Source organism: Ruegeria sp. H9 (assembly GCF_056532915.1).
In genome coordinates, this window is record NZ_JBQFNX010000001.1 from 282,135 (window position 1) to 397,477 (window position 115,343).

Annotated in this window: 92 protein-coding genes, 1 pseudogene and 1 riboswitch (2 of these 94 cut by a window edge); of the genes and pseudogenes, 52 read left to right on the plus strand and 41 right to left on the minus strand. The window is 56.5% G+C overall.

What is annotated here, in order from left to right:
• The 3 genes in view from ACR0CZ_RS01335 to phnG are tightly spaced (each overlapping or abutting the next) and all read right to left on the minus strand, a layout consistent with a single transcriptional unit that may run on beyond the window.
• Positions 1-256: the start of a carbon-phosphorus lyase complex subunit gene (locus ACR0CZ_RS01335; protein WP_480537129.1), read on the minus strand. 833 nt of this gene lie to the left of the window's left edge; only the first 256 of its 1,089 coding nucleotides appear in the window; the start codon lies at positions 254-256; its stop codon lies beyond the left edge, outside the window.
• Positions 256-819 (minus strand): phosphonate C-P lyase system protein PhnH, encoded by a 564-nt coding sequence (gene phnH / locus ACR0CZ_RS01340; RefSeq protein ID WP_170394310.1) that lies wholly within the window; start codon positions 817-819, stop codon positions 256-258. Before phnH ends, ACR0CZ_RS01335 begins: the two co-directional genes overlap by 1 nt.
• Positions 819-1,274 carry a phosphonate C-P lyase system protein PhnG gene (gene phnG / locus ACR0CZ_RS01345; protein ID WP_170394307.1) on the minus strand — a complete coding sequence of 152 codons (456 nt, stop codon included), beginning with the start codon at positions 1,272-1,274 and terminating at the stop codon, positions 819-821. The genes phnH and phnG overlap by 1 nt, the downstream gene beginning before the upstream one ends.
• A gap of 81 nt (positions 1,275-1,355) precedes the next feature.
• Here phnG and phnF point away from each other — a divergent pair, with 81 nt between their 5' ends.
• Positions 1,356-2,075: a phosphonate metabolism transcriptional regulator PhnF gene (gene phnF / locus ACR0CZ_RS01350; protein ID WP_170394304.1), complete on the plus strand. Its 720-nt coding sequence runs from the start codon at positions 1,356-1,358 to the stop codon at positions 2,073-2,075.
• On the opposite strand, the gene ACR0CZ_RS01355 is transcribed toward phnF, so the two are convergent.
• From ACR0CZ_RS01355 to phnC, 5 genes are all read right to left on the minus strand, one after another.
• A complete protein-coding gene (locus ACR0CZ_RS01355; RefSeq protein ID WP_170394301.1) occupies positions 2,072-2,689 on the minus strand; it encodes a DapH/DapD/GlmU-related protein in 618 nt (205 codons plus the stop codon). The genes phnF and ACR0CZ_RS01355 overlap by 4 nt on opposite strands.
• The gene (phnE, locus tag ACR0CZ_RS01360) at positions 2,689-4,014 is read right to left on the minus strand and encodes a phosphonate ABC transporter, permease protein PhnE (protein ID WP_480537128.1); all 1,326 of its coding nucleotides are present in this window, start codon (positions 4,012-4,014) and stop codon (positions 2,689-2,691) included. The genes ACR0CZ_RS01355 and phnE (ACR0CZ_RS01360) overlap by 1 nt, the downstream gene beginning before the upstream one ends.
• On the minus strand, positions 4,011-4,886 hold the full coding sequence (phnE, locus tag ACR0CZ_RS01365; RefSeq protein ID WP_170394297.1) for a phosphonate ABC transporter, permease protein PhnE: 876 nt from the start codon (positions 4,884-4,886) through the stop codon (positions 4,011-4,013). The genes phnE (ACR0CZ_RS01360) and phnE (ACR0CZ_RS01365) overlap by 4 nt, the downstream gene beginning before the upstream one ends.
• A 65-nt stretch (positions 4,887-4,951) precedes the next feature.
• Complete coding sequence (gene phnD / locus ACR0CZ_RS01370; protein WP_170394294.1) at positions 4,952-5,863, minus strand: phosphonate ABC transporter substrate-binding protein; 912 nt, start codon at positions 5,861-5,863, stop codon at positions 4,952-4,954.
• A 58-nt stretch (positions 5,864-5,921) separates the two neighbouring features.
• Positions 5,922-6,737 (minus strand): phosphonate ABC transporter ATP-binding protein, encoded by an 816-nt coding sequence (phnC, locus tag ACR0CZ_RS01375; RefSeq protein WP_170394291.1) that lies wholly within the window; start codon positions 6,735-6,737, stop codon positions 5,922-5,924.
• A gap of 218 nt (positions 6,738-6,955) precedes the next feature.
• Here phnC and ACR0CZ_RS01380 point away from each other — a divergent pair, with 218 nt between their 5' ends.
• Positions 6,956-7,222 (plus strand): hypothetical protein, encoded by a 267-nt coding sequence (locus ACR0CZ_RS01380; RefSeq protein ID WP_170394288.1) that lies wholly within the window; start codon positions 6,956-6,958, stop codon positions 7,220-7,222.
• A 113-nt stretch (positions 7,223-7,335) separates the two neighbouring features.
• Here the strand turns inward: ACR0CZ_RS01380 and ACR0CZ_RS01385 are convergent, their stop codons facing one another.
• Both ACR0CZ_RS01385 and ACR0CZ_RS01390 read right to left on the minus strand, forming a co-directional pair.
• Entirely contained in the window at positions 7,336-7,722 is a 387-nt protein-coding gene (locus ACR0CZ_RS01385; protein WP_480436495.1) for a carboxymuconolactone decarboxylase family protein, read from the minus strand.
• A 198-nt stretch (positions 7,723-7,920) separates the two neighbouring features.
• On the minus strand, positions 7,921-9,012 hold the full coding sequence (locus ACR0CZ_RS01390; protein ID WP_170394282.1) for an aromatic ring-hydroxylating oxygenase subunit alpha: 1,092 nt from the start codon (positions 9,010-9,012) through the stop codon (positions 7,921-7,923).
• A gap of 214 nt (positions 9,013-9,226) precedes the next feature.
• Between ACR0CZ_RS01390 and ACR0CZ_RS01395 the strand changes: the two genes are divergently transcribed.
• The 4 genes from ACR0CZ_RS01395 (at position 9,227) to ACR0CZ_RS01410 (ending at position 15,396) form a co-directional block, all read left to right on the plus strand.
• Positions 9,227-11,701: an FAD-dependent oxidoreductase gene (locus tag ACR0CZ_RS01395; RefSeq protein ID WP_170394277.1), complete on the plus strand. Its 2,475-nt coding sequence runs from the start codon at positions 9,227-9,229 to the stop codon at positions 11,699-11,701.
• A 71-nt stretch (positions 11,702-11,772) separates the two neighbouring features.
• Positions 11,773-12,888 (plus strand): mandelate racemase/muconate lactonizing enzyme family protein, encoded by a 1,116-nt coding sequence (locus ACR0CZ_RS01400; protein ID WP_170394274.1) that lies wholly within the window; start codon positions 11,773-11,775, stop codon positions 12,886-12,888.
• Between the two features lie 13 nt (positions 12,889-12,901).
• Positions 12,902-14,005 carry a mandelate racemase/muconate lactonizing enzyme family protein gene (locus tag ACR0CZ_RS01405; RefSeq protein WP_170394271.1) on the plus strand — a complete coding sequence of 368 codons (1,104 nt, stop codon included), beginning with the start codon at positions 12,902-12,904 and terminating at the stop codon, positions 14,003-14,005.
• A gap of 29 nt (positions 14,006-14,034) precedes the next feature.
• Positions 14,035-15,396 carry an aminotransferase class III-fold pyridoxal phosphate-dependent enzyme gene (locus ACR0CZ_RS01410; RefSeq protein WP_480503004.1) on the plus strand — a complete coding sequence of 454 codons (1,362 nt, stop codon included), beginning with the start codon at positions 14,035-14,037 and terminating at the stop codon, positions 15,394-15,396.
• A gap of 173 nt (positions 15,397-15,569) precedes the next feature.
• Here ACR0CZ_RS01410 and ACR0CZ_RS01415 read toward each other — a convergent pair whose 3' ends face one another.
• Both ACR0CZ_RS01415 and ACR0CZ_RS01420 read right to left on the minus strand, forming a co-directional pair.
• On the minus strand, positions 15,570-16,049 hold the full coding sequence (locus tag ACR0CZ_RS01415; protein ID WP_170407630.1) for an invasion associated locus B family protein: 480 nt from the start codon (positions 16,047-16,049) through the stop codon (positions 15,570-15,572).
• Between the two features lie 18 nt (positions 16,050-16,067).
• A complete protein-coding gene (locus ACR0CZ_RS01420; RefSeq protein WP_480537127.1) occupies positions 16,068-29,279 on the minus strand; it encodes a hypothetical protein in 13,212 nt (4,403 codons plus the stop codon).
• A 384-nt stretch (positions 29,280-29,663) separates the two neighbouring features.
• Here ACR0CZ_RS01420 and ACR0CZ_RS01425 point away from each other — a divergent pair, with 384 nt between their 5' ends.
• The gene (locus tag ACR0CZ_RS01425; RefSeq protein ID WP_480537157.1) at positions 29,664-30,701 is read left to right on the plus strand and encodes a zinc-dependent alcohol dehydrogenase family protein; all 1,038 of its coding nucleotides are present in this window, start codon (positions 29,664-29,666) and stop codon (positions 30,699-30,701) included.
• A 65-nt stretch (positions 30,702-30,766) separates the two neighbouring features.
• On the opposite strand, the gene ACR0CZ_RS01430 is transcribed toward ACR0CZ_RS01425, so the two are convergent.
• Positions 30,767-31,354: a hypothetical protein gene (locus ACR0CZ_RS01430; RefSeq protein ID WP_480537159.1), complete on the minus strand. Its 588-nt coding sequence runs from the start codon at positions 31,352-31,354 to the stop codon at positions 30,767-30,769.
• An 84-nt stretch (positions 31,355-31,438) separates the two neighbouring features.
• Positions 31,439-31,579: pseudogene (locus tag ACR0CZ_RS01435) on the minus strand (helix-turn-helix domain-containing protein); the annotation flags it as partial.
• A gap of 122 nt (positions 31,580-31,701) precedes the next feature.
• Between ACR0CZ_RS01435 and ACR0CZ_RS01440 the strand changes: the two are divergent.
• From ACR0CZ_RS01440 to ACR0CZ_RS01490, 11 genes are all read left to right on the plus strand, one after another.
• Positions 31,702-33,678 carry a CocE/NonD family hydrolase gene (locus tag ACR0CZ_RS01440; RefSeq protein WP_480502999.1) on the plus strand — a complete coding sequence of 659 codons (1,977 nt, stop codon included), beginning with the start codon at positions 31,702-31,704 and terminating at the stop codon, positions 33,676-33,678.
• 25 nt (positions 33,679-33,703) lie between these two features.
• Positions 33,704-35,269, plus strand: a complete 1,566-nt coding sequence (locus tag ACR0CZ_RS01445; RefSeq protein WP_170394257.1) for an ABC transporter substrate-binding protein — start codon at positions 33,704-33,706, stop codon at positions 35,267-35,269.
• Between the two features lie 86 nt (positions 35,270-35,355).
• Positions 35,356-36,294, plus strand: a complete 939-nt coding sequence (locus ACR0CZ_RS01450; RefSeq protein ID WP_170394255.1) for an ABC transporter permease — start codon at positions 35,356-35,358, stop codon at positions 36,292-36,294.
• Between the two features lie 11 nt (positions 36,295-36,305).
• The gene (locus ACR0CZ_RS01455; protein ID WP_170394253.1) at positions 36,306-37,163 is read left to right on the plus strand and encodes an ABC transporter permease; all 858 of its coding nucleotides are present in this window, start codon (positions 36,306-36,308) and stop codon (positions 37,161-37,163) included.
• Positions 37,160-38,140 (plus strand): ABC transporter ATP-binding protein, encoded by a 981-nt coding sequence (locus ACR0CZ_RS01460; RefSeq protein WP_170394251.1) that lies wholly within the window; start codon positions 37,160-37,162, stop codon positions 38,138-38,140. The genes ACR0CZ_RS01455 and ACR0CZ_RS01460 overlap by 4 nt, the downstream gene beginning before the upstream one ends.
• Positions 38,137-39,081, plus strand: a complete 945-nt coding sequence (locus ACR0CZ_RS01465) for an ABC transporter ATP-binding protein (RefSeq protein ID WP_170394249.1) — start codon at positions 38,137-38,139, stop codon at positions 39,079-39,081. The genes ACR0CZ_RS01460 and ACR0CZ_RS01465 overlap by 4 nt, the downstream gene beginning before the upstream one ends.
• 3 nt (positions 39,082-39,084) lie before the next feature.
• Positions 39,085-40,728: an amidohydrolase gene (locus ACR0CZ_RS01470; RefSeq protein ID WP_170394247.1), complete on the plus strand. Its 1,644-nt coding sequence runs from the start codon at positions 39,085-39,087 to the stop codon at positions 40,726-40,728.
• Position 40,729: 1 nt separating this feature from the next.
• Positions 40,730-42,235: a M81 family metallopeptidase gene (locus tag ACR0CZ_RS01475; RefSeq protein ID WP_170394245.1), complete on the plus strand. Its 1,506-nt coding sequence runs from the start codon at positions 40,730-40,732 to the stop codon at positions 42,233-42,235.
• Between the two features lie 751 nt (positions 42,236-42,986).
• Complete coding sequence (locus ACR0CZ_RS01480; RefSeq protein ID WP_170394243.1) at positions 42,987-43,934, plus strand: hypothetical protein; 948 nt, start codon at positions 42,987-42,989, stop codon at positions 43,932-43,934.
• Between the two features lie 214 nt (positions 43,935-44,148).
• Positions 44,149-45,207, plus strand: coding sequence for a glycosyltransferase family 2 protein (locus ACR0CZ_RS01485; protein WP_170394241.1), 1,059 nt, complete (start codon positions 44,149-44,151; stop codon positions 45,205-45,207).
• A gap of 12 nt (positions 45,208-45,219) precedes the next feature.
• Complete coding sequence (locus tag ACR0CZ_RS01490) at positions 45,220-45,879, plus strand: sulfotransferase (RefSeq protein ID WP_170394239.1); 660 nt, start codon at positions 45,220-45,222, stop codon at positions 45,877-45,879.
• A gap of 289 nt (positions 45,880-46,168) precedes the next feature.
• Here ACR0CZ_RS01490 and nadC read toward each other — a convergent pair whose 3' ends face one another.
• From nadC to ACR0CZ_RS01515, 5 genes are all read right to left on the minus strand, one after another.
• Positions 46,169-47,020: a carboxylating nicotinate-nucleotide diphosphorylase gene (gene nadC, locus ACR0CZ_RS01495; protein WP_170394237.1), complete on the minus strand. Its 852-nt coding sequence runs from the start codon at positions 47,018-47,020 to the stop codon at positions 46,169-46,171.
• Between the two features lie 12 nt (positions 47,021-47,032).
• Positions 47,033-48,571 (minus strand): L-aspartate oxidase, encoded by a 1,539-nt coding sequence (locus ACR0CZ_RS01500; protein ID WP_170394235.1) that lies wholly within the window; start codon positions 48,569-48,571, stop codon positions 47,033-47,035.
• The gene (nadA, locus tag ACR0CZ_RS01505; protein WP_170394233.1) at positions 48,568-49,539 is read right to left on the minus strand and encodes a quinolinate synthase NadA; all 972 of its coding nucleotides are present in this window, start codon (positions 49,537-49,539) and stop codon (positions 48,568-48,570) included. Before nadA ends, ACR0CZ_RS01500 begins: the two co-directional genes overlap by 4 nt.
• A 77-nt stretch (positions 49,540-49,616) precedes the next feature.
• The gene (locus ACR0CZ_RS01510) at positions 49,617-50,498 is read right to left on the minus strand and encodes an NrtR DNA-binding winged helix domain-containing protein (protein WP_170394231.1); all 882 of its coding nucleotides are present in this window, start codon (positions 50,496-50,498) and stop codon (positions 49,617-49,619) included.
• A gap of 865 nt (positions 50,499-51,363) precedes the next feature.
• A complete protein-coding gene (locus tag ACR0CZ_RS01515) occupies positions 51,364-53,427 on the minus strand; it encodes an alkyl sulfatase dimerization domain-containing protein (RefSeq protein ID WP_170394229.1) in 2,064 nt (687 codons plus the stop codon).
• A gap of 293 nt (positions 53,428-53,720) precedes the next feature.
• On the opposite strand from ACR0CZ_RS01515, the gene ACR0CZ_RS01520 reads away from it, so the two are divergent.
• Positions 53,721-55,418: a hypothetical protein gene (locus ACR0CZ_RS01520; protein WP_170465709.1), complete on the plus strand. Its 1,698-nt coding sequence runs from the start codon at positions 53,721-53,723 to the stop codon at positions 55,416-55,418.
• A 565-nt stretch (positions 55,419-55,983) separates the two neighbouring features.
• On the opposite strand, the gene ACR0CZ_RS01525 is transcribed toward ACR0CZ_RS01520, so the two are convergent.
• On the minus strand, positions 55,984-56,337 hold the full coding sequence (locus ACR0CZ_RS01525) for a hypothetical protein (protein WP_170394225.1): 354 nt from the start codon (positions 56,335-56,337) through the stop codon (positions 55,984-55,986).
• Between the two features lie 341 nt (positions 56,338-56,678).
• Entirely contained in the window at positions 56,679-57,896 is a 1,218-nt protein-coding gene (acdA, locus tag ACR0CZ_RS01530) for a 3-sulfinopropanoyl-CoA desulfinase (protein WP_170465704.1), read from the minus strand.
• A gap of 95 nt (positions 57,897-57,991) precedes the next feature.
• Between acdA and ACR0CZ_RS01535 the strand changes: the two genes are divergently transcribed.
• On the plus strand, positions 57,992-58,876 hold the full coding sequence (locus ACR0CZ_RS01535) for a LysR family transcriptional regulator (RefSeq protein WP_170394221.1): 885 nt from the start codon (positions 57,992-57,994) through the stop codon (positions 58,874-58,876).
• Positions 58,877-59,163: 287 nt separating this feature from the next.
• Here the strand turns inward: ACR0CZ_RS01535 and ACR0CZ_RS01540 are convergent, their stop codons facing one another.
• A complete protein-coding gene (locus ACR0CZ_RS01540; protein ID WP_480537126.1) occupies positions 59,164-60,075 on the minus strand; it encodes a LysR family transcriptional regulator in 912 nt (303 codons plus the stop codon).
• A 107-nt stretch (positions 60,076-60,182) separates the two neighbouring features.
• Here ACR0CZ_RS01540 and ACR0CZ_RS01545 point away from each other — a divergent pair, with 107 nt between their 5' ends.
• From ACR0CZ_RS01545 to ACR0CZ_RS01565, 5 genes are all read left to right on the plus strand, one after another.
• A complete protein-coding gene (locus ACR0CZ_RS01545; protein WP_170394217.1) occupies positions 60,183-60,959 on the plus strand; it encodes a CmcJ/NvfI family oxidoreductase in 777 nt (258 codons plus the stop codon).
• A gap of 13 nt (positions 60,960-60,972) precedes the next feature.
• Positions 60,973-61,938: an LLM class oxidoreductase gene (locus ACR0CZ_RS01550; protein WP_480537125.1), complete on the plus strand. Its 966-nt coding sequence runs from the start codon at positions 60,973-60,975 to the stop codon at positions 61,936-61,938.
• Positions 61,939-61,950: 12 nt separating this feature from the next.
• A complete protein-coding gene (locus ACR0CZ_RS01555; protein ID WP_170394213.1) occupies positions 61,951-62,739 on the plus strand; it encodes an SDR family NAD(P)-dependent oxidoreductase in 789 nt (262 codons plus the stop codon).
• A gap of 91 nt (positions 62,740-62,830) precedes the next feature.
• Positions 62,831-63,676 (plus strand): enoyl-CoA hydratase/isomerase family protein, encoded by an 846-nt coding sequence (locus tag ACR0CZ_RS01560; RefSeq protein ID WP_170394211.1) that lies wholly within the window; start codon positions 62,831-62,833, stop codon positions 63,674-63,676.
• Positions 63,677-63,759: 83 nt separating this feature from the next.
• Positions 63,760-64,746, plus strand: a complete 987-nt coding sequence (locus ACR0CZ_RS01565) for a zinc-dependent alcohol dehydrogenase family protein (RefSeq protein ID WP_170394209.1) — start codon at positions 63,760-63,762, stop codon at positions 64,744-64,746.
• 182 nt (positions 64,747-64,928) lie between these two features.
• Here ACR0CZ_RS01565 and ACR0CZ_RS01570 read toward each other — a convergent pair whose 3' ends face one another.
• Genes ACR0CZ_RS01570 through ACR0CZ_RS01585 form a run of 4 tightly spaced genes read right to left on the minus strand, consistent with a single transcriptional unit; the run spans position 64,929 to position 68,088 of the window.
• Positions 64,929-65,726 carry an ABC transporter permease gene (locus ACR0CZ_RS01570; RefSeq protein ID WP_170394207.1) on the minus strand — a complete coding sequence of 266 codons (798 nt, stop codon included), beginning with the start codon at positions 65,724-65,726 and terminating at the stop codon, positions 64,929-64,931.
• Entirely contained in the window at positions 65,723-66,475 is a 753-nt protein-coding gene (locus tag ACR0CZ_RS01575) for an ABC transporter permease (RefSeq protein WP_480537124.1), read from the minus strand. The genes ACR0CZ_RS01570 and ACR0CZ_RS01575 overlap by 4 nt, the downstream gene beginning before the upstream one ends.
• Positions 66,476-66,484: 9 nt before the next feature.
• Positions 66,485-67,249: a transporter substrate-binding domain-containing protein gene (locus ACR0CZ_RS01580; protein WP_170394204.1), complete on the minus strand. Its 765-nt coding sequence runs from the start codon at positions 67,247-67,249 to the stop codon at positions 66,485-66,487.
• 41 nt (positions 67,250-67,290) lie between these two features.
• Entirely contained in the window at positions 67,291-68,088 is a 798-nt protein-coding gene (locus ACR0CZ_RS01585; protein ID WP_170394202.1) for an ATP-binding cassette domain-containing protein, read from the minus strand.
• A 77-nt stretch (positions 68,089-68,165) separates the two neighbouring features.
• On the opposite strand from ACR0CZ_RS01585, the gene ACR0CZ_RS01590 reads away from it, so the two are divergent.
• The 4 genes from ACR0CZ_RS01590 to ACR0CZ_RS01605 are packed head-to-tail and all read left to right on the plus strand — an operon-like array spanning position 68,166 to position 72,390.
• The gene (locus ACR0CZ_RS01590) at positions 68,166-68,822 is read left to right on the plus strand and encodes a TetR/AcrR family transcriptional regulator (protein WP_480502986.1); all 657 of its coding nucleotides are present in this window, start codon (positions 68,166-68,168) and stop codon (positions 68,820-68,822) included.
• The gene (locus tag ACR0CZ_RS01595) at positions 68,819-70,003 is read left to right on the plus strand and encodes a pyridoxal phosphate-dependent aminotransferase (protein ID WP_480537123.1); all 1,185 of its coding nucleotides are present in this window, start codon (positions 68,819-68,821) and stop codon (positions 70,001-70,003) included. Before ACR0CZ_RS01590 ends, ACR0CZ_RS01595 begins: the two co-directional genes overlap by 4 nt.
• Positions 70,000-71,604: a 5-guanidino-2-oxopentanoate decarboxylase gene (locus ACR0CZ_RS01600; protein WP_170732672.1), complete on the plus strand. Its 1,605-nt coding sequence runs from the start codon at positions 70,000-70,002 to the stop codon at positions 71,602-71,604. Before ACR0CZ_RS01595 ends, ACR0CZ_RS01600 begins: the two co-directional genes overlap by 4 nt.
• A 3-nt stretch (positions 71,605-71,607) precedes the next feature.
• A complete protein-coding gene (locus ACR0CZ_RS01605; protein ID WP_170663437.1) occupies positions 71,608-72,390 on the plus strand; it encodes an arginine deiminase family protein in 783 nt (260 codons plus the stop codon).
• Positions 72,391-72,510: 120 nt separating this feature from the next.
• Here ACR0CZ_RS01605 and ACR0CZ_RS01610 read toward each other — a convergent pair whose 3' ends face one another.
• The 3 genes from ACR0CZ_RS01610 to ACR0CZ_RS01620 form a co-directional block, all read right to left on the minus strand.
• Positions 72,511-74,028: a glycosyltransferase family 2 protein gene (locus ACR0CZ_RS01610; protein ID WP_480537122.1), complete on the minus strand. Its 1,518-nt coding sequence runs from the start codon at positions 74,026-74,028 to the stop codon at positions 72,511-72,513.
• A gap of 92 nt (positions 74,029-74,120) precedes the next feature.
• Positions 74,121-75,251, minus strand: a complete 1,131-nt coding sequence (locus ACR0CZ_RS01615) for a glycosyltransferase family 61 protein (protein WP_170611817.1) — start codon at positions 75,249-75,251, stop codon at positions 74,121-74,123.
• 522 nt (positions 75,252-75,773) lie between these two features.
• Positions 75,774-76,646: a glycosyltransferase family 32 protein gene (locus ACR0CZ_RS01620; RefSeq protein WP_480537121.1), complete on the minus strand. Its 873-nt coding sequence runs from the start codon at positions 76,644-76,646 to the stop codon at positions 75,774-75,776.
• A gap of 474 nt (positions 76,647-77,120) precedes the next feature.
• Here ACR0CZ_RS01620 and ACR0CZ_RS01625 point away from each other — a divergent pair, with 474 nt between their 5' ends.
• The 13 genes from ACR0CZ_RS01625 to ACR0CZ_RS01685 all read left to right on the plus strand — a co-directional run bounded on the left by ACR0CZ_RS01625 (position 77,121) and on the right by ACR0CZ_RS01685 (position 87,530).
• Entirely contained in the window at positions 77,121-77,933 is an 813-nt protein-coding gene (locus ACR0CZ_RS01625; RefSeq protein WP_170394189.1) for a glycosyltransferase family 2 protein, read from the plus strand.
• A gap of 255 nt (positions 77,934-78,188) precedes the next feature.
• Complete coding sequence (locus ACR0CZ_RS01630) at positions 78,189-78,797, plus strand: FkbM family methyltransferase (RefSeq protein WP_480537120.1); 609 nt, start codon at positions 78,189-78,191, stop codon at positions 78,795-78,797.
• A gap of 484 nt (positions 78,798-79,281) precedes the next feature.
• Positions 79,282-79,382: riboswitch (TPP riboswitch) on the plus strand.
• Between the two features lie 79 nt (positions 79,383-79,461).
• The gene (gene thiD / locus ACR0CZ_RS01635; RefSeq protein ID WP_170465692.1) at positions 79,462-80,250 is read left to right on the plus strand and encodes a bifunctional hydroxymethylpyrimidine kinase/phosphomethylpyrimidine kinase; all 789 of its coding nucleotides are present in this window, start codon (positions 79,462-79,464) and stop codon (positions 80,248-80,250) included.
• Positions 80,247-81,275 carry an FAD-dependent oxidoreductase gene (locus tag ACR0CZ_RS01640; protein ID WP_170394184.1) on the plus strand — a complete coding sequence of 343 codons (1,029 nt, stop codon included), beginning with the start codon at positions 80,247-80,249 and terminating at the stop codon, positions 81,273-81,275. Before thiD ends, ACR0CZ_RS01640 begins: the two co-directional genes overlap by 4 nt.
• Complete coding sequence (gene thiS / locus ACR0CZ_RS01645; RefSeq protein WP_170394182.1) at positions 81,272-81,469, plus strand: sulfur carrier protein ThiS; 198 nt, start codon at positions 81,272-81,274, stop codon at positions 81,467-81,469. The genes ACR0CZ_RS01640 and thiS overlap by 4 nt, the downstream gene beginning before the upstream one ends.
• A gap of 1 nt (position 81,470) precedes the next feature.
• Entirely contained in the window at positions 81,471-82,241 is a 771-nt protein-coding gene (locus tag ACR0CZ_RS01650) for a thiazole synthase (protein ID WP_170394180.1), read from the plus strand.
• Complete coding sequence (locus ACR0CZ_RS01655) at positions 82,238-82,834, plus strand: thiamine phosphate synthase (RefSeq protein ID WP_170465689.1); 597 nt, start codon at positions 82,238-82,240, stop codon at positions 82,832-82,834. Before ACR0CZ_RS01650 ends, ACR0CZ_RS01655 begins: the two co-directional genes overlap by 4 nt.
• Positions 82,831-83,799, plus strand: coding sequence for a HesA/MoeB/ThiF family protein (locus ACR0CZ_RS01660; RefSeq protein WP_170395061.1), 969 nt, complete (start codon positions 82,831-82,833; stop codon positions 83,797-83,799). Before ACR0CZ_RS01655 ends, ACR0CZ_RS01660 begins: the two co-directional genes overlap by 4 nt.
• Before the next feature lie 42 nt (positions 83,800-83,841).
• Positions 83,842-84,750: an ABC transporter substrate-binding protein gene (locus ACR0CZ_RS01665; RefSeq protein ID WP_480454117.1), complete on the plus strand. Its 909-nt coding sequence runs from the start codon at positions 83,842-83,844 to the stop codon at positions 84,748-84,750.
• A complete protein-coding gene (gene tenA / locus ACR0CZ_RS01670) occupies positions 84,747-85,418 on the plus strand; it encodes a thiaminase II (RefSeq protein ID WP_170394174.1) in 672 nt (223 codons plus the stop codon). The genes ACR0CZ_RS01665 and tenA overlap by 4 nt, the downstream gene beginning before the upstream one ends.
• Positions 85,415-86,140, plus strand: coding sequence for an ABC transporter ATP-binding protein (locus ACR0CZ_RS01675; RefSeq protein ID WP_170394172.1), 726 nt, complete (start codon positions 85,415-85,417; stop codon positions 86,138-86,140). Before tenA ends, ACR0CZ_RS01675 begins: the two co-directional genes overlap by 4 nt.
• Complete coding sequence (locus tag ACR0CZ_RS01680) at positions 86,137-86,790, plus strand: TenA family protein (RefSeq protein ID WP_170394170.1); 654 nt, start codon at positions 86,137-86,139, stop codon at positions 86,788-86,790. The genes ACR0CZ_RS01675 and ACR0CZ_RS01680 overlap by 4 nt, the downstream gene beginning before the upstream one ends.
• The gene (locus ACR0CZ_RS01685) at positions 86,787-87,530 is read left to right on the plus strand and encodes an ABC transporter permease (protein ID WP_170394167.1); all 744 of its coding nucleotides are present in this window, start codon (positions 86,787-86,789) and stop codon (positions 87,528-87,530) included. Before ACR0CZ_RS01680 ends, ACR0CZ_RS01685 begins: the two co-directional genes overlap by 4 nt.
• A gap of 258 nt (positions 87,531-87,788) precedes the next feature.
• Here ACR0CZ_RS01685 and ACR0CZ_RS01690 read toward each other — a convergent pair whose 3' ends face one another.
• From ACR0CZ_RS01690 to ACR0CZ_RS01700, 3 genes are all read right to left on the minus strand, one after another.
• Positions 87,789-88,745, minus strand: coding sequence for a glycosyltransferase family 2 protein (locus tag ACR0CZ_RS01690; protein WP_480537119.1), 957 nt, complete (start codon positions 88,743-88,745; stop codon positions 87,789-87,791).
• Positions 88,708-90,456, minus strand: a complete 1,749-nt coding sequence (locus tag ACR0CZ_RS01695) for an ABC transporter ATP-binding protein (protein WP_480502978.1) — start codon at positions 90,454-90,456, stop codon at positions 88,708-88,710. Before ACR0CZ_RS01695 ends, ACR0CZ_RS01690 begins: the two co-directional genes overlap by 38 nt.
• A 137-nt stretch (positions 90,457-90,593) precedes the next feature.
• Positions 90,594-91,157: a DnaA N-terminal domain-containing protein gene (locus ACR0CZ_RS01700; RefSeq protein WP_480537118.1), complete on the minus strand. Its 564-nt coding sequence runs from the start codon at positions 91,155-91,157 to the stop codon at positions 90,594-90,596.
• Between the two features lie 590 nt (positions 91,158-91,747).
• Between ACR0CZ_RS01700 and ACR0CZ_RS01705 the strand changes: the two genes are divergently transcribed.
• Positions 91,748-93,055, plus strand: a complete 1,308-nt coding sequence (locus ACR0CZ_RS01705) for an AAA family ATPase (protein WP_170394161.1) — start codon at positions 91,748-91,750, stop codon at positions 93,053-93,055.
• Positions 93,052-94,158 (plus strand): ParB N-terminal domain-containing protein, encoded by a 1,107-nt coding sequence (locus ACR0CZ_RS01710; protein WP_170394159.1) that lies wholly within the window; start codon positions 93,052-93,054, stop codon positions 94,156-94,158. The genes ACR0CZ_RS01705 and ACR0CZ_RS01710 overlap by 4 nt, the downstream gene beginning before the upstream one ends.
• Positions 94,159-95,039: 881 nt before the next feature.
• On the opposite strand, the gene ACR0CZ_RS01715 is transcribed toward ACR0CZ_RS01710, so the two are convergent.
• Genes ACR0CZ_RS01715 through ACR0CZ_RS01750 form a run of 8 tightly spaced genes read right to left on the minus strand, consistent with a single transcriptional unit; the run spans position 95,040 to position 102,324 of the window.
• Positions 95,040-95,882 carry a fumarylacetoacetate hydrolase family protein gene (locus ACR0CZ_RS01715; RefSeq protein WP_170394157.1) on the minus strand — a complete coding sequence of 281 codons (843 nt, stop codon included), beginning with the start codon at positions 95,880-95,882 and terminating at the stop codon, positions 95,040-95,042.
• Between the two features lie 17 nt (positions 95,883-95,899).
• The gene (locus tag ACR0CZ_RS01720) at positions 95,900-96,655 is read right to left on the minus strand and encodes an SDR family oxidoreductase (protein WP_480537117.1); all 756 of its coding nucleotides are present in this window, start codon (positions 96,653-96,655) and stop codon (positions 95,900-95,902) included.
• An 8-nt stretch (positions 96,656-96,663) separates the two neighbouring features.
• The gene (locus ACR0CZ_RS01725) at positions 96,664-98,166 is read right to left on the minus strand and encodes an aldehyde dehydrogenase (NADP(+)) (RefSeq protein WP_170394153.1); all 1,503 of its coding nucleotides are present in this window, start codon (positions 98,164-98,166) and stop codon (positions 96,664-96,666) included.
• Between the two features lie 12 nt (positions 98,167-98,178).
• Positions 98,179-99,291: a fumarylacetoacetate hydrolase family protein gene (locus ACR0CZ_RS01730; protein WP_170394151.1), complete on the minus strand. Its 1,113-nt coding sequence runs from the start codon at positions 99,289-99,291 to the stop codon at positions 98,179-98,181.
• A 1-nt stretch (position 99,292) separates the two neighbouring features.
• Positions 99,293-100,123, minus strand: a complete 831-nt coding sequence (locus ACR0CZ_RS01735; protein ID WP_170394149.1) for an amidohydrolase family protein — start codon at positions 100,121-100,123, stop codon at positions 99,293-99,295.
• Positions 100,120-100,548 carry an RbsD/FucU domain-containing protein gene (locus ACR0CZ_RS01740; protein ID WP_170394147.1) on the minus strand — a complete coding sequence of 143 codons (429 nt, stop codon included), beginning with the start codon at positions 100,546-100,548 and terminating at the stop codon, positions 100,120-100,122. Before ACR0CZ_RS01740 ends, ACR0CZ_RS01735 begins: the two co-directional genes overlap by 4 nt.
• Entirely contained in the window at positions 100,538-101,590 is a 1,053-nt protein-coding gene (locus ACR0CZ_RS01745) for an aldo/keto reductase (protein ID WP_170394145.1), read from the minus strand. The genes ACR0CZ_RS01740 and ACR0CZ_RS01745 overlap by 11 nt, the downstream gene beginning before the upstream one ends.
• Positions 101,587-102,324 (minus strand): GntR family transcriptional regulator, encoded by a 738-nt coding sequence (locus ACR0CZ_RS01750; protein WP_170394143.1) that lies wholly within the window; start codon positions 102,322-102,324, stop codon positions 101,587-101,589. The genes ACR0CZ_RS01745 and ACR0CZ_RS01750 overlap by 4 nt, the downstream gene beginning before the upstream one ends.
• An 84-nt stretch (positions 102,325-102,408) precedes the next feature.
• Between ACR0CZ_RS01750 and ACR0CZ_RS01755 the strand changes: the two genes are divergently transcribed.
• From ACR0CZ_RS01755 to ACR0CZ_RS01780, 6 genes are all read left to right on the plus strand, one after another.
• The gene (locus ACR0CZ_RS01755; protein ID WP_170394141.1) at positions 102,409-103,962 is read left to right on the plus strand and encodes an altronate dehydratase family protein; all 1,554 of its coding nucleotides are present in this window, start codon (positions 102,409-102,411) and stop codon (positions 103,960-103,962) included.
• A gap of 29 nt (positions 103,963-103,991) precedes the next feature.
• Entirely contained in the window at positions 103,992-105,530 is a 1,539-nt protein-coding gene (locus tag ACR0CZ_RS01760; RefSeq protein ID WP_480502973.1) for a sugar ABC transporter ATP-binding protein, read from the plus strand.
• Positions 105,527-106,534, plus strand: coding sequence for an ABC transporter permease (locus ACR0CZ_RS01765; RefSeq protein ID WP_170394139.1), 1,008 nt, complete (start codon positions 105,527-105,529; stop codon positions 106,532-106,534). The genes ACR0CZ_RS01760 and ACR0CZ_RS01765 overlap by 4 nt, the downstream gene beginning before the upstream one ends.
• Positions 106,535-106,581: 47 nt before the next feature.
• On the plus strand, positions 106,582-107,526 hold the full coding sequence (locus tag ACR0CZ_RS01770) for an ABC transporter substrate-binding protein (protein WP_170394137.1): 945 nt from the start codon (positions 106,582-106,584) through the stop codon (positions 107,524-107,526).
• Positions 107,527-108,364: 838 nt separating this feature from the next.
• Positions 108,365-109,615: an aminotransferase class V-fold PLP-dependent enzyme gene (locus ACR0CZ_RS01775; RefSeq protein WP_170394135.1), complete on the plus strand. Its 1,251-nt coding sequence runs from the start codon at positions 108,365-108,367 to the stop codon at positions 109,613-109,615.
• A 21-nt stretch (positions 109,616-109,636) separates the two neighbouring features.
• Positions 109,637-112,081 (plus strand): FAD-dependent oxidoreductase, encoded by a 2,445-nt coding sequence (locus ACR0CZ_RS01780; protein WP_170394133.1) that lies wholly within the window; start codon positions 109,637-109,639, stop codon positions 112,079-112,081.
• 16 nt (positions 112,082-112,097) lie between these two features.
• On the opposite strand, the gene ACR0CZ_RS01785 is transcribed toward ACR0CZ_RS01780, so the two are convergent.
• Positions 112,098-112,985 (minus strand): LysR substrate-binding domain-containing protein, encoded by an 888-nt coding sequence (locus ACR0CZ_RS01785; RefSeq protein WP_170394131.1) that lies wholly within the window; start codon positions 112,983-112,985, stop codon positions 112,098-112,100.
• 203 nt (positions 112,986-113,188) lie between these two features.
• Here ACR0CZ_RS01785 and ACR0CZ_RS01790 point away from each other — a divergent pair, with 203 nt between their 5' ends.
• On the plus strand, positions 113,189-114,544 hold the full coding sequence (locus ACR0CZ_RS01790; protein WP_170394129.1) for an MmgE/PrpD family protein: 1,356 nt from the start codon (positions 113,189-113,191) through the stop codon (positions 114,542-114,544).
• A gap of 16 nt (positions 114,545-114,560) precedes the next feature.
• Positions 114,561-115,343, plus strand: partial view of an FAD-dependent oxidoreductase gene (locus ACR0CZ_RS01795; RefSeq protein WP_170394127.1) — the 5' portion only. The gene runs 459 nt beyond the window's last position; only the first 783 of its 1,242 coding nucleotides appear in the window; its start codon is at positions 114,561-114,563; its stop codon lies beyond the right edge, outside the window.

Below are 115,343 nucleotides of genomic sequence, written 5' to 3' on the forward strand. Positions count from 1 at the left end.
GCAACGTCGTGCGATAGGCGCGGATCAGGAAGATCGCCTCGATCAGATCGCCGCGCGCCTGCTTGATCGCAAGCGCGGCCAGATCCGGATCGAACAACGAGCCTTCGGCCATGACACGATTGACCGCCAGGCTCAGCTGTTCGCGGATTTGCGCGATGCTCAGTTCCGCCACATCGGTATCACCACGGCGTTCTTCGGCAAGCCAAGTGTGGGCATTTTCAATCGCACGCTCGCCACCTTTTACTGCGACATACATCAGGACACCTCGGTCGTTCTTGGCAAAGCCGCTAGGCGGTTGCCATTCGTGAAGATGAAGTCGAGCCCCAGTGGATATAGCGTCTGATTATGCTGAAACGCCTCAAGCTCGGGCAATGAAAGCGCGGCTTTATCCTTGATTCCCGGACCTGTCAGAGTCGCCCCTGAAGCGATGAGTTCGGGGCATTCCATGATCAACGTGGCAGAACGATCCGGATATTCAGACGTCCCGATCGGGTATGCGTTCAATGGTCCCAGATCCGACCACGCACCAATGGCAAACATACAATGCGACGGGCCGGTCAGCGGTGCGCCGGTGTGGAATGCAAGCCAGCTGCGTACGGCGTCGCAATCTAGCGCACCTGCCAGATAAACGGGCGTCTCAGTGTCGCAAAGCGTCAACAACACCGCACCTGCTGCTGGTGACATTGGGGCCGGAGGAACTGCGCCAGAAATCTCTTGCACGGTACCGGGACGCGCCATTGCTTCCATCACGCTGCGAAAGGCGTGGGCAGATTGGATCGCGGGATCCTTGAAACCGCCGATCAGGGCTTCTGACTGCATCAATCCTCTCCTCGTACCATGGTGAAGAAATCAACCTTAGTGGCTGCGGCTTTGGCGGCACGCGCGGCCTTTGCATTGGTCAGCTCATCTCGCAAAGGGGTCAGCACTTTTGTGCGCAACAGATCAGACACATCTGTCTGCATCAGTGCATCAACCAGCGCGGCGACTTCGGCATCTTCTTTCCGACGGCCTTGTATATAGGCATGTCCGACTTCGCCCGCTCCCAGAGTCAGCGCACAGCGTGTTACCGTCATTTCGCCCAGATTGAACGGCGCACCAGTCCCACCTGCGCGAGCCCGAACCATGGTGCTGCCAATCTCAGGAGCACGCAGCCATGTGAAGCCGGGGCGAGGCATCGCTGCATCCAACAGGGCGGCCACGCGTCCCTCCGGCGCTTTGGCCAGCAGGCTCATCCAAGCCTTCCGGTCCGCGTTTTCATCAAAAGTGTCTTTCATCTCGACAACTTTTCCATTTACTATACAACTATACACATCTTATCATATTTGCCGCCGTCAGACAGAGGAATTTTGTGAAACTTGCGTGACACTCCCACCAAAACCCCGATCTGGAAGGCCATCGCCGACGCACTTCGCAGCGATATGGCCGAAGGGCGCTATGGCCCGGGTGATAAGCTGCCAACCGAAGCGGCACTGGCAGAGCGGTTCGGTGTGAACCGCCATACGGTGCGTCACGGCATCTCGGCCCTTGTGGATGAGGGCCTAATCCGAACGCGCCGGGGCGCGGGCGCTTTTGTGGCGGCCACGCCCACCGATTACCCCATCGGGTCGCGGGTGCGATTCCATGAAAACCTCATCGCTGCTGGTCGCAGACCAGAAAAGAGGGTGCTTCATGTTGAAGAACGGGCAGCGACCGAGGGCGAGGCCACCGCGCTGACTGTTTCACCCGGTGATCAGATCTGTGCGTATCACGGCCTCTCATTGGCGGACGGGCACCCGATTGCCGTGTTCGAAAGCATGTTTCCTCTTGATCGACTGCCAGGCATCTGCGCAGCGCTACAAGACACCAGCAGCGTTACCGAGGCGTTAAACAGGTCGGGTGTCACTGACTATACTCGGGCCTCAACCCGTCTGACGGCCACGCGCGCCACGGCCACTCAAGCTCTGCATCTGCAGGTTTCGGAAGGTGATCCGCTGCTTAGATCATCCGGAGTGAATGTTGACGAACAGGGACAACCGGTTGAATTTGGCCGAACCTGGTTTGTTGGAGATCGGGTGACACTGACCCTTGAGAGTTAAGGCTCGTATTTCTCCAGAAACGCTTCCGCCGTCAGAGCACGGAAATCGTCGAGCGCCAACCGCAACTTGTCATGAGACCAATTCCACCAGGCCAAAGCGATCAACCGATCGGCGATGTGTCGTGGCTGACGCAGTCGCAAGGGTCTTGCAGGAGTACCGGCAACAATTGTGTAGGGGTCTACAACCTTCGTCACCAAGGCACCCGCAGCCACAACAGCCCCGTCACCCAGTGTGACCTCGGGCTTTATCATCGCGCCTGCGCCAATCCATGTATCGTTCCCGATATGGACAATTCGGGATTTGCGGTGACTGAAAAACACCTCGTCCCGATCCGCATCGTCCCAATAATCGTTCGAGCGATACAGGAAATGGTGACAGGACGCCGTGTGCAGCGGGTGATCAGTCGCGCCGATCCGCGAAAACGCGGCGATGTTGGCGAACTTACCGACCTTCGCGTTGGCGATGTCGGCATAACGATCGCAATAGCTGTAGTCGCCCATTTTTGTATGTACGACGCGGCTGCCCTTGCCGATTTCAACATAGGCCCCGAACGTGCTTTCGGTAATCTCACATTCGGGGTGAATGCAGGGCTGTTCCGCTGAAAGCCGCGCCATCAGTCTTTCCGCCCGATCAGCTTACCGCGCAACCAGCCCGAGGCCCAATCCATGAACATCACCATGATGATGATCAGGACAATGTAATAGGCGACCTCTTCCCAATCTTTCTGCGTCTGGATGGCTTGCGTCAACATCAGTCCGATGCCGCCACCGGTGATCGCACCGATGATCGTCGCTGAACGTGTATTGGATTCGAGGAAATATAGAATCTGGGCCAGCAGCACGGGAACAACCTGCGGGATCACCCCGAACCGGTATCGCTGCAGTGGTTTGGTCCCGGTCGAGGACACCCCCTCGATCTGTTTCTGATCAACGTTTTCCAACGCCTCCGAGAAGATCTTGCCAAACGTGCCCGTGTCGGTAATCAGAATCGCCAACGCGCCGGTCAATGGTCCGGGGCCAAAGGCCCGAGCCAGAACCACAGTCCAGATCAATGCGTCCACACCGCGCACAAAGTCGAAAAGACGGCGCGTTGCGGCGCGAAGCAACATGATCGGCGAAAACCGTTTGGCGGCGAGAAAGGCCAATGGCAGCGCGATCATAGCGGCACCCATCGTACCCAGAAATGCCATCAGGATCGTTTCTCCGATGGCCCAGGCCACATCCTTATGCCGCCACATCGCGTTGTTCCACCAGTCAGAGACTGCGCCTGCGATATTCGAACGGCTTGGATCGATCTGCGCGCCAAACAGGATTTCACCAAGCCCATGGCCGTGGTAGGGACTGTCAAGCGTGAACCAGAACAACTCCCAACCCGGGAAATAGTTGAACACTTCAGTCCGAGCGCCCGTCATGGTGATCCGGCCCTCAGGCGTTGTGACGCCAACACGCCGTTCAGATGCGGAAATCCAGTCGGGCAGTTCAGAGGGCAGATTTGTCGTCAGGCGGCGTCCCTTGGCCTGCACTTCGATCAGCTGGAAGTCGGGTATTTCAATCTCGGTCCGGTTGTCAGGCAGGAACCGCACGATATGATTGCGGCCCAGATCGATCGTCGTCACCTCTTCACCCGATACCCAGTCGGGACGTTTACCCACGGGATAAGTGCCCTTACGCTCGCCCTCAACCGCATAGGTCACCTCACCGCTCCGATTATTGCGTGTGACATGCACTTTGTGTGACCAGCTATCAGAAGCCAGTGTAACGGCGTTGTCCAGATTGGCACGTTGCGCAAGGCCCGGCAGGTCGAAGGCGAAGAAGATGTAGGTGAGATAAACGAGGATCACGACGGGGATGCTAAAGCCGATCAATCGTTTACGCTGAAATAGCTTTTCGGCGTCAAGCTTGGCCTCGTCCAGCCCGAAGTTCCAATCAATTGTGGTCATTGGCCCTGCCCTTCGGTCAGACGGTTGCGGTAGCGGCTGGACACCTGATCGAAGAATACGATGGTGCTGAATAGCAGGATGAAAATCGCGCCGGCCTCGTCAAAACGACCCGGACCCCAAGCCATGGCATTGCGCAGTTCGTAACCCAACCCTCCCGCGCCGACGAAGCCCAGGATGGCAGAAGCGCGAATATTGATCTCAAATCGCAGCAACGTGTAGCTGATATAGTTTGGCGCGACCTGTGGCAGGATACCCAGCATCATCTGTTTCGACCAAGTCGCCCCGGTCGAAGCCAACCCCTCAACCGGTTTCAGGTCAGCGTTTTCGGATACTTCCGAGAACATTTTACCAAGCGCCCCTGCGGTGTGGATTGAGATAGCGATCATCGCCGGCACCGGACCGCCCCCAAGGACGAAGATCAGCACAAGCGCGATAACGATTTCCGGCACTGCGCGCATAACATCCGAGATACGCCGGAAGACCGGGATTAAACCCGGCCATTTCGCCAGCCCGCGTGTGCCAAGAAGCGACAGGATCAGACCACCGATGGCCCCGATCAACGTGGAAACTGCGGCAATGTTCACCGTCTCAACCAGTGCAGGGAAGTACTTCACGATCAGGCCAGGCAGATCGGCCCGCTTTTCCCAAGCTTCAGACAGCACATCCGCCGGGTAATCACCGATCTGATACAATCCGTCCCAGAACCCACCCGCGTTTCGGGAATCCGCAATGTTGAAACCTGATACCATCAGGACCACAAAGATCAGCAGCGTCAGCCCGCCATAAAGCCTGCGCTTGTGAACTTGTGCCATATAGCTGGATTGAATGGTCTCAACGCCGCCTGGCGCCGCACCGATTGATAAATCTGCCATCCCGAGCCCCGAATGAATAAAGACCGGCAACCCCAATGGGTTGCCGGAAACGTCATGTGCGCGCGTTAGCCACCGATTTTGGCTTTGCGGGCCTCAACAATCGAGATGTAGGTGTCATGCGATACCGGCTGGAAACCCAGCGTTTCGCCTGCCGCCACACCATATGCGCAATCGGGGTCACGCTCGTGCAGGCCATCGACAAGATCTGTCATGGTCGCGCGGACATCGGCAGGCAACGCCTTGCGCAGAACCACAGGGCCTTCGGGGATAACGTTCGATTTCCAGATTTGGACCATGTCGTTCATGTCGACAAGACCTGCGTCAACCGCTTTGCGCAGGGCACCAGAATTGTATCCATCTTCCCAGTTGCCCTGACCATCGGCCCAGGTCACACCACCATCAATGTCGCCATTATTCACAGCGACGATCGTCTGCTCGTGGCCACCAGTGAATTTGACCTCACCGAAATACTCACCCGACTCCATGGTGACACCTTCTTTGTATTGGGGGATTTCGATCGATGGGATCAGATAACCTGAGGTCGAGTTCGGATCACCAAACCCAAACACTTTGCCTTTCATGTCGTCCAGTGAGGTGACGCCACTATCCTTGCGGGCGAACCCAATCGAGTGATACCCGATTGAACCATCCACATTGACCTTGATCAGAACGGGCTCAACTGCTTCGGGGTCTTGCAGATAGGTGGCTGCGTAAGAAGAGGCACCCAGCCAAGCCATGTCGAGTGTCCCGCCCAACAGGCCCTGAATCACACCGTTGTAGTCCGCCGGGGCGAATAGCTTGGTCTCAACGCCTAACGCCTCAGAGGTATAGTCTGCGAGACACTGGTACGAGTTCATGCGGTCCTGGGCATTTTCACCACCAAGGATGCCAATGCGAAACTCGGTGATTTCTTCGGCAAGAGCAGCAGTGCTCAAAACGGTCGTGGCGGCAAACGCCAGTGCGAGGGTCTTTTTCATCGTTTTCTCCGTTCGGTTAGATGAAGGTGGCCCGCGACGGACGCGGGGGGAAACTGGCTCAGACGTAGGCTTCCGCTTCGCGGACCTCGGGCCTGTCCAGTGTTTCGATCTCGGTCGAGGTTGCGGCCTCGGAAAAGTCTGCGCCTGCACCGTAGATGTCGCGCGCTACGCCCGTGGTCAGCTGCGCAGGGGTGCCGTCGAACACAATCCGACCATCACGCATTCCGATGACCCGGTCGCAGTAGCGACGCGCGGTATCCAATGTGTGCAGATTCGCAATGACCATACGGCCGTCTTCTTCGTGAATGGCCCGCAGCGACTGCATCACAACCTGTGCATTCATTGGGTCCAGCGAGGCGATCGGCTCATCCGCCAGAATGATCTTCGGGTCCTGCATCAGCGCGCGGGCGATGGCGACGCGTTGCTGCTGGCCGCCTGATAAGGCTTCGGCTCGCTTGGGTGCTTGCTCGGCAATGCCTAGCCGATCCAGAATTTCAATCGCCTTATGAATATCCGACCGCGGGTACAGGTTGAACATCGTCGAAAAGGTCGATTGCCTGTTCAGCGTGCCATGCAAAACGTTCGAGACGACATCCATGCGCGGTACAAGATTGAACTGCTGGAAGATCATCGCACAGCGCGATTGCCATTCGCGTTTGGCAGCGCCGCGAAGCGCAGAGATCTCTTCGCCTTCAAAAGTAATTGTGCCGGTCGTTGCATCGCTCAGACGGTTGACCATGCGCAAAAGCGTGGATTTTCCAGCCCCGGAGCTGCCTATAATCCCGATCATGGTTGGCTTGTCGACGACTATATTCGCCGAATCCACGGCCCGTTTGTCACCAAACTTTTTGGTCAGCTTTTCAATTCTCAGCATATCGCCCCCATCGTTGCGAGGCGGATAGAACGTCAAAACAAAAGCTTCGTGACGCTTTTGAATCGTTTCGTTTACATCTACGCGAAAGATTTGTGACAGGCGCGATGATTGCCTGGTTCTGCAGCGAGTGTCGTATCTCGCAGGGCTCCACTCGAGTTTTATCCACAGGGCGTCACAGAACTGTTACGCTTGAGCGCAGAAAGAACTAACCTTCACCTATGACCCGTCTTCATGCCAGCCTTCTTCTTCTATGCCTTGCGGTGCCTTCTACTGCGCAGTCTAAAATGGCGGATGTCAGCTGTGATGACAGCGCGCGGATGGCACAGACACTGAAACAGGTTCTGGGGGCCGAACGTCAGGGCATGGGTTTGCGCGATCCCGAAACGATGCTGGAGGTTTGGGTCAAACGTACAAGCGGAGACTGGATGATCGTTCAGAACTACGCCAACGGTACTTCATGCATCGTCGCGATGGGGGACCATTAGCAAGGTGAGGTGCCAGACCCGGCTTAGGCAGGTGTCAGCAGACCGCGCGAACTGCAGACGCGCAATCTCGCTGATTGTGTTGTTCCTTCTGAAGATCTCGCGAAGGGATCAGGTCAGTCCAGCAGCCCACGTTCGGTCAGGACTTTGCGAGCGACACGGAAGCATTCAAGAGACTGCGGGACGCCACAATAAATGCCGATCACATGAATGATTGATCGGATTTCCTCTTTGGTGACACCATTGTTCAACGCGCCGTTACAGTGGATTTCCCATTCATGCATCTTGCCGAGTGCCCCAATCATAGCGAGGTTCATCATCGAACGGGTCTTGTGATCGATCGTGTCATCCCCCCAGCCGAAGCCCCAGCACCAAGCAGTCATGTTCTCTTGGAATGAGCGGGTAAAATCATCCGCCGCTGCCAGGTTCTTCTCAACATACTCGGCGCCCAGCGTCGACTTGCGCTGCTTCAGGCCATGTTCAAACAGGTTGTCGTCCATCATTCTCTCCTCAGGTGAAACGACCGATCTGCAACTTAGTCGGTCCTGGCTCGATATTCCGCTAAAGCCGCCGCCCCTGTCTTACAACCAAGCCCACCACCGAAGGCAAGGGGCTCGATCGCGTCGTTCTGGTCGGGTATGCCCTTTGGCACAGCGTTGGCTTCGGTGATGTCTTATCTGGCCCATCCACAGCACGTAACGTTATTCAATCGCCTCGCGCATCCATTGTTGAAGCTTCGCAACGGAATGCTCACTCATGACGCCACAGGCCGGATCAAGCACCAGCGGTCCCGGTTTGTACCCTTTGGATTTCAGGCCGCGGTGAACGGATTCCACTAACCGAATATCCTCGGCCACAGTCGTTTCGCGATCCTGAGTGGCAAGGCCACGGATCACGTCGCTTTCATGACCGCCTTCTGTGTACCACCCGCGCCAGACGGTACAGCTGTCCACTGTATTTGCCCGCCAATGATAGGTGTTCAGAACATTTCCTGGATAGCATTGGAACGAGAACATCGGCCACAGGAACCAGCTTTGATAGTCGCCCGCGTGCTTGTTGCTTTCCAGATCAATCGGATAGGTCATCTTTTCGAGGCTTTGGCACTCGGTCGTGTGACGCAGCACGTAACCTCCCGACACATCGGGCTGAATGTCATAGGTTTCCGGTTTGATCACGCCTTCTGCAAAGGTCGGGTGATTAGTTGGGCAGTGATAGCATTCCGAGTAATTCTCGATCGAAACCTTCCAATTGCAGTTCTCGGGAATTTCCACCCACTCTAAGGGGGCCAGAGCGTTAGTGTTCGGCACGAACTCAGACAACTCGTCCCGGACACCGGGATACCATTCGTCCATCGTTGCCGCGTTATCGTCCAAATTGACAAAGATGAACCCAAGGAAGTCTTCGGTCCGTACTTCGGTCAGACAAATTTTCGCGCGATCAAAACCGGGAACTTTCTTGATGTTCGGTCCAGACCGCAGGCCGCCGGTAAGCTCATAGGTCCACTGATGATAGGGACAGACCACTACACGGGTATTTCCGGTTCCGGTCACCATTTCATGCGCACGATGCTGGCACACGTTGTAGAAAGTCCTGACAAGATTGTCGCGTCCGCGAATGGCAAAAAGGTTCTGACCTGCGATTTCGAACGCAAAGTAATCGCCTACATTTGGGATATCTGCCGCATGACCTGCGTATTGCCAAGTTCTGCACAACAGGCCGTTCATCTCTTTGTCGAATATGTCAGGATCCGTATAGTACCGGGCCTCGAGCGAGTGGGTTGGCAGGACAGTCATATTTTTTCTCCTGATACAAACCGAGCTGGTGTTTCAGTCAAAAAGATCGCGTCAGGATTCGTAACATCCGTACGCGTCACAATACCACTTGAAACATCTGTACCGCACATTGCTTACCTCGGTATGTACATTTGTGCCATTTTTAATTGACAGTGGTACATATGTAGCAATAGGAAGTCCACAGAATTCCATGTCTCGGAAACAGGAAGTTGCGATGTCTAAAAAGGAACTGCCTGCACGCGCAAATGTCGTCATTGTCGGCGGTGGCGTCATGGGTTGCGGACTGGCCTATCACCTGGGCCATGAAGGTTGGGGCGAAGACACGGTACTGTTAGAAAAGGCCGAGTTGACTTCGGGCTCCACCTGGCATGCCGCTGGTCAGATCACTCACTCCACCAGTTCCCACGGGCTGGGCAAGATGGTCGACTATAACATTGGCCTCTATTCCAAGACACTTGAGGAAGAAACTGGTCAGGCGGTCACGTGGCACGGCTGCGGTTCATTCCGTCTGGCCTATACCGAGGATGAGATGGACTGGCTTCGCCACACATTATCAGTTGGCCGAGCGCTGGGGTTCAATATCGAGTTGGTAGGGCCTGACTTCATAGCTGACAAACACCCCTACTATAACCTCGACGGTGTCATTGGTGCGCTTTATACGCCAGATGACGGTCACGTTGATCCTTCGAACGTGACTATGGCGATGGCAGCTGGGGCCCGTCAGAAAGGTGTGAAGATTTTCCGCCACTGTCGCGCGACCAACATCACCCAGAACGATGCAGGTGAATGGGTGGTGGAAACCGAACAAGGCACCATCACCTGCGAACACGTCGTTAATGCAGGCGGCACCTATGCCCGTCAGATGGGCGAATGGTCGAACCTGCAATTACCCATGACCTCGATGACCCATCATTATTTTGTCACTGAAGATGTGCCTGAATTCAGAGACCTGAAGACCGAGCTGCCGGTGATCCGCGATGACAAGATGGTTTCGGGCTATATCCGCATGGAACAGAAGAAAGGCCTGATCGGGATCTACGAAAAAGAGAACTCAAACTCTGTCTGGCATGATGAATGCCCTTGGGAGTACGAAAACTGGCTGTTCGACGCGGATTATGACCGTGTCATGCCATGGCTGGAAAACTCATTGGAACGGATGCCGATCTTTTCTGAACTGGGCATCACCCGCGAAGTCCATGGAGCAATCAGCCATCCGCCAGATGGCAACCCAATGGTCGGCCCCGCACCGGGCGTAAAGAATTACTGGTGCTGCTGTGGCACGCAGATCGGCATCGGTTGGGGGCCTGGTCTGACCCGTGAACTGGCCAAATGGATGGTACACGGTGCTGCTGATATCAATATGCGTGACTATGATCCGCGCCGCTTTGGCAGCTATGCCAAGAAAGACTGGCAGGTCATCAAGGCGCATGAGGATTACAAGCTGCGGCACGAGATCCCCTTTCCGCATTTCAATCGTCTTGAAGGGCGTCCGATCAAACCCTCGCCGCTTTATGAAATCCTCAAGGAAAAGGGCGCGGTCTATGAAGAGGTTTTTGGCCACGAGCGCCCGCGATGGTTCGCGCGCAATGGTGTTGAACAGCGTGACCACTATTCGTTCCGCCGCAACGAAGTCTTCGACATGGTTGCGCTGGAATGCCAAGCCGTGCGTGAGCGTGTTGGTATCATGGACGTGACCGCGTTCACCAAAGTCGAAGTTTCAGGCCCCGATGCCTATGCCTATCTTGACCGTCTGACGGCCAACAAGATGCCACAGAAAGATGGCTCGATCACCTTGACCCACTTTCTGAACCGCCGGGGCCGTATCGAGCTTGAGACGACCATCGTTCGCATGGCGGAAGACCGCTATTATCTGGTCTGCGCGGCGTTCTTTGAACAGCGCCTTGTCGATCACTTGAACCAGAACCTCACGGGAGAGACAGTCTTTGTCAAAACGCTCTCCGAAGATTGGTCGGCTTTGTCCCTGAACGGGCCAAATTCCCGCGAGGTGCTGGCCAGATGCACCGACGCGGACCTGTCCAACGCCGGGTTCCGCTGGCTGTCGGCTCAGGAAATCACCATCGCGGGGCACAAGGTCTGGGCCTTTCGCATGTCCTATGCGGGCGAGTTGGGTTGGGAATTCCACATGCCGGATGAAGCCTGCGTTGACGTCTACAACGCACTGTGGGCTGCCGGCGAGGAATTTGGCATCGAAAACTACGGCTCGTTTGCGATGAACAGCCTGCGCATGGAAAAAGCATTCCCCGGTGCTGGAGAACTGACCAACGAGGTCACGCTGCCAGAGGCCAATGTCAGCCGGTTCTTCAAGCTGGACAAAGAGTATCTGGGTGTCGAAGCAACGCGCGCCAGCGCCGCTCAGTCTGAGGCGGGCGAGATGCCTTGGATTTGCGCCTATTTGGAGATCGAACCGGATGGGGTCGAAGATGGTCATGGGGGCGAGGCTATTCGGATCAACGGCGAGGTTGTCGGTGCAACAGCCTCGGTCGCCTATGGCCACAGCGTCGGCAAAATCCTCGCCTTTGCTTACGTCAAGCCACACGTGAATGTTCCGGGCACAGAGATCGAAGTAGTTATCGCTGGTGTACCCCGCAAAGGGCGTGTCCTCGGCGAAGCAGCCTATGATCCGAAATCTGAGCGCCCACGTACGGATGCGGTTCGTGAATTGGCGTGATCTGAATGTCAGTGCGCCGGGGATTGCTCCTCAGCGCATGGCGGCCATCGCAGGAGACCTGTGGTGAAACCATGAAGATTACGCGCATCCGAGTTTTCAAGACCCCCCTGCCATATATCGGCGGCTCATACGGCTGGGGGGCGGGCAACGCGATCACAACGTCGATGTCTTCGGTAGTGGTGATCGACACGGATGGAGGGCTGCAGGGCTGCGGCGAGTTTGCCCCTTGCGGCGAGAACTACATGATCGCCCATTCCGAAGGGGTCGAGGCCTTTGCCCGCCTTGCCGCCCCGCATTTGCTGGGTGAGGACCCCCGCCAGCTGTCCAAGATCGAACGGTTGATGGATGGCACGGTCCAAGGTCACGGCTACGCCAAAGCGCCCTTTGATGCAGCGTGTTGGGATATTCTGGGACGGTCCACCGGACAACCTGTTTGGATGCTGATGGGCGGCAAACTCACCGATGGTGCGCCGATGTACCGGGTTGTGCCGCAAAGGCCTGTCTTGGAAGAAGCCATCGCCGAGATGGAGCAGCACCGCGCAGCGGGATACCGGCAGTTCCAGATCAAGGTAGGTGGCGACTGGGTGACCGATATCGACCGTATCCGCGAAGGAGTGCCCCTGCTGAAACCCGGTGAAAAGGCGATGGCAGACGCCAATCAGGGTTGGCGCGTTGACAACGCCATCCGTGTGGCCCGGGCAACCCGAGATCTGGACTTTATCCTTGAACAACCCTGCCACAGCTATGACGAATGCCAGCAGGTGCGCCGCGTAGCCGAGCAACCGATGAAGCTGGATGAATGTGTGACCGGGATCGACATGGCCCGGCGTATTGTAAACGATCGGGGTGCCGAAATTTGCTGTCTGAAGATTTCAAACCTTGGTGGGCTGTCCAAAGCCCGCCGGGTGCGTGATTTCCTGATTGATCACGGTATTCCGGTTGTCTCCGAGGACACATGGGGCGGGCAGATCACCACCGCTGCGGTCGGCCATTTTGCGGCCTCAACACCCCAAGAGATGCTGATCAATTCAACCGATCTGATGAACTACAACACCCGTAACACCGGGATTGGCGGCCCCACAGTAAGGGACGGTAAACTCTATGCCACAGATACTCCGGGGCTTGGGGTGACGCCGGACTTTGACAGCCTTGGCCCACCTGTCGCAACCTACGAATCCTGCGCCTGATGGAAACCGCCTGATGAAGATAACCCGCATCACCGCCTGGGAAGTCCCGCTGACCTCGCATGACACCTATTACATGGCCGAGGGCAAGACCTGCGATACGACGGTTTCAGTGGTCGTCCGCCTGGATACCGGCACCGGCGCATCGGGCTGGGGAGAGGTTTGTCCGATCCCGCATTATTTACCCGCCTATGCCAAGGGCGTGGTTCCAGCGCTTGAAGAGATGGCACCCGTTCTCATCGGCGCTAACCCGGTTGGTCCCGAAGCGCTGATGGAGCGCCTTAATAAGCATCTGATCGGGCATGGCTACGCCAAGTCAGCCATTGATACAGCGCTTTGGGATCTGACCGCACAGGCAGCGGGACTACCGCTATATGCTTTGCTCGGTGGGCGCGCCGTTGCCGATATGCCGCTGTATCATTCAATCACCTGTATCGCACCGGAAGAAATGGCGCGCATGGCGCGCAATGCCTTTGATCAGGGCATGCGACAGTTTCAGGTGAAGCTGGGTGCAGATAACAACTGGGAAGCCGACGTTGCTCGTTTGATTCAAGTGCGCGAGGCTGTTGGTGATGGCCCGTTGGTTTATGGAGACTGGAATTGCGGGTCAGATACGCTGACCGCCACACGAGTTGGCCGCGCTGTCTCGCATCTGGACATAATGCTGGAACAACCTTGCGCCACGATCGAGGAATGCGCCCATGTCCGCGCCGCGACTGGTCTGCCGATGAAGCTGGACGAAAGCGCCTGTGACATTCATTCGGTTCTGGCAGGACACCGCGCTGGCTGCATGGATGCTGCTGCGCTGAAACTGTCGAAGATGGGCGGCCTTTCGGCAATGCGCCAAATCCGCGATCTCTGCCTTTCACTAGGCACGCAGATGTGCATCGAGGATACTTGGGGCAGCGATGTTACGACGGCCGCCTCGCTGCATCTTGCAGCCTCAACCCCAGCGCGCGGCATCATGAATACCTGCGATTTGTCCCACTATGTCAAACCGCGTCTCGATCCGAATGCACCTAGCCGCCGGAACGGTCGCATCGCCCCACCCGAAGGCCCCGGCCTTGGCGTGACGCCTGATGCAGACGCTTTGGGCCAGCCAGTAACCATCATCGATTGATCCCAACCCCGCACGCCAAGAGGCCTGTCATGGAAGACTTCAGCAACGCCTACCCCTCACACGATCCCGAGTGGGTCAAAGACATGCACGCGGACCATTACCTGCAAAGCTGGTCAAAGCAGGGCAGCCGCCCGCGCGTCATAACAGGTGCTCAGGGCAGTTGGTTCTGGGACAGCGACGGCAAACGCTACCTCGACTTCCAATCCCAACTGGTAAACGCCAATATGGGTCATCAGCACCCCAAGATCGTACAAGCGATTAAGGATCAGGCGGACAAGCTTTGTTATATCGGCCCGGCCATGGGCTCGGACGTGCGTTCCGAACTCGCGGCAATCATGACCGAGATTACGCCTGCCAATATCTCGTCGACTTTCTTTACGACCGGAGGCTCAGCGGCCAATGAAACCGCGATCCGTTTGGCGCGGCATTACACCGGTCGGACAAAGATCATTGCCCGCTACCGTTCCTATCACGGAGCAACCGGAGGCACGCTGTCGCTGACGGGCGATCCACGTCACCATCTGACCCGCGCCGATATGCCGGGCGTCGTGCGGATGCTTGATCCTTACGTCTACCGCCTGCCGACGGGCCACAAAGACCCCGCCCAGTGCCCGGTCGCCCAAGGTGGACCGCATCTGGAAGAAATCCTGATGTATGAAAACCCCAACACCGTGGCCGCTGTCATTCTGGAACCTATTGTCGGCACAAACGGGATCATCGTGCCACCCGACGGATATCTGCAATCTATTAAGGCAACCTGCGAGAAATATGGCATCCTACTGATCGCGGATGAGGTCATGGCCGGGTTTGGCCGCACCGGAGAATGGTTCGCCGTCGATCACTGGGGGGTGCAGCCGGATATCATCTGTTCGGCCAAGGGCATCAACTCGGGTTACGTGCCGCTTGGCACCATGTCCGTCAGTACCGAGCTGCATGACTGGCTGCGCGATTACCCATTGCCCGGAGGCCTGACTTATGCCGGCCATCCGCTGGCCTGCGCATCTGGCGTTGCCGCGATCCGCGCCATGCGGGAAGAAGGCACGCTGGCCCACGCCACCGCGATGGGTGAGAAGATGCGCGCAGAGCTGCACAAGCTGGCAAAGAAACACCCCTCGATCGGGGATATTCGCGGCAAGGGCATGTTCAATGGCATCGAACTGGTCAAGAACCGCGACACCCGCGAACCGCTGGTGCCATTTGCCGCCAAAGGCGAAGACGCCAGACCCATGAGCGAGATGATGAGCTTTGCGATGAACGAAGGCCTCTACCTGTCATTCTTCTCGAACGTGATCCGCCTGACCCCACCGCTCAACATCAGTGAAGACGACCTGATTACAGGGCTGGCGATTCTGGACCGCACCCTCGACATCGCCGACCGGGAGTGTCTCTGAGAACTAGTCGGCGCGAACGCTCGCATCTCGGAAATCCAAAGCCATCACATAGCCCTATGCCGCAGCCTCCGCTCGTTGCGAGTGCAATCACAAAATGAACGCTCTGGTCAGACCCTTCTACGCGTTGCTAACCAAGAAGGCCTGTGCGGCCTTCTGGAAGGAAGGCCAGGCAATCACGGCAGCATATCGGATATTCTGCTAAATCCCGCCAGATCGAAACCAAAGGAAATTGGATCGCCGACCCGGTTTACGCTTTCAATACTCAACAGATTGCCAGCGCGCATCTTTGACATCCAGTCCTGAGAGACAGGAGAACGGGCAAAACAACCCTGTGCTTCGCAGGTTAGAAAATCCAGCCGCGCGATCTCGGCATCATCCACTTTAGCAATCAGCCCTTCAGAGAACAGCAGGCCAAATGGCAGTGTCAGCACCGCTTCGATCTCGTCTCTGCCGGCAGGTTTGACGAACGCAATCGAGGCAAGCCTTTGATTGTTCTCGGTTAAGATAATGGTCTGGGTCATTTCACAAATCAATTCAGTTCCGTTGACCTGATTGCTGCAGTTGACCGACCACAATGGCGCTTCGTTTTCCTGTGCGCCAAGTTGAGTTGTCAAACCGAACGACGCCACCAAAGCGTAGATCCAAGTTTTCATACTGCTGTTCCTCATAAACTAGAATTGTATCCCAAGGCCAATGCCAACCTGCAGGGCTTCGGTTGAGTCTCCAAACATATGGTCCAGGCTCAGGTTGATAAAGCTGCTGTCATCCAAAGCAAACAATCCCAACCGCGCGGACACGACGCCGTGGGCGTCACCGATATAGCTGGTATTCACGAACCCTCCGTCGGCGGCGCTGGCCCCACTGAAGCCAGCGGTTACCGACACCGTGTCGTCAGACGAGAGGATGGCACCGGCGCGCAGGCTCGCACGCAGTTTCTGCGAGGCGCTCAGGATCTGCTCGGTCCCGATCTCAATCGACGGCGTCAGCGAATAGATCATCTCGTTGTCGTCCTGCAAGACGATACCTGACAAAGTGGCATCGCCATTGCTTTCCGTCGCCAACCGCGTCGCATCGATGGCCAGTTCGGGGCGCAGGTACGCTCCACCAGCGCCAAGTCTTTGATCATACGCCAGGCTGAGCCGCAGGTTCTGGTGGTTCATCTTGTGCTTGATCTCGCTGACACCAACGGTGTCCACAATTGTGCCATTGGGCAAAACGCCCCGGATCCCACCTGCACGGCTTGTATCGTAGTTTGACCAACCTGCCGACAGCATGGCCGCAAACTCCCACGCGCCTGTGTATTTGGTCAGCGATGCACCCAGATTGAACCGATCGCCAGATGCATTGTATTGCGATCCGTTCTGCAGGCTGATCTGGTCGTAGCCCAGGGCAAACCCTGCATACAACTCATCCCCCACCGGCAGACGGACACCCGCCGACCAATTGGTGTTATTAACGTTCAGATCGTTGTAAATCCCGGTCTGCTCGCGGTCGAAGAAATAGCGGCCGCCGGTAAACCAGATACAGTTACGCGGATCATCCCCGGCTTGATAATTGGTGTAGCGTTCGCAGTTTTGCAGCGTATCCGCGAATACCCGCGTGCCAAAATACGCATCCACCGCATCTGCGGCGTAGTCCGCTGTCGACAAGCTCTCAATGGCCGCGATCACATCGGCCTCGGATTGCATGTTCCCGATCAGCGCCAAAAGCTCGCCCTGGTCGGACGTTCCCCGCCCATTCAGGACATCATTGATATAGTCACCGATCGCGGTCTGGTTGGAGTTCATCCTAGGCGTCGAATAGTCTGGTGTGATCACCAGATCGATCGAACTGCCGTCCGACGTCGCCCCGCTCAAACCAATGGAGTAATCAAGAACCACAGTGTCCTGGATGGTCGTGCCAGCATCTGCGGCCGTTCCATCGGGATTGATGATGACAAGCGGCAATGCGCGTTCGAGCGTGTTCAACCGCGGCACCAATGTACCACCAATGGTGGCATCCCCGGTGACATTGATCAGATCGCTGTCTCCACCCGATATGCCAGTGGTTCGGAAATACACGTCGAACGTTGAAGTCGCAGTGCCGCCAAAGGCCAGACTTCCGGTCACGTTCGTGGTCTGGCTGACATTTTCGGTGAAGGAAAAATCATCCGCTTGAACAGCAGCCGTCAGGCCTCCGTCGACGCCCCAATTTGCGCCCAGAACCAAGTTGCCATCCACCTGCATGAGCCCGGCGTCGCCCAGATTCACGGTATCCAATGCATAGAAGGTTGCACCATCTTCCACGGTCAGGCCATTCGTCCCGTCACCAAGGTTCAGGTTCCCAAGCGCGCGTCCGGACAGCGTGATTTGTTCATTGCCATCGCCGCCGTTCACCAGTTGGTTATTGCCCGCGATCAGCACCGCGTCTTCTGATAGGGTCAGCGTGTTGTCGGTACCTCCTTCGACAATGATCGAGGCAACCGAGTTCGCTTGCCCGGTGCCGCCCATGACAACACCATCGAACCCAAGCATAATGGCGTCTGCACCGTCACGGCCTTCGGATTGTGCAAAGACGCCAATGCCACCGTCGCCGACCGACAAGACATTGCCGGTCAGGGTCATGTCGATAGCACCGCCCGACCCGGCGCCACCTGCGGCACCCCGGAATATGGAATCGACGATGCCGCCACCACCACCCAACGACTGCGCGGCGACACCGATCGCGTTCTCTCCGCTGGTGACCGTGTTACCAGTTTGCGAGAACAGAATGTCCCCGCCGTCCCCGCCATTTGCAGCTGACAGATTTACGGTCACCTGGCTGGGGTCCAGGTCTGTCGTGACAAGACCACCGCCGCCACCGATGCTCTGGATCACGAACGCATGCGATCCGGTACCACTTGTGTTTACGTCACCGGTATTGGTGAAATCGACGTTGCCGCCATCTCCAGTTGAATCGTCCTGCGCCCCGAGGGTCACATCGACGCCTCCAAGACCAGCAACGACAGCTTCACCACCGCCCGCGCCGATGCTTTGAACGCTTTGGCCAAAGGACCGGTCACCGCTGGTGAAGACATCTCCATTCAGATCAAGATCGATATCACCGCCGTTGTTGCGGAAGCTTGGATCGGACCCCAGGATTACCGAAGCAAACCTGTTGGTATCAGCCGTGCCCGTGCTGTTGAGCACCAGCTTACCGCCGCCGCCGCCAATAGATTGCGCCGTACCTGCAGAGGAAAACGCACCATCTGTGCCGACATCGCCCGTCCGGCTGCCGAACACATCGCCACCTGCTGCATCATTCGTATCAATCGCGCCCAGGCGCGCATCAATCTCGATACCGTCGCCATCCTGAAGGCTGATGTTGTTGGCCGATGTGCCACCACCGCCGCCAACACTCTGCAGCATCAGACCTGTCGAGCGGTCGCTGGTGGTCGCTATGTTACCGGCGTGCGACTGGGCAACCTGGCTGCCCGCTGTGCCCGAAACATCATCACCGCCCAGCGAGATGTCACTGATATAAACAGTGCCGGTTCCACCCGCGCTTGCCGTCGCAGTCGTAAAGTCGACCGATGTTTCAGAGTTGCCGCCGCCGCCGTTAACGGATTGTGCGAAGATGGCCTCGCTGCCTGCACCATTCACCAGAATGTCACCGGTTGAATTGACAGTCGCGGTTCCCACCGATCCGGTGGTCCCTTCTCGCGCGCCCAACACATGAGAGATCGTGTAATCCAGCGCCGAGACTAAGGGCGACGATACCGAATATCCCGCATTACCGCCGCCGCCACCTACGGATTGGGCATAGATACCGAACCCGTTTTCGGCGTTCACGACTATCGTACCGGTATGGTTGACCGTGACATCTCCACCATCCGCCCCGTCGCCACCAGAACCGCCAATGGCGATCTTCGAGTATGATTGGCCGGTCATGGTGTTTTTGAGGTCGTTCACATCCATCGCGACGGCCAAACCACCGTTACCGCCGCCCCCACCAACGGATTGCGCGAAGATACCGTAGGCCCCTTCGCCATCAACGCGGATGTCGCCGGTATTGGTGACAACCGAGTTTCCGGCAGCATTGCCACTGCCACCCGAACCACCGATGTTCAACTGCGCGGTCGGAGAGCTGTTGTCCCCAGTCTTTAGCCGCAGCGTCCCAGTAATCGAACTCCCACCATTGCCGCCGCCGCCACCAACGGATTGAGCAAAGATGCCATGCGCACCTGCACCAATGGTGATGATCGTGCCCGCATTTGTGACGGCCACGTTGCCTCCGGTTCCACCGGAACCACCCGAGCCACCCAGGCCAAACAGCAACGCCCGCCGAGTGCTCGCCTCGGCCCCGCCATAGCGACCATCAACCGAGATTGTCGATCCGCCATTGCCGCCGCCACCGCCGACAGACTGCGCGAAGATACCGTGGCTTTCCGCTCCGCTGGTCACGATCGTACCATCGGCTTCGTTCACAACAGTGGTTGTACTGCCAGAACCACCGGTGCCGCCGGTGCCACCAATAAGGATCGCGTTTGTCGTAGACCCCTCCGAGGACCGGCCCAGAATAATGTTTCGAACCTGCTGTGCATCACCACCGCCACCACCGACCGATTGCGCGTAGATACCCACCGACTTGTCGCCCGTGGTCAGGATCACGTCCCGGTTGGTCACAGATACCGCCGCCGACATCGCACCCGAGCCGCCGTTGCCGCCGATGGATAATGTCGCGGTGTTTCCAATCTCTTTACGCAGGCTGATGATGCGGTTTTCCACGACACCACCCATGCCGCCGCCGCCTCCGACGGACTGCGCAAAGATACCATGGGCCATGGTGCCTGCTGTGCTGATTATTCCGTCGCTCACAACGGTCACGATGTCCGAGGTCATACCGTCCCCACCTGTACCGCCTATGTTGATCGATGCTGTGGTGCCGACTGTGGACGGGTTGACCACAGCTTTGATGGTATCGAGGTTCGATTGTCCGGCCTGTACCATGCCGCCAGTTCCGCCTGCGCCACCGATGGATTGCGCCATCAGCCCAATCGAGCGATCTCCGAACGTTGCGATCTGGGCAGTGTTGGTCACGTCCACCGTGCCACCAACGCCTCCGGTGCCGCCGGTACCACCGATGGACAAGGCAATTGACGTGCCCTTGCCAGCCGAGTTGCTGGCCTTACCGCCATTGCCTCCGCCGCCGCCAACTGACTGCGCAAATACGCCATGTGCGTCATCGCCCTGCGTGACGACGGTGCCCGCCACCACAGAAGTCACATCGCCTGCCGCGCCACCCGTACCGCCTTCAAGCCCGACTGACAGGCTGGCTTTGTTGCCTTTGCTGTCGCCGGATTTCGGGGTGCCGATGCTGACCGAAGTTGATGACGAGTTACCCCCGCCATTGCCGATGGACTGTGCAAAGAAGCCATAAGACCGGTTGCCCGTCGTGCTGATCGCGCCGTTCGAGCTGGCATAGACGTCCCCGCCGCTGCCCCCGGTTCCACCCGTGCGGCCGATCTGGATGTTTACATTGCCGCCATCAACCGACGTCGATGCCGAATTGTAGCCAGCATTGCCGCCGCCGCCGCCAACGGACTGCGCAAACAGACCATGGGAATCTGCGCCCGAGGTCGCGATGTCGCCTGTATTGCGCACATCCACCGAACCACCGATGCCGCCCTCACCCGTGCCGCCGCCAATAGCCAAGCCAAAGCCTTTGTTGGTCGCGTCGGAGGCAAGCTCATAGGTCATGCCGAGGTTCAAGGCGGCGTTGCCGCCGCCACCGCCGATGGATTGCCCAAACACACCGTGGCTGCCATCTTGCAAGGTGACGATATCACCATAGTGATCAACATCGACCTCGCCACCGTCCCCTGCCGTACCTGCATCGCCACCGATGGCAACCACCGCTGACACACCGGTTTTATTGCCAGAGGAATCTGCAGGGTTCACCTTGCCTTCAAGCTCATCCAAAACCGCGTTGTAGTTGGCGATGACCGAGTCATCGACGCCGGTATTGGTCGGTGTCTTACGATCGGATGAATCGCCTGTGCCGCCGTTGCTTTGGTTGCCGGTGGTCTTGCTGATACCCACAACTGCGTTGATCCCCGCATCGCCGCCGCCGCCGCCAATGCTCGACGCCTCGATACCGTGCGATCCAACGCCATCGGTCGTGATTGTCCCCGCAGCAAGGGCCGCTGTGCCACGCGCGACGGTCACGTCACCCGCATCGCCGCCACCGCCGCCAAAGCCGCCGATCCCCATCGCGATAGGTGAGCTGTCCTTGGTACCAACAAAGGTCGCATTAATGCCGCCGGTACCACCGCCGCCGCCGATGCTCTGGGCAAAGATTCCGCGCGCGTGATAGCCATTTGTTGCGATGTTGCCGGTCTGAGTGACCGACACGTCACCCGCATCCGCACCAGTACCTCCGTGGCCGCCAAGGCCGCCCACAATGCTCAGATCCGTTTTGCCGTCCGAGTTGTTGGAGTCGCCATAGTTCAGCTGCCCGGTCACGTTCAAAGCACCGTTGCCACCGCCGCCTGCGATCGACTGGGCCAAAACTCCATGTTTCCAGTTGCCGGCGACTGACACAGTTCCCGCGTGATTGACGCCCACATTGCCCGAGACATTGCCGTCACCGCCAAAGCCTCCGACGCCAAACGTAACCGAAGGGATCTTGCCATCTTTGCTGAGCGCGATTCCACCCGAGACATTCAGACCGCCATTGCCGCCGCCGCCGCCGATGGACTGCGCCAGTAGACCCGCCGAACCGTCAGTATCCGGCTTTTCTTCGTTGAAGACACCCATGTCGATGAACAGGCGTTCCAACCCGAAGTTCGATGCCAATTCCTCGGTCTCATCTACGATCGAGTCGCCCAGGAAATCACGCAGTTTGTCTTCGAACGTCGTTGTGTTGGGGATCGATATATCGTCCGGGTTCGTTGTAACCGTAATATCCGCTTGCGAGGTGACCGTGACGTCTCCGGCCTGACCGCCATCGCCTGCGAAACCACCGACGCCCACGATCAGAGAGCTGTCGGATACGATCCCGCCTGACACGTTCAGACCACCGTTGCCACCGCCGCCGCCAACGGATTGGGCCAGCAGGCCGGATTGGCCAGTGCCGTGAGCTGTGATCGTACTGCCTGCGCCAATGTTCACATCGACATTTCCGGCGTCTCCACCGCCGCCACCAAAGCCCCCGACGCCCACGACAACCGCGTAGGATTTGCTGCTATCTGTCTGGCCTGCGCCGGGTTTGCCGCTGATCGCGAGGCCGCCCGAGACGTTCGTACCACCGTCACCGCCGCCGCCGCCAAGCGACTGAGCAATGATGCCACTGGCTCCTTTGCTTTCATCAACAGCGAATGTTCCATCCGGTTGCTCGACCATCGGAACGGCCTGCACATTGCCGGTATAGTCCAGATCGACGTCACTTGCGTCACCGCCAGCCCCGCCAAAGCCGCCAACACCCGCTGAAACCGAAAAGATCGTGTCCGACCCCGATGGTTTAGTCAGCGCCAGAGTGCCCGAAATATTCACGCCCCCGGTACCGCCACCGCCACCAAGGCTTTGCGCAAACAGACCATGCGACCCGTCACCCGCCGTCACTACATCGCTTTGAACATCCAACGTGACCGCATCGGCATTGCCACCACCGCCACCAAAGCCACCAAGTCCCAGGGCAACCGCTGCACCGGATTTGCCGGTGAGATTGACAGCGCCAGAAACGTTCAGACCGCCGTTACCGCCGCCGCCGCCGACCGACTGGGCTATGACACCAATACTGTCTACGCCAGTGGTTACCACCGAAGTTGTGCCACTGCTGTCCGTTCTTGAGCGCAATGTGCTGTTCACTTCACCAGCGTTACCCGCCCCGCCACCGAAGCCGCCAACGCCCAGACTGACCGAGCCGCCATTTTCCTGGCTGATACCCAACGAGGCCGAGATATTAGTGCCGCCGTTGCCACCACCGCCGCCAAGGCTCTGTGTCAGGATCCCGGTGCTGCGATCGCCGGTCGTGGTCACTCCGCCGGTGATTGTCGATTGCACCAACGCTCCGGCATCAGCGCCGCCGCCGCCAAAGCCGCCCACACCGATGCCGACCGCCGCATTGGCTGATCGGGACAGAGACAACGCTGCCGAGATGTTGGCGCCGCCGTTGCCACCACCGCCGCCGAGGCTTTGCGTCAGAATGCCGACCGAGTCATCACCGGTTGTCATGACATCTCCGGTGACCCGCTGCGTGACGTTATCTGCCGCACCACCGTCCCCGCCAAAGCCGCCGACGCCGATCCCCAAACCCCCGGAATAGTTGCTGGCTACAGAAATGGCCCCGGAAATGTTTGTGGCGCCATTGCCGCCACCTCCGCCAAGGCTTTGTGCGATAATACCAGCCGACCGCGGACCCGAGGTGCTCACATTGCCAGAGAACGTGTTGTCGACTACCCCGCTGGTCCCGCCACTGCCGCCGAAGCCGCCCACGCCGATACCTGCCGCACCCGATCCAGTGCGTGCGATGCTCAGAGCGCCCGAAATGTTGACGCCGCCATTACCGCCGCCGCCGCCAACGGATTGGACCAGAACGCCCGTCGCGTTCTCACCACTTGTAGTGACATCGCCGGTGACCGACCCCGTCGCCGCGCTCGCAGCACCGCCATCGCCACCCGAGCCACCGATGCCAACCCCAACGGCGCCGCCTCCGGTGCCCGAGATGTTCACGGCGGCTGATACATTCAGCCCACCATTGCCACCGCCGCCTGCAGCAGATTGCACCAAGACGCCGCCAGAATTGTCACCGGTAGTGGTAACATTGCCAACGACCGTGCCTTCGGCCGTATCCGCGTCGCCCCCGTCGCCACCGCTGCCACCAAGACCAACAGACGCACCACCGCTGCCGGTTCCTGCGACAGTGACTGTGGCGGAAACATTCATGCCTCCATTGCCCCCACCGCCGCCAAGGCTTTGCACGATCACCCCGCCGGATTCATCGCCTTGTGTCGAGACGTTTCCGTTCAATGTGGCTTCAACTGTGCCTCCGTTGCCGCCGGTACCGGACGCCCCACCAAGACCCACGGATGCCCCACCCGAGCCGGTGCCCGCCGCGGCCACTGCAACCGAGACGTTCATGCCACCATTACCGCCGCCACCGCCGACAGATTGTGCCAAGAGACCGCTGGAGGTTTCACCTTGCGTGATCAGATTCCCGGTTACATTCGCCGTGACCGCCGAGGCGTCACCGCCGCCAGTTCCACGACCGCCCAAGCCAACTGCCGCAGCGCCAGAACCCGTACCTGCGCCACCGACGGAAGCAGAAACGTTGAACCCGCCATTGCCGCCGCCGCCGCCGATTGATTGCGCCACAACTGCGCTGGACTGCGCACCTTCGGTTTGAACACTATTGGCAACCGTCAGGCCAACAACACCCCCCGTGCCGCCGCTGCCACCGGACCCACCCAGGCCAACGCTGATCGCGCCCGATCCGGTGCCGGCCCCAGCCAAAGCCGGTGAGACATTGAAGCCACCATTACCACCACCGCCACCAACGGACTGCGCGAGGATACCCACCGAAGCATCCCCTCGGGTTACCACGTTAGCTGTTGTGCTGGCCGCCACCAAACTGCCGTCACCCCCGGCGGACCCTGAGCCGCCCAGACCAACCGAAACTGATCCCGCACCCGTTCCAGCCCCGGACACGGTGGGCGAGACATTGAACCCGCCGTTACCACCGCCACCGCCAAGCGACTGCGCAACAAACCCACTTGAGGCGAAGCCATCCGTCAGGATGGTGCCATTCGAAGTCAGCGTGACAATGCCGCCATTGCCGCCGGTATCACCTGAACCACCCAGTCCTACACTCACCGCACCACTGGCTGTACCTGCGCCCGACAGAACCGGGGCTACGTTGAACCCACCATTTCCGCCTCCGCCACCGATGGATTGCGCTACGACGCCCGAGGACTGATCCCCCTGCGTTTCAACCGCATTATTCGATGTGGCATCGACCGTGCTGCCATCGCCGCCACCGCCGCCGTTGCCACCCAATCCGACCGAGACGCCAGCCCCTGCAGTGCCCGATCCCTGAACCGATGCGCTGACGTTAAACCCGCCGTTACCTCCGCCACCGCCGATGGACTGCGCGAGGAAGGCCGTCGCCGAGTCGCCTTGCGTCAGAATTGTCCCACTGGATCTTAGCGTAACCGACCCGCCATTACCGCCACCTGCGCCCGTTCCACCAAGCCCGACACTGACCGCACCGCTTGCAGTACCTGCACCGGCCCCAGTCCCCGAGATATTAAACCCACCATTGCCGCCACCACCGCCGATGGATTGGGCGACGACGCCTGAAGAACGGTCCCCGACAGTTACAATCGTATTTGTAGTCGTCAGATTGACTGTGCCACCCGTCGAGCCCGTACCAGCGTCGCCGCCAAGGCCAACTGAAACTGCACCGCTCGCAACCCCAGCCCCTGCAAGTGACGCGCTAACATTAAAAGCACCATTGCCACCGCCTCCGCCAACGGACTGTGCCAGAACGGCAGTAGAGTCCGCGCCACCGGTGCTTACGGTGCCTGTGACTCGACCTGTCACCGATTGACCGATTCCACCTCCTGAGCCGTCGCCACCAAGGCCTACGGTGACGGCACCGCCACCTGCCCCCGCACCAGCAACACCGGCCGTCACGTTGAAGCCACCATTGCCACCACCGCCGCCGATGGATTGGAAAACTACGCCGCCTGAGCCTTCGGACACTGTTGTGACGTTTCCAGCAACCTGGCCTTCAACCACGCCGCCATTGCCGCCTGTATCGCCGTTGCCGCCGAGCCCGACGCCAATTGACCCAGCACCGGCTCCTGCCGCTGCCACACCGGCAGTGACATTGAAACCACCATTACCACCGCCACCGCCGATGGATTGAATAACGACAGCCGTCGAGCGTGCACCTTCGGTCCGAACCTCGCCGTTGACGCGCACGCCGGTTACCGTACCGCCTATGCCGCCGCTGCCTCCGTCGCCGCCAAGTCCGACTCCAATCGTTCCGGCACCGCCACCGCCGGCCGCCAAGCCAGCAGCGACGCTGAAACCGCCATTGCCACCGCCACCGCCGATGGATTGCACCACGACCGCACCGGCATCGTCCCCACGGGTTGTGACATCCGCATCAACTTGGGCCGTCACTGTACCGCCCGCACCTCCACCGCCAGCTTTGCCGCCGAGGCCTACACTGATGGACCCGGCAGCGCCGCCCGCAATATCGGCGCTGGCACCGATGGCATAACCACCATTACCACCGCCGCCGCCAACGGATTGCGCAACGACACCGCTGGAGAATGCGCCACTGGTTTCGATTGAGGTCCCACCGGCGCGCAAAGTGACGTTGCCACCGATACCGGCACCACCACCATCTCCGCCGACACCGACGTTGATCCCGACCGCAGCGCCTCCGCTTGCGCTGATACCGGCCGCGATGCTTCCACCACCATTACCGCCACCGCCGCCAACGGATTGCGCGATAATCGCGCTGGAGCTTGTGCCAGTCGTGGTCACGTCAGCATTGGTATAGACCTGAACAAGTCCACCATTGCCCGCACTGCCGGCCTTGCCGCCAATTCCAACTGATACGTTGCCCGAAAATAGTGCCGAGGCGCCACCGGTCGCAGCGACCGCCAAACCACCATTGCCACCACCCCCGCCGACGGACTGGAACAGCATGCCTGTCGATCGGTTTCCGGTCGTGACGACAGTGCCTTCAAACCCAGCTGCCGTTGCGACGCCACTACCATCGAACTGGCCAACAGTGACCGGACCACCCGTGCCGCCCGTACCACCGTCACCGCCAACCCCAACAGCCAGCGAACCCGATACCGGGCCGCCTGACGCTGCGACAGATACGGCATAGCCACCATTGCCGCCACCACCGCCAACAGATTGCAGCATCACCCCAACCGAGTCGTCACCACCGGTTTGTACAGAAGCTGAACCGCTGCCGCTAAGCGTGACCGTCCCACCGTTGCCACCATTGCCAGCGGACCCACCAACCGAGACCGATGCCGCGCCGAATGCGCCAACCGCAACCGAGACCGCTCCGCCACCGTTGCCGCCACCGCCGCCGACGGATTGTGCAAATACACCTGCCGAGCGCGCGCCCGAAGTCCGGATAGCCGACGGCTGGCTGCCATCGGTGTTGGATAAGGTTAAGTTGACATTGCCACCGGTCCCTCCGGCCCCGCCATCACCACCGATGGCTACCCCGACAAACGCACCTACCGAACCGGACGAACCACCATTGCCGCCACCGCCACCAATCGACTGGGCCAGAATACCCATCGCATCATCACCCGAAGTGGTGATGATCCCGTCATTCACGATCGTCACAGTGGACCCGCTGCCACCGCCGCTGCCATTGCCACCGACCGAGACCATTCCGCCGGACGAGCCGCCGTCACCGCCACCGCCGCCGATGGATTGCGCGATAATCCCGCGGGCGTTGTCGTCTTCGGTTACAATACGCCCGTAGTTGCTGACGCTCACCGCAGCGCCCGTTCCGCCCCGAGATCCTGTGCCACCAATCGCAACAAGCCCATAGGAGTTTGCACCGGTTCCACCGCTGCCGCCGATGGATTGCGCCATGACGCCATCGGCACCAATGCCCGAAGTCAGGATGCTTCCCGAACCTTGCACAGTGACATTTACCGCGTCCCCGCTACCGCCGTTCGAGCCCACACCACCAAGAGAAAGGGATACCAGGCCGCCTGCAGTTCCGCCCGAACCGCCGCCGCCGCCGATGGACTGGGCAACAATACCGCGTGCGAAATCACCTTGTGTTTCAATCGCGCCACCATGCGAGACGTTAACCCTGCCTCCATTTCCGCCATTATCGGCCCCGCCAATGAGCGAAACCAACAAGTTGCCACTTGTCCCCGCTGACCCCCCCGAACCGCCGATGGATTGGGCGTAAATACCGTTCGCATAGTCGCCGGTCGCCAAGATGCTACCGCTTGAGGTCGTGTTTACCGTTACTGTGCCGCCGCTACCGCCATAGCCTCCGTTACCGGACGAGCCAACCAGCCCCCATTGTGACCCACCATTACCGCCGTTGTTCGAAACGCTCAGCGCATAGATGCCATCAGCCGAGTCGCCGGACGTAGAAATGTCACCCCGCTGCGTAACGGTTACATCGCCACCATCTGCCGAGTGGCCACCGGTGCCCCCACCCGGAGCCGCGAAGCCGCTGCCACCATCACCAGCCTCGCCGCTGCGGCTGAACGCAAATATACCGTCATAGCCGTCGCCCGATGTCTGGATCGTGCTGCTGGAGGATTGTGTTGCGTTTACCGTGCCGCCTTCCCCGCCGTCGCCGCCATCGCGCCCGTCCCAAAAGCTCAGATACGAGTCGCCGCCCTGACCACCGTCACCGCCAACGCTACCCACTTGCCAACCAACATTGCTGGTTGCGTTGACATTCCCGCTCAGGGTTTGTGTCTGGGTTGGGCCATCGGCACCGTTTCCACCTGAACTTGGTGGCACAACAAGCGCACCATCGCGCCCATTGCTGCCATCTCGCCCGTAAACGACCTGGCTCACACCGTTAGGTCCGGAGACGTTCACCGGCGGGGTGACAGAGCCAGGAGTACCCGAACTGTTGAAGTTGCTGTTGTACTGAGACAGGGTCAGCTGAGTGGACAAGCTGGCCGTTCCGGTCGCACCAGAATTACTGATCTGAGCCGTTGTTCCCGTTATGGATACAATCTCAAATGCCAGCGGGGGATTGTCGGAGTTGTAAATTGTATCGCCGGCATCTTTGACGAGAAACACATAGCCATCCGCCGTCTCAACAAAAGCCGTCGCCCCGGCTGTAGGTGTTGAAGCGGGATCCACGATCAGTGCGGTGACTGTCGTATCCAGACCAGTCACAGGGTTGTTAACAGTGTCTCCAACAATTGAATCTGCAGTCGGCGCGGCAAGCAAAGGTGTTGAATTAAATAGAAAAATAGAAAGCGCAAACAGCAGGTTTGAAAACTTTGACACCTTGAGACCCTACAACCCAATTCACCAGCACAGAAGGCAAAGAAGAGCTGCACCCAAAAGCAACACATTGCTTTTGGGAATTTCCCCATCACCACCTAAAGAAAGATATGCGCAAGTTTAAGGAGAGTGGATTTCTTAAATTTGTCTAAAACTGGATTTGGTTAAAATAGTGCTAAAATGCCACAACCTGGGTTCATCCCTAAGGCTGGATCAGTTCGGCTGAGTTGGTTTAGGTTCACACAACTTTTCGAAAAAATGAAAGAGCACACTATGAAGGCTGTCCTGTTCGAGAAGTTCCAACAAACCCCCAAGGTTGTCACAGTCGACGACCCTGCACCCGATACTCATGGCGTTGTTCTGAAGGTCGAAGCCACTGGCGTTTGTCGCAGCGATTGGCACGGGTGGATGGTGCATGACAGTGATATCGAGCTGCCTCACATACCCGGTCATGAGTTGGCTGGCGTGGTCGAAGCCGTCGGACGGGATGTAAAGAACTGGAAAGTTGGCGACAAAGTAACCGTGCCTTTCGTCTGCGGCTGCGGAACGTGCAGCGAATGTCACGCAGGGCATCAGCAAGTCTGTCTGCATCAAGAGCAACCCGGCTTTACCCATTGGGGCAGTTTCGCGGAATATGTACCAATTCATCAGGCTGACCTTAATTTGGTCGCGCTGCCTGAAACCATGGAATTTGCAACCGCCGCCAGCCTTGGCTGCAGGTTTGCCACTTCATTCCGCGCGGTCGTCGATCAGGGAAGGGTCTCGGCCGGTCAATGGGTTGCCGTGCATGGCTGCGGTGGGGTCGGTCTGTCAGCCGTTATGATTGCTGCCGCCGTCGGGGCCAATGTCATCGGGGTTGATCTAGACGAAGCCAGACTCGAACTTGCGCAAGAACTGGGTGCAGTTGCGATCATTAACGGTACAGATGCTGATGTTCCCGAAGCGATCCGCGAAATCACCAAAGGCGGCTCCCATGTGTCAATCGACGCTTTGGGTCATCCCGTCACTATGACCAACTCAATCCTCTGCCTGCGTCCGCGCGGCAAGCACATTCAGGTCGGTCTGATGCTGGGTGATCACGCTTCGCCAGCAGTACCCATGCCAAAGATCGTAGGACAAGAGATCGAATTGCTTGGTTCGCACGGGATGCAGGCGCATCGCTATGACACGATGCTCGACATGATTGAAAATGGCAAGTTGGATCCGGCCCGGTTGGTGGGGGAAAAAATCAGCCTGGAAGACGCACCCAAGGCCTTGATAGGGATGGATAAGTTTACCTCAATCGGTGCGACGGTCATCACAAGGTTCTGAGTCACAAACAGGATCCGCCCCGTGCGAAAGTGGCGCCACTAAACGGCGATTTCAAAATGCATCACTCAATTGGCAAGTTCTGTCGGTATCGCAGAAAAATGGGCATCGCCTGATCCCAAAAGGTACTTTCGGACCGCCAGGTCGATTGATTTACTCTGTTCTGAATAGACACCGCAGGCAGTGAGCGCTTCACGGGCGGTAATGCGCTCATCAAGCCGTTTCCAGATTGTTTTCGCCGCATAAGGGTGTGGAAACGGCCGCCAAGCCACACCCATTGTCATGCCACGCAAGTATTTTAGCTGTTGGCGATGCGCGGAATAAAGGATGGTCTGCGCAATGCTTCCTTCCTTGCCGCATTCATGTTCCGTGGCGAAGATCCTGTTACCGCGCAGGGCAACCAGCCCTTCGTAGCGCGAAATCTGCCGAACGCTTTTGTCCGGGGACGTGGCGTTTTCGTGCGAGCGGATCGTCACCACGCCATCCACCTCTTTAAGTCGGATCAGAGAACAAAAAATGCGCCCCTGCCAAGACGGGGTGCAAAAGAAAGAATGATAGAAGCCCACATAGCGTCTGAGATTCTTCACCTGATCACTGTACGGCTTAACAAACAAGCTGGCAGGAGTTTCTTTCCGACGGACGATCGAGTCTTTCAATGTTTCTTCGAAATCCGCCCGAGGCGCAAAAAGCTGCGCCTCAGGCAGATCGAAATACCGAGCGATACGGCGTAGGTTGTGGGCTGATGGCAAGCTTTCGCCGTTGAGGTAGCGATTAAACTGCTGCCTGTTCAGGCCGATTTCTCGACAGACTTGCGAGATATTGCCTCGCTCGGCGCACAAAGACCGTAAATTTGCGGAAAAACTTTCGGACATAAGTGTCATTTCTTTCGCGTTTTGACGCTATAATGCTAAAGATTGAATAAAAGCGCGTAAAGTAGCTCAGTTCAATAATTTTCGGAATGCGGGTTGGCTGTACCAAACGCAACAACGGGACCTCGCTCCGAATGTCCACAAAAATCATCGAAAACACCTGGATCCCCCTGCCGGATGGTCGGAAACTGGCTGCACGAATTTGGTTGCCCGAAACCGGGCCGTCACCCGCCATTCTGGAATACCTCCCCTATCGCAAGCGGGATGGAACTGCGCCGCGAGATGCAACCACTCATCCAGTATTTGCCGAGGCAGGATACGCCTGCATCCGCGTCGACATTGCCGGAACCGGTGATAGCGAGGGGCAGTTCGACGACGAGTATTCGGAACAGGAACTCTGCGATGGTGAAGCCGTTCTGAGTTGGATCGCCGCACAAAACTGGTGCGACGGAAACATTGGGATGATCGGTATCTCCTGGGGAGGGTTCAATGGGCTGCAGCTGGCCTTTCGCCATCCGCCCGAGCTCAAGGCGGTGGTCAGTGTCGCCTCGACCGTGGATCGGTACGCCGATGACATACACTTCATGGGCGGCTGCCTGTTAAGCGACAATATCAACTGGGGCAGTCAAATGTTCGCCTATTTGACACGGCCCGCAGACCCCGAGCTGCGATCTGATTGGCGAGAAGACTGGCTTGCCCGACTTGAGAATGTACCATTCTCAGCAGCCGATTGGTTGCGTCATCCAACGCGCAGCGCGTTCTGGAAACATGGCTCGGTCTGCGAGGATTGGTCGGCGATTCAAGCTCCGGTTCTTGCGATAACGGGTTGGTCGGATGCATATGTCAACGCTCCGCCAGCGCTGGCAGCAAATCTGGCCGTGCCGTCAAAAGCGCTGATCGGACCGTGGGAGCACCGCTATCCGCATATCTCGAAACTAGAGGCTGGGGATTTCCACTCCGAGGTGATCGGCTGGTTTGATCGCTGGCTGAAGGGGCAGCAGAATGGCGCCGAAGACCTGCCCGCCTACCGAACCTATATGCAGGATCATTTTGGCCCGAGCAAAAAGAACAAACCCAGGCAGGGCCGCTGGATCGCCGAGACAGAATGGCCGTCGCCCAATGTCAGCGATGAAGTCTGGCATTTGGGATTGGGTGGGTTTTCCGACGTCGCCACTACGGCCGAGACAGCCGTATCGAATCCGGCCCATATCGGACAGGCTGGCGGGTATTTCTGCCCGGGCATGCGGATCGACAATGAGTTGGCCGAAGATCAAGCAGCCGATGACGCAATGTCGCTTTGTTTCGATACGGCACCGCTGGACAAGCCGCTTGAACTGCTTGGACGGGCGCGACTGAAACTGTCCTTCACCGTGGACAGACCGGTAGCCCAACTGATTGCGCGATTGTGTGATGTCGCCCCGGATGGGGTTTCTCAGCGGATCACCTATCGGGCGCTGAACCTGACGCACTACAAGAGCCACGAGACCCCTGAAGCGTTGGTTCCCGGTCAGGTCTACAGTGCGGAAATTGCACTAAATGAGTGCGCGCATCGCGTGAAACCCGGTCATATCCTGCGTCTTGCGCTGTCTACCTCTTACTGGCCAATCGTTTGGCCCGCGCCAGAAGCAGCAGAGGTGACGTTGCAACTGCAAGGTTCGGCGCTGTATTTGCCGGTTCGGACGATGTCTGAGGAAGCTGATCCTGCACATCCCGGACCAGCGCAGGATTATCCGACGTTGCAAAGCACCGAGCTGCGCGCGCCGTCGGGCCGATCCGAACGGCGCATCGAAGCGGACGGAACCGTCATACTTGAGACATTCGACGACTACGGCAAAGCACAGGACCCCGGCCACGGCCTGATCGTCGGAAGCCACGTCGCCATGCGCTATGCGATCCATCCTGATGACCCAGCGACCGCGCAATTCACGGCGGGCTGGCGTTTCACGTTCGAGAGGGACGAATGGCAGGTCGAGATCAGCACCGAAAACGCGATGACCTGTGACGTCGAGAATTTCTATCTGCATCGAAAACTGCGCGCCACCGAAGGCGCGGACAAAACAGAAGTTCTGACAAAGGAATGGAACGAAACCATCCCGCGCAGGCTTCTGTAAACGATCTGACCCAAGGGAGAACATCATGAAAATCGAATGGACAAAAGCAAATGTCGGGCGCAGGGGCTTCTTGAAAGGGGCAACTGCGCTTGGGGCGGCATCCGCGCTGCCTGCAAGCTGGGCCAATCGCGCCTTCGCCGCTGATGACGGGGTGTTGCGGGTGCGCGCCTACGGTGATGCCCAGAACATGGACCCCGCACATTCCGTCGGTGTTGTCGAAGAAGAAGTGCATGCCTCGATTTACAACAAGTTGATCCAATACAAGCCCGGCGAGGAATGGGGTTGGCAGCTGGATGCGGCGGCGATGATCGAGCAGGTTGACCCGACCCATATCAAGTTCGCCCTACGCGATGATATCGGTTTCACCAATGGCTTCGGTGCGATGACCGCTGAAGACGTGAAATTCAGCATGGAGCGTATCGTGGACGATGCGACCGAAAGCCCGAACAAGCCCGATTTGGGTCCGTTCAGCCATGTCGAAGTGAGCAGCGAACGCGAAGGTACCATCGTTCTGAACGAGCCGTTTGCTCCGATTTGGTCGATCGCCCTGCCCTACATAACCGGCAACATCGTCTCGAAAGCTGCGGTCGAGGCCGCAGGGGGCCGCATCGGGGCTGATCCGGTCGCTGAATCCGGCCCTTATCTGCGGGACAGCTGGTCACCCAAAGAGAAAACCGTGCTTAAGCGCAACCCGGATTGGAAGGGTGACGCACCAACATGGGACACAATCGAAATCCTGCCGATCGACGACGAAAACACCGCCGAGATCGCCTTTGAGGCGGGCGAACTGGACATGACTCGGGTTTCGCTGGGATCGGTCGAACGCTATCGGGCCGGTGTTCCGAATGGCGGATCTTTGGTCGAAAAACCCTCACTATTCTATGTCTGGTTGGGCATGAATCTGGATCACCCCAAGCTTCAGAACCCAAAACTGCGTCAGGCGATTCAACATGCAGTCGACGTACCAAGCATCCTAGAGGCGGCCTATTTTGGAGCCGCTGAACCCTCGACAGGCATCATCGCACCTGGCCTTGCGGGCCACCGCCCGCAATCTCTGGTCCCTCCGGCGGCAAACTTCGAGAAAGCGGCGCAATTGCTGGCGGAATCTGGCGAGACCAATGTGACGCTTACGCTGGACACGCTGAACAAGACCACTTTCACCACGACGGCTCAGATCATTCAGGCAACTCTGGCGCAGATCGGGATCACGGTCGAAGTCAACGTACTGGAATCCGGTGCATTCTGGGCAAGCGGAGACAACGAGAACCTGCAACTGGTTCTGAACCGCTTCTCGATGACCCCCGATCCATATTATGCGACGGCCTGGTTCACCACCGAACAGGTCGGCATCTGGAACTGGGAGCGGTTCAGCAACGCTGAATTTGACGAAATTCACAACTCGGCATTCAAGGAAGCGGATATGGCCAAACGCGCTGAGATGTATCAGCGGGCGCAGGATCTGATGGAAGAAAGTGGTGCCTACCGCTTTATCACCCACGAGGCGACACCGGTGATTCATTCGGCGCGTGTCACCCCCGCGCTAAGACCCGACGGTCTGGCACTGCTGCGGTACTTCGGCAAGGCGACCTGACCTCCCAAAGGTCGGCTACGTCCGGCGGGATTTGACGCCCGCCGGACAAAACAGCTCGCCACCCATCCACAAGGAGCCAGCTTTTCATGTTGAAGTTTGCAACCCGCCGCTTCGGGCTAGCGCTGCTTATCCTCTTCGTGGCGGTTACCGTCATGTTCCTGATGATCCGCGCCGTCCCCGGGGACCCGGTCCAGATCATGTTGGGGCCACGCGCAACACCTGAGCTTCAGGCCCAGCTCACCGCTGCGTTGGCGCTGGATCAACCAATCTGGAAACAGCTGGTCATATTCTATGGAAACCTGGCCCGTGGCGATCTGGGAATCGACGTATTCTCGGGCCGGTCAGTGACAGATATCGTGTTCCAGCAGCTACCCTACACTCTGGAACTGATCTTTGCGTCGATCCTGTGGTCCGCCACTTTGGGAATTGCACTTGGGGCATATGCCGCTGCCCATCCAAACACTCTGATCGATCGCATTGCGGCGGCGATTTCGGTCAGTTTTGTTGCAGCACCCGCCTTTGTCGTAGCACTTCTGTCGCTATTGGTCTTTGCCGTGCATCTTCAGTGGTTTCCAGCCATCGGCGCGGGCGAAGGCTTCTGGGGCCGCATTGATCACCTCGTCTTGCCCGCCTTTGCCATCGGGCTAAGCTGGGTGGGCTACATCGCGCGGTTGGTGCGCGCCTCGATGTTGGAAGTCTTAGGCGAAAACCACGTTCGGACCGCACGAGCCTTCGGTATCGCAGAGCGCCGCGTGGTGATGGTTTATGCCTTGCGTATCGCCATTCTTCCGGTTGTCACGGTGATCGGCGTCGGCATGGGTTTCCTGCTGAGCTCGGCCGTATTCGCCGAAATAGTGTTCGCGCGCCCGGGTCTGGGCAAGCTGGTGATCGACAGCATAACCACTCGCAATTACCCGATTGTCATGGGCTCGGTTCTGATCTCAACCGGTTTGTTCGTCGTGTCGACCGCACTGGCGGATCTGATCAATGCGTGGCTCGACCCACGCGCTAGACAAGCGCATTGAGGAAAGCCGAAATGGAAAAATCTCGTTCTGAACTTGGTCAGATCATTGTCGGCGTCGCCCGCGACCCTCTGGGTCTGATTGGTTTGGTCATTGTCGGCACCATCGTCTTCTGTGCGATTTTCGCCTATTGGATTGTGCCCTATGATCCTGTGGCCATGGATATCAAAGCCCGGTTGCAAGGCCCGTCTGCCGAGCACCTTCTGGGTACGGACCAACTTGGCCGCGATACGTTTTCCCGCGTGATTGCCGGCGGTCAGGTTGCGTTGAAAGTCGCCTTGCCTGCGGTCTTTGGTGCGATGGTAATTGGCCTAACCTTGGGAATGATTGCGGGGTATGGGCCAAAATGGCTCGACAACCTGTTGATGTTGTTCTTTGACACCATCCGATCCTTCCCAACCGTGATGTTCGCACTGGCCGTTGTGGCCCTGGTCGGTCCCAGTTTGCAAACGGTTGTGTTCGTGGTGATGGCGACTTCGATCCCAACCTATGGCCGTGTGGCGCGAACGCAGACCCTGACGTTGCGCAATTCCGAGTTCATTCTGGCCGAGCGTTCGATGGGTGCCAGCATGGCCCGCATCTTGGGTGTGCACATGCTACCAAATATCGTGGGGGTTCTGGCCGTCCTGGCTGCTATGGACATCCCGACGGTGATCGCGCTTGAGGCGGGGCTGTCCTTTCTCGGGCTTGGCGTGAAGCCCCCAACCCCCAGTTGGGGCGCACTTCTGAAGGACGGGTATTCCCTGATCCGACAGACACCTTGGCTGGTGGTGGGCGGCGGTCTGCCGATCATTCTGGCAACCCTGGGCTTTACGTTTTTAGGGGAATCCTTGCGCGACGTGGTTGATCCCAAACTGAGGAAACAGCGATGACCGAAACTCTTCTGGAAATCGAGAACCTCAGCGTCGATTATGAAACGGCACGCGGAGATCTCAAGGCATTGCGGGATATCACCTTTGACATCCGCAAAGGTGAGATCGTGGGTATTGTCGGTGAGTCTGGTTGCGGAAAATCAACCTTGATCTCGTCGATCCTGCGGCTGACCGCACCGAACACGCGGTTCCGGCTAGGCGAAATACGCTTTAAGGGGCAAGACCTGTTGCAAGTGCCTGAACGCAGGATGCGGGATCTGCGCGGGGCCGATATCTCGATCATCTTTCAAGACCCGATGCAGACCCACAATCCGGTTCTGACCATTGGCCAGCAGATGGTTGATATTCAGCATCGATCAAAGACAAGCAGGCAGGTAAAACTGGCCAATGCGGCAAAGATGCTGGGGGCTGTTGGAATTCCGGACCCTGAAGCGCGCTTAAAGCAGTTTCCGCACGAGTTTTCTGGCGGAATGCGACAGCGGATCGCCATTGCCATGGCGTTGATTTCAGAACCCGACCTGCTGATCGCGGATGAGCCGACCACCGCGCTGGACGCCACGCTTGAGGTGCAAATCATTGAGCGCTTGCAAGAGCTGCAGCGCGAGTTCGATTGCGCCATCCTATTTATCTCGCACCATCTGGGTGTGATCGCGGAATTGTGCGACCGAGTGGTTGTGATGTACGCAGGCGCCGTTGTCGAAAGCGGTGAAGTGCGCGAGATTTTTCACAATCCCAAGCACCCTTACACACGCCGTCTAATCGACTGTGACCCGGGCCATATCAAGGAACGCGCACGGGTCCTGCCAACCATCCCGGGCGAAGTGCCCGATCTGGCCAACCTGCCCGGCGGCTGTATTTTCCGCGACCGCTGCGATCAGGCGATGCCACGCTGCGCAACGGACGTTCCGCCGTTGGATCGTCTGAAAGAAGGGCATCACGCCGCCTGCTGGCTGAACCATGAGGAGGCCGTGACATGAGCCTGCTGAATGTCCAAGACCTGCGAACCAGCTATGGCCCGGTCAACGTGCTGGCGGGCGTCAGCTTTGAGGTCGAAGCTGGCGAAACCTATGCGCTTGTCGGCGAAAGCGGTTCGGGCAAGACAACTGTCATCCGTGCGATTGCGGGCCTGGCCCCGGCGCAGGCCGGTTCGGTCGTGTTTGACACGCAAGAGATACGAGGCGCGCCGGAACGGGTAATGCGTCCGCTGCGCAAGGACATGGCGATGATGTTTCAGGACCCTGTGGGCAGCTTGTCACCACGCCTGACAATTCGAAGCCTGATCACGGAACCCTATCGCATTCAGGGCATGAAAGATCGCGATCTGGATGCCGAAGCCAAGCGTCTGCTGGAAATGGTGAACCTGCCGGTGCATTTCGCGGACCGCTACCCCTATCAATTGTCCGGTGGCCAGGCACGACGGGTTGGTGTTGCCCGCGCTTTGGCGCTGGAGCCGAAACTGATCCTGGCGGATGAACCAACGGCGGGGCTGGATGTCTCGGTACAGGGTGAGCTGCTGAACCTGCTCAATGACCTGCGGGAACGCCTGGGCCTGGCGATGGTGATCATCACCCACAACCTGAACGTGGTGCGCCACGTGGCAGACCGCATGGGCATTATGTATCTGGGTCGACTGGTCGAGGAAGGCAAGACAGAGGCGATCTTCGACGATCCGCGCCACCCCTATACCCGCTGCCTGCTCAGCGCCAACCCCGAGCCGGACCCCGATGCGCGCCTTGAACGGATCGCGCTCAAAGGTGAGCCGCCCAGCCTCTTGCAACGTCCGTCGGGCTGTGAGTTCCGCGAAAGATGCCCGTTTGCCAAAGACATCTGCACACAGACACCGCAATGGGAGGTTGCGGCGGGCCACGGGCTGCGCTGTCTCGCACCCTTGTCGGGTGCGCCTGCTCCGGGTCACTAAAGGATGAGGGCAACACTCTATTTCGGCGGTCCCATCCTGACGATGGACGCCGACAATTCCCGACCCGAGGCGGTGTTGGTGCGGGACGATGTCATCATTGCGGTGGGGGACGAAGCAACGCTGCGGCGGCAGATGTCATCCGATGCGGGTGTATATGACCTAGCTGGCCAGACCCTGATCCCGGCCTTCTTCGACTCGCACGGCCACTTCCCCGATCCCGGCTTCATCCAGCTGTTTCGGGTTGATCTTGCATCACCTCCGCGCGGCGTGTGTATGGATATGGCGCAAGCTTTGGAAAAGCTGCGCTGCCGAGCCGAAGAGACGCCCGAGGGCGATTGGGTGATGGGCGTATTGTTCGACAACACCGCCATTGCAGAAGGCCGCATGCCTACCCGGGCCGAACTGGATGATGTCTCAACGGCGCATCCAATTTGGGTTCTGCATGCTTCGGGTCACAATGGCGTGGCCAATTCGATGGCGCTGAAGCTGCATGGCGTCAATCGCGACACCCCGGACCCGGCCGGAGGGCGTTATGGCCGCGACCCCGATACCGGCGCCCTGACGGGGCTGGTCGAAGGGCTGTCGGCCATGGGCGAAATGGGCGACACTGATTTTCTGATCGACCGGGACAGGTTCTGGCAAGGGTTCAACGCCTGCCGTGATGAGTATTTGTCCCACGGAGTAACTTATGCACAGAACGCTTGGGCATCGCAGGTTATGCTCGACCACTTTGCCAGCCTTCCTGCCGATCAGGATCCCGGCATTGATTTGGAATTGTTGCCAATTGCCGATCTGGAACCGGCTCTGAGCCAGGGCTGGATCGACGATAACTGGCCCGGCAACCCAAATTTTACGCTGGGTGCGCGCAAGCTGTTTACCGATGGCGCGTTCCAGTTACAGACTGCCTATCTGTCTGCGCCCTACCACAAGTCGCTGGACCCCGATCACCCCTGTGGCATGATCTATGCCACGCAGGTCGACATGGATTTCGAGGTTCTCCGCCTACACGCTATGGGGTTTCAGATCCACTGCCATTGCAACGGGGATGCCGGGGCCGAGATGTTCATCGATGCGGTGGACAAGGCCTTGTTAGCGCATCCGCGAGACGATCACCGCCATACAATCATCCACGGCCAGGTTCTGCGCGACGATCAACTGGACCGCATGGCGCGGCTTGGAATAACTGTCAGCTTCTTTTCAGCACATGTGCATTTCTGGGGGGACCGACATTACGATACCTTCCTCGGCCCGGAACGCTCTGAACGGATTTCGCCAGCCGCAACTGCGGAACGATACGGTGTACGCTATACGATCCACAATGACGCGTCGGTTACGCCAACGCGGCCAATCCATCTGGCGCATTGCGCGGTGAATCGACTGACTGCGTCCGGCCGGCAACTGGGTGAAAAGGAAAAGATCAGCGTACTGTCTGCGCTTCGGGCACAAACTATCGATGCGGCGTGGCAAGTGTTTAAAGAAGATCAGCGCGGTTCGATTGAGCCCGGAAAACTGGCAGATTTCGCCATCCTTTCTCGCAATCCCCTAGATGATCCTGAACGGCTGCTCGACACATCGATTGTTGCAACCATCCGGCGAGGACAGATTGTGTTTGGCGCCACCAAATCCAGAAAAGAACTGGAATTTTAGAATGACAGCCAAACGCATTGCCATTGCCGGATTTCAACACGAAACCAACTGCTTCGGAGCGACCAAAGCGGGTCTGCCCGAGTTCGAGATGGCAGATTCCTGGCCCGAAATGTTGCATGGCGCGCGTGTCATCGCAGACACCAAAGGCATGAACCTACCCATCGCCGGGTTTTCTTCCGCCGCGAACCAGGCAGGTTTCGAGCTTTTCCCGATCCTGTGGTGTGCGGCAGAACCTAGCGCTCATGTCACGGATCACGCGTTCGAGAAGATATGTACTATGATCTTGGATGGCCTTCGCGGCGCGGGACCGCTGGACGGAGTGTATCTCGACCTGCACGGTGCCATGGTGACTGAAAGCCTTGCCGATGGTGAGGGAGAGCTGTTGCGCCGAGTACGTGATCTGGTAGGGCGGGATGTTCCGGTCGTAGCGAGCCTGGACCTGCATGCCAATATCTCTGACCAGATGACCTCGCAGGCGGACTACCTGGCAATTTTCCGCACCTACCCGCACCTCGATATGGGCGAAACCGGCGCGCGATGTGTGCCGGTTCTGCAAAGGCTACTGGCCGGAGAGAAACTGCACAAAGCCTTCCGGCAGGTGCCCTATTTGATCCCATTGCACGCGCAATACACTTGGGCCGCACCGTTTGATGAGATTTATCAGTTGCCCACCCGGTTTGAACAGGCCCATGTCTATGCAGAAATCGCACTGGGTTTTACAGCGGCAGACTATCCCGATACTGGTCCGTCCTGCGTTGCCTACGCGACCAGTGCCGCGCAAGCGACCGCCGCAGTAGATCAAATTGTCGACCTTTTTCTGGCCCGAGAACCTGATGTGGACTGCTCTATGTTGTCGTTGGACGAAGCCGTTCTGGCCTGTCGTTCGCATCGCGACAAACCGCTCGTGTTAGCGGATGTACAGGACAACGCAGGCGCAGGCGGCACATCCGATACCACCGGACTACTGGCCGCTTTGATCGAGGGGGACGCGCAGGAGGTTTTGATGGGTCTCTTCCACGACGCCGAAAGCGCAGAGAAAGCGCATCGTGCAGGCCAAGGCGCAATACTGAACCTTGCCATCGGCGGAAAATCAGGTCTGCCCGGGCACCACCCCGTTGAGGCAAAGTTCGAAGTTCTGGCCATCGGAGATGGCATCTGCCGATACTCAGGTGAGATGTACGGAGGCGGCATCGCGACGCTTGGCAAAACGGCCGCTCTGAGGATGATAGAGTCTGGCGCGAAGATAGACTTGGTCGTCACCAGTGTGCGCAACCAATGCCTAGACCGCGCTCATTTCACCCATATCGGCCTGAATCCCACATCCTATTCAGTGATCTGTGTCAAAAGCACCACACATTTCCGGGCGGATTTCCAACCCATCGCAAGCGACGTGAAAGCCGTTGCCGCTCCAGGCACCTTTCTCTGCGATCTGGACCAGATCCCCTACTACAACATCGCAGGCAAACGCCGTATCGAAACACGTGGACCCAAAACCAGAAACCATTGATTTCCCACCCGCATCGCAGCTCGCAATCGACATAGCAGGCGCAGAAACTGCATTGAGATCCCGCTCATAAACTAAGAGATTGGAAACTTCTCGCTTCACGTTTTGACAATGCCGCCTCATCTTTCGCTTCAAATCGACAGAAGATAGGGCTTAAACCGTTTCTGTTCGGCAGAAACCCAAACCCATTACGACCAAGCTTTGATAGAGCAACCCTGCGGCAAATCCCGACCCAGCAAACGGACCTTGCTAGCGCGATTCACGGTTCAAAATCGAGCGGTGAATATGTCTGACTTATATTGGTTGGCTGGCGCACATATAGCGCGTCTTGAGCCCTCATTCCCCAAATCACACGCCAGTCAACTACGCGAGACCCACGGAGTTACAGACCCAGATTGTGATGATTTGCTAAAACCCGCTTTTTATCCGAATAGTGAACGAAACCGCAACGCTGGGAAATACCATCAGACCGGATACCTCCGCTCAAACAATCTGGTCTGAGATCCGGCCTGTTCGGCGTTGGATGTAGACGGCAAGTGTAGCTATCGATAGACAACTTCCACAGGGTCAAACCGAAAACGAGGGCCCGAGGCAACCCAGGCAACAGGAAGAAACTATGAAGCGCTGTGCAATTGTACAATTTGAACCGCGCCATGAAGAAGTCATCCCCAGCTTGGTGGCCGCCTGTAATGCCAACGGGTACCGACCACGAATCTTTCTGCATCGCCGGATCTTAAAGCTGCGCGGAGATATCATGGCCTTGGTCCCGGGATTGGAATTTGATGTTGAGTATGTGCCTTTAAGCACGCCGGATTACCGGGCTGCGGATGCACCAAAACATATCAAGTCTACTATGGCTGCAATTGAAGCGGCCGAACATGACTTCGTCCTCATGGCCTCTTTGAGTCGTCCAAAAGCGGCAAGCTGGGCGCGTGGAGTGAAGAAGCCATTGATCATGGTCCTGCATAATCTGGATCAGTTCAGCCAGATGGCACCCCTGCGCGAGACGCTTCAGATGCCAAATGCGCGCTACATCAGCCTGAGTGCACATGTCACGGCTGAATGGATCAGCCGGGTGGGCAAAGCCCATATGGACAGGATCGCGACGTTGGAGCCGTTTTATTGGATCGATGATCCGGAACCAAAATTGGGCCAGCCGCGTCAGGTCGTGATCCCCGGCAACGTTAACATGCGGACACGTGATTACCCTGGCCTGCTGAATCTTCTTGGCAATCGACCGGACGCCTTTCAGAATCTGCATTTCATCCTGCCGTCAGGAGGCGGAGATCGCGCCAAGGTTGAAAGTGAGATCCAGGACCGAAAGCTTGACGCGCGTTTTACGTGCGTGCCTTTGGACAACAGCGGGCAGGTCGGGCACGCCGCGTATTTTGACGCACTGGCGGGCGCTCAGGTGATACATCCGCTCATGCCATTTGACTATGAACAATATCAACGGATCAAGATCACATCTGCCCTGTCCTCTTCGGGTGGATTCTGTGTGCCGATCGTCATGGACCGCTGGTCAGAGGCCTGTTACCGACCACCAATGCTGATTGCTGACAATGGGTTGGAGGCAAGCCTGACCCGCATTTCAGGGGCGAGTGATGCAGAACTCAGCGATCTGCAGGTAGCACTGAAGTCTTACCGCCGATCTGCACTTGCAAACGGAGCTGTCGGGCTACGACGGCTAATTGAACAATAAGTGCCTCTATCCGGTTCACTCTCAGCCTTTTAGATCCACCTACCACCGAGTTGGAAATCACCCAAGTTGGCAACATGATGCCGCGCCGTACTTTTTTCGTTCCTACGCGAAATTCGCAGTTCAGAACATCTGCAAAACCGTTATTCTCAATGAGCACCACATGACATGCGGTCTGGCGGATCACCAGACTGAAGCGTCGGATCAAAGGAATAGAATGACACGAAAGCTAGCGATCCTGACGGTCAAAGATGAAGGCGCGTTCCTGTTGGAATGGCTCGCCCATCATCAGATGGTTGGTTTCACTGATTTTCTGATCTTCTCGAATGATTGCGCGGATGGCACCGATCTGATGTTGCACCGACTCGAAGAGATGGGGCAAATCACTCATGTCAGCCATGAAGCCAAGCCCGATAAGAGCGTACAGTGGCAGGCTATGAAACAAGCCGCCAAACATCCTCTATTGAAAGAAGCAGACTGGATACTGGCGCTCGATATTGATGAGTTTGTAAATATCCATATTGGCGACGGCTCATTAAACGCGCTCATCCATAGCCTCCCCGAGGCGGATGCGATCACGCTCACCTGGCGGCTATTCGGAAATGCAGGGATCGTTTATTTTGAAGATGCGCCGGTGACCGAACAGTTCACTTCCTGCGCCCCCAAACCCATCCTTTGGCCGTGGCGCGCCTCGATGTTCAAAACGCTTTATCGCAACAACGGGATTTACCGTAAACCAGGCATTCATCGGCCAATTTCGCCTGATCAGACCCGCGTGGATGAGGCGCGCTGGTATGATGGATCAGGCCGTTTGCTTGGTGGCGATCATCGCCGCCAGCGGGTATTTTCCAACTATACGCAAGATACGACCATGAGGGTTCAGCTTAACCATTATGCTTTGGGCGCGATGGACTCCTTTCTGCTCAAACGTGCGCGTGGACGTGGGGTGCATTTCAAAGAGAAAATCGGCATGGATTATTGGGTCGATTACAACTTTAACAGCGATCAGGACGTCTCTATTTCCCGCTACCAATCGGCACGGGCTGCTCGGGTTACCGAGCTAAAATCAGATGCCACACTGAAGAAGCTACATGACAAAGCCTGCGAATGGCGGCACAAGCGATTTAAGGAACTTTTGGAGTCAGAACCTGAACGCGCGTTTTTTGCTCGCCTGATGATGGCTGGCCAATCCACACCTCTGACGGAGCATACGGCCCGTCAGCTTATTTCAGTTGCCATGCGCGCGAACCAGAAAGCCGCCGCAGAGTCCGAGTAGGAGCCTTCCTTCGTGCCGCAATCATCAAAAACCCATCCTGAATATCTGTCTACTCGTGCAGGCCGTACGCGGCGGATATTTCAGGTCGGTTTCAACAAGTGCGGCACAAGGTCGATTTCCGCCTTTCTAGATAACAACGGCATTCCGACGGTTCACTTCAAGCGTGGCAATCTGGCCCGCGCGCTCGCTAACAATCTTAAGTATGGTTATGCGCCGCTCAATGGCATTGACCGTTGGGTCGGCTACACCGACATGCAGATGGTGAGCGGCTCACGCGTGATTGAAGGTTGCCGTTATTTTCGTCAACTCGCGGCATATTATCCCAATTCCTATTTCATATTGAACACTCGAGACAAAGACAGGTGGATCGCAAGTCGCCGAAACCATGGCAATGGGTTTTATGCTGAGCGTTATCGTAAGGGTATGAATTTCGAGTCGGTTGATCAGGTAATTGATCATTGGTCAGAAGAATGGGACCGGCATCATCAGGAGGTGCCCGAATTTTTTAAGGACCAACCGGATAAATTATTGATATATAATATAGAAACAGACAGCCCTGACCAGATGTCCGAGTTCCTTGCGCCTGATTTTGAGACTGATCCGACTTTCTTCGGCCATGAGGGCAAAACATCCGGAGGCAATCACGCCGACGATGCAGTTTCTCCGAATTGAGATGTCATGGCTTGCTTACTTGAGCAGCATAAGAAATCGAGTGTGGGCGAGAACGAAAGGTTCGGTCGCCAACTCTCTGACGTATGAATGCGACTTAATAATTGCCCAGCTTAGTTGACTAACGGAGTGATAAGACTGAACGGGCAGGCTGCGCCGCCGCGCACCTTTTGATTGCCTTGTTTCCTATTGCGTCGGCGATGCTCTTGCCTTTGGCAATCTTTTGGAAAGGCCGTTGATTTCAACAATTTGGGCAATGAGCTTCGTAACTGTTGGTTTACTCTTGGTGCCGTTAGAGCACAAAATCCAGACCAATATCGAGGCAGTGTGCACTGTGGGTGATCCAGCCCATAGAAATCAAATTAACACCGGTGTTCGCCACAGCCCGCACATTATCTGGGGTTATCCCGCCTGAAGCTTCAGCAATGGCTTGACCATCAATCATGCCTATAGCTTCGCTTAAGGTTCTTGGATCCATGTTATCCAGAAGCACCGCATCAACACCGATTTTCAGAACTTCGGCCAGCTGCTCCAGCGTGTCGACCTCGATCTCGACCTTGACCATATGACCGACCGTCTCTTTGGCCCGAGTCAAGGCTGGGCGGACACCCCCGGCTATAGCGATGTGGTTGTCCTTGATCAGCACCGCGTCACTTAGGGAGTAGCGATGGTTCATGCCGCCGCCTGATCGCACAGCGTATTTCTCTAAAGCCCGCAAACCGGGCGTTGTTTTTCGGGTACAGACGATGGCAGCACGCGTGCCTTCGACGCGGCGAACCATATCGGCAGTCACACTTGCAATACCCGATAGATGACCCAAGAAGTTGAGCGCCGTACGTTCGGCAATCAGCAGACTGCGCGACGGCCCTTTGAAAGTGGCGATCACTGTGCCGGGCGCGACTGTCCCACCATCCTCGACATGACGGATTACTTTGATCGCCGGATCTATCAGCTCACAAGCCAATTCAGCACAATCCAGACCGGAAATACATCCGGATTGACGCGCGCAAGCCACAACTTCGGAAACATGATCCGAAGGAATAACAGCCGAAGAGGTGACATCTCCGGCGAGGCCCAAATCTTCATCAAGTGCGCGGCGGATCACCGGCTCCAGCATCGTTCGGGGCAACGGGGCTAGGGGCATGATAGTCATTTCTCAAGCAGTCCTCAAAAAGGGTTCCTGACTGGTCAAACTCGCATGAGCAAGTACTTCGGTCAGAGTCATCAAAAGAGATTGCGCGTTCGCCTCAGGATTAGGGAAGTCACTTCGGTAATGTCCGCCACGCGATTCTCGGCGCAGATCGGCAAAGACCGCGATCGAAAGCGCGACCAGTGCCGGGTCAGAAGCGCAGGCAGCGGTTTCGACCAACGGAGACAACTTTGAAATGACTTGACGCAATCCCACCTCGTCGCGGATCAAACCCAGAAATTTTGTAGCCAAAGGCCGGACAGAGCTAGGGTCAGAACGAGGCAGAGCGGTAACTGTAGGAACAAATGGCAGGTTTCTCATTTCTGCCTTGGCAACATCATTTGCGGCGCGGCATCCCATCACCACCGCCTCCAGCAGTGAATTACTAGCAAGGCGATTGGCACCATGCAGGCCAGTGGCCGCGCATTCACCTATGGCCCAAAGGCCTGACAGAGTGCTTCTTCCATACTCATCAACGGCGATACCGCCCATGTGGTAATGCGCAGCCGGAAGTATCGGTATGGGATCGCGCGCCGGATCAATTCCGGTTGCTGCGCACAATGCATGGATGCCAGGGAACCGCTGGACAAATTCGGCACCAAGCGCGGCACGAGCATCAAGAAACACTCGCCCACCTTCCAATATGACCTGATGCACGGCACGAGCCACCACGTCGCGCGGGGCCAGTTCAGCCCCCGGAATATGCGACATGAAGCGCTTGCCGGTTTGGTCAATCAGAATTGCGCCTTCGCCCCGGACGGCTTCACTGACCAATGCCAGTGGTGTCTGCTTGGCATCCAGCGCTGTGGGATGAAACTGGACAAATTCCATATCGCGCAACGCTGCCCCGGCGCGGGCGGCCATCATGACACCCTGGCCGAAATTACCTGAAGGGTTGGTGCTGACACCAAACAGACCGCCGCAACCGCCTGTCGCCATAACGACCTGAGATGTGCGCAATACCTCTGCTTGGGCATCTTTTTGCAGATGAACGCCTGTGACGTGTCCGTCTAGCGTCAACACCCGTCGGGCTTCGACTCCGGTCAAGCAAGTGATCGACTGGCATTGCAACACGGCACTCGCAAGGGCCGATGTGATTTCGGCTCCGGTGCGGTCGCCGCCTGCATGCAGTATGCGGCGGCGGGAATGCGCGGCCTCGCGCCCCAAGGCATATGTGCCGTCGGCGGTTCTATCGAAACGAACGCCATGTTTCTCTAAACCAGTGATCGCCTTTTGCGCTTCGCAGAGAATGGCCGACGCCAGGGTTTCGTCGCACAGCCCGTCGCCCGCCCGCAAAGTATCGGCCAAGTGTTGCGCAGGATCACCATCCGTGCCTAGTTCGGCGGCAATCCCTCCTTGAGCCCAAGCGCTGGAACATTCCTGGCCCAGCCCTGCACGGGTGATTAGTACTACGGGTTGTGGAGCCAGTTCCAGCGCAGCCGTCAGCCCGGCGATTCCGCCACCGATGATGGCAGTTCGACCATGAAGCCCTTCGAGCCCGATCATTTCACTGCCAGCATCCGTTCTACCGCGCGGCGCGCATCTTCAGCGATGGCCGGATCGACGGTGACTTCGTGATGGCCCAGTTCCAATGCGTTGCGAATGTTGCGCAGACTAATGCGCTTCATATGTGGACACAGGTTACAGGGGCGCACGAATTCCACCTCAGGATGGTTCAGCGCCACGTTGTCGCTCATCGAGCATTCGGTCAGCAGGCAAACCCGCGTCGGTTTTTTGTCGCCGACGAAATCCGACATGACTGCGGTAGAGCCAGAAAAATCTGCTTCGGCAACCACTTCGGGCGGGCATTCAGGATGGGCCAGGACCGTAACACCCGGCCACGCTTCGCGCATTTCACGTATATCGGCTGGAGTAAACAGTTCGTGCACCTCGCAATGTCCATGCCATGCGATCAATTCGACATCGGTCTCTTTGGCGACGTTCTTGGCGAGATACTCGTCCGGGATCATCAACACGCGCGACACCCCGAGGGATTCCACCACCTTTACTGCGTTGCCCGACGTGCAGCAGATATCCGATGCCGCCTTCACCGCTGCCGAAGTGTTTACATATGTGATCACTGGAACGCCGGGATGGGCTTCACGCAGAAGCGCAATATCCTCGGGTGTGATGGAATCCGCCAGTGAACACCCCGCGCCCAAATCTGGGATCAGCACCGTCTTTTCCGGGTTCAGCAGCTTGGCAGTTTCCGCCATAAAATGTACACCAGCCAACACAATGACATCGGCATCAACCTCGACAGCTTCGCGCGCAAGCGCAAGGCTGTCGCCCACGATATCGGCAACTCCGTGGAAGATCTCCGGCGTTTGGTAATTGTGGGCGAGGATGACCGCATTCCTCTCACGCTTGAGATCAAGGATGGCTTCCAGATCATCTTCAAACAGCATCCATTCGGGTTGCGGGATGATCTGCTTTACCCGGTCGTAGAGGTCTGGAAGGCGAAAATCTTTCATTGGCTTCTCCATTTATACTCGCATCGAGTATATTGGAGCCATGCTTATTCTCGATTCGAGATTATGTCAAGCGAGGTTCAGGACCGGGAGAGAGGTAATCTGACGCCCGACAGCATGCGAGCCTCTAGAATGGCCGGCCGATATCGGAACAGGCGTGCCGGACGACCACCGGTGCCGCTGGACATTTCGCCGGTATCTTCAATCAATTCCTGCTGATCAATCTGGCGGCGAAAATTGGGTTTGTGCAGGTGTAGACCAGACAGCGCTTCGACTGTGCGCTGTAACTGCAGCAAGGTGAAGCTTTCGGGCATGAGCTCGAACACAACCGGAGAGTATTTTATCTTGGCCCGCAAGCGAGATATGCCGGTGGCGAGAATGCGACGGTTGTCCGCTTCCATGTGACGACCGAATTCAGGAGTGTCAACAAGCCCTGCTTCGTACATAAGCTCATAACGTTGCAAAACCAGCTCTTCGTTCCAGGTCTTCCCATTCAGACCAAACAGATAGTCCACACGCTGCAGTTTTAGCGGATCACTTCCTGCCCAAGCTGAGATACGTTTGATAATTTGCGGTAGCTCTTCTGGGCTGCGATCACGATGATCCTCCCATGGGAAGTATTGATACCAGCTACGCCATGCCGGACGTCCAGCACCAGTAGTATCCTGCTCCCGCACCAGACCGAGATAGCTGATCGAGATACGCTGAGAGTTTTCGGCATAACCCGAGCGTGGATCGCGATCCTTGTCTGCAAAGGTGTAAAGCTGTTCAAGATATCCCACCGGATGGCCGGTCTGCGCCTCAATCCAGGCCCGCAAGCCGCTTTGCAAGCTGCGGTGTGAAGATTCGAACGGTCCCGAAGGTAGCGCGTTACCTCCACGCAAGGTCATGACACGCGGCTGATCATCAGTCACGGCGATTAGGATTGCGATCAGTTCGGCAGGGGCTAGTCCACTTGGCAAGGAATTTCCTGTTTGTAGAATGTCGCGAAGCGTTGGTTAGAATGTGCGTTCTAACCCAAATTTAGTACCTTGGCTTGAAGAAAAATACAGTGTGACGGGTGCTTCTTCAGAGAACAAGCATTTCTGGCCCAGTTAATCGTCCCACTGTTCTAACATCAGCTTACTACTTTCGGTCCAATGAACCTGAAATACAGTTTCGTCTCACGACTTGAGCAGTGTCGCAAGATATGGGTTCGGGCTGACCAAACAGCCCTTTGAGGTATTCGTTTCGCTAAAGTAGTTCTCAGACCGGTCTTACGTATGATCTTTTTAAAGGCTGCCGTTTCCGCAAAGACATTAATGATTACACTAAATACTTCGATTTGCGACACACAGTGTCTTATCGAAATTTGGAAGCGATCATAGCATTTCGCAGCTAAGGTCTGACCACTTCACATTCGACAGTTGGGTTGTGAAGCTTCCTCCAGTTCGAAGATACCCATCCGACCCGCGGCGCTAAGCAGCCAGTTCTTTGAATCGTTGTACGGGACGGGGTCCAGGAGTGAATTGAAATCTACGGATCGGGACCTCTAGGTAGTTTGATATCTTGGCTGATGTTCACAAATTGCAAGTTTCAGAACAACCCAGTTTGATTTTTGCGTCATGCGCTTTGACTTTCTTAGGCTGAAGATTCTGATCCCGCATTGACACCACGGATGAAAGAGTCCGCGCACGGCGGTAACAATCCAGCAGTCGTTCGGGCGGGGCATTCTGCTGCTCCGATACCAGCACTACTGGTCGAAAACTTCTCCCGGTCCAATAGTCAGAAAGAGAGAGGCCCAGGGCAGCAAAACCCTGAGCCAGCTTTCAATCGGACGGTCCCGCCTCAGCCGCCACTCGAGTTTGCTAACCCGGGCTGGGCAAAATCATTGGCGGGTGGTGTCAAATCCTGCGCACCGGTGCCGGGCATCAACTCGAAACCCAAATCGAATTGATCCAGGGTCGAAGCCAGTTGCGCTACGATCTCGGCGTTGCCCTCAGACTGCGCGGTGCCATCAGCGAGCATCTCGGTCAATCTGCGCTCACCGGTCATGACCTTTTCCAAGTCCGTGCGGCTCAGACTGATCGAAAGATCGGCGTCTTCCGCCACCTGATCGACGATATGAGTCAGAGTGGCATTGCTCATCTCGACAACGATGTTCTCGTCCCGGTCGGGGATCGACAGGTTGATGGTGAACTCCATATCGGTGGCTTTGGCGCTATTGACGCGAATGGCCAGAAAGTCGAGCCACATCGTGGTCTGCATCGCCTTTATCGTATCGGGACCGGTGGTCTCGATGGTAGCGCCCTGCGGAATACCGTTGCGCAGTTCGAACGCCGCACCAAGGAACGAGTTGCGGACCGAAGGGCTTTCCTTCTGATACCCGATCTGCTCGAACGCGTCGGCCAACAGGTCCTTGGCGGCCTGGTTCTGTGGTTCGGCGTAGACCAGTTTGTTCAGAATCTCGGTCGCTTCAAGGTATTTGCCGGTGTCGACCAATTCCTGCCCTTTCGACAGGATCGGTTCGGCGCCGCCCATCATCTCGATAAACAGCGGCGCGCTGTCTTCTGGCGACAGAGGTGTGAGCGTGGTGGGGTTGGCATCCCAGTAGCCCAGATAACGGTTTATCACCGCCCGGCTGTTATGCTCGACCGAGCCATGATAGCTGCGCGCGGCCCATTGCTGCTGCAGGCTTTCCGGCACGTCATAGACGTTGTGAATCTGATTGATGGTCACGCCCTTGTTGGCCAGATTCAACACCCCGTTGTTAAGATTGGCGTAAGTGTCACGCTGCGCACGCATCACTTCTTGAATGCGCTCATTTCCGTAACGGGGCCAAGAGTGAGAGGCGAACATCAACTCGGCATCCTGCCCAAACTTGTACAGCGCGTCATTGACATGCTTGGACCAGCTCAGCGCATCGCGCACCAGTGCGCCACGCAAGGTATAGATGTTGTGAATTGTCCCGGTGATGTTTTCCGCCGCCCAGAATGCCTTGAGGTCGGGGAAATAAGTATTCATCTCAGCAGGTGCTTCAGTACCCGGTGTATTCTGGAAGATCATACGCACGCCGTCTACGATGATCTCTTCATACGCGTCCGAGACATAGCGGGTCGGTTCGATCAGGCCCGTGGTGCCAGCCGAGATGTTTTTGCCGATGGACTGATCCACATGGCCGAACGGGCTGCGTGGCAGCAATACGCCGTATTGGAAAAACAGACGGCGGTTCATCACGTTGCCCGCATAGACGTTTTCGGAAACCGCATGTTCCATGAAACCTTCGGGCGCGATCACCTCCACGCCGTTTGCCACGTCCTCATCGGTGATCACCCCGCGCACACCGCCATAATGGTCGGCGTGGGAATGCGAATAGACAACCGCCTTGACAGGAAGTTCGCCCACGGTGTCGTTTAGCAGCTTCAGCGCTGCAGCGGCAGTTTCCTTGGAGGCCAGCGGGTCAAAGATGATCCAGCCGGTATCGCCACGAATAAAAGTGATGTTGGACAGATCGAAGCCACGCACCTGATAGATGCTGTCGTCGAGAATCTCGTACAGGCCGAAATTCATGTTCAGGATCGCCTGACGCTGCAACGACGGGTGGATCGAGTCGAACTCTTTGCCCTCGAGCAGATAGTCATAGCTGCCGATGTCCCAGGCGACGGTGCCATCCTCGGTTTTGATCTGGCGGTATTCTGGAACCGCAATTAGCCCCTTGCGGCTTTCTTCAAAGTCACGCTCGTCATCGAACGGCAGGTTATTGCGTTGGGTTTGCTGGAATTCGATCGTGTAATCCGAGGGCAGCTTGCCCTTCGGGTCAAAGTGCTGAGGACTATCATCCTGCGCGACGGCAAGACCTGAGGTCAGCGTCAAAAAGGTGACGGTCAAGAGTAAGGTGGTTCGGCGTGGCATATATAATCGGTTCCTATCATGAACGCTTCAAAAGAGGTCGCAGCGCAGGAGGTCTGACGGGACGAACCACGAGGTTGAAATTCGTCCCGCCGGTGCATTGACGTCCAGAAGTGCCGAGATGCGCGATCTTTTGGAAGCCGGGTGCCTGCCTGTACGACCAGCAGTGCGGCCCTCTTATCCGCAGAATTTTTCCCGAGAAGTGCAAACATGTTGCCACCTGTCGAAAAACACATGTATCAACGAGGCCAACATAATGGTTTTCCTTGGTTTTCCCGAGGCAGTGGGATATTGAAGTGGATACTACCGAGCGCGAAATTCGGGTACAGATGCAACGTATCCTGGATCATCCGGATTTCACCGCCAGCCCCAAACGCCGCGCATTTCTGAACTATATCATCGAGGAATATCTGGCCGGTCGTTCAGATCAGATCAAAGGCGTGTCGATTGCCATGTCGGTCTTTGACCGCGACGAAAGCTTCGACCAGCAGGTCGATCCGATTGTCCGACTTGAGGCGCGGCGACTACGGCAGGAGATTGACACCTATTATGCCGGGCCCGGTCGGGGCGATCCGATACGCCTCACCATGCCCAAAGGAGGATACGCGCCGCGGTTCGAAAAATCTTCACTGCCCGGCCCTGTTCCGGCACCTGCTGACGCCCGGCCCAAGGCCGGGCTCAGGAGGCGACGACGCGCTCAGATTGGACTGGCTGCCGCCTTTGGCCTGACATTGTTTGGGCTGATCTGGGGATTGACCCGTTCAGGGACGCCTGAGGAACAGGCAAATCACAGCTTGCCCAAAGGGCCCGTCGTGGCTGTACTGCCCTTTGAAACTCTGGGAGAGGGCCCCGAGTACCTCGCCGCTGGTCTTACCCGGCAGTTGACGACCGAGTTGATCCGGTTCCGGGACATCTGGGTCTTGCCCCTTGGCAGCACACTGCATTCTGGTGAAACCGAGATTGATACGGCGAGCTTGCGTACAGAATTCAACGCCGATTTCGCGCTGGAAGGCAATGTGATGGACAGGAGCGACACCTTGCGCCTTTCCGCACGCCTCATTGATCTGAAAGACCGAAGATATATCTGGTCGCAAAGCTACGAGGTCAGCAATACCTCCAAGGAGATTTATGCGGTACAGGACAGCATTATCCGAGATGTAATGGGTAAACTGGCCGGGAAATACGGGCTACTGACGCTTGGCGCGATGCGAGATGCCGATAGAATTCCACCCAACAATCGCGATGCTTATGAATGTGTGCTTGGTTATTACAGCTATCAGGTAACCATCAATCTGGATCGCCATGCCGAAATCAAATCCTGCATCCTGAACGCGCTTGAGAAGGCTCCGGATTATGCCGAGGCTTGGGCGGTGCTGTCGAACCTGTATCTGCAACAGATACGTTTTGGGCTGGGCGGAAATCGCGAACAGATTCTGGCCGCAGCCGATGCCGCAGCACGCCGGGCGGTCGAGATCGACCCAAATCTGGCGGCGGGACATCTGATGATGGCCAATATTCGGTTCGTGCTCGGTGATTTTGCTGGGTTCCGCGAGGCCGGGCAACGGGCGATTGACCTGAATCCGAATGACACCGACATTCTGGCCCATTACGGGATGCGTCTGGCGTTCAGTGGCGAATGGGACAAAGGACTTGCTATTGTAGACCGGGCAATCGCTCTGAACCCTGTGCATCCTCAGTGGTATCTGTTTCCGCGGGTTTTTTACGAGTTCGACCGGGGCGACTATGAAGCGGCGCTGGCACAATTGGAACAAATCGATATGCCAGGTTTCTTCTGGACCCATCTATGGCAGGCCGCGCTACACAGCAAACTGGGAAATGGGGAACAGGCCCAGGCGGATCTACGCAGCTTGTTGGTTCTACGCCCAGATTTTTCATCTGTTGCATCGGATATACTTGCCATTTGGCAACTTGACGCCACTTTTAAGGAGAACCTGTTGGCCAGCCTCCAGAAGGCTGGTTTGTCAGATTCTTGACCGGCTTATCCAGTTTCCGCACACCTATTCATCGGTGGGTTTCACAGTTATCTGGAATCGCATCACCCTTGTACGCAGCAATAAGTAAACCACGTCAGATGGCTGACTTTATATCATCAGATCGTCGTTCGATTTTCTAGCTTTCACGCAAGCGGGCCAACGGTCGCTGCCGGTCCATATCTGGGATGGTTTGTCAGAGTTGGCGTTTTTTTGGGACGGCCTTTTACATAGTTTCGGCATTGCAAAACACTTTGCTCATCGGTGCTCAACATGCGGAAGTTGATCACCTGTAGCCTGAAAGAAGCGCGCATCTGGGTGGGATATGTCAATTCGATGCGCCAACATGCAAGGCAATCGAGACGCATCTTTGGATTATCTGCGCGACACTGTTCACCCACCCAATCAGGCAGGTTTCTTTAACTGTTACAACTGAAACGTTTATTCGGCATCAGAGCACTCCTTCTCTGGTCAGAATTTACCCCAAATTACGAACTCTGTTCGGGCCCTTTTTTGAGTCAAGACCAAGGCCCCTTTCGATAAACCACTGAGTAATCTGCAGCCATTACTAGCCCACCACACCGTGACCACGCACCTGCATGCAGTTCACAAGCACATGACGCCGCGCCATTTCGTCATTGTACTGGCCGCGCACAGATCCGACTATGCCACCTGCGATCGCACCCCCGATGACATCTTCCTTCTCGCCAACGACCCAACCAGTGACCGCGCCATCAATAGCGCCGAACGTAGCATCCATTTTACGCTGCCCGGGATTGAAACTCGCGGCCATCAATCGGCATTCAGCCTCATCTGTGTAGAAGGTCGCATTCCTGGTTCCGTCAACCATCAGTGGCTTCTGCATCGGGTACTGAGTGCATGCGGTAAGACTGATGAGAGCAACAAAAATGAACTTTTTCATCGCAGTTTTCCTTTCGGGAATCGAAGTAATTGCTTGGCGTACACGCTAAACTTGCCTGCCTAGGCAAATCTCATTTAGGAAGTTTACGATTGTCGAAAAATAGCCCCGCCATTTTACGCAGCGTAAAATTGCATTTGTTTCGCTGGCTCGGTCGCAAACTTCTCTGGCGCATGAATGCAGCGCCTTTCTTGCGCAGCTAAGTTGGCTAAATAGGCAACTAGATTAACGCGAAAAAACCGTCGGCCGAGCATGCCGAAGGCGTGACGGCACGCAGCCGCGTAGGGCTGCGGCACAAGAAAGTCGGCGGCCCGAAAGTCCTTTTTCAATTTTCATAGGGTCTTCTATTCAGCAGCGTAACGCTCCATGTCGGCAAGGCGCGTGTATCCGTCCCGCGTCTGTGGTGTTTTAATGCCTAGAATATTTCCGGCGATTTGGGTCCGGAGAATCTGTGCGGTCCCGCCGCCGATAGTGAACATGCGCACATCGCGATACATCCGCTCCAGAGGTTCACGATCGCTGTAGCCGCGCGCGCCGAACATCTGCAGCGCATCGCTGACCACCTTAATAGCCATCTCGGACGCAAAAAGCTTGGCGCGGGCGGCCATGGTCATATCGGGATACTGACTGCCGTTTGGGCCACGCGATCGTGCCGCTTCATGGAGCAGCAGCCTGGCTGCATGAACTTTCGTGTCCATATCGGCCAGCATCCATTGAAGCCCCTGGAATTCTGCAAGCGGGCGCCCGAACTGTTCACGTTGAACGAGGTAGCGTTTTGCACGTTCAAGTGCCCCTGCCGCAACACCCATAGCAACTGCTCCCGCACCGACGCGTTGCGAATTGTAAGCGTTCATCAGGTCGGCAAAGCCACGCTTCAATCCTGAAGGCGGTTTGACCAGCCATTTCTCGTTGATCTCGACATTTTCGAACCGCAATTCTGCTTCGGGCATACCGCAAAGGCCCATCGTGTATTCGCGACCCACCACGGTGAACCCCTTGGGCGTATCACCTGACATCGGTTCGGCAAACAGAATGAAACCGCCAATCCCCTGATCGACGCCTGCCTCATCGAGCACGCGGGCAAAGATCAGGTGCAGCTTCGAGACCCCTCCACCAGTGATCCAATGCTTGGACCCGTTGAGGATGTATGTGCGACCCTGTTTCCGCGCGGTAGTCTGCATTTCGGTCGCGGCACTTCCCGAGTCAGGTTCGGTTATGCAGATCGCAGGCTTATCTCCTGCCAGGACATGCTGAGCACAAAAAGCCTTCTGCTCATCATTGCCGTACCCCATGACCGCACTGATGCCGCCCATGTTGCCCTCGACAACGATGCGGGCGGTCAGGGTGCAGGCTTTTGCGATCTCTTCCACCACCATGGTGACATCCAGAAAACTCGCGCCCTGCCCACCATATTTCTTGGGAATGGTCATACCCATGATGCCAGCATCGGCCAATTCGCCAACATTCTGCCAGCAATACCTGCGCGATCTGTCCCAATCTGCGGCACGTTTCTCAAATTCTGGGGCCAGTTCTTTCGCAACGTTCACAAGCGGATGCGGCATGCGTGTCCCTCGTCTCTGTTTTTTAACAGAATACGCTTGCAGTAATACAACACAATCGAATAAAATTGGATATCTAATCCAGTATACTTTAACTTATGCAGACACGTTCTCTCAGAACCCTCATACGGGTCTCGAATGTCGGCTCCTTTGCGAAAGCGGCCGAGCAGCAAAACATGACATTGTCTGCACTTTCAATGCAGATGAAGGCGCTTGAGGCGGAGCTTGGCGTCGACCTCTTTGACCGCACCGTACGACCACCGCGACTTACGCCAATCGGCCGGAGCATCGTCGAGGCATCGATCCCGCTCCTGCAGCACGAAGACAGCCTTCTCAAAATCTGTCGCCCGACGGACACGCTTGTTGGGCATTTCCGAATAGGATTTGTCACAACTGCTGCCGTTCGCTTGCTGCCGAACTTCCTGAACAACGCAAAACGTCAAGCACCGCAAGCGACCTTCTCATTCGAAACCGGCCTGTCCAAGGTTCTACAAGAAAAGGTTGTAAGCGGTCAGCTTGATGCCGCCCTTCTTACAGATGCAGAAGGTGTTCCCGACACGCTTGCGGAAAAGGTGCTTCGAGAGGAACCCTTTGCCTTTGCAGCCCATGAGAAATTGCTGAAAGACGGCCTCGCGGGTTTATTGAATGCGCAGCCCTTCTTTCACTTTATGCCCGACACCGGGATCGGAAAACTCATTGCTGGAGAGATGCTTAAGCACAAAAGACCAAAGGGTTCCGAAACCATTGTCCTTGATAACCTTGAAGCGATTATGGAATGTGTTTCGGCAGGGTTGGGTTTTACGCTTCTGCCTGTCCCCGATGTTTTGCGGTATCGGTCTGACGACGTCAAAAGTATTTGTCTTCCACAATCGTCGGCTCGGAAACTTGTTCTTGCGACCGTGCGCAAGGGCGCGCTGGCTGGAAGTGAGGCGATGCTTGCCGCGCTATTCTCGACAGGCGAGGCCGTCGCTGCGGGCGAATAAGAAACACCTTTCCTGCACTCGCGGCTTCGGCTTGATCGACTAAGGTCTTGAAACCCTCTTTTGGGTTCACGCAAGAACGACCGGAACCGGCCTTGGATAAACCGTTTAGATGCTGCGATGCAGCCTGTCTAACTAGCCACTCGCTACGGGAGCGATGGCCGCATTCACGGGAACTCAAAAATCGCGGAACAGATCAGGCTATTGCAATTGTAAAAGGCGTGTCCGCCTCGTGCATTTCTCCAAACTGGCGCCGTGATGTCTTAAGGCGCGCTTGACCAATATTGGGATCATGTTTCCCAAGGTGGATTTGAGCCAATCTCTGTGATCAGAAAATCCATGAATACCCGAACTTTGGGAGATAATACGTTGGACTTGGGATAGATAAGCCATAGAACATTGTCTTCCGTAGCCTCAAAGTCTGGCAGAATTTGCATCAACCGGCCCGATTTCAGGTGATCATACACGCTCCATAGTGCGTTTAGGGATATTCCGGCGCCGGCCAGAGTGGCGCAGACCTGATTTTGGCCGTCGTCGATGATCAATTGACCCTTGGCCATCGCTGGATCAAATGTGGCTTTCTCACCTGCCTTTCCCGTTAGCGTGCGCAATTGGCGATTTTGGAAAGCGATCAGGTGGTGGCTTTTCAGATCGGCAGGTGTTTTGGGTGTGCCGTATGTGTCAAGATAGTGCGGCGCGGCGCACAGTATGCGTCGGTCATCAGCCAATTTTCGGCCTTTCAGGCTGGTGTCGACAAGCGGCGCATTTCTTAGTGCAAGGTCGTAACTCCCCTCGATAAGATCAAACTGCACATCCGACAGGCGCAAATCGAGCGTCAGATCGGGGTGCTGTTGAAGAAATTTCGGCAGGATTGGTGCAATGTAGAGCTGAGCAAAGGTGCTGGGTGCAGCGAAGCGCAATGTACCGCGGATGGTCGCTGTTTGTTTGCCCAACGCCGTAAGTGCCGCCTCTTCCTGCGCAATAATCTCTCGGGCGAAGGGCAGGAAATCGGCACCTTCAACAGACAGCGACACTTTGCGCGTTGTGCGATGTAACAGTTCGGAACCCAGGCTTTGCTCCAACTTGGCAAGCTTTGCGCTCGAGACAGCTGGAGCCATGCCCAAAGCGCGCCCCGCCGCACTGATGTTCAGCCTTTCTGCCGCCGCTACAAACAATCTCAGCGTGTCTGTATCAAGCCCCATTATATCGCAAACCCGAATTATCAATCCATGAATGGGCAGTTTATACGCAAATAGATTAGCGTTAAATCCCCTTCATGGATGCAACTCGGCATGGGAAGGAGACGCAGATGACGCGGACAGCCACAGTCAACTACCACGTTCACAAGCCCTGGCGGCAAGCCTTTGAACTAGATGCAGGCGGGATTGCTGGTAATTTGATTTCGCCCGAACTGGCCAGCACGGCTGTTGCATTGACAGATGCCCGCACCACGAGCAACACAGTTACATTTGCGTCTGATGCTGTTGAGTTCGCGCTGCTGGAAACGCAGGTACAAGATTTTACCGGCGAGGTCTGGAAACCGACATACGATGCGGAACTAACGGCAATGCTCTCGTACAAGTTAGGTGCGCGCGAGGTTGTGGTTTTTGATCACACGGTTCGGATAGATGACCCAGGAGCGACGCGCAAACCCGCGCGCAACGTCCACAGTGACTATAGCAAGGACGGAGCCGAACAGCGGCTTGTCGATCTTTTGGGTGCCGAGGCCGCAGCGGAGTGGGCGCGCGGTCACTATGCTTTTGTTAATGTGTGGCGCCCTGTGGATCATCCTATCAACTCAGCACCCCTGGGCTTTGTTCGCCCGTCATCAGTTGAACCGTCTGATTGGATTTTGCTGGACCTGATCTATCCCGACCGCAATGGGCAAATAATGGGGCTGGTAGGAAACCCCAGGCATGAATGGATTTATCAATCGAAGATGACGCCGGATGAGGTCGCGATCTTCAACATCTATGACAATCAAGGTGCTCCGTCGATCGCGCATAGTGCGCTTGATATGGTCGAAGACTCAAACGTCAACACCATTCGCAAAAGCATCGAGAGCCGCACACTGGTGCGCTATTAAAGGAGAGCCGGACATGTTGGATAAAATGCAGCCTGCTGATTTTGCCCAAATCAACGTGGCCTATAACCGGGTATTTCGACCGGGACGGCTGAGCGTTGGCCTTGTGTTGCCGCTCGAAGCATATGCAGTCGGTGCAGAGCCGACGCTTCGGGATCATCTGGAAGCGGCTCGGAAAGCGGAGAACCTCGGGTTTGCATCACTTTGGCTGCGCGACGTGCCATTCAACGTTCCAAGCTTTGGTGATGCAGGACAGATTTTCGATCCATTTGTCTATCTGGGTGCGCTTGCTGCGGTTACGGACCGAATTGCCCTTGGAACGTCGAGCGTGATCCTGCCATTGCGTCACCCCGCTCATGTAGCCAAGGCGGCGGCGAGCGCGGATGTGCTCTCGGGCGGACGGTTGCTCTTGGGTGTAGCCTCCGGGGACCGGCCTGAGGAGTATCCGGCTATGAACCAGAGCTATGATGACCGCGGGGCACGTTTCCGCGACAGCTTCGACTACATCCGCGCCGTTGGATTGGACTATCCCGAGCGTGAAAGTGCACAGGGTAAGCTGTCTGGCGGGATTGACCTGCTGCCAAAGCCGCATGGGACCCGCCTGCCGATGATTATTACGGGTGGTAGCCAGCAATACCCCGATTGGGTGGCGCAGAACGGCGATGGTTGGATGACCTATCCGCGCAATGCGACTGCCCAAAGGCAGGTTATTGCGGACTATCGGAGGCGCGGGAAGGAAGCGGGCCAGCCAGACAAGCCTGTCATGCAATCCCTGTATATCGATGTCGTTGCCGATCACGCCGCACCACCGCGCCCGATCCATCTTGGGTTTCAGTCTGGCACCGATTTCCTGCGTAGCTATCTACGTGAAATAGAAACGCTTGGGGTCAATCACGTTGCACTGAACCTACGGTTCAATCAAGCGCCCATCGATACGACCCTCGAACACCTGGCGGATACCGTACTGCCCGACTTTTCCTAAAGGATCAGATCAATGACCAAGACTATACTCATTACAGGTTCAACCGACGGCATTGGTTTGCTCACGGCAAAGAAGCTGGCCGCCGATGGACACAAAGTACTTCTGCATGGACGCAGTACCTCCAAATTGGACAGCGCTGCCACCGACGTCGGTGGCGATGTCGAAACTTATACCGCTGATCTGAGCGATCTGTCCGCAGTGCGAGAACTGGCTGAGAGCGTAAAGGCCAAACATGACAAACTGGACGTGTTGATCAACAATGCAGGTGTGCTGAAAGCTCCGCAAACCGTGCTTGCGAATGGGCAGGACATCCGCTTTGTCGTCAACACACTCGCACCCTATCTGCTCACAGAATTGCTGATGCCGATCATTCTCGCCGCCGGGCGCGTCGTGAACCTGTCATCGGCAGCGCAGGCCCCGGTGAATATTAGTGCACTGGAAGGTAGTGTCCCGCTGGCTGATATGGAGGCTTATGCGCAAAGCAAGCTGGCGATCACCATCTGGACCCGGGAATGGGCCAAATCTCTGTCCGATGCACCCGTCATGGTCGCGGTAAATCCGGGATCGCTGTTGGCCTCAAAGATGGTGAAAGAAGGATTCGGCCTAGCCGGGAACGATATGAACATCGGCGCTGATATCCTGATTGACGCAGCATTGGGTGATCGGTTCGCTGATGCGTCAGGTGCCTATTTTGACAATGACAGCGGTGCCTTCGCGAATCCACATGCCGCAGCACTGGACAAAGCACATGTTGCCGACGTCATGAACTCGATCAGAGGTTTGATTAACCAGACCAACTGACCCGCGCTGCACTAAATCCAGACGCGCTTCCAACTTTAACCTCCCTTACCCCTCGCGTGTGCCGCGTCGAGGCCCAAGAAAGGACTGTCTGATGAAATATGAGAACTTTCAAACCTTTGACGTTGCTGTTGAAAACGGCATCGCAACAGTCACATTCAACTTTGGCACAGTAAACGTGCAAGGCCAGGAAATGCTGGCCGACCTCAACAGTCTGGCCATGCGGCTAGAGCGAGACCGCGAAACCAAGGTCGTGATCTTTCAGTCCGCCAACCCGGAAATCTGGGTCTGCCACTACGATACCGAGCTGCTCAAGGATATGTCGACTGAGGCCGTATCCCGGGAGGACGCACAGCTTTTGGACCTTCAATCGGTCTGCGAGCGGATCAGCAAGGTGCCACAAGCCACCATCGCAAAGCTGGAAGGGTTCGCACGTGGTGGCGGACACGAGTTGGCGTTGGCGCTCGACATGCGATTTGCGGCGCGGGGTAAGTACAAGTTCATGCAGATGGAAGTTGGAATGGGCATCCTGCCTTGCGGCGGCGGTGCTTCGCGCATGGCACGTCAAACCGGCCTTGGAAAAGCGCTTGAGATCATCCTGAGCGCACAAGACTACGATGCGGATGATGCAGAACGTCTGGGCACCATAAACAAGGCTTTGGAGCCAGATGAGATTGGCCCGTATGTGACAGCGCTCGCCGAGCGGATCGCAAAATTCCCGGCAGAGTCGATCAATGCCTGCAAGCAGATGGTCTATGAATCCATTGACAAACCAATTGATGAAGCGCTGAAGGCCGAAGCCTATTGGCTGTATCAGGCCACAAGCAAAACCCCGGCGGTCAAACGGTTCACCATCGCGGATGAACAGGGTCTGGAACACGACATCGAAAACCAGCGCAAGTGGGGCGATCTGGTTATGCAGGTTCAGGATATCAACTGATCCGTCCTCCAACACAATGATCACGTCAGGCGTGCGCTGTTCAAAGCCGCGCCTGACACTTCGTCAAAAAAAGGAATATCCCAATGAAAGCAATGGTTCTGAACGACTACGGACCCGATGCTCCGTTCGAGCTTGTAGAAATGCCCGAACCGGTCGCAACGTCTGGGCATGTAGTCGTCAAAGTGGCCGCGACCAGCGTCAATACCGTCGATACAATGATCCGAAGCATGGGCGCGGATCTACCTCTGTCCCCCAATTTGCCCGCGGTCCTTGGCATGGATTTTGCTGGCACAATCACAGCCGTTGGCGAAGGTGTTACAGGTTTTTCCATAGGCGATGAGGTGTATGGCTGCGCCGGTGGTATGATGGACCTCCCTGGTTCGCTAGCCGAGTACATCAATGCGGATGCCCGCCTGATTGCACACAAACCCAAGACGCTGAGCATGCGAGAAGCCGCGGCGCTGCCTCTCGTAGGCATCACCGCCTACGAAGGATTGACGCGCGCCGGTGTCGGCGAAGGGCAGACCGTTCTGGTTCAAGGCGGTGCCGGTGGCGTTGGTCATGTTGCCGTTCAAGTTGCGCGCCACCTTGGCGCAACCGTGTCGGCAACAGGTCGCGGAGCGGATCAGTTAGCCCTCATCGAGGGTCTCGGTGCGCGCCCGTTGGATTTCACAACCCAAAAGGTCGAGGACTACGTGGCCGAACACACTGATGGCGTGGGCTTCGATGTGGTGTTTGATAGCGTGGGTGGGCCTAACATGACGAACTCGTTCGAAGCGGCCAAGCTCAATGGCCAAGTCGCCTCAACCGTCGCGATGGTCGAGATTGATCTGACACCTGTGCATTTCAAAGGTCTGTCTCTGCACGTCGTCTTCATGCTGATCCCGATGATGTATGATGTCGGGCGTCAATCCCATGGTGACATCCTGAAAACTCTGGCGGAAATGGCGGACGCGGGCCAACTCAAACCAATTGTTGACGAACAGAGGTTTGGGTGGACCAATGTCGATACAGCCTATGAGCACCTGACAAATGGAGCGGCGGTCGGAAAAGTTGTTGTAGAGCTGTGAACGGAACCAGTCGGGATTGGTGCGCAGAGATATAATTGCGCACCATTCCAGTATGGCCTGATATTGATATCGACCATCAGTACTCAGCCAAGCTGAATGCAAGTTGCAGCTCAGATTGCTATGAACTCAAAGCACTGGTCGGAGCTGACGCAGCACATGGATCCCCTCCGCTGCTGGCGATACTAACTGATACCGCCATTGCGGTTTCCAGTCCCAAGCACCTTTACTTCCAGCCAGTGGAAACCAAATGCGATCACGCCCGCGACGAGAATATAGAATACGGCCAACAGGATGAGCGGTTCGTAAATAATGAAAGTGTCGGAGCGCACACGTGAAGACACTGCGTAAATGTCGACGACAGTGATGGTCGCAACCAATGGAGTTGCTTTGAGTTGCAATATGGTTTCACCGCCCAATGTCGGCAGGACGTTGCGGATAGCTTGCGGCAACCAGATACGGCGAAACATGGTGAAACGTGGCATGCCAAAAGCCTTGGCTGCCTCAAGCTGACCCTTGGCGACCCCTTTGAAGGCACCGCGCATCACCTCTCCTTCGTAGCCGGCATAGGACAACGTCAGCGCCAGTACTGCATATGGCCAGGCCTGTCGCAAATAGGGCCACAACTCGGAAGAGCGTATCCAGGGGAACTGCGGAAACAAAGACCCAAGCCCATAATACAATAACCAGAGTTGCAGCAGCAGCGGTGTGCCACGGATGATAGTGCAAAATGCCCTGGCAGGGGCGGCAAGATACCAAGGCCCAACCGCCTGTGCCAATCCAAGTGGAACGGCGAGTAGGAAACCCAAAACTACGGTGACCACCAACAGCCAGATTGTCGTCCAAATGCCCTGAAGGGCGAGCGGCGCATATTTCGGGATCCAGTCCCACTGAAGAGAGACGGCGCACCAGACAACGATTCCAGCGAATATCAGCATCATCACAATGCGATGTGGTTGCATCAACGATCTGAAATCAATCATCTGCCCCCTCCATTAAGGGAGGGTTGGCCGCGACGCGCCCATTTCTCAATCCGAGCGAAGATGCCGCCCGAACACAGCGTTACCATGAGATAAAGAAATCCCGCTGCCAGAAAGAAAGTAAAATAGGCGCGTGTACTGCTTGCAGCCTGGCGGGTTTCCAGTGTCAGCTCGTTGAAACCCACAACAGCGAGCAACGCGGTATCTTTGGTTGCAATCAGCCACAGGTTGGCAAGACCTGGCACGGCGAAGCTCATCATGGCCGGGATTGTCACGCGGCGCATGGTCATGAAGGCGGGCATCCCGTAGGATTTGGCGGCTTCGATCTGACCGGGCGGAACCGCCTGAATTGCGCCGCGCAAAATCTCGGTCGCGTAAGCACCCTGGACAACACCCAGCACCCATATGCCTGCGCCAACACCACTGACCTCAACCCGACCCCCGCCCATTGCGGCGGAGATTTTGTTTATGATGTCAGATCCCACGTAATACAGGATCAGTATCAGGACCAGCTCGGGCACAGCCCGGATCACCGTCGTGTAGATGGCGAGAAGATCGCGCGTGACCTTCCCGCCATAGAGTTTGCCATAAGCTCCGAACAATCCGATCACGAGACCGAGGGCATAAGCGCCGAAAGCGATCTGCAATGAGTGGGCCAATCCGCGCAGCAGATTGGCCCCCCATCCCGGCGGCGAGAGCGACAAAAGCTCTGCGCTCTGCGCCAATCCAAGTGAATCCAACAGTCCGTTCACAGCAGCGGCTTAGTAAATGCTGGCCGAGAAATAGTTCGATGTGATCTTCTCGTGCGTGCCATCGGCAAGAATTGCGGCGATGCCTTTGTTCAGCGCCTCACGCAGGTCATCTTGCCCTTTGCGCACGCCAGCCCCAACGCCGCGTCCCAGAATAGCGGGATCATCTGCAACGGCGCCTTTAATTTCACAGCAAGCGCCCGCATCCGAGTTTACAAAGTCGGCCATTGCGATGCTGTCTGCTTGAGTTGCATCAATACGGCCTGCGAACAGGTCCTGATTGGCCTCATCCTGTGTCTGATAAACCCGCAGTTCAGCATCCTTGAAATATTCCTGCGCATAGGCCTGGTGGATGGTCGAAGCCTGAATGCCGACAACTTTACCCGCCAGCGACTCGGGTGTCGCTTCGATATCCATCGATTTGTCCGCAACGATTACAGCGGGTGTGTTGTAGTAAGGATCGCTGAAATCAATGGTTTTCAGCCGCTCCTCGGTGATCGACATAGAGGCCATGATGGCGTCGATTTGCTGCCCGGTCAGCGATGGGATGATACCATCCCAGGCTACAGGCGTTATAACACAGTCCAGTTCGGCAGCTGCACAGACAGCATTGATAACATCGATCTCCCATCCAACCCAGTTGCCTGAGCTGTCAAGCGAAGCAAATGGTGGATAAGGTTCAGCCGCGATACCGATCTTGACCTCTTCGGCACTGGCGACACCAACTGAAAGGATGGCGGCGGCAACTCCGGACGCAAGCAGTTTCTTAAGGTTCATTTTGTTACTCCCTTTTGGTTCATTAGTTTGTTTTGACTGAATCAGGCGACCGAGCTGAGGAACTGCCTCAACCGCTCTGATTTTGGATTACCGAAGACCTCGGCAGGTGGACCCTGCTCTTCAATGCGGCCTTCGAAAAGATAGACAACGTGGCTGGCAACTTCGCGCGCAAATTTCATTTCATGGGTGACGAGCAGCATGGTGCGTCCTTCACCAGCGAGATCACGGATCACGTTCAAAACTTCGCCGACCAACTCGGGGTCCAGCGCCGATGTGGGCTCATCGAAAAGCATCACCGAAGGATCTACGGCAAGCGCACGGGCAATGGCGGCGCGCTGTTGCTGACCGCCAGATAGATAGGCCGGAAAGGTGTCGGCCTTGTCACCAAGCCCTACCCTTTTCAACAGGTCGTGCGCCCGCGAGATAGCCTCTGCCTTTGGCACCTTTAGGACATGTATCGGCACTTCGATCACGTTCTCCAGAAGCGTGCGATGCGTCCACAGATTGAACTGCTGAAAAACCATTGCCAGCCGCGTTCGGATACGCTCGATCTGGCGGCGGTTCGCGGGGCTACCATCGGCGTGCATTTCAACCAATTCACCGCCTATGGTGATATTTCCCGAGCTCGGCGTTTCCAAGAAGTTGATACAGCGCAGCATGGTGGATTTGCCCGAGCCTGACCCCCCGATGATTGCGACAACGTCCCCCTTGTTGGCAGTCAGGGACACACCCTTCAGGACCTCTAGCGCACCAAAGGATTTGTGCAGGTCCTCAATCTTTATCGCCTCAATGGACGCAGTGGCTTCGGGTGTGGGTGATGCTGCTTCGGCTGTGTCCATATCTAACAATCTTCTGATTTCAGCTTGCAGTAAGCCTCGAATCTCGCAATTATGCAAGTGTATAATAACTCCATGCCATGGATGACACTGACGTGCAGGACGACAGCCGCAAATTTAAACGTGAGTCTGCTGAGTTTCGGCGCGAGGCGCTGATATTGGCGACTTTGGACCTGATCGTCGAGATGGGCGTCCGCGGTGCCACGGTGCGTGAGATTGCAGCCCGCGCGAACGTGACCCAAGGGTTGATCCGTCATTATTTCTCTTCAAAGGAAGAGTTGGTCCAGGCGGCGTATGAGCACCACATGAATACGCTAACCGATCAGACAGCAGCTTCGTCAGGAATGGGAAGCGCGGTATCTCAGTTGACCAACTTCGTTGACGCATCGCTGCGACCACCAATCGTTGATCCAAGCGCCGTGGCGTTGTGGGCCAGCTTTCTGAACAAGGTGCAACATGATTCAAAAATGCAGCGCATTCACCAGCAGACCTATAACTATTTCCGGGGTCACCTCGAGGAGCTGATCGTCGCCGCATTGCTGGAAACCGGACGTTCAGTTGCTGCAACGGAGGCAACGCAACTGGCCATTGCTTGCAACGCGGTAATCGACGGCCTTTGGCTGGAAGGTGGTGCGCTTCCGGACGCGTTTTCCGAAGGGCAATTGGCGCAGATCGGCTTGGACTCGGTAAGCGCCATCTTAGGGATACCATTAAACAAAGAGGCGGAGCAGCCATGAAGACAACATCTGTGACTGTGCGTTTAGCGGGGTTGGGTGGTGCCAAATGGGGTGTACACCTGAAAGCACGTGACCTTATCAAAGCCGGAGCGGATATCGTCGAAATGACGATTGGAGAACCGGATGTGCCCGTGCCAGCCGCATTGGTAGAAGCCACCGTAACCTCCTTGCGGGCACAACGGACAGGGTATTCCAACGGGCGCGGTGAAGCCGGACTGCTTGACGCGCTTGCTTCTCGCTATTCAGCCTCTCGTGGGCGGCCCTTCGGACCCGAGAACTTTTTGTGCTTTCCCGGGACGCAAACCGCCCTTTTCGCAGTGATGTCCGGGATTGCAGAGGCCGGAGACGAGGTTTTGGTTGGTGATCCGATGTACGCGACATACGAAGGAGTCGTGCGTGCATCCGGGGCGGATATGGTGCCTGTGCCGCTTCGGCCAGAGCACGGGTTTCGCATGCAAGCCGAAGATATTGCTGCACGCATCACTCCACGCAGCCGCGCCATTCTTCTGACAACGCCACACAACCCGACAGGTGCAATTCTGACTACCGCGGAAATTGCCGAAATCGGGCAGCTCGCCATGGCGCACGATTTATGGATCATCTCGGACGAGGTCTATGAAGAACTGATCTTTGACGAGGCCGAATTTGCTTCACCATTGGCAGACCCGAAACTGGCGGATCGTGTCGTAGGTGTATCATCCATCTCGAAATCACATGCTGCCCCAGGGTTTCGTAGCGGTTGGTGTGTCGGACCAGCAGCGTTTTGTGAAGCGCTGCTGCCGTATTCCGAAACAATGCTCTTTGGCAATCAGCCCTTCATCGCGGACATGACCGAAAAGGCAATCCGCGACGGGTCCGAGGTTGCCCCCGGCATGGCCGCTCGCTTCTCTGGCCGCGCCACCCTGCTGGCCGATCGTCTTGAAGCAGAAACGGATTTGACGGTTCATCGCCCAGAGGCGGGAATGTTCGCCCTCATCAACGTTTCTGCCACCGGGTTTGATGGCGAAGATTATGCGTGGGATCTGTTGCAGGCCGGGGTGGCTGTCATGCCAGGGTCCGCCTTTGGCAACGGTCTGAAAGACTGGGTCCGGGTCGCGCTGACGATTAGTGACGCCGATTTTGCCAAAGCGGTTTCTCGCATCATTGATCACGCCAACAGCAAATCACGCGAGGTTGCATGAGCGGAATGACAATCGGTGAAGCTTTGGTTGCCAAGCTTCGCCAAAGAGATGTGACCTGCGTCTTCGGAATTCCGGGCGTTCACACGGTCGAACTTTACCGCGGTCTTGCGGCTTCGGGCATTCGTCATATCACGCCCAGGCATGAACAGGGTGCTGGTTTCATGGCTGATGGCTACGCGCGTGTTTCGGGGAAACCGGGTGTGACCTTTGTGATCACCGGCCCCGGATTGACCAACACCTTGACACCGATGGCGCAGGCGCGCGCTGATTCAATTCCGATGTTGGTGGTCTCTGGTGTCAATAAAACCGCTTCACTTGGCAAGGGCTTGGGACATCTGCATGAATTGCCAGACCAACTGGGGCTGGCCAGAACAGTTGCGTTGGTGTCAGAACAAGTTCCCGACTCCAACGCTCTGGACCCGGTCTTGGACCGTGTTTTTCACGACCTTACCAACGGTCGCCCAGGGCCGGTGCATATAGAGGTCCCGTTGGATGTAGCAGCAGAAAAATATCAAAAAACACCAGTCGAGACGCTCGATCCAGCACCCCCGGTCAATCCAGACTTAATCTCACAAGCGGCAAGGCAACTGGCTGAAGCAAATAGAGTTGTCATTCTGGCGGGTGGTGGCGCGAAAAAAGCGGAAACCGATTTACAGACATTGGCTGAAACTCTCGATGCCCCCGTCGTGCAAACCGTCAACGCACGGGGCCTGATGCACGGACATCCACTGACCGTTCCGGCCAGCCCCAGCCTCAAAGCAGTACGCGAGCTGATAGAAAGCGCTGATTGCGTTTTGGCTTTGGGAACCGAATTGGGGCCAACCGACTATGACATGTACGCCACCGAACAATTTGCAGGAAGGTCAGGCCTGATCCGGGTGGATCGCTGCAGCGATCAACTGGCGCGACATGAGGCAGCGCTTACCATTCAAGGTGACGTCAATTTGGTTGTACCGGCGCTGTTTGGGGCATTGTCCAATGAGGCAAAGCAAGACGACGGTGCCGAACGCGCCAGCAAAACACGCCGCGCCGCCTGGGAGGAAATTGGTCCGGACTATCGCCATCAGGTCGAAATCCTGAACGCCATTCGCTCGGCAGTTCCGAATGCATTGATGGTCGGAGACTCAACCCAACCAATTTATGCCGGCAATCTTTTCTACGACCACGACCGGGCCGGAGGTTGGTTCAACGCAGCAACGGGATATGGCGCGCTCGGCTACGGGATACCCGCTGCCATCGGCGCGTCGATCGCCGATCCGACAGCAAGGGCGATCTGCATTGTCGGCGATGGAGGTGCACAGTTTTCATTGCCTGAAATCATGGCCGCAGCAGATGAAAACCTGCCGGTCACCTTCGTGATCTGGAACAATCATGGATATCAGGAAATTGCCGCGTCGATGCGGGATGTGGGTGTGACCGTCATAGGTTGTGATCCTTCGCCCCCGAATTTTTCTGCATCAGCCAAGTCTTTTGGCATTCCATTCACCAAGGTTCCGGCCGAACCACAGGCTGTCGCGCAGGCGTTGCGCGAAACTGTCGCTTTAGATGGGCCTGCAATGATCGAAGTCATCGCTCCGAAATGTGAACCTCAGAAAGATTGAAACATGTCAGACCCGACCTTTGAGTTCTCCCGCGCAATCACCCGCCGCCCGGCTGCGACCATTGCCGGCGGTTTGCGTGCAAAGGATATTGGAAACCCCGATTTCGAAGGGATGATGGCGGCACATAAGGCTTACGTGGCTGCACTGAAAAGCACCGGGGCTGAAGTAATCGAACTTGATCCCCTCGACGCGTTCCCCGACGCGCAGTTTGTCGAGGATACGGCCCTTTGCCTGCCGCAAGGCGCTGTGCTGATGCGGCCAGGCGCACCATCGCGGATGGGTGAGGTGGCAGAAATGGCGCCAAATCTTCGCGCTTGCTACGAGACGGTTCTGGAAATCAACGGCCCCGGCCATATCGAGGGCGGAGATATTCTTGTAACCGGTCGCGAAATTTTGGTGGGCAGATCAGACCGCACGGACGCTGAAGGTGTCGCCGAGCTGTCTAAAATCACCTCCGCGTGGGGCCACAAACTGCGCGAAGTGTTTACACCGGAAGGCGTTTTGCACTTCAAGACAGATTGTTCACTGATGGATGCCGAAACAATCCTGTCTACCCGAAGACTTGATGCATCAGGCTGCTTTGAGGGCTACCGAGTGCTTCATGTTGCTGATGGGGAAGAAGCTGCTGCCAACGCGATCCGCTTCAACAATCTGGTGCTGATGGCCGCAGGCTTCTCGCGCACAGCAGACATGTTGGATCGTGAAGGGTATGAGATCGTAGAAATTGACAACACCGATTGCGCCAAGCTGGATGGCGGCATGTCATGTCTCTCGCTAAGACTTTGAAGGGTTATTCACCAACTTTTGGTTATCGGCGGTCTTTTAGTTGGCGAATGAATATCAAGCCGCGCGCTATCTGCGACAGCCGGGGCCGTTCTATGAATCTGTTCATCGCGGCAGGACAAGTCAGCTATGCATATCCGCATCTATGATGGCGCGGATCCGTTGCAAATCCTCAAGTTCGATGCTGGTGATCTCGTCATAAAGGTTGCGAAACTCGGGCTCATCCATCAAAAACTCAATCTTAGCCCGGTGCCAGGCGACGGCTTTTTCGTGTAGCTGCGCAATCTGAGGAACGTCTAGCAACGCTTCCATCGCCACTGACAATCTGGCCAGGTTGCGTTGGATAGTGACGTCCTGATACTGGTTCCAATCCATCCGTATCCAATAGTTGCGCCCGACAGTGCGATCCACATGCAGGGCCCGTCCGCGTTGACGCTTGACCAAGAAAGACTGCGCAGATCTTAGTGCGTAGTGGTTTAGCTGGACCAGTTCATAACCGATGGTCTTGATATCGGATCTCCAGCCATTCTTTGCCACTTTGTGCGTGATATCCTGACCCGATCCATTGACCCATAGCACCTGTTCGGCTTTTGCTTCTTTCAGCTTATTGGGCCGGTGACAGCTTAGTTTACGATAGGCACGAATATTCCTGGTGGCGGTCTTGAAGCCCCAAGCGGTATGCGGTTTGGGCAGATATGACGCAGCGCATCGGTCAAATTGCGCCAGGACCGGCCTGTCCTCGTAGGTCTTTATCCCGGCCGACCCAAATTGCCGCCAGGTCATTGCAATATTGCTGACCCCCTCGGGCAGGCGCTTATAAAGTTCCGGCAGTGTCCCGTTACCAAAGCGGATGTTGATAAACTCATCCACATCAATATGAATAACCCAATCGGCACGTTTGACCACCTTGAGCTTTGCAGACTGGTTCAGAGCCCACTGTTGCGGGGAATTGCCCTTCCATTTGTTGTTGTCGACATGCGTGACCAGACCGGTTTTGGCCAGCGCATCTAGCATCAGATCCGTGCCATCCTCGCAGCCATTGGTATAGATAACAAAGTGATGCACACCGATCGATTGATGGTATGCAATCCATTCCAATAGGAAAGGGCCTTCGTTTTTCATGCAACCGATCAGCACCGTGCCGCTGGTACCCTCTGGCGGCCTTAGGTCCACCGGCACCGTGTCACCCATGGGTTGACTTTCATCAAAACTGGTCAGGTCATTGCGCGGCAAGAAGCGACGGGCAAATGGCAGCACTTCTTTTGGAGTGGATTCTTCTTTTGCAGAGGAGGCCAGGGTAGAGAATGCAGGAGGCTGCGCAGTCAGATCATCTGGCCAGTCAATCCGGTTAACTATCGCATCGGCCCCAAATTGTGTGGCCCAAATTCTGGCGCGATCAGATCCTGAATCAAGATCAGTCAAAATCAGGATGTCGGCCGCCAATTGCCCCAAAACTTCGTGGACTCGACTAACAGAGACTTCCGTGGTGAGGTTTTCTGCTAGCCCTGGCATGGCCAAAAGCATGAACCACGGTCGCTCATTAGCAATCGCACTAGCGAGTGCGGGCAAAAATTCGGGCGGCTCGGCCTTTGCACGTCTTCGCCGTGTAATCTGCGCAAACGTAACCAGTTGCTGCTGCAAATCCGCATTATCGATACTCAAAACAGACGCAACCCCATTGGCTTGGCGCGCCTGATCCCGAGCTGTGTCGCGTATATCCAGGATTAGCTGCATTAGTCAGCGGGCTCTTGATGGATGGGAACCAGCTGGTCGCCAAGGGCTTTTTCCAGTTTTCGGATGGTTCGCCGCCGCTGCCGCCAGAACATTTCTTCCCAGGCCAGATCAGGTGAGACAAATCCTGCATCGGCAAGCATTTTATGCAATCTGGACATGTCAAGCTCTCCAAGTGAATGGCGGTTGGGACGACCGCGCGAAGCCAATACCCAATCGGTGCGAATGGCATTGGCGACTAAAGGCTCTTGCCCGCAAAAGGCCGCTAGCTGAGCTGAGATATTGTGATGCACCGAAGAAGTGCGGCGCGGGATCATTGCAACCTGCTGATCTGGACGGCCTACCAGAGCAAAAAGATGCAGTGCCGACCCGTCTAGTGCAACGATCTGACGGGCGGCTTTGTAACGCGCGATCTGCTTTTCCATCGGGTGTTGTTCCGGATAGAAAATCTCGTACCCGTTCTGGCGCAAATTCTCTTCGAGAAACTCTTCTCCGATAACGCCACCCCGCCGTATTCCAAGACCTGCGCGCGAGATATAAAGCCGCTCCGGCCCATCAGGGGGAACGTCGGCGCCAAAATTTTGATGGATCAAGGCACGATATTCAGGCGTTCCCGCCACAATCGGGCCCAGCCCAAACCCCTGACCGGGCACATGCAGATATTCTATCTGAGTTGGCTCGGTCACCACTTTGATTGGAAGATCAATACCCAGAAGCGTAAAAAAATTATGCTGCATAGGGCGTGTTTCATCCCCATTGGCGGGTCGCTTGGGGGTAAAGAGGACCCCATCAATATCCTTCGCGATTGCCGGCAACGGCCAAAGACGTGCGGTGCTTTCAGCCAGGAAATGACCAAAGTGTACCCATAACAGCCCGGCATAAAGCCAGCGACCTGACAATTGCGGCAAAGGGACTGTTGGCGATACCGGTTGGGTGGTCATGGCACGCTTTCCCCGCCAAAGCGCCCCATGCGCGCAATATTCCCGGTCTTCAGTCAGAACACCGGCTTCCTGCACCGTATCGGAGACTGCGGGCGGAACCACGATAGCCCGCTCAAGTGCAACAAGTTCACGTGACCATCCTTGATCAGGCTGAGGAGGTTGGTTCAGATCATTATCGTTAAGCGTAGACATCTTTGTTCACACCCGGTCAGAGCGACCGGGTCGACAAAGACATGCTTTTAGTCGGTCTTCTGGTGTTAAAGGCCGGGATAGATGATCGGCGAATATCCTTGTGATCTGTAGCCAGCTTCTTTGACATTCGCCTATCCCATAAACTGGACCCCAGATTAATCCAAGATCTGTGTTCGGGCTTCATAACATTCGGCCCTATTCACCCCAGTATTCTGATATGGCCGTACCTGCGCCGCTGCAAGTAATCGTAGTGAAATTTCTACGCCAGAAAAAGTAAAGGCTCTATCCGTAGAAAGACAATCGAATATGTTGACAGCGTCGCAGTTTATCATCCTTGCCTGAAGCGACCGCCACTACTTTGATTGCCAAGTTATTGTCCGTTGTACTCAATGCAATGGCCGGTTGGGAAACCGTCCGCCAAACAACTTGGCACTACGGTATTAGCAGATGACACCTAGTGTTATTGATTGCGATCGTCCGAAAATTGGACACAGACTGGCGCTTTTGACTTGCCCGGACACTTTAGTCTTGGTCAACAGACTTCAGCACATCCTGTGGCATCGCCTTAGAGGGATCGATGTCATGTTTCTTGCATAGCTTGGCGACCTGGCTGTTGGGATGCGGCAAAGGAAACCCACCGTCCATATTGTATTTCTTGCGCATGCTTGAGCCGCCAATGTGATGAACCCCCAACGCGTTTTCATCGAGCGATATGCGGGAAAACCGCGGCCGAAAATAATTCAAGCGCATGGCCGTAGGTTCTTGGGAATAGAATGACTCGGGTGGCAGGGCGTGTTTAACTTCAGTGTTTTTGCCCAGAAAATACGAGATAGCCTGAGGCCCGAACGTATAAAATGGCAGCTGCGACAGGTTTTCCAACGGTACCGAGAAAGAGCCGTCTTCATTGGACTTGCCGATGGAAACATCAATATTCTTTTTCCACGGCCAGTCATTGGGGATCACGATCTCGGACCCGTTCATAAAGTCATGCATACCCTGCAATGTTGGAGAACTGTGCGGCAGCCGGAGAGCCGCATTGTTAAAATAGCGTTTCTCTTTTGCGAAAATATACGGAATGTCGGGGATCGGCTGCATACACAACATATCGCAATCCATCCAGATTTCGTCGGATTCCCGAAGCATGTTGATCCTGAAAAAGTCCGACAACGGGGCATAAGCGCTGTTTCGCTTTTCGTTTCGCCATATTTTCAGGTGGTCAGGTAAGAAAATACGTGCATCCGCATTTTCAACGCCCGGTGGCGTATTCGTGATTTCATTCAAAGAGTACAACTTGACCTTATGGCCGTGATCCACAAAGCTTTTGAGGCAGAGTTGCTCGAAAAAAGTCAGACTGGATCCATGCCAAAACGATGAAATTACTGGAGAAATATCCATTCTGGATCGATGCCCGTTATATTTTTCGCTTGCTCCGCATTAGCATGGCTCCGGTATTCGATCCACTGGTTTAATGATCCCGATACAAGCGAAATTGTGATGGTGACCCAACCGTCCAATATGAACTGTTTGTAGCGCAGGTCCGTTAGTCAGAATTCTCGCACCTTTGTGTTTCGCGAAAAAGAACGAGCGGTAAAGATCAAACTTTAGGGGCTCGCAATAAGCAGTAATTGTTTGGTTACCTCAACTTTGGTCCAGTTTTCTCAGTCCTCCCCGACAAAGGTCGCAAGATCACCCAAACTGTCTTAAATCGGATCGTCCAATAAGACCTCAGGATGCTCTTGCTTAAGGCGGAAAATTCACCGATCAAGGTTGCCACAAATCCAGACTTACTGGGCAATAGAGGAAGCCGGTGACTCTAAAGACGTGCAATCAGCGAATTTGGCTCTTCCCAAACACAGGACTCCTTTGAAGATGGCCACCTGGAGTGTCGTTACCATGGTCAAAGAGCCGCCAGAGCTGGTGGCTATATTTGCTTCCTATTATGCGTCACTCGGCGCGCAAGAGATCTTTATCTTTCTGGATGGTGATGATCCGAAAGCGCGGCAACTTCTGGCTCAGATACCGAACTGTCGCGTTGAAGTGATGGATGACACGTTTGTTCGAAGGAACTGGGACTGTACTTATCCAGAAAACAGTTTCAGACGCCAAAGGCTGATAGCGACAAAAGCCTATCGAGAAGCAAAAGTCGATTGGATGCTTTTCCTCGATGCGGATGAGTATCTGCAAGCCGATGATTTTGCACAAGAGCTTGCTGACCTGCCCTCGGATGTTGATACGATTTCAATTCCTAATGGCGAGCGTGTGTTTTCAACCGAGGACACCACACCCGGACTATTTGGTGGTCTTATACTGAAGCCTAAGCACACCCGCGGCTATGTCGCCCGAAGCTTATTCGGAGAAGAACGACTCAAGTACAGCGACAGAGGATTTTGTGCGCATCGTTTCGGAAAAAGCGCCACCCGAACGGGGAAGAACATCAAATTGGGTGTTCATGCGCCACAGCGGTGGAGAGCTAACATCAAGCGATATGTTTCTCAACAATCGGTCATTTGTCACCTTGACGGACTGACCGAAATCCACTGGATGCTCAAATTGCTGAGATATCATGATATGCGCACATATGAATCACCGAAGGGCAGCAACGATTTCTGCTATGAACAGGTCCAATTCCTGAAATATTTATCGTCTATGAACGCTGTTCAAGAGCTTCATGACATTATCTGAAAATACGACAAGGACACCGAAGAAAGACTAAGGGGTAATGGTCTTCTCGATGATGTGCAGGTCCGCCCTTTCCGGCGTTTGGATACTTATTATCATGACCACGAGTTTGACTTGTCGGTTGAGTGGTTCAACGAGGTTCTGAAGACGAATATCTCGGACCTCTATGCGAGATTACCGACATGATGTTTGATGCAAATAGTCTGACCTTATGCAAAACATGCTCTACCGACGGCTCATCCTTGGAATGGAGCAAGAATGACCGAAACGAACCCTGATGTTGCGATCCAGTACCGTGGATTGAAGATACCTTCATCGCCATTTCTGGACGAGACGATCATGAATCTGATCGAGCAGGACAATTATGAAAGCTGGGAAATGGATGGCGCTTTGAGCGTCGTTCAACCTGAGGATCGTATTCTGGAAATGGGCGCCGGGCTGGGTATCGTGAGTGGTGTTGTCGCGCTCGAGAACAAACCAGAGGCTATTCTCAGTTTTGAAGCCAATCCAAATCCAATTCCACACATCCGTCGTTTACATGCCCTAAATGGGCTTTCAGACCGGATCGAAGTCCGGAATGCGATACTAAGCGCCAATCCAAAGGATCCCGACTCTATTCCGTTTCATATTGACGCTTCATATCTAGGGTCTTCAGTTTTTGATAATGAAGGTGAATCAACAAAATCAGTGCGCGTAGCTAAAGCGGACTTCGAAGCGGTGAAACGAGAGTTCGCTCCGACGGTTCTTGTGATGGATATTGAGGGGGCGGAACTGGATTTCTTGAGGAATGCGGACCTGTCGGGCATTCGAGCCATTGTTATTGAATTTCACCGCCTCATTTATGGGCACAAAGGTGTTCGGGCCTGAAAAAGGATTCTTTCTAACGCGGGTTTTCTACGGCTGGACGATTTGTCTTGGAGGGTCGTTTGGACCTGCACGCGAGATCTTGGCTGAGCCCTCTTCATTGCGATGGGCATTTTTCGGGTTAGGTGAATTGGCCAAGGCAGTTGAGCGCCCTGACATTAGACGTCGGCCGGCTTGTGACCTGAATTTGCCCATCGCAATTCACGCGCTGCAACTATCTGCATCTATGAGCAGTAACTTGTGACAGAATCTCAAAAAACTGTTTCTGTCTTCGATCTCGGATCGCGGGGCTGATGAAACGACCACGGTTTCGGCGCTGTATGTCCCCGTCTTATTGTGTCGTTCTCCGGTCATTGCATCTGGAAACGCCAGCATTTTGCGACACCACCAAAACCCCGAGTTAATCGAAATACTCAAGGGGAGGTCGCAACCACCAAACTGTGTGCAACAAAATTGTTGACGAGACCTGATCTCATCAATAATCGGTAACCATCTGTTGGGGTGCCCCTCGGGGCTGAGATGCTGACTTGCAAACCCATTGAACCTGACCCGGTTAGGACCGGCGGAGGAAACAGGCATACCGGGCGCCCCGTGTCACAACTCGTGTCACAACGCAGGCTACGGGTCTTTCCACGCACATCCTGACCATGACAATGAGGGATGTGCCATGGTTGCGACAGCATTAACGATTGCCGGTTCCGACAGTGGGGGCGGCGCGGGAATTCAGGCAGATCTTAAATCATTCGGCGCAATGGGCGTGTTCGGTTGCAGCGTGGTCACCACGATAACCGCGCAGAATACCTGTGACGTGACCGCAGTACATCCGGTACCCGACAATGTGGTCGCGGCTCAGATCAAGGCGGTCCTGGACGACATCCGCATAGACGCCATCAAGATCGGAATGCTGGGCACGCCATCATTGGTCGAAACAGTGGCCCGTGCATTGGAAGGTTTTTCCGGACCTGTCGTCCTCGACCCCGTCATGGTGGCGAAATCCGGGGTCGCCCTGCTTGAAAATCAAGCGATTGCCGCGCTGAAGCAGTATCTTCTGCCGCGCGCTGACCTGCTGACACCGAACCTGCCCGAGGCGGACAAGCTGCTGGGACAAACCCATAAGGGCGACAGTGCCGGACTGGTTGCGCCGTTGCTGGCGCTAGGTCCTAAGGCGGTTCTGATCAAGGGCGGCCATGCCGATGGCATTGAGTGCCTTGATGTGCTGGCAAAGTCGGGGTTCGTTGTCACGCTGGGGGCACCGCGGATCGCGACCCGCAACACGCATGGTACTGGCTGCAGTTATTCCGCAGCAATTGCGGGCTGCCTTGCGCGGGGCATGGATCTTGAGACTGCGGTGCGGCGGGCGCATGGCTGGTTGCACGCCGCAATAAAACGTGCCGACGGGTTGGAGATTGGACAAGGCCACGGCCCGGTGCATCATTTTCACGAGATGTGGGCATGAGCGCTGTCACCATACTGGGTGCAGGGGTTGCCGGGCTTTGCGTTGCAGCCGAGCTGGTGTCACGCGGTGTTTCCGTACGGATGATCGACCCGGCAGGTCCCGTGAATACGCATTCCTGCAGCTGGTGGGCCGGGGGCATGTTGTCGCCGGAATGCGAGGGCGCAGTCGCCGAACAGCCCGTTGTGGAACACGGGCGTAAAGCAGCGGATTGGTGGCAAAAGCAGGGGGCGCAGTTCGGTCTGGATGTGACCCGGAACGGTACCTTGGTTGTCGCTCTGGGCCGGGATCAGAGCGAGCTGACGACGTTTGCACGGCGCGCCGAAGGCGTGGATTGGCTGGACCGCGAGGGCATCGCGCTCCACGAGCCGCATCTGGCCGAGCAATTCGGCAAGGTGTTGTTCATCGCGAATGAAGCGCATCTCAATCCCCGCCCGATGTTGACCGGGTTGCATGCACACCTGGTGGCTTCGGGCGTTGAGTTTCTGACTGCAGGCGAAACGCTGGGTCAGGTCATCGACTGCCGTGGTCTCGCCGCGCAGGATCGGCTGAGCGATTTGCGCGGGGTAAAGGGTGAGATGCTCATCGTGCGCTGCCCGGACGTGTCGCTATCGCGTCCCGTGCGGCTGCTGCATCCTCGTTTCCCGCTCTACATCGTACCGCGCGGCGATGGCGTATTCATGTTGGGCGCAACCCAGATCGAAAGTGGGCAGCGCAGCCGCGCAAGCCTGCGATCCGTGATGGAACTAATGAATGCGGCCTACGCGTTGCATCCAGCCTTTGGTGAAGCCGAGCTGCTGGAAATCGGAGTCGATGCCCGCCCGGCCTTTGCGGACAATCAGCCACGCATCCGCCATTTCGACGATCGCATCATGGTGAACGGGCTGTACCGCCATGGCTATCTGCTTGCTCCGGCGTTGGCAGGGATGGTGGCAGATCTGGTGACCTGCGGCACGCAGCCCGCGCTTTGGTACGAGAACTGCCAAAACACGAAAATCGCACACAAAACACCGGGGAGAACCACATGAAACTGATGGTGAATGGTGAGGCCGTCGAGGCCAAAGGCCCCAGCCTTGCCGATCTTCTGGTCGAACTAGGCAAAGGCAATGACAAACTGGCCACGGCGGTGAACGAGGTGTTCGTTCCGGCATCAACACGTGCGGCGCAAATGCTTTCCGATGGGGACCGGATCGAGCTGGTTTCGCCGCGGCAGGGGGGCTGACATGCCGGAATTCTACGGCAAGGAAATAGCGTCGCGCCTGATGTTGGGCACCGCGCAGTATCCGTCGCCCGCAGTGCTCGCCGATGCGTTTCGACGTTCGGGCGCAGGCATTACCACGGTGTCGCTGCGTCGCGAGGCGGGTGGTGAAAGGGCCGGGCAGGATTTCTGGTCTCTGATCCGTGATTTGGGTGTCGAGGTGTTGCCCAATACCGCCGGGTGCTACTCAGTACGCGAAGCGGTCACTACGGCGCAGATGGCGCGCGAACTTTTCGAGACCAACTGGATCAAGCTTGAGGTGATCGGCCATGCCGACACTCTGCAGCCCGACCCGTTCGGCCTTGTGGAGGCGGCGCGCATCCTTGCCGACGATGGGTTCGACGTCTTCCCCTATTGCACCGAAGATCTGGTGCTGTGCGAGAAACTGATCGAGGCAGGCTGCCGGGTACTGATGCCCTGGGGTGCGCCGATCGGCACCGGATTGGGGCTGAATAATCTCTACGGCCTGCGCTCGGTCCGGGCTCATTTCCCCGAGGTGCCTCTGGTGGTCGATGCAGGGCTGGGTCTGCCGTCGCAGGCGGCACAGGCCATCGAAATCGGCTATGACGCGGTGCTGCTGAACACGGCGGTCGCTAAGGCAGGTGATCCGGCGGCGATGGCCGAAGCGTTTGCGCGCGCGGTCGAAGCGGGGGCTTTGGCCTTCGGTGCCGATGCGATGGAACCACGCGACATGGCCGCGCCCTCGACCCCTGTTTTTGGAAAGGCCATGTTGTGATCTTGCCGTCGTTCTACCCGATCTTCGATGACATCTCATGGCTGCGCCGAATGCTGCCGCTCGGGGTGCGGTTGGTGCAGCTGCGCATCAAGGAACATCCCCTGGATGCGGTGCGCGCGCAGTTGGCGGAGGCGCGGGATTTGTGCCGCGACCACGGCGCGCTGTTGGTGGTCAATGACTATTGGGAACTGGCGATTGAGCTAGACTGCGACTGGGTGCACCTAGGGCAGGAAGATCTGGATACCGCTGACCTTGACGCGATCCGAGCTGCTGGATTGAAACTTGGAGTCTCAACCCATGACGAAGCAGAGCTTAAGCGTGCGCTGGCTTTGCGGCCTGACTATGTGGCACTCGGGCCCGTTCATCCGACCATTCTTAAAAAGATGAAATGGCACCAGCAGGGTGTCGAAAAGCTGACCGACTGGAAGGCGCGGATCGGACCTATTCCGCTTGTGGCGATAGGTGGCATGTCGGTCGAGCGCGCGCAGGGTGCGTTCGCCGCCGGGGCCGACATCGTGTCCGCCGTGACCGACATCACCTTGAAGGACGACCCAGAAGCCCGTGTACGCGAATGGCTAAGGATCTGCCTATGAGCCGCTATGCACGCCAGATTGCTGTACTTGGCTTTGGCGCGTCGGGGCAGGAAAACCTGCGCACCGCGCATGTACTGGTGATTGGCGCAGGAGGGCTTGCCGCACCAGTGCTGCAATATCTGGTCGGGGCCGGTGTGGGACGTATCCGTTTGGTTGATGCTGACAAGATCAGCCTGTCGAACCTGCACCGCCAAACGCTGTTCCGTGAACGCGACATAGGGCAATCCAAAGTGCAGGTGGCAGCACGTGAAATGATGGCGCTGAATGATGAGGTGCGGATCGAACCGGTCGAAACCCGCTTTGATCCGGCCAATGCCTCGCAACTTTGTCAGGGCATCAATCTGGTGCTGGATTGTGCCGACAGTTTTGCCGCCAGCTATGTGGCCTCGGATGTTTGCCTTGATGCCGATTTGCCGCTGATCAGCGCCAGCGTGGTGGGCTCGGAGGGCTATGTCGGGGGCTTCTGCCACAAGGCTCCGGGTCTGCGCGCGCTGTTCCCGGATCTGCCTGCAAGGCTGGGTTCCTGTGACGCCGATGGCGTGCTTGGCCCGACGGTGGGTATGATCGGCAGTCTGCAAGCGCAGATCGCGGTTGCGGTGCTGAGCGGGGACCTTACGCCAATGGGGCGTCTGGTGACCTATGAGGCCACCAGCATGCGCTTTGGCGGTTTTCGCTTTGACGGCGCGCCGGATCCCGCACCAGAGCCGGACTTCATAGCGCAAGAGATGCTTCGGGCCGACGATCTGGTAATCGACCTACGCGCCGCAGATGAAACTGGCCCGGAGCTGGCCGGGGCTCAGCGCCTCAGTGTCGATGAAATCGATCCGCGTGACCCCCTTTTGCAAAACAACAGACGCCTCATCCTTGCCTGCCGTTCCGGTCTTCGGGCCTGGCAGGCGGCGATGCGGATTTCCACGAAAAACGGGCCCGAAATCAAGCTTCTGGCCCTTGGTGACAACAACTGAAACGAGGAAACCGAATTGAAACATTTTCTGACCGTAGCGGCGATGCTGATGGCTACACCGGCGCTGGCACAAGACAAGATGACTCTGCTGCTGGATTGGTTCGTAAACCCTGATCACGGTCCGATCATCGTAGCGCAGCAAAAAGGTTATTTCGCAGACCAGAATCTTGAGGTCGAGATTGTGCCGCCTGCTGATCCCTCGGCCCCACCGAAACTGGTAGCCGCCGGGCAGGGTGACATCGCCGTGAGCTATCAACCAAACCAGCACCTACAGGTAGCCGAAGGTCTGCCGCTGATGCGTGTCGGCACGTTAGTGGCGACACCACTCAGCTGCCTTTTGACGCTGAAGGACGGCCCAATCCAGGAAATCAGCCAGCTAAAGGGCGGCAAGATCGGGTTCTCAGTTGCCGGCGTAGAAGAAGCGGTGCTGAGTGCCATGCTGGGCAAGCACGGCGTCGCGCTGGACGAGATCGAGATGATCAACGTCAACTTCTCGCTCAGCCCCTCGGTCATGTCGGGGCAGGTCGATGCGGTGATAGGTGCCTATCGCAATTTTGAGCTGAATCAGATGGAAATCGAAGGCGTCGAAGGCCGATGCTTCTATGTCGAAGAAGAAGGCGTGCCGACATATGACGAGCTGATCTATGTCGCCAACCCTGAGCTGATGGACAAGGACAAGGTGCGCCGCTTCCTGCGCGCCACCGAGCTGGCCACGCAATACATCGTCAACAACCCGGATGAAAGCTGGGAGGTTTTCAAAAGCTACGCGGAAGAGCTGGACGACGAGCTGAATGCAAAGGCTTGGGTCGACACCCTACCCCGCTTTGCCTTGCGTCCTGAGGCGCTGGACGAAGGCCGCTATATCCGCTTCGAGGAATTTCTGGCCAAAAGCGGCCTAGTCGAGGGCACCCGCCCAGTATCGAAAATCGCGGTCGATCTGGGGGCACAATGAACTACGGCACCTCATTTGAGGCGTGGCGAGCGGCGGCCGGGGAAACCTGGCCTGCCTATACCCGCCACGCATTCGTGCGGGGCATGGGTGATGGAACCCTCCCGCGCGCGGCGTTTTTGCATTATCTCAAACAGGACTACGTTTTTTTGATCCATTTCGCCCGCGCTTGGGCGCTGGTGGTGACCAAGGCCGAGTCCGTCGCGGATATGCGCCTCGCCGCGGGGACAGTGAATGCACTGATCAATGACGAGCTTGCCCTGCATATCGGCATCTGCGCCGAGGCTGGGATTTCCGAGGAAGAACTTTTTGCAACGCAAGAGCGTCAGGCTAATCTTGCCTATACACGCTATGTACTGGATGCCGGGCATTCCGGGGATATGCTTGATCTTCTGGCCACACTGGCCCCCTGCGTCATGGGCTATGGTGTGATCGGGGCAGAGCTTTCGGCGACAAAGACCTCGGAAACCTATGCCGATTGGATCAACACTTATGGCGGGGAAGATTACCAACAGGTCTGCTGCGATGTTGGCGCGCTGATCGATGGCGTGGTAGCGCGGCGCATCGGGGATGACCCGCAAAACTGCCCACGTTGGGCAAATCTTTGCGACCGCTTCCACAAGGCGACCGAGCTTGAGGTCGGCTTTTGGGGCATGGCATCGCAGCCATGAGCCCGGCCCCCGCCCTATATCTGCGCGGATCACTGTCGATTGGCGACACATCCATCGCGCGCGGCATTGATCTGCGACTTGATGCAGGGCGGTGGACCTGTCTTCTGGGGGCCAGTGGTGTGGGCAAATCCACAGTGCTCAAGCTGCTGGCCGGACTGGGAGACCATGTTTCTTTGGACGGTGAAATCTGGGCCTCGGACGGTGGCGCGCTGGCCGGGCGGGTGGCCTTAATGGCGCAGAGTGATTTGTTGCTGCCTTGGCTATCAGCGCTCGACAATGTGGCAATAGGGGCACGATTGCGCGGCGAGAGATTCGATCGGGGCCGGGCCGAGCAGGTACTGGAGCAAGTTGGGCTAGGCACACATCTGGGCAAGAAACCGGGAAAGCTCTCCGGTGGGCAAAGACAGCGCGTGGCCTTGGCCCGAACCCTGATGGAAGACCGCCCCATTGTGTTGCTGGACGAACCATTTTCAGCCCTTGATGCCCTGACTCGGGTGCATATGCAGGACCTCACCGCACAGCTGCTGAAGGGACGTACGGTGCTGCTTATCACCCATGACCCGGCCGAAGTGGCGCGGCTGGGGCAGAACATCATGATCATGACGCGCGACGGGCTGCACCCGGTCGAAACTCCAATGGGCAGCATCCCGCGCCCTGTTGATGATCCGGGCGTGCTGGGCATCCAGGCCGCGCTGCTTCAACAACTCAGGACGGACAGATGAGCGCAAGCGAAACTCTCAGGGCGCTGAACCAGGACAACTGGACAGCGGCCACGACACATGACTTTACCAATGCGCTGGCTACCGGAACGCTCGATCACGGCAAAATGGCTGGCTATTTACAGCAGGATTACCTTTTCGTGGAAGGCTTCGTGCGTCTGCTGGCCTCAGCAGTGGCGCATGCACCCAACCTCGCCGATGCTGTGCCGGGCGCGCGCTTTCTGGGCCAGATCTGCGGGCCAGAGAACACGTACTTCCTGCGTGCATTAGACGCGCTGGACGTGCCCCAGGCAAGCGAAGCCGCACCCGAAACCCTGGCGTTTCAGGCCCTGATGGACGAAGCCCGCACATCCGGGCGCTACGAGCGGATGCTGGCGGTGTTGGTGGTCGCGGAATGGGTCTATCTGGATTGGGCCAGCCCGGTCGAAGCCCGCGCCGAAGATCTGCCGTTCTGGCTGGGGGAATGGATCACTCTGCACTCAGGCGACGGGTTCGAAAGTGTGGTCGCCTACCTACGTGGACAATTGGACGCGATCTGGTCGACCCTTTCGGACCAGGCACAGGCCGAGGTCGCTGCAACCTTCGGCAAGGCCGTCGCCCTTGAGCGTGCCTTTTTCGATGCCGCATGGACAGGCTTCCCGGTAGCCCGATGACAGGTTGGCGTGCGGGTATCGCCGCCACCGCAATGGCAGTAGCGCTTTGGCAACTGGTGGTTTGGGCCACCGGCTTGCCGCGTTTTATCTTGCCCCCGCCAGCGCTGGTTTCCGAAACCATTTGGAACAGCCGCAACCTTCTGCTGGAGCATGGGCTGGTCACCGCGACCGAAGTGCTGATCGGGCTGGCCCTTGGCGCAGTGCTGGGCGGGCTGTCGGCCATCGGCCTTGCCGCCTCAGCGCTAGCACGCGCGCTGGTGCGACCAATTTTGGTGTTTTCCCAGACCATCCCCGTCTTTGCTCTGGCACCGATTCTGACCCTGTGGCTTGGCTTCGGGCTCGAGGCCAAAATCGCCATGGCGCTGCTGATCATTTATTTCCCGGTCACTTCGTCTTTCTTTGATGCACTGATGCGCAGTAATCGCGACTGGCTGGATCTGGCTCGGGTCATGGGGGCGTCGCCCGCCCGAGTAATGTGGCACATCCGTATTCCATCTGCTCTGCCCGGATTTGCCAGCGGCCTGCGTCTGGCTGCTGTCTATGCTCCCATCGGTGCCGTCATCGGTGAATGGGTCGGAGCGTCGGGTGGGCTGGGATATCTGATGTTGTTGGCCAATGGCCGTGCCAAAACCGACCTGATGTTCGCCGCGCTGATTGTGTTGGCGGTACTTACCATCATCCTGCACGCAACGGTCAACTCCCTGTGCAATCGGTACCTGGATCAGCGTGATCAGATATGAACAAAGTACTGACCATCAGTATACGCGAACGCGGAGATCGAATTTAATCGTGCCACCAGCTGTGATGAAAGAGCTCAATGCTAGAGTACATTGATTTCCAGAGCGTCATGTTAAACAAAGCTAATTGGTCGAGCGGCGAACACAAAGTGTGCCGCAGTCACTTGTCCAAGAGTCCTACCTTAAGGATCAACTTGAATTAAACCGAACCAGAACGCGTAGCGTCATGGTCTGAAGGTGGTTTATCATTGCCAGTGGCCACTACTTCCGCTGGTCAGGCCTCCGCATCCAGAGAAGTCGAATGGTTTCCGTAATTTTTGCGACGCGGATCACATAGTGAACGCCCCACACACCAAAAGCCTGTTTGGTTGACAGATCCTGATTCCTCAGAAGGTTTTTCAACGTCTTGAAGGAAGGGATCAATTTCTGCACAGGCGGGATGTAATTTACGATGCCGCGCTTGGCATTGCGGCGCAGCCTAGCCCCCTCAATACGACGGGCTTTGGTGATGTGATCCTCAAGACTGTCGCGCGCCGGATGACGGACGATGGCGTCTTCGGCAAACACAATCGCTTCGCCCGCAGATTGAGCACGATCATTCCATTCCATGTCCCCGCCGGACAACACCGTGTCGTTGAACCGACCGATGCGATCCATAAGCTCCCGCCGTACGATCAGATTGGCCGTAACCGCACGCCCCCGTTCCACCCATTTTTTTTGCTCTAACCCCAAATGAACATCATAGAGTTCGGTCGTCTTCCAATCCTGCCCGTTCGGGATCAGCACAACATTGCCGCCAAAGCGATTAACCTCGGGGTGGTCTTCGGCTATTTTCAACCCGGCCTCTAGATAGAGCGGGTCAGGCTGACAATCGGAGTCGGTGAAAAACAGCAGCTCCGAGGCGGCTTCTTCGATTCCTCGGTTGCGCGCTGCGTATGAGCCGGGTTTTGCCTCACTTAGAATGCGGGCGTTGGCGGGCAGGCGAAACCCGTTGGGCATGGGGTCGGTCGGGTCATTGTTGACTGCAAGTATCTCGAACTGGTTTGTGTTCAGTGTCTGAGAGGCGAGCCCATCCAGACAAAGCTGCAATTGGTCCCAGCTTTGATAGGTCGGGATGATCACTGACGCGCTCAGGGGCGAACGCGCCTGTGTAATGTCAGGCCGTTGGATCACGTCGGGATCATTCGGCATTGACGGCGTTCGAGTACTGATGGTCATACAGGGTTTTGAATGGCCCCGGTTTCTTCAGCAACTGTTGGGCGCTGCCCTGCTCAAGAACTTCACCAGCCTCAATCACGACGATCTTGTCCGCATGCATGATGGTTGAAAGCCTGTGAGCCACGATGATTGTCGTACGCCCTTCGGTCAGGCGGCCCAAGGCTTCCTGAACCAGATGTTCCGACCGCGAGTCCAGCGCACTAGTTGGTTCGTCCAGCAGCAGGATCGGGCTGTCGCGCAGAAGCGCGCGCGCAATCGCAAGGCGCTGTTTTTGACCACCGGACAGGAAGGCACCATTTTCACCAACCAGAGTGTCAAAGCCTTTCTCAAGCGACATGATGAAGTCATAGGCATTCGCGGCCTTGGCAGCCTCGATCACGTCGTCTTGCGAGGCACCCTCACGGCCAAATCGGATGTTGTCGGCGATTGAGGCCGAAAACAGAAACGTCTCTTGCCCGACGAACGACATGTTCTGGCGCAGTGATTTGAACGAGGCGTATTTGATATCCTGACCATCGATCGATACCGAACCACTGGTCGGGTCATAGAGGCGCAGGGCCAAATTCAGAATGGTCGACTTGCCGCCGCCGGACAGACCAACGAGAGCGGTGGTTTGTCCGGCTTCGAATGTAAGCGAAAGACCCTTCAGAATCGGATCGCTGCGGCGATACCCGAATGTAACGTCGTCAAACACGACCTCTCGCGGGCCGTCGGGCAGGCTTTTGGGATTGGCCTCTTCCGGTAGGGTATCCGGCTCGTCCAACATATTGAACAGCATTTGCACCCGGCGCAGACCCAGCTCCATTTTAACCCGCACTTTGGTCAAGCGCTTCGCGGGCTCATAAGCCATCATCACAGCTGTCACGAATGACATCAGTTCACCCGGAGTGGACGCTGCAGCGCCAAACAGCTTGCCAGCGCTCAATCCGATGACCGAGGCGATTGCAAAACCGGCCAATATATCCGTCAGCGGGCTCGTCGCAGCTTGCAGACGCGCAAGCTTGTTGCGGCGCTTCTCAACGCTTTTCACCGCCGAATTCATCTCGAGGGCCATGCGTTCCTCCAGCCCGAAGGACTTAACCACGCGAATACCTGCCGAGGTTTCCTGAATGACCTTCATGATCGTTCCCATCCCCTGCAGTTCCATATCAGCAATCTCTCGAACTTTGCGGAGAAGCTTCCGAACGCCTAGAATCGCCAAAGGGCCGACGATCAGGGTAAAGAGCGACAAGATTGGCTGCTGATAGAACATCACGGCGAGCAATCCGATCAGGGTGAGCATGTCACGAACAGCGGTAGTAACCATGATCTCGATCACAGTGCGCGCAGCAAGGGCCGTTTGCGTCACCTTCAACAACAGATCCGAGCTTTCGGTCAAATTGAAGAATGACACCCCTTGCCGCAAAAGCTTGTCGTAAAGCTTGATCTGCTGTTTCGAGACAATCCGGTTCCCAGCACGTGTAAGGGCCACAATCTGGACGTAGGTTGCAATGCCTTTGACCAGGAAAATCGTGAACACGGTCATCGAAACGCCAAAAATCTTGGCTGAGTTTTCACTGTCAAACAGCGAATCCACCACATCACGCATGATAAAGGCGATACCTGCTGTGGTTGCCGCAACAAATACCATCGCGATGATCGCGATCGTATAAGGGACCACTTGCTCGCGCATATTTTCGGAGAGCAGTCGCCACAGGACGGAATCACTCAATACGGCCGCAAATTTTGATTTGATCTTTTGCAATGCACATGTCCACTGTGATCAGGATCGAGCTATGTCACATTTGACGCGCTCATAAACAGTTTCCGCTAGATAGTCGCCTGTTGCCAGTTGAGCAAGCCCGCGCCCTATTCTGCCGCTTCAATGCGGATTGTTCGAACCGAAGGGTCTACACGCGAATAAGCGGCCAAAACCCTCCCCGACCATTTCTGTGCAATGTAATCCGCCATAAAACGCGTTGGTGCAATCAGAGTCGCCAGGCCCCCTGCCCTTTCGGCTTCGTTCAGATGCTTGAACCAACTGGACCAAAGTTCTGGGTCACGCTCATGTAGGATCGATTGAACCTGTGCCCAAACGTCTTCACCCTGTGGGGGCGGGATCGATGGCTTTGACTGAAATGGCACAACATTGGTATCGCGCTCTGGCTTCTGCTGCATTCGTTCTTGGAAATCCGTCCCGATGACGGGCCAGGTTTCCATTGTGTCCAGCATGATCTGCTTGAGGTCGAGTTCATAAACCGCAACCCGACCCCGAGCGGCGGGTCGTTTGACCGCAATCCAGCCTGCGCTGCGCAGCTTAGCCATCTCACGTTTAACTGTGCGTTCGTTCACGGACCACAACCGAGCGATCTCTTCCCGACCAATCGACAGTTCATTGGAGCGCCAGTTATAGCGCGTGGTAATTAATGTCATGATGCGAAGAACACTGCGATGACGATGCTTGTCACCTGATAAGGCGTGAACGGCGAGCGCCGACAAGATATCGTACTTCAGTGCAGGCGCATTTCGCCCGACCGGTTTCGCAACCTGCATCCGTTTCCTCACCGCTCTTTTTTGCCTCATGCGGGTTGATCCCGCCGTAATCGCGCCGTTTCCCAACGCTTTTCGTGATTGTTCACTGATTAGCGTCCAATACTTCGATTCTGTCAAGAGTTCGTTGAGAACACGCTATTTGGTAGCTGCTATTCGCTATCAAAAAATAAAAGAAATAGGTGAATTTATGGTGATGGGGGACATACTGGGTGTCCCCTTATCGAGCAATAATGTCCCCCTATATGCCGTATTTGCTTGAGTTGTGTCCCCCTAAATCTGGTACGATATCCGAATTCAGGACGATCGCAGAAAGAAGCAGCGTTCCGAATCGGTCAACACTAGATACGGCCATATTTTCTTACCCGTGGGTAACATCACAACCTTACAATAATTTCTTTTGCCAAATATGCAAATCGGGCGTAAATAACAAAAGAGAGAAAAATAACGTCCAGAAGAATGAGAACTGAGGCATGTACACGCACGAAGACCTGAATGCATTGCGCACCCAGTCCCTGAAATTGCAGGGCTGGATTCGCCAGCAGACTTTCAGCCCTGAGATGGAGAAGACGCTAAGGCGGTTCTCAAGCTGGGAGGTGTCCGAGCTGATCTTTAAGGTGAACCAATCGACTTTCCGAGGAAAGCTGGCCGCCGATCCTTCATTGCCAGGAGGCGAGGTTGAGCCTGATGGGCGGCAGCGTTGGTTTAGTCTGGAAGAGGTAAATGAGCTCAGGCGGCGGCTTAAGGTTAATCGCAAAGCGCTCACTCCCCCACGCCCTGCGGGCAAGCGGGCGGTTCGGGCCGCTGTTGCCAATTTCAAAGGGGGGGCTGGCAAGTCGACCGTGGCGTTGCATCTTGCGCACGCCGCTGCTCTGGACGGCTACCGAGTATTAGTGGTGGATTTTGACCCTCAGGCGACGCTCAGCCATTCGATGGGTCTGACCGATGTCGCTGAAGATTTCACCGTCTGGGGTATCATGGCGCGGGATCTAATCCGTGAAACCGAGCGCATGAATAACCGCCCTGCGGCTGCGGAGTCAGGAACCGCCCTGCCCCGCCGAGAATTACCACCTTCTATAACGGATATGGGCCTCGGCGAACTGCGCATTTCTGATTTTGTCAAGCAGACCTCGTGGTCAACGATTGATGCGATACCTTCTTGCGCCAACGCTGCTTTCGTCGAATTCGCATCAGCACAATATCGGCACCTGAATCCTGAGTGGTCTTTTTTTGCAGCTGTGTCCCGCTATCTGGATCAAATACCGAATGATGCTTATGACCTGATCCTGTTCGATTGCCCGCCTGCGATAGGATACCAATCGATGAATGCGGTGTTCGCAGCAGACATGTTGTATATCCCGTCGGGGCCCGGATACTGGGAATACGATTCAACCACCTCATTCATTGGACAGTTGGCTGAAGCCCTCGAAGATCTGGCCTATGGTTTCGACAAGACCTTACCCACGGGTAAGATTGGTTTACCCAAGACATTCTGCGAAATTCGGTTTTTGCTTACGCGCTATGAACCGGGGAATGCACTGCACACAGCGATGTATGACGCATTCCGCAAAGTCTTTGGTGAGCACCTCGCCGAGCACCCGGTCGAGATGACGCGTGCGGTCGAGCAATCTGGTCGGTTCCTGAGTTCAGTTTATGAGATGGATTACCGTGAGATGACGAGGGAAACCTGGCGTCGTGCGCGTTCGACATTTGATAATGTTTATGATGAATTCCGGGGCGTCATGCTATCGGCCTGGGACAAGCTGGAGGATGACGTATGAGCCGAAAACGCAGAATGTTCGATATCGATATGCCAGCGATGGAAGAAATCCCGGTTGGCAAGATTCCGGATAAAGCGCTTGAGAAAAGGCGCGGACCGATGGCCACTGCAATCTCCGAGAACGCTAATGCGCTACGCGACCAGCAAACTACCGAAGATGCAATCAGAGTCGAAAATGACAGGTTAGCGCACGAGCTTGTGCGACTACGTTCAGAAGGGTATGTTACTGAACAGATCGCATTGGCGGATGTTGTTACCGAGCGCCTGACGCGCGACCGCAAGCCTGGCCCTGATCCTGAGTTGGATGAGTTGAAGGCTTCTATTCAGGATGTAGGTCTTTCGAACCCGATCCGGGTCGAGCGCCGCAACGATGGACGCTTTGAGTTAATTCAAGGAATGCGCAGATTATCGGCATTTCGCGCATTACTTGAGGAAACTGGCGACGCGCGATTTGCGACGATACCGGCCGGTGTTTCTGACGTCGCCGAGCTGGATGAAAGCTATCGTCGCATGGTCGATGAAAACCTGATCCGAAAGGATATCTCGTTTGCGGAAATGGGCGCGCTCGCACGTGCCTATGCGCAAGACCCGGCCAATGATTGTCCGGATGTCGACAAAGCGGTTTCAACCTTGTTCAAATCTGCAAGCTATACCAAGCGCAGCTATATTCGGGCGTTTGCGAGTTTGCTGGCCATGTTGGAAAAGGTTCTTATGCACCCAAACGATATTCCACGGAATGTGGGTGTTGAGCTCAAACGAAAGCTCGACTCTGATCCCGGATTGATCCGACGAGTCAGTACGGCTTTGGTGAATGAACCAAATCGCGACAGCGTGCGCGAAGTGGCCATTCTTCGCGATTTTCTCACAATCGAAAATGCGACCGCCGCCAAGCCAAAGGCTGAAGCCGTTGGTAAACCACGCCGCGCGAAGACAACGTTTCAGGTAAGGGGCAGGGCAGGGATTGCAAAGTGTTCTGCATCCAGCGGAAGGATCGAACTTCGCTATGATCTCGATTTTACCCGTGTCGATAGGGCGAAATTAGAACGTGCTGTGGCCACCTTGATCGAGGATCTGCGAGAAGAAGACGATCTTACCCACGGGTAAGACGGGCTTAGCGAGATAGATCCGAAGCGCGGCGCTGGTTAATTTCAGCGCCGTTTTTTTGCACAAACAGACCAATCGTGTAATACGGTACCCTGGGAGACCATCTAAACGCTTAGCTTTTACCGCCCGGCCTCAAATTCTTGTTTTGTAGTTCGGGCAGGTATGTTCCGAGCAGAGTTGACGACTAAAAGTTCAGGCCATCAGTAGAAGGTTTCTTAACGTATTGATATGGAACTAGGGCAGATAATCTACAATTTATGTAGTTAGTCGCGGCTGAACAGATACACAGTTTTCGCGGCAGGGCAGGGACGACGCGATCGCTTCTATCTTCGAGCGCCCCGGCACTACATTTCAACGGGAAGACCAACATAGCGTACCGAAACATATTCGAGGCGCGTGAGCATATAACGGATTGGCCGTGAGCACCTATCAATGAGGGATATGATTGCGCTGTGGCTAGCCAAAGAAAGGGCGGCGATGGGTTGAATGATTGACCGAGTAGAAGGTCATTTGGGCGTAGTGTGCAAAATACTTTAATAAGTATTATTAAGAGCTGTATCGGTCTGCCTACTTTAATGCGAAGGCGCCCCATCTAGCCGGCTTAGGGGCCTGCTGAATCGTGATTTAAGGACAGGCTTTGTTAAAGCTTGCTAAAAAAACAATGACTCTTCTCAGTATTGAAACGCCCGAAGCAACCAGAAAGATGTTCGGTAACCTGATCCGATACTACAAATACCGGATTAATCGCGCGAGAAGCGCCTATAAGAATATATACTGGCCTGATAGATAATCAGTATACGGGCGGCGTTATCTGAGACAAAACCTTCTCGCTTACTTTTGTTTCTTCAAGGCTACATATGGCATTTGCCAACAGCGCGATCTCATCCCTGGATGACGTTCTGACGTTGCGTGCCCAGACCCTGAATACCAAGCTCCATTTTGTCGCCGGGATTCAAGTAGGTCTGCGGGTTCTGTCCCATACCAACACCCGGGGGTGTGCCTGTAGAAATTACGTCACCGGGTTGCAAAGACATAAATTGCGACAGATGCGAGATGACCGTCGCTACGCCAAAATGCATCGTTTTGGTTGATCCGTCCTGATATCGGTGCCCGTTTACCTCAAGATACATCGGAAGGTTCTGCGGGTCGGGGACTTCGTCTCGTGTTACCAGCCAGGGGCCAATTGGGCCGAACGTGTCCGCAGACTTTCCTTTGACCCATTGGCCAGAGCGATGAAGCTGAAAGTCACGTTCTGACAAATCGTTCACTACGCAGTAGCCGGCGACGTGGTCTATGGCTTCCGCCTCAGAGACATATTTGGCCTTTTTGCCGATAACGACGCCCAGCTCAACTTCCCAATCGGTTTTGACCGATCCGCGCGGGATTTCTACGGTATCGTCGGGGCCGGCGATGGCCGAGGTGGCTTTGAAGAAGATCACGGGCTCAGCAGGCAATTCCATGCCGCTTTCTGCTGCGTGATCAGCATAATTCAGGCCAATGCATATGAACTTTCCAACATTGCCAACGCAAGGACCGATGCGCGGGTTGCTGTCTACCAATGGCAGGCTGGCCAAATCTAGTGCGCGGAGCTTTTCAAGAACGACATCGCCAAGAGTATCGCCTGAGATATCATCCACCACACCGGAAAGGTCGCGAACCGAGCCGTCTGAGGCCAAAATGCCGGGTTTCTCAGCGCCCTTCGGACCATAGCGTAGTAGTTTCATTGTCAGGTCCTTCCTGCTCAGATCGTCCAGCCGCCATCTATGGCAAAGGGCTGGCCCGAAGTGTATTTGCTGGCATCACTGGCCAAATACAGAGCCAGTTCAGCGATCTCTTCCGCTGTGCCAATACGGCCCATCGGTTGACGGGCGATGAAATCAGTCATTGCCTGCTCATAATCCCCGGTGGTGCGAAGCCGGTCATGCAGGCTGGGGCTGTCCACCGTACCTGGACAAATCGCGTTGCACCGAATGCCCTGGGTCACAAAATCGGCTGCCACAGACTTGGTCAGGCCAATCACCGCTGCTTTTGACGCGCAATACGCAAATCGGTTGGGCACGCCTTTCATGGACGATGCGACCGACGACATATTGATGATCGATCCTCCGCCTGCTTTCAGCATTCCGGGTAGAGTCAGTTGGATCAGTCTGAACATGGCCTTTACGTTGAAGTCAAAGCTGAAATCCCAATCCTTTTCAGTGCATTCAAGAATTGATCCCCCCGCTACATAACCTGCGCAGTTAAACAGAATGTCCAGTTGCGGCAGATTGACCGCTGCATCTGTAACGGCCTTATCGTCCATTACGTCCAGTTGCAGCGGTTCGATACCCGGAATACCGCCCAATTCGGCAAGCGCAGCATCGTTGATGTCGCTGGCTATCACCCGTGCGCCTTCGGCAGCGAACAATTCGGCGGTTGCACGGCCAATGCCTTGGCCAGCTGCTGTGATGAGAGCGGTCTTATCTGCAAGCCGGTTGGATGGGTTGATTGTCGACATGAACAACCTCACAATATCTCGGGTAGAAGCTCGGATGGGATGTCCTGATAACAAACCGGCCGCAGGAAACGGCGTATCGACAATGTTCCCACGGATGTTGCGCCAAAGTTGGTTGAGGCGGGGTAGGGGCCTCCGTGAACCATGCTGTCGCAAACTTCGACCCCGGTCGGAAAGCTGTTGGCCAACAATCGCCCAGCCTTTCGTTCAAGCAGCGGTAGCAGTGCCTGAGCGTCGGGTTTGTCGCCAGCGTCCAGATGTAGTGTGCAGGTCAACTGCCCTTCGATGGCCCGCGCGATCTGTTGCATCTGAGAGCTGTCGTTCACGCGTACGATGATGCCCAATGGTCCGAAGACTTCTTCTTGCAGCTTCCGATTGGCGAGCCAGTCATCACCTGAAACAGTGAACAGGTATGGGGCCGCATCGCGTGACTTGCAGCTTGTGCCGATAATCTTCGATACACCGGTACCAGCAGCTACACGCGAAACTCCGTTTCGGTATGCCTCCGCAATTCCATCGGTCAGCATTGTCTGCTCGGCCACCGAAGACAGGCCAGCCTCTGCCGCTGCTTGAAACGCGTCAGCATCAGGACCGTCGATGATCACGGCGATACCGGGGTTGGTGCAGAACTGTCCAGCGCCCATGGTTAGGGACGCGGCCCAGCCATTGCCGATTTCAGCACCGCGCGCGGCCGCCGCTTGCGGCAGTATGAACATCGGATTGACTGAACCCAGTTCGCCAAAAAACGGAATGGGTTCATCGCGTTGCGCGCATAAATCGAACAGCGCCCGTCCACCTCCGAGGCTGCCCGTAAAGCCAACCGCCCGGATCAAGGGATGTTGCACCAATCGCGTGCCCACATCCCGTTTGCCACCCTGTACCAATGAAAACACTCCGGGATGAACTCCGGTCGCCTTGATGGCGGCGTCGATGGCCTGCGCCACGATCTCGCCCGTGCCGGGATGGGCCGAATGGCCTTTAACGACAACCGGACATCCTGCGGCCAGTGCCGCGGCGGTATCGCCCCCAGCAACCGAGAAGGCCAATGGGAAGTTCGACGCGCCGAACACCGCAACAGGACCCAGCGGGCGCTGGATCATGCGCAAGTCGGGGCGGGGCAGGGGTGTACGATCCGGCATGGCCGGGTCATGGCGCATGTCCAGATAATTACCCGCTTCGATGTGATCGGCGAAGAGGCGCAGCTGGCCGACGGTACGGCCACGTTCCCCCTGCAGGCGCGCCTCGGGCAAGCCGGTTTCCTGAGTGCCGATTTCGGTGATGGCATCCCCGCGGGCATCAATCTCATCTGCGATCTTGCGCAACAGCGCGGCACGTTCGGTACGAGAGGACCACCCGAAAGTGGCAAATGCCGACTCTGCTGCCTCCACCGCGTTATCAATCATCGCCGCTGTCCCCACAGAAAAGTCATGGCTTGGTCCATGCGCTGGTTCTGACGCAAAAGTGGTGTCTGCGCCGATCCATTCGCCAGCTATCAGGTGTTTTCCGGTCAACATATTCGTTCTCTCTTACAGCAGGCCGCGATGGGCGAGGTTTCGCATCAGGTGTGATGCCCCAAAGGTCCATTCGGGGCATTCCGTCGACAGGCGCACGGTGTTTGTCAGCGCTCCAAGGCGTGTATTGGAGATAGTGACGACATCGCCAATTTTGTGAGTGAACCCACCGCCAGGTGTGTCACGGTCTTGGGTCGGGGCGAACAGGGTGCCAAGGAAAAGCATCAGCCCATCAGGATATTGGTGATGGCGCCCGATAGTCTGCTTCACAAGGTCTGCAGGATCGCGACTGATCTGGGACATAGATGAGCTTCCGTTCAGCACAAATCCATCCGATCCGGTCACGGTCAGCGCAAGTTCAGCCTGGCGTACATCGTCCAGTGTGAACCCATCATCGAACAACCGGATCATCGGTCCGATCGCGCAAGAGGCATTGTTGTCCTTTGCTTTGCTCAGCAATAAAGCCGAACGACCTTCAACGTCACGCAGGTTGACGTCGTTCCCCAGCGTAGCGCCCTTAATCTCGCCCTTAGAAGTAACGGCCAGAACGACTTCGGGCTCGGGGTTGTTCCAGGTCGAAATCGGGTGAAGACCGATTTCTGAACCAAACCCGACCGAAGACAAAACTTGTGCTTTGGAGAACACCTCGGCATCGGGGCCGATCCCGACTTCCAGATACTGGCTCCAGAGGCCTTCAGCGATCAGTGCTTCTTTGACCTCTGCGGCCGCGTCCGATCCAGGTACGATGTTCGAGAGGCTGTCTCCGATCCGGTCTCCGATGCGCGCCCGGATCGCGTCGGCTTTGGCAGGATCACCGGCGGCTTGTTCCTCGATTACGCGTTCGACCATGGACCCGGCAAATGTGACACCACAGGCCTTGACCGCCTGCAGGTCACACGGGGCCAGCCATTGGTGGTCGGCGTCCAAAGGGCCGATATCTTCACCTTGAGCGTTGCGCACATGATCTGCTTCATCGTCGCGTTCCAGAATGTCCCTGACAGTTGGTGCCGTTTTTGACGTGATATCGATAATCCGCCCATTGCGCAGGGTCACCACGCTGGGGCCGATTCCACCGCGCTCAATACGGCCGAGCCACAGCCCGTTCGAATCCAATGTACCTATGGTCATTTTAATTCCTGAGGTTGTAGGCGCGGGCGGCGTTGCCACCCATTATTGCCTGTCGTTCTGCGCTGCTCAGATGTTTCAGCAACATGTCGGTGGTTTCACACCAGCGCTCATAGCTACTGGCCAAGGTGCAAACTGGCCAATCGCTACCCCAGATCAGACGCGATGGACCGAAGGTGTTCAGCAGGTGATCCACGTACGGGCGCAGATCGTCGATCGTCCAGTCTTTAGCAGCCTCAGTCACAAGGCCTGAAAGCTTGCACCATGCAGTTGTATCTCGGGCCAATGCGGTCATGTTGTCGGACCAGTCACCCAAGATTGCGTCTTTGATCAGCGGTTTCGAGCCATGGTCGACGACTACACGCATTTTCGGATGGCGTTCCAGAAGTTGTCTGAGCGGGCCCAGATGTTGGGGCAAGGTCAATGCATCGAATGTCAGGTCATGCCGTTGGACAGCCTCGAAAGCTGGAGGCAGCGTGTCGCCGAGCATCCACAGAGGGTCAGCGATGTCCTGTATCATCGGACGAAGACCGACCAGTGCCGGATGGGCGTCTAACGCAGAAATCTGTGAGCCAACATCATCGGCTTCAAAATCAACCCAGCCGACAACACCTTTGATAAACGCATTCTGGTCGGCCAGCGAGAGCATGTATTCCGTCTCAGCCACAGTGGGCGCCGCCTGGACAAGGACTGTGCCATCGATCCCGGCAGCCTTAAGCAGGGGCATTAGATCGTCCGGCGTGAAATCCCGGTAGATCGTGTCCAGATCGGGCGTCAGCCAGCCATAGTCGCAGCGCGCCAAAGCCCAGAAATGCTGATGCGCGTCGATCCTCATGCGATCACACCCTTTTTCAGGATGATGTTGCCATAAAGCCTGCGTTCGCCCGTTTGAACGATGGCAAACGCGTTGGCCGCACGCTCGTAGAATGCAAACCGTTCCAAGCCCTGAACTTTGGCCGGGTTGTCGGCGGTCGTGTCGATGATGCGTTGAAAGTCCGCGACTGCGTCGGGAACCGCCTCTGCGTCGCCGACAACCTGCATGGTCAACGCCGGATCAGGAACGAACGTATCCAAAGGCATCACAGAAAGTACGGCCTTCAACATTTCACTGGCTGTAGACCCATCGGCCCTGATGCAGTCTGGTCCCATGCTGGTGCCCGGAAAATTCGCATCTGCGATAACAATCTCATCCCCGTGGCCCATGGCCCTGAGGGTGAAAAGCAACTCCGGCGACAGGATCGGATCGATGTTACGCAGCATCTGCAGTCTCGCTTGGCAGAGGCGCATCCGGTCGGATCAGACCTTCGGATCGTAGGTCCGCCCACAGGCCCGGGGGAATGTCACGCTCCATCAATGCCACATTGGATTGGACTTCGGATGCGTTTACGGCTCCGGGAACTACTGTTTTGACGCAAGGATGACCCAGAACAAATTGCAGTGCTGCAGCAATCAACGGAGTGTCGTGCGCCGCGCAAACGGCTTCGATTTTGCGAACCCGGTCCAGAATGTCTTCGGGCGCGTCAGCATAATTGTACTTGGCGCCGGGCACTGCTCCGGTCGCGAGAATGCCTGAATTGTAAGGTCCTCCGAGGATGATCCCGACATCGCGCTGCTCGCAGAGTGGCAGGAAACTGTCGAGGGCCTCTTGTTCAAGCAATGTATAGCGCCCAGCCAAAAGGAACCCGTCGAAGTCGCCCAGCCCAAGAAGTTTCTCGCAAACCTGCCATTCGTTTACACCTGCGCCGATTGCTGCGATTTCACCCGCATCGCGCAGCTCGGTCAAAGCCTTGTAACCTCCGCCATCAAACAGTTCACGCACCTTGGCGTCCGAAACCTCTTGGCTGCCTTGGCTGAAGACACAGACATCATGGACCAGAAGAATGTCAGAATTGGCGACACCGATCCTGTTGCGGCTTGCCTCGTAAGACCGCATTACGCCGTCATAGGTATAGTCAAACACGATCCGTTTCTGCGGTACATCGACGAAAGCTTCGGGCGTTACTTCATGCGGTTCGCAATCCAGTAACAGGCGACCGATCTTGGTTGAAAGCTGGATGTTTTCGCGCCCGAACCGACCAATCGCCTGCCCAAACCGATGCTCTGATCGGCCAAGCCCGTATTGCGGCGCTGTGTCGAAAAAACGGATGCCTGCGTCATAGGCGGTCTGCAATGCCGCCTGCGCGTCCTCGTCCGAGACTTTTCGGTACAGGTTCCCCAATGGTGCCCCACCGAACCCCATGCGGGTCAGGGGAACGGGCCGCGTGGTCCGGTTGTTCAGTAATTCTGTTTGGGAAACGGTCATCCTGCCTCGCTATTCAGCTGTGGGGTGAGGTTGAACAGATGCGGCTTCAGTTGCTCCAACTGCTCAATGCGCGGCATCAACTGCCCGAGGTGGGCGCGCATAGCGACCTGCGCGGCCTGTTCGTCGCGATTGCTGATTGCCTCGAAAATGGCCCTGTGTTCTGCCAGTGTTTCAGCGATCCGGCCAGGGGTGGGCAGCAATAGCATGCGTGCGCGACTGACCTGTAAGGAAACGGTTTGGGCAACGTCGGCGAGGCGGCGGAAGCCTGTAAATTCCATCAGAAGACTGTGGAACTCTTCATCAGCCTGATAAAAGCCTGGGATATCATCATCCATAATCAACAGTTCCTGCAGACGCATGTTGCGGCTTAACCTTTTACGCTGAACGTCGGTTATGTCGCGCGCGACTTTGGCGACAGTTGCGAGTTCAAGCGCTTCACGCAGGAATACGCCTTCGCGGATCTCGTCCATCGAAAAGTAGGATACGCGAGTGCCTGATTGCGGCACTACATCCACCAGACCTTCCGAGGCCAAACGCGCGATCGCATCGGCCACAGGTGCGCGCGACACACCCAATCTTTCACACACAGGTGCCTTCCTGAGGTTCGCTCCGGGTGGGAAATCCAGTGAGAGAATCGCCTGCTTCAATGAGTGGTGAACCCGCTGAGCGAGCGGTCCTTCGATCGTTGTGATCTCGGGCAACAGTTCGGCATCAATATCTTGGTGTTTGTTCATACTGCATAAGTTAGCATTCTAACATGTTAGTTGACAAGTAGAGATATTGGATTTAGCAACATTGACCAAGCAAGTGGAGAAGAGATGCGAGCGAACGGCAGCATAAACGTTTTGGAAGAGGCGGCTCGCGATGTCGTAAAGCTAAATCCGCAGGACAACATCGTTATTGCTTTGCGTGACTTGCAAGCGGGTGAGCAGCCGGCACATGTTCCCGTGCAATTGGCTGCGCCCGTTACCCGCGGCCACAAGCTAGCCGTGTCATCAATCCAAACTGGCGAGAATATTGTCCGCTACGGTCAGATCATCGGGCAGGCCAAATGCGATATAGCGCCTGGCGAACATATCCATGTGCACAACCTTGGCATGGGGGCGCATCAGCAGGACTATGCACATGCCAGCGCCAACACCCCGCTGCCTGTTCTGACTGAAAAGCGTACATTCGACGGATACCATCGATCTGACGGTAAAGTGGGAACCCGAAACTACATCGGGATTCTAACCACCGTGAACTGCTCGGGTTCGGTAGCGCGTTTTATCGCCGACGCAGCGGAAAAGACCGGGTTCTTGGAAAGCTATCCCAATGTTGATGGTGTGGTCCCGATTGTGCACGGGACCGGATGTGGAATGTCCAGCAAGGATGAGGGTTATGCCACCCTGTTTCGGACGTTGGCCGGCTATGCACAGCATCCGAATTTCGGGGGTATTCTGCTGATCGGTCTGGGCTGCGAAGTCATGCAGGTGGCAGATCTTGTCGGCGGTCGACCAATCCGCGCTGACGGCGCGCTGCGTTATATGACCATTCAGAACGAGGGCGGAACACGCCGCACTATCGAACGGGGGCTGGCGGAGTTGCGCGGCATCGCCCATCTGGCCAATCAAGCCGAACGCGCTCCGGCTCCGATCAGTGCCATCACGGTCGGTATGCAATGCGGCGGCTCGGACGGGTATTCTGGGATAACCGCGAACCCGGCGCTGGGGTATGCGTCGGATTTACTGGTGCGCCATGGCGGAACAACGATCCTGTCGGAAACCTCGGAAATCTACGGTGCCGAACACCTGCTGACCCGGCGGGCCGAGACGGTTGAGGTGGGTGAAAAACTGATCGAACGCATCCACTGGTGGGAGGACTACACGGCCCGAAACGGCGGTGAGATGGACAACAACCCAAGCCCAGGCAACAAGCGCGGGGGGCTCACAACCATTCTTGAGAAATCGCTTGGTGCCGTAGCTAAGGGAGGCACCGCGCCACTGCGAGACGTCTACAAATTCGGTGAGATGATCGACAAGAGCGGGTTTGTCTTCATGGACAGCCCCGGTTTTGATCCGTGTTCGGTCACCGGGCAAGTCGCTTCGGGTGCGAACCTGATTGTGTTTACCACCGGGCGTGGTTCGGTGTCTGGATATCAGCCAACGCCCTGCATCAAGCTGGCCACCAATTCCGAAATGTATGCCCGCATGGCCGAGGATATGGATCTGAACTGCGGTGACATCGTGACAGACGGGATCAGCATCGAGAGCAAGGGCGAAGAACTGTTCGAAATACTGATCCGTGTCGCCTCAGGCAAGAAAACCAAAAGCGAGGAACTTGGATTTGGGGGCGTTGAATTCGTCCCCTGGCAAATTGGTGCGGTGATGTAAACCGCGTTGGCCCAAGGGGAGAGGGGCAAATGGGAGGCAATAAAAATAGACTGGTCGAAATGACGGGGATTGATAAGTTTTTCCCCGGCGTGCACGCGCTGAAATCCGTGCAATTCGATCTTGAACCGGGTGAAGTTCACGCGCTGATGGGCGAGAACGGTGCCGGTAAAAGTACGTTGATGAAAATCCTGTCGGGTATTTATCAACGTGACGGTGGGACCTTGAAGATAGAAGGGCGCGAAGTCAGTCCGACAGCCCCGCGCGAGGCGCAGGATCTAGGTATTGGGATCATCCATCAGGAACTGAGCCTGATGAACGACCTGACTGTAGCCCAAAACATTTTTATCGGACGCGAACCGCGTAAGAGCTTTGGCCGTTTGGACGAGGCGGCGCTGAATGCGCAGACTGCCGAAATCTTTGCTTCGATGAACCTCAGCCTTGATCCCAAGGCGTTGGTTGGCAGCCTGACCATCGCAAAACAGCAAATGGTCGAGATCGCCAAGGCACTGTCCTTTCGGTCCAAGGTGCTCATCATGGACGAGCCAACAGCGGCCCTGAATGACGCCGAGATTGCTGAGCTGTTCGTGATCATCCGCCGCCTCAAGGCTGAAGGTGTAGGCATCGTTTACATTAGCCACAAGATGGACGAGCTGAAGCAGATCTCGGATCGCGTGACGGTTATGCGCGATGGGGAATATGTCGGAACAGTTGGGGCTGCTGAAACCCCGATCAGCCAGATCATCGCCATGATGGTGGGCCGAGAGGTCAAGGAAGAACCGCTGGACGTGCCCGATCTGGGTGATGCGGAGATGTCTCTGCAGATCACCGGGCTGAGCCGGAGCAACGAAATTCAGGACGTCAGTTTCTCGGTCCAAAAGGGTGAAATTCTGGGCTTCGCCGGTCTTATGGGCGCAGGTCGCACCGAGGTCGCGCGCGCCATATTTGGGGCCGACCCCAAGGATAGCGGAGAAATCCGGGTACATGGTCAGGTGGTGTCGATCAAATCACCCACTGACGCCGTCAAAGCGGGGATTGGGTACCTGTCCGAGGATCGAAAGCATTTCGGCCTCGCTACTGGTATGAATGTACGCGACAACATCGCGCTTGCCTCGATGGACCTGTTCACCGGCGCAGGCGGGGTTCTGCACGATGGTGAAATCAGCGACACCGCCAAAAGCTACATCCAGCAATTGGGCATTCGAACACCATCGGATGTGCAGGAGGTTCGTCTGCTGTCAGGCGGCAATCAGCAGAAGGTTGTCATCGCCAAATGGCTGCTGCGCGACTGCGATATTCTGATCTTTGACGAACCGACCCGCGGTATCGACGTCGGCGCGAAATCCGAGATTTACAAGTTGCTGGAAGAACTGGCAGGGCAGGGCAAGACGATCATCGTGATCTCGTCTGAACTGCCCGAAATCATGCGCCTCAGCCATCGCATCGCGGTGATGTGCGAAGGGCGGCTGACCGGCATTTTGCCCGGCGGAAAAGACACCACTCAGGAAGACATCATGCATCTGGCCACGCAACGTGCAGCGGCGATGCAGGTAACAGGGACAGTCCAATGACCACAGCAACCGACATCGAAAAGAAAAAGCCACTCTCGGGTCTTGCGGACAGCGGCGCGTATCAAAAGCTGTTGGCCTTTGCCAGTTTGATCGTTCTGCTAATCGGTTTTTCCATTGCTTCACCCAACTTCATGCAGACGTCGAACATGATTGCCATCCTACAGGCAACATCGGTCAATGGCGTTCTGGCCGTCGCCGCGACACTGGTTATCATCACCGGTGGGATCGACCTGTCTGTCGGCACACTGATGACCTTTTGCGCGGTGATCGCCGGCGTGGTGCTGACATATTTGGGAATGCCGTTGCTGTTAGGCGTGGCCGCAGCCATTGCAGCTGGAGCATTCTGCGGACTTTGCTCCGGTACTTTCGTCGCCAAGATGAAAATCCCGCCCTTCATCGCCACACTTGGGATGATGCTGATTCTCAAAGGCCTGTCGCTGGTGATCTCTGGGACACGGCCAATCTACTTCAATGACACGCCGGGCTTTGACCAGATCTCGCGCGGGTCGCTGATCGGTGAGGTTTTCCCGTCACTGCCCATCCCCAACGGTGTGCTGATCCTGTTCCTGGTTGCCATCGCGGCTTCGTACATTCTGGGGCGCACAGTTCTGGGTCGTTACACCTTTGCGCTTGGCTCTAACGAGGAAGCGGTGCGCCTGTCAGGCGTGAACACCGACATGTGGAAGATGCGTATTTATGCGCTGGCCGGAGCGATCTGCGGCATCGCCGGTATCCTGATCGCCTCGCGCCTGAACTCGGCGCAACCGGCATTGGGTTTGGGATACGAATTGGAGGCGATCGCAGCCGTAGTGATCGGTGGCACCTCCTTGTCCGGTGGACGCGGGACGATCCTGGGTACGCTGATCGGTGCGCTTATCATGGCCGTGCTGACCAACGGATTGCGCGTGCTGTCCGTTGCGCAGGAATGGCAGACCGTTGTGACCGGCGCAATCATCATCCTGGCCGTCTATGCCGATATGGCACGGCGCAAGAAATCGGGATGACCAAGCAGCTAATTCAAAGACCAAAACGACCAACTGGAGGAGAAAACATGTTATCACGTCGTTTCATTCTGGGTGCGCTGAGTGCAGCCACCCTGGCAGGACCCGCCTCGATGGCGGCAGCCGAAGAGATCTACATCCCGCTGGTATCCAAAGGCTTCCAGCATCAGTTCTGGCAGGCCGTGAAGTCGGGTGCGGAGCAGGCGGCTGACGAATTTGATGTCACCATCACATTCGAAGGCCCGGACAATGAGACCATGGTGGACCGTCAGATCGACATGCTGGCTGCCGCTCTGGCCAACAACCCCAAAGCCATTGGTTTTGCCGCTCTGGATAGCCAAGCTGCAATCCCGCTTTTGAAGCAGGCCAACGAAAAGGGCATTCCGATCATCGCCTTCGACAGTGGTGTTGATAGCGATATTCCGCTTTCAACCGCGACAACGGACAACCTGGCGGCAGCAGGGTTGGCAGCAGACAAGATGGCTGAAAAAATCGGGGGCAAAGGGAAGGTTGCTGTTGTCGCCCATGACCAGACAAGCCGCACAGGTATTGATCGTCGCGACGGTTTCGTCAATCGCATGGCTGAGAAGTATCCGGATATTGAAGTTGTCACGGTTCAGTACGGCCAGGGCGACCACCTGAAATCGACCGAAGTCACCAAGGCGATCCTGACGGCTAACCCTGATCTAAATGGTATCTTTGGCACCAACGAAGGCTCTGCTATTGGTGTTGTAAACGGTGTTCAGGAGCTGGGCACCGAGGGTTTGGTGATCATCGGTTATGACAGTGGCAAGGCCCAGAAAGACGCAATCAAGAGCGGTCTAATGGCGGGTGCGATCACGCAAAACCCTGTAGGCATCGGCTATGAGACTGTGAAAGCAGCGGTTGCGGCTCTGAATGGGGAAGAGGTTCCAGGTCTGATCGACACAGGCTTCTACTACTACGATGCCTCGAATATTGACGACCCGAAGATCTCGGCCGTTCTGTACGACTAAAAGTACTTATTAACACTGTTCGGCCTGCCTTTTTGGTGGGCCGGACAACCAATGTTCATCGTTCAGGTGAATTATGTCAGTTTTTGCGGGGCAACGGCGTTTGGGTCGCAACACCGGTCTGTCGCTGCTCTGAGTATGTCCTTGGTGCGTCGATGATGGGTTTAAGCCTAATTAGCAGAAATTTTGGCAAATTGATTTAATACTCGAAGTCTGGACATAAGCTAACCTGTTGCAGACGATTAACTTTTCAGCTTTCAAGCAGCGAGCTCTAAACACCAATATGTTACAAGCTATTGACCATCGACGAATGCGCCACCAGCGCGTGAGTGGTTCGCGGTATCGCCGCGTCGAAGGCAAGTTCGTGATCTCTTACAATGGCGATTAGTCAGGTCTGAAAGACGTGACGAAATCCCAAACTGCTGTAAACAAATGCATGAATCGCTATCAATTTAAATACCCCTGCCGATATGGGAATAACGGGATGCAGGATGCATGCCCGCTTCTACGATGTCTGGTTTGTGATGGCGGTACAGGCTGCGCCAATGAGGTTGGATCGTCACTCTCTCAACACCGTCCTGCAAAGCGATGTCTCTAGAACAACGCTCAGGTTACAAACCGTCGGCCTGACCAGCGGTTTCTCAACCAAGCGAAGGCATGCGTGAGGGTGTGATCGGGCCGACGAAATTGAAATTCGCGAACCATATCGTTCTTGTGGCTGAGTTCTCTTGGCTCGATGGTCTCAATTTCCACCCACAATGCCCCAAGTTTTTTTGTGAGTAGTTTTGCAAAAGGGCGCATATATCTTGCCAGAATGACATTTTCGCAGGAATGGTTCCCGATGACCAAGATCACTCCAGAATTGCTTGAACAAATCCGTGCCCGATTTGCGCAGGTTGACCACTGCCCGCAGCAGGGACCGCGTATTTTCTTTGAAAACGCGGGTGGGGCGCTGACGCTGAATTCGGTTGTGGGCACCTCGCAGGCTTATGCTGCGATCCCTGACAATCAGGGCCGCGACAACCCGGGAAGTCACGAACTGGTGCGGGTAATCAACAAGGCCAAAGAAGATATGGCCGTGTTCATGAACGCCCCCGGTGGCCAGTTCTTTGTCGGCGAAAGCGGGACCGAGCTGCTGTTTCGTTTGATAATGAACGCCTGTCTGGGCACCGCCACCGGTCGGGTCCTGAGCACAACATTGGAACATCCCGCGACCCGAAGCGCTTGCGCGCGTTGGGCCGGGGTGGCCGGGCAAGATCATGTTCTGGTGGTCCATGACGACGCCACAGGCACCGTCACCGCAGATGCTTATGCGGCGCAGGTAACGCCGGACACAAAGGTTGCGACTATCGTGCACACCTCGCCGGTGACCGGTATGGGCGTGGATGTAGCGGCTGTGGCTGCCGAGATCCGCGTCGTTGCGCCCAATTGCTTCATCATAATCGACGGTATCCAGCACGCCGCGCATGGCCGGATCGACCTGACCGCCTATGATGTCGATGGCTATGTGATCTCGCCCTACAAGGTGTTCTCGCGCCATGGTTACGGGGTGGCCTGGATTTCTGACCGGCTGACCAAGCTGCCACATAACAGCTTGATCGACGGCCCCGCCGACAATTGGGAAATGGGGACACGCGATACCGGCTCTTACGCTACAATGTCTGACGTAATCAGCTATTTCGAATGGTTGGGCGCACAGGTCAGCGACGCCACCGACCGGCGCGCAAAATTCGTTGCTGCCGGAGAGGCGATCCATGAGCAGGAAAAAGCGCTGACTGATGCGATGATCCGCGGAACCGGCAACCTGCCTGGGCTGGCCGAGATGGAGAAGGTGACCATTCTGGGCGGTGTCGATAACCCTGCACGCGAGGGGCTGGTGTCACTGCAGGTCGAGGGCGTGCCGTCGGTCGATGTGGTCAAGCAACTGAACGAACAAGGCATCCGTACGCATTTGCGCAAGGCCGATCACTACTCGGGCAACATCTTGACACCGCTTGGCATGGACAGCTGCGTGCGTGTTTCGATGTGCCACTACAACAGCGTCGCCGAAGTGGCCCAGTTTCTGGGTGCAATGAAAACCATCGCCGCCTGAGGCATTTGAGAGGGGAAGCACATGAAAACGCATGCGCAAGCGGTTGTAATCGGCGGTGGCCTAGCCGGCTGTTCAATTCTGTATCATCTCGCCAAGTTGGGTTGGACCGATGTGGTCCTGCTAGAGCGGGACGAACTGACCAGCGGCTCGACCTGGCACGCGGCGGCCAACATTCATGGGCTGCATGACAACAACAATATCACCCGCATCCAGCACTATACGATGAATCTATATAAAGAGCTGGAACAGGAAACCGGTCAGAGCTGCGGCGTGTTCCAGCCAGGTTCGCTCTATTTAGCGCAAACCGAAGAACGCGAGCATCAGCTGCGCCTACAGGAAGCCAAGGCTAAATTCTATGGTTTGAACTTCCACGAGGTCAGTCGCGAGCAGGCCAAGGAACTGCACCCGCTGGCGCAGTTCGACGATATCCGCTGCATCATGTATGAACCCGATGGCGGCAATGTGGATCCCTCGGGCGTGCCCCACGCCTATGCTGCCGGTGCCCGCGCCATGGGAGCAACCATAGAACGGTTCTGTCCGGTACTAGGTACGGATCAGCAACCCGACGGGTCTTGGATCGTGCGTACCGCAAAGGGCGATATTCACACGCAATGGGTGGTGAATGCCGCTGGTCTTTGGGGCCGCGAAGTTGCGGCGCTGGCGGGGCTGACTCTGCCGTTGCAACCGACCGAGCACCAGTACTTCGTGACTGAATCCATCGAAGAAGTTGCCAATCTGGGCCGTCGCCTTCCGTCAATTGCAGACCGGGATGGCGAGTACTATTTCCGTCAGGAAGGCAACGGATTGCTCATCGGGGCCTATGAGAAGGACATGAAGTTCTGGGCCGAGGACGGTACGCCGCTGGACTTTGCCCATGACCTGTTCCCCGACGATTTGGATCGGATCATGGAAAACGTGATCCGCGCTACCGAACGTGTGCCAGTTGCCGCCACCGCGGGGGTCAAACGGGTGATCAACGGGCCGATGATCTGGTCTCCGGACTCCAGCGCCTTGTGGGGTCCGGTGCCCGAACTGAAGAACTATTTCCTCTGCGGCGGACTGATCCCGGGTTTCTCGCAATCGGGTGGTCTGGGCCTGCTGGCGGCGCAGTGGATGATCGAGGGCGAGCCGCAATACGACATGTTTGCATGGGATCTGGCCCGCTTCGGCGACTGGGCCGACAAAAAATTCACCAAGGCACGGGTTGAGGACCAGTATACCCACCGTTTTGCCATCCACTTCCCGAACGAGGAGCGTAGTGCAGGTCGCCCCGCCCGAGTCCGCCCTGCCTTTGAAATGCAGAAAGACATGGGCTGTGTCTTTGGTCTGAACTGCGGCTGGGAGCATCCCCTATGGTTCGCCGATCAGCCCGGCGTGCAGGAAACCAACGGCTTCACACGCCAGAACTGGTGGGAGCCGGTGGGACGTGAGGTACAGATGCTGCGGGAGAATGTGGGCGTCATCGACATATCGAATTTTGCGAACTACATCATCAAAGGACCCGGTGCGCAAGATTGGCTGGATCGCTTGGTCGCCAACCGCGTACCGACCGTGATTGGGCGGTCTTGCCTGACGCCGCTGATCTCTGTCCGTGGCGGCGTGGCTGGCGATTTCACCATAACCAAGGTGGCCGATGACGAATACATGATGATCGGATCGGGCATGGCCGAGCGCTATCATCAACGCTTCTTCAACATGATCGACCTGCCAAAGAACACAACCTTCGAAGTCGCCACCGACCGCATAGCAGGGTTCAACGTCGCCGGTCCGAAAGCGCGTGACCTGCTGCAGCGGCTGACCAATGCAGACCTGTCGAACGAGGCGTTCCGCTTTATGCGCTCGGCCACAATCGAGGTTGCGGGTGTCACCTGTCTGGCCATCCGCGTCAGCTTTACCGGCGATCTAGGGTGGGAGTTGCACTGCGCCGAAGAAGATCAGACCCGCCTTTACGCTGCGCTGCTGGATGCGGCCAAGCTGCTGGATGGCGGCCCCGTTGGCGGCCGCGCGCTGGGGTCGTTGAGGATCGAAAAAGGTTATGGCTCTTGGGGCCGTGAGTATTCGCAGGAATACTGGCCGCAAGAGGTCGGGCTGGCGGGCCTCATCAAGCTAGACAAGGATTTCCTGCACAAGGATGCGTATCTGTCGGTCAAGGACAACGCCGCACGCGAAATGCTGTCAATCTTCGAGGTCGAAGTCTCCGAGGATGCCGACGCTACCGGCGGTGAGCCGATTTTTACCCCGGATGGTACCCCGGTTGGCCGCGTGACATCCGGTGCATACGGCTATTCGGTCGGCAAATCGCTAGCGCTTGGCTATATAAACCCTGAGTTCGCACAACCTGGTGATACGGTCGAAGTGTTCATCCTTGGCAAGCCCCATAAAGCGAAAATCCTGTCCGAGCCTCCTTTTGACCCGGATGGAAACCGCCTGCGTGATGTTAAACCGGCACTGGAAGGGGCTGCCTGAGCAGCCCCGTTGCAGGTCAGCGGTTCATGCTGGCGGCGGCGTTTAGCAGCCAGTCCTGAAACAGCCTGACCGACGGTGAAACGGGTTTTTCCTTGAGACGCACGAAATAGGCCCAGGGGCTGTCCAAATCGAATTCGAACGGTTCGATCAGCAGCCCCCGGTCCACATAAGACCCGGCCAGAGAGCGGGGCAGGGCGACGCAGCCCAACGACTGCGCCGCCATCTCCATTGCCAGATTTGAAGCGTTGGTCCGCAGCCCTTCCTTCTGGTTCAGGTCTGCCAGATCAAAATGACGTGCGACCCGTTCCCAATAAGCTGGACGACCCAGAATATGGATCAGAGGCGCCTCTTGCAGTTGCGCCGGATCGGTCAGCTGCGCGCCATTGACTGTGAATTCGGGCGCGCACACGACCGCAAGCTTTTCGGCCCACAGCTGCCGCGCGCCCACCGTCACATCGTCAATATGATTGACCGTTATCGAAATGTCCGAGACGTTCGGCTCGACATCAATCCAGACGGTGCCGTGTACCGTCAGGTCGATATCCGGGTGCTGGTCGCTAAAGCCCCGGATTACGTCCGGTAGCCAATTCTCGGCCAGGCTGACCGGGCAAGACACGACGACTTTGCGGGTGTGTGACCGCTGGATGACCGATTGTGTGGCCACGTCAATCTCATGCAGAGCATGCCGCACTGAAGGCAGATACGCCTCGCCCACGTCGGTCAGCGACAATGACCGGGCATGGCGCACGAACAGAGGCCGCTGCAAAAACTCTTCGAGCGAACGCACATGGTTGCTGACGGCGGATTGGGTGCAGTTCAGCTCATCTGCCGCGCTGGTAAAGCTGAGGTACCGGGCGGCGGCCTCGAAGGAGCGCAGGAAGATCAGGTGGGGCAGGTTCATCATTGCGACAGGTTCCTGGGCGAGCGGGTAGGTGGTGCGCCGGGAATCCTGTTTCGCGGCGGGAATTGATCTGGTTCATATGCTACAATGGAGCGGAGCCAAAGCCACAAATTTTCCGGGGCCATTGCCCTCGTATTGTTTTCGTGCTGCGATGGGCAAACACACTTAGGTTTTGGCCGAACCCGAAACCTCATCTGTAGGGCATCGTGACCAACACATTTCAAACTATCGCAAAGTTTGCGCTAAATCGAAGGGTGCAGGATTTCCCCGACAGCGCGCTCGAAGCGGCGGCACTGATGCTGCTGGACACGATGGGGATCACCATCGGGTCCGGACCGATGCAGGCCGGTCAGATCGCGCGTGACAGCGCAGTGGCGCTTTACGGTGCGGGCGATCCGGGCCTCAGCGCACGGATGCTGTTCGATGGCCGCAAGGTTAGCGTTGCCGGCGCGGCTTATGCCGCTGCGACTCAGACCGATAATCTGGATGGCCATGACGGCTATAACCCCACCAAGGGCCATATCGGTGTTGCCGTTGTGCCGGTTCTGGCGGCTTTGGCGGAAACGGTCGCGGATTTTTCCGGCCCCGAGGCGTTGGCGACCGTAACTATTGGATACGAAATCGCCGGGCGCGCCGGGATTTCGTTGCATGACACAGTCAGCGACTACCACACTTCCGGCGCATGGAACGCGTTGGGAGTTGTGGCCGTTGCCGCCCGTCTGCGCGGGCTGAGCGCGGAACAGATGCGGCAGGCCATGGGCATCGCCGAATATCACGGGCCGCGCAGTCAAATGATGCGCGAGATTGCCAACCCCACCATGCTGCATGACGGCTCGGGCTGGGGCGCGCTGGTGGGTGTATCCTCGGCAGTGCTGGCCGAGAAGGGATTTACCGGCGCGCCGGCGATCACCATAGAGGCGGATGAGGTCGCGCATCACTGGCGGGATCTGGGCAGCTTCTGGCAGATGGAACATCAATATGTGAAGCCCTATCCGATCTGTCGTTGGGCCCATGCAGCGATCGACGCCACCAGGGCGCTGATGCGTGAATATGGCCTGTCTCATCAGGACATTGCCGCGATTCAGGTGAACACTTTCCACGAAAGTGCCTGCCTGTTTCAGGGTATGCCGGATGACACTTCGAAGGCGCAGTATTCGCTGCCCTTCGCTGTGGCGACGATGGTGGCGCACGGCCGTATCGGGGTCGAGCATATCACCGGCGCGGGCCTCTCCGATCCGCTGGTCGCGGCGATTGTCGACCGCATCTCGGTGGCCGAGACCGCGCGCCATTCCGACCGCTTTCCTCAAAGCCGCGTTGCTGATGTCGTCATGACCTTGACGGATGGGCGGGAACTGGCGTCGGGCGACGTCCACGCGCGCGGCGGGCCCGAGGCACCCATGGACCGTGACGAAGTGATTGCCAAGTTCATGGAGTTCGCCACTCCACCGCTGGGGGTCAGCCGTGCCGCCGCCATACGCGACGCGGTTCTGGGGTTGCAGTCGCCGGACGCCAAATTCTCGGATCTCGGCGCGCTGATTTATGACGCCGCTGACAACCGCTGAAATCAGGACAACAAAAATGCCGCTAAGGCTGCTGAAATACGGGCTATCCGCCGACTACCCTGTCACCGGAGACATTCCGGCCACGCCAGAGCTTAAATCCAGTTACGATGTGGTCATCGTAGGTGGTGGCGGCCACGGACTGGCCTGTGCCCACTACCTATCAAAGTATCACGGCATCACCAATGTGGCTGTGCTGGAAAAGGGTTATCTGGCGGGCGGCAACACCGCGCGGAACACCACTACCATCCGCTCGAACTACATCACCAAAGAGGGCATCGCGTTCTACAAGGAAGGTGTGCAGCTTTACGGGGAGATGAGCGAAGAGCTGGATTTCAACGTCATGTTCAGCCAGCGCGGTCAACTGACGCTGGCCCATACCGAGGCGACGCTACGCTCGTTCCATCTGCGGGCCGAGATGGGTAAACACGCGGGCACCCGGATCGAGGTCGTTGATGCGCAGACGGTCAAGGAACTGTCCCCGCATCTGAATATGGATGAGGGCGGGCCGCTGGAAATCATCGGCGGTTTGTGGCACGCCGATGGAGGCACTGCGCGGCATGATGCGGTGGCCTGGGGCTATGCAGCGCAAGCCAGTAGGCGCGGGGTGGAAATTCATCAACGTACCGAGGTTGAAGGGTTCGACACTGCCGGTGGCAAGATCACAAAAGTGCGCACCAATCGCGGTGATATCAGTGCCGGTCAGGTGATGATTGCTGTCGGGGGCATGAACTACGACATGGCGATGAAAGCCGGGGTAGAATTGCCGATCCGTTGCTATCCGTTGCAGGCGATGGTTACG

What these genes read in the sequence shown, in the direction of transcription:
- ACR0CZ_RS01750 (WP_170394143.1), bottom strand. Translation starts at nt 102,324, where the DNA reads ATGAACAAACACCAAGATATTGATGCCGAACTGTTGCCCGAGATCACA.
- ACR0CZ_RS01500 (WP_170394235.1), bottom strand. Translation starts at nt 48,571, where the DNA reads ATGATCGGGCTCGAAGGGCTTCATGGTCGAACTGCCATCATCGGTGGC.
- ACR0CZ_RS01410 (WP_480503004.1), top strand. Translation starts at nt 14,035, where the DNA reads ATGGAAGACTTCAGCAACGCCTACCCCTCACACGATCCCGAGTGGGTC.
- ACR0CZ_RS01355 (WP_170394301.1), bottom strand. Translation starts at nt 2,689, where the DNA reads ATGGCGCGGCTTTCAGCGGAACAGCCCTGCATTCACCCCGAATGTGAG.
- thiS (WP_170394182.1), top strand. Translation starts at nt 81,272, where the DNA reads ATGAAACTGATGGTGAATGGTGAGGCCGTCGAGGCCAAAGGCCCCAGC.
- ACR0CZ_RS01785 (WP_170394131.1), bottom strand. Translation starts at nt 112,985, where the DNA reads ATGATGAACCTGCCCCACCTGATCTTCCTGCGCTCCTTCGAGGCCGCC.
- ACR0CZ_RS01540 (WP_480537126.1), bottom strand. Translation starts at nt 60,075, where the DNA reads ATGGGGCTTGATACAGACACGCTGAGATTGTTTGTAGCGGCGGCAGAA.
- ACR0CZ_RS01580 (WP_170394204.1), bottom strand. Translation starts at nt 67,249, where the DNA reads ATGAACCTTAAGAAACTGCTTGCGTCCGGAGTTGCCGCCGCCATCCTT.
- nadA (WP_170394233.1), bottom strand. Translation starts at nt 49,539, where the DNA reads ATGAAAGATTTTCGCCTTCCAGACCTCTACGACCGGGTAAAGCAGATC.
- ACR0CZ_RS01700 (WP_480537118.1), bottom strand. Translation starts at nt 91,157, where the DNA reads ATGACATTAATTACCACGCGCTATAACTGGCGCTCCAATGAACTGTCG.
- ACR0CZ_RS01460 (WP_170394251.1), top strand. Translation starts at nt 37,160, where the DNA reads ATGACCGAAACTCTTCTGGAAATCGAGAACCTCAGCGTCGATTATGAA.
- ACR0CZ_RS01740 (WP_170394147.1), bottom strand. Translation starts at nt 100,548, where the DNA reads ATGCTGCGTAACATCGATCCGATCCTGTCGCCGGAGTTGCTTTTCACC.
- ACR0CZ_RS01465 (WP_170394249.1), top strand. Translation starts at nt 38,137, where the DNA reads ATGAGCCTGCTGAATGTCCAAGACCTGCGAACCAGCTATGGCCCGGTC.
- ACR0CZ_RS01590 (WP_480502986.1), top strand. Translation starts at nt 68,166, where the DNA reads ATGGATGACACTGACGTGCAGGACGACAGCCGCAAATTTAAACGTGAG.
- ACR0CZ_RS01570 (WP_170394207.1), bottom strand. Translation starts at nt 65,726, where the DNA reads ATGATTGATTTCAGATCGTTGATGCAACCACATCGCATTGTGATGATG.
- ACR0CZ_RS01455 (WP_170394253.1), top strand. Translation starts at nt 36,306, where the DNA reads ATGGAAAAATCTCGTTCTGAACTTGGTCAGATCATTGTCGGCGTCGCC.
- ACR0CZ_RS01545 (WP_170394217.1), top strand. Translation starts at nt 60,183, where the DNA reads ATGACGCGGACAGCCACAGTCAACTACCACGTTCACAAGCCCTGGCGG.
- ACR0CZ_RS01715 (WP_170394157.1), bottom strand. Translation starts at nt 95,882, where the DNA reads ATGAAACTACTACGCTATGGTCCGAAGGGCGCTGAGAAACCCGGCATT.
- ACR0CZ_RS01445 (WP_170394257.1), top strand. Translation starts at nt 33,704, where the DNA reads ATGAAAATCGAATGGACAAAAGCAAATGTCGGGCGCAGGGGCTTCTTG.
- tenA (WP_170394174.1), top strand. Translation starts at nt 84,747, where the DNA reads ATGAACTACGGCACCTCATTTGAGGCGTGGCGAGCGGCGGCCGGGGAA.
- ACR0CZ_RS01680 (WP_170394170.1), top strand. Translation starts at nt 86,137, where the DNA reads ATGAGCGCAAGCGAAACTCTCAGGGCGCTGAACCAGGACAACTGGACA.
- ACR0CZ_RS01660 (WP_170395061.1), top strand. Translation starts at nt 82,831, where the DNA reads ATGAGCCGCTATGCACGCCAGATTGCTGTACTTGGCTTTGGCGCGTCG.
- ACR0CZ_RS01720 (WP_480537117.1), bottom strand. Translation starts at nt 96,655, where the DNA reads ATGTCGACAATCAACCCATCCAACCGGCTTGCAGATAAGACCGCTCTC.
- ACR0CZ_RS01705 (WP_170394161.1), top strand. Translation starts at nt 91,748, where the DNA reads ATGTACACGCACGAAGACCTGAATGCATTGCGCACCCAGTCCCTGAAA.
- ACR0CZ_RS01395 (WP_170394277.1), top strand. Translation starts at nt 9,227, where the DNA reads ATGTCTAAAAAGGAACTGCCTGCACGCGCAAATGTCGTCATTGTCGGC.
- ACR0CZ_RS01730 (WP_170394151.1), bottom strand. Translation starts at nt 99,291, where the DNA reads ATGACCATAGGTACATTGGATTCGAACGGGCTGTGGCTCGGCCGTATT.
- ACR0CZ_RS01665 (WP_480454117.1), top strand. Translation starts at nt 83,842, where the DNA reads ATGCTGATGGCTACACCGGCGCTGGCACAAGACAAGATGACTCTGCTG.
- ACR0CZ_RS01550 (WP_480537125.1), top strand. Translation starts at nt 60,973, where the DNA reads ATGTTGGATAAAATGCAGCCTGCTGATTTTGCCCAAATCAACGTGGCC.
- ACR0CZ_RS01710 (WP_170394159.1), top strand. Translation starts at nt 93,052, where the DNA reads ATGAGCCGAAAACGCAGAATGTTCGATATCGATATGCCAGCGATGGAA.
- thiD (WP_170465692.1), top strand. Translation starts at nt 79,462, where the DNA reads ATGGTTGCGACAGCATTAACGATTGCCGGTTCCGACAGTGGGGGCGGC.
- ACR0CZ_RS01475 (WP_170394245.1), top strand. Translation starts at nt 40,730, where the DNA reads ATGACAGCCAAACGCATTGCCATTGCCGGATTTCAACACGAAACCAAC.
- ACR0CZ_RS01535 (WP_170394221.1), top strand. Translation starts at nt 57,992, where the DNA reads ATGCAGACACGTTCTCTCAGAACCCTCATACGGGTCTCGAATGTCGGC.
- ACR0CZ_RS01755 (WP_170394141.1), top strand. Translation starts at nt 102,409, where the DNA reads ATGCGAGCGAACGGCAGCATAAACGTTTTGGAAGAGGCGGCTCGCGAT.
- acdA (WP_170465704.1), bottom strand. Translation starts at nt 57,896, where the DNA reads ATGCCGCATCCGCTTGTGAACGTTGCGAAAGAACTGGCCCCAGAATTT.
- ACR0CZ_RS01480 (WP_170394243.1), top strand. Translation starts at nt 42,987, where the DNA reads ATGGCCTTGGTCCCGGGATTGGAATTTGATGTTGAGTATGTGCCTTTA.
- ACR0CZ_RS01450 (WP_170394255.1), top strand. Translation starts at nt 35,356, where the DNA reads ATGTTGAAGTTTGCAACCCGCCGCTTCGGGCTAGCGCTGCTTATCCTC.
- ACR0CZ_RS01555 (WP_170394213.1), top strand. Translation starts at nt 61,951, where the DNA reads ATGACCAAGACTATACTCATTACAGGTTCAACCGACGGCATTGGTTTG.
- ACR0CZ_RS01385 (WP_480436495.1), bottom strand. Translation starts at nt 7,722, where the DNA reads ATGATGGACGACAACCTGTTTGAACATGGCCTGAAGCAGCGCAAGTCG.
- ACR0CZ_RS01380 (WP_170394288.1), top strand. Translation starts at nt 6,956, where the DNA reads ATGACCCGTCTTCATGCCAGCCTTCTTCTTCTATGCCTTGCGGTGCCT.
- ACR0CZ_RS01440 (WP_480502999.1), top strand. Translation starts at nt 31,702, where the DNA reads ATGTCCACAAAAATCATCGAAAACACCTGGATCCCCCTGCCGGATGGT.
- ACR0CZ_RS01585 (WP_170394202.1), bottom strand. Translation starts at nt 68,088, where the DNA reads ATGGACACAGCCGAAGCAGCATCACCCACACCCGAAGCCACTGCGTCC.
- phnE (WP_170394297.1), bottom strand. Translation starts at nt 4,886, where the DNA reads ATGGCAGATTTATCAATCGGTGCGGCGCCAGGCGGCGTTGAGACCATT.
- phnE (WP_480537128.1), bottom strand. Translation starts at nt 4,014, where the DNA reads ATGACCACAATTGATTGGAACTTCGGGCTGGACGAGGCCAAGCTTGAC.
- ACR0CZ_RS01650 (WP_170394180.1), top strand. Translation starts at nt 81,471, where the DNA reads ATGCCGGAATTCTACGGCAAGGAAATAGCGTCGCGCCTGATGTTGGGC.
- ACR0CZ_RS01685 (WP_170394167.1), top strand. Translation starts at nt 86,787, where the DNA reads ATGACAGGTTGGCGTGCGGGTATCGCCGCCACCGCAATGGCAGTAGCG.
- ACR0CZ_RS01400 (WP_170394274.1), top strand. Translation starts at nt 11,773, where the DNA reads ATGAAGATTACGCGCATCCGAGTTTTCAAGACCCCCCTGCCATATATC.
- ACR0CZ_RS01765 (WP_170394139.1), top strand. Translation starts at nt 105,527, where the DNA reads ATGACCACAGCAACCGACATCGAAAAGAAAAAGCCACTCTCGGGTCTT.
- ACR0CZ_RS01725 (WP_170394153.1), bottom strand. Translation starts at nt 98,166, where the DNA reads ATGTTGACCGGAAAACACCTGATAGCTGGCGAATGGATCGGCGCAGAC.
- phnD (WP_170394294.1), bottom strand. Translation starts at nt 5,863, where the DNA reads ATGAAAAAGACCCTCGCACTGGCGTTTGCCGCCACGACCGTTTTGAGC.
- ACR0CZ_RS01690 (WP_480537119.1), bottom strand. Translation starts at nt 88,745, where the DNA reads ATGACCATCAGTACTCGAACGCCGTCAATGCCGAATGATCCCGACGTG.
- ACR0CZ_RS01675 (WP_170394172.1), top strand. Translation starts at nt 85,415, where the DNA reads ATGAGCCCGGCCCCCGCCCTATATCTGCGCGGATCACTGTCGATTGGC.
- ACR0CZ_RS01515 (WP_170394229.1), bottom strand. Translation starts at nt 53,427, where the DNA reads ATGCCACGCCGAACCACCTTACTCTTGACCGTCACCTTTTTGACGCTG.
- ACR0CZ_RS01525 (WP_170394225.1), bottom strand. Translation starts at nt 56,337, where the DNA reads ATGAAAAAGTTCATTTTTGTTGCTCTCATCAGTCTTACCGCATGCACT.
- ACR0CZ_RS01780 (WP_170394133.1), top strand. Translation starts at nt 109,637, where the DNA reads ATGAAAACGCATGCGCAAGCGGTTGTAATCGGCGGTGGCCTAGCCGGC.
- ACR0CZ_RS01560 (WP_170394211.1), top strand. Translation starts at nt 62,831, where the DNA reads ATGAAATATGAGAACTTTCAAACCTTTGACGTTGCTGTTGAAAACGGC.
- ACR0CZ_RS01760 (WP_480502973.1), top strand. Translation starts at nt 103,992, where the DNA reads ATGGGAGGCAATAAAAATAGACTGGTCGAAATGACGGGGATTGATAAG.
- ACR0CZ_RS01415 (WP_170407630.1), bottom strand. Translation starts at nt 16,049, where the DNA reads ATGAAAACTTGGATCTACGCTTTGGTGGCGTCGTTCGGTTTGACAACT.
- ACR0CZ_RS01770 (WP_170394137.1), top strand. Translation starts at nt 106,582, where the DNA reads ATGTTATCACGTCGTTTCATTCTGGGTGCGCTGAGTGCAGCCACCCTG.
- ACR0CZ_RS01425 (WP_480537157.1), top strand. Translation starts at nt 29,664, where the DNA reads ATGAAGGCTGTCCTGTTCGAGAAGTTCCAACAAACCCCCAAGGTTGTC.
- ACR0CZ_RS01640 (WP_170394184.1), top strand. Translation starts at nt 80,247, where the DNA reads ATGAGCGCTGTCACCATACTGGGTGCAGGGGTTGCCGGGCTTTGCGTT.
- ACR0CZ_RS01600 (WP_170732672.1), top strand. Translation starts at nt 70,000, where the DNA reads ATGAGCGGAATGACAATCGGTGAAGCTTTGGTTGCCAAGCTTCGCCAA.
- ACR0CZ_RS01735 (WP_170394149.1), bottom strand. Translation starts at nt 100,123, where the DNA reads ATGAGGATCGACGCGCATCAGCATTTCTGGGCTTTGGCGCGCTGCGAC.
- ACR0CZ_RS01745 (WP_170394145.1), bottom strand. Translation starts at nt 101,590, where the DNA reads ATGACCGTTTCCCAAACAGAATTACTGAACAACCGGACCACGCGGCCC.
- ACR0CZ_RS01630 (WP_480537120.1), top strand. Translation starts at nt 78,189, where the DNA reads ATGACCGAAACGAACCCTGATGTTGCGATCCAGTACCGTGGATTGAAG.
- ACR0CZ_RS01470 (WP_170394247.1), top strand. Translation starts at nt 39,085, where the DNA reads ATGAGGGCAACACTCTATTTCGGCGGTCCCATCCTGACGATGGACGCC.
- ACR0CZ_RS01405 (WP_170394271.1), top strand. Translation starts at nt 12,902, where the DNA reads ATGAAGATAACCCGCATCACCGCCTGGGAAGTCCCGCTGACCTCGCAT.
- ACR0CZ_RS01565 (WP_170394209.1), top strand. Translation starts at nt 63,760, where the DNA reads ATGAAAGCAATGGTTCTGAACGACTACGGACCCGATGCTCCGTTCGAG.
- ACR0CZ_RS01775 (WP_170394135.1), top strand. Translation starts at nt 108,365, where the DNA reads ATGACCAAGATCACTCCAGAATTGCTTGAACAAATCCGTGCCCGATTT.
- phnG (WP_170394307.1), bottom strand. Translation starts at nt 1,274, where the DNA reads ATGAAAGACACTTTTGATGAAAACGCGGACCGGAAGGCTTGGATGAGC.
- phnC (WP_170394291.1), bottom strand. Translation starts at nt 6,737, where the DNA reads ATGCTGAGAATTGAAAAGCTGACCAAAAAGTTTGGTGACAAACGGGCC.
- ACR0CZ_RS01615 (WP_170611817.1), bottom strand. Translation starts at nt 75,251, where the DNA reads ATGTCTACGCTTAACGATAATGATCTGAACCAACCTCCTCAGCCTGAT.
- ACR0CZ_RS01620 (WP_480537121.1), bottom strand. Translation starts at nt 76,646, where the DNA reads ATGGATATTTCTCCAGTAATTTCATCGTTTTGGCATGGATCCAGTCTG.
- phnH (WP_170394310.1), bottom strand. Translation starts at nt 819, where the DNA reads ATGCAGTCAGAAGCCCTGATCGGCGGTTTCAAGGATCCCGCGATCCAA.
- ACR0CZ_RS01625 (WP_170394189.1), top strand. Translation starts at nt 77,121, where the DNA reads ATGGCCACCTGGAGTGTCGTTACCATGGTCAAAGAGCCGCCAGAGCTG.
- ACR0CZ_RS01485 (WP_170394241.1), top strand. Translation starts at nt 44,149, where the DNA reads ATGACACGAAAGCTAGCGATCCTGACGGTCAAAGATGAAGGCGCGTTC.
- ACR0CZ_RS01390 (WP_170394282.1), bottom strand. Translation starts at nt 9,012, where the DNA reads ATGACTGTCCTGCCAACCCACTCGCTCGAGGCCCGGTACTATACGGAT.
- ACR0CZ_RS01595 (WP_480537123.1), top strand. Translation starts at nt 68,819, where the DNA reads ATGAAGACAACATCTGTGACTGTGCGTTTAGCGGGGTTGGGTGGTGCC.
- nadC (WP_170394237.1), bottom strand. Translation starts at nt 47,020, where the DNA reads ATGCCCCTAGCCCCGTTGCCCCGAACGATGCTGGAGCCGGTGATCCGC.
- ACR0CZ_RS01605 (WP_170663437.1), top strand. Translation starts at nt 71,608, where the DNA reads ATGTCAGACCCGACCTTTGAGTTCTCCCGCGCAATCACCCGCCGCCCG.